General features: G+C 39.5%; 127 protein-coding genes and 1 riboswitch (1 of these 128 running past the window's edge). Of the genes, 110 read left to right on the forward strand and 17 right to left on the reverse strand.

Annotation, left to right across the window (positions count from 1 at the left end):
- The 20 genes from ACTNC0_RS01455 to ACTNC0_RS01550 form a co-directional block, all read left to right on the forward strand.
- A partial coding sequence (locus ACTNC0_RS01455; RefSeq protein ID WP_441086064.1) for a formate--tetrahydrofolate ligase occupies window positions 1-384 on the forward strand: 384 nt, incomplete at its 5' end.
- 127 nt (window positions 385-511) lie between these two features.
- A complete protein-coding gene (locus ACTNC0_RS01460) occupies window positions 512-1,141 on the forward strand; it encodes a cyclodeaminase/cyclohydrolase family protein (protein WP_441086065.1) in 630 nt (209 codons plus the stop codon).
- 83 nt (window positions 1,142-1,224) lie between these two features.
- Window positions 1,225-2,079, forward strand: a complete 855-nt coding sequence (locus ACTNC0_RS01465) for a bifunctional 5,10-methylenetetrahydrofolate dehydrogenase/5,10-methenyltetrahydrofolate cyclohydrolase (protein ID WP_441086066.1) — start codon at window positions 1,225-1,227, stop codon at window positions 2,077-2,079.
- Between the two features lie 332 nt (window positions 2,080-2,411).
- On the forward strand, window positions 2,412-2,594 hold the full coding sequence (locus ACTNC0_RS01470; protein WP_441086264.1) for a PD-(D/E)XK nuclease domain-containing protein: 183 nt from the start codon (window positions 2,412-2,414) through the stop codon (window positions 2,592-2,594).
- Window positions 2,595-2,698: 104 nt separating this feature from the next.
- Window positions 2,699-3,454, forward strand: coding sequence for a glucosaminidase domain-containing protein (locus ACTNC0_RS01475; protein WP_441086067.1), 756 nt, complete (start codon window positions 2,699-2,701; stop codon window positions 3,452-3,454).
- Between the two features lie 357 nt (window positions 3,455-3,811).
- Window positions 3,812-4,681: a leucine-rich repeat protein gene (locus ACTNC0_RS01480; protein WP_441086068.1), complete on the forward strand. Its 870-nt coding sequence runs from the start codon at window positions 3,812-3,814 to the stop codon at window positions 4,679-4,681.
- A gap of 313 nt (window positions 4,682-4,994) precedes the next feature.
- A complete protein-coding gene (locus ACTNC0_RS01485; RefSeq protein WP_441086069.1) occupies window positions 4,995-5,336 on the forward strand; it encodes a Crp/Fnr family transcriptional regulator in 342 nt (113 codons plus the stop codon).
- A gap of 245 nt (window positions 5,337-5,581) precedes the next feature.
- Window positions 5,582-6,532, forward strand: a complete 951-nt coding sequence (locus tag ACTNC0_RS01490) for an L-lactate dehydrogenase (protein WP_117674549.1) — start codon at window positions 5,582-5,584, stop codon at window positions 6,530-6,532.
- A 389-nt stretch (window positions 6,533-6,921) separates the two neighbouring features.
- Window positions 6,922-7,716, forward strand: coding sequence for a CoB--CoM heterodisulfide reductase iron-sulfur subunit B family protein (locus tag ACTNC0_RS01495; RefSeq protein WP_441086070.1), 795 nt, complete (start codon window positions 6,922-6,924; stop codon window positions 7,714-7,716).
- Complete coding sequence (locus ACTNC0_RS01500) at window positions 7,713-8,102, forward strand: 4Fe-4S dicluster domain-containing protein (RefSeq protein ID WP_117674547.1); 390 nt, start codon at window positions 7,713-7,715, stop codon at window positions 8,100-8,102. Before ACTNC0_RS01495 ends, ACTNC0_RS01500 begins: the two co-directional genes overlap by 4 nt.
- Window positions 8,103-8,108: 6 nt before the next feature.
- Window positions 8,109-10,097 carry a 4Fe-4S binding protein gene (locus ACTNC0_RS01505; protein ID WP_441086071.1) on the forward strand — a complete coding sequence of 663 codons (1,989 nt, stop codon included), beginning with the start codon at window positions 8,109-8,111 and terminating at the stop codon, window positions 10,095-10,097.
- Complete coding sequence (locus ACTNC0_RS01510) at window positions 10,088-10,531, forward strand: hydrogenase iron-sulfur subunit (protein WP_441086072.1); 444 nt, start codon at window positions 10,088-10,090, stop codon at window positions 10,529-10,531. Before ACTNC0_RS01505 ends, ACTNC0_RS01510 begins: the two co-directional genes overlap by 10 nt.
- Window positions 10,519-11,493 carry a 4Fe-4S dicluster domain-containing protein gene (locus tag ACTNC0_RS01515; RefSeq protein ID WP_022380682.1) on the forward strand — a complete coding sequence of 325 codons (975 nt, stop codon included), beginning with the start codon at window positions 10,519-10,521 and terminating at the stop codon, window positions 11,491-11,493. Before ACTNC0_RS01510 ends, ACTNC0_RS01515 begins: the two co-directional genes overlap by 13 nt.
- Window positions 11,494-11,496: 3 nt before the next feature.
- The gene (locus tag ACTNC0_RS01520; RefSeq protein WP_008703028.1) at window positions 11,497-12,528 is read left to right on the forward strand and encodes a 4Fe-4S dicluster domain-containing protein; all 1,032 of its coding nucleotides are present in this window, start codon (window positions 11,497-11,499) and stop codon (window positions 12,526-12,528) included.
- Window positions 12,528-13,382: an FAD/NAD(P)-binding protein gene (locus tag ACTNC0_RS01525; protein WP_022380684.1), complete on the forward strand. Its 855-nt coding sequence runs from the start codon at window positions 12,528-12,530 to the stop codon at window positions 13,380-13,382. The genes ACTNC0_RS01520 and ACTNC0_RS01525 overlap by 1 nt, the downstream gene beginning before the upstream one ends.
- Window positions 13,383-13,560: 178 nt before the next feature.
- The gene (locus ACTNC0_RS01530; protein WP_008703029.1) at window positions 13,561-14,238 is read left to right on the forward strand and encodes a 2Fe-2S iron-sulfur cluster-binding protein; all 678 of its coding nucleotides are present in this window, start codon (window positions 13,561-13,563) and stop codon (window positions 14,236-14,238) included.
- 14 nt (window positions 14,239-14,252) lie between these two features.
- On the forward strand, window positions 14,253-15,866 hold the full coding sequence (locus ACTNC0_RS01535; protein ID WP_441086073.1) for an FAD-dependent oxidoreductase: 1,614 nt from the start codon (window positions 14,253-14,255) through the stop codon (window positions 15,864-15,866).
- 136 nt (window positions 15,867-16,002) lie between these two features.
- Window positions 16,003-16,845 carry a fumarate hydratase gene (locus tag ACTNC0_RS01540; protein ID WP_441086074.1) on the forward strand — a complete coding sequence of 281 codons (843 nt, stop codon included), beginning with the start codon at window positions 16,003-16,005 and terminating at the stop codon, window positions 16,843-16,845.
- A 1-nt stretch (window position 16,846) separates the two neighbouring features.
- Window positions 16,847-17,413 (forward strand): Fe-S-containing hydro-lyase, encoded by a 567-nt coding sequence (locus tag ACTNC0_RS01545; RefSeq protein WP_441086075.1) that lies wholly within the window; start codon window positions 16,847-16,849, stop codon window positions 17,411-17,413.
- A gap of 439 nt (window positions 17,414-17,852) precedes the next feature.
- Entirely contained in the window at window positions 17,853-18,560 is a 708-nt protein-coding gene (locus ACTNC0_RS01550; RefSeq protein WP_441086076.1) for a YoaK family protein, read from the forward strand.
- 198 nt (window positions 18,561-18,758) lie between these two features.
- On the opposite strand, the gene ACTNC0_RS01555 is transcribed toward ACTNC0_RS01550, so the two are convergent.
- A complete protein-coding gene (locus ACTNC0_RS01555) occupies window positions 18,759-20,264 on the reverse strand; it encodes a 4Fe-4S dicluster domain-containing protein (protein WP_441086077.1) in 1,506 nt (501 codons plus the stop codon).
- A 298-nt stretch (window positions 20,265-20,562) separates the two neighbouring features.
- Between ACTNC0_RS01555 and ACTNC0_RS01560 the strand changes: the two genes are divergently transcribed.
- The 4 genes from ACTNC0_RS01560 to spoIVA all read left to right on the forward strand — a co-directional run bounded on the left by ACTNC0_RS01560 (window position 20,563) and on the right by spoIVA (window position 26,334).
- Window positions 20,563-21,042, forward strand: coding sequence for a complex I 24 kDa subunit family protein (locus ACTNC0_RS01560; RefSeq protein WP_117843774.1), 480 nt, complete (start codon window positions 20,563-20,565; stop codon window positions 21,040-21,042).
- Window positions 21,039-22,910 (forward strand): NADH-ubiquinone oxidoreductase-F iron-sulfur binding region domain-containing protein, encoded by a 1,872-nt coding sequence (locus tag ACTNC0_RS01565; protein WP_441086078.1) that lies wholly within the window; start codon window positions 21,039-21,041, stop codon window positions 22,908-22,910. The genes ACTNC0_RS01560 and ACTNC0_RS01565 overlap by 4 nt, the downstream gene beginning before the upstream one ends.
- Before the next feature lie 15 nt (window positions 22,911-22,925).
- Window positions 22,926-24,614 carry a [FeFe] hydrogenase, group A gene (locus ACTNC0_RS01570; protein WP_117674535.1) on the forward strand — a complete coding sequence of 563 codons (1,689 nt, stop codon included), beginning with the start codon at window positions 22,926-22,928 and terminating at the stop codon, window positions 24,612-24,614.
- Between the two features lie 250 nt (window positions 24,615-24,864).
- The gene (spoIVA, locus tag ACTNC0_RS01575) at window positions 24,865-26,334 is read left to right on the forward strand and encodes a stage IV sporulation protein A (protein ID WP_441086079.1); all 1,470 of its coding nucleotides are present in this window, start codon (window positions 24,865-24,867) and stop codon (window positions 26,332-26,334) included.
- 88 nt (window positions 26,335-26,422) lie between these two features.
- On the opposite strand, the gene ACTNC0_RS01580 is transcribed toward spoIVA, so the two are convergent.
- The gene (locus ACTNC0_RS01580; RefSeq protein ID WP_242986685.1) at window positions 26,423-26,794 is read right to left on the reverse strand and encodes a NusG domain II-containing protein; all 372 of its coding nucleotides are present in this window, start codon (window positions 26,792-26,794) and stop codon (window positions 26,423-26,425) included.
- A gap of 122 nt (window positions 26,795-26,916) precedes the next feature.
- On the opposite strand from ACTNC0_RS01580, the gene glpK reads away from it, so the two are divergent.
- From glpK to ACTNC0_RS01660, 16 genes are all read left to right on the forward strand, one after another.
- Complete coding sequence (gene glpK / locus ACTNC0_RS01585; protein ID WP_441086080.1) at window positions 26,917-28,413, forward strand: glycerol kinase GlpK; 1,497 nt, start codon at window positions 26,917-26,919, stop codon at window positions 28,411-28,413.
- Between the two features lie 191 nt (window positions 28,414-28,604).
- Entirely contained in the window at window positions 28,605-29,477 is an 873-nt protein-coding gene (locus ACTNC0_RS01590) for a phosphoribosylaminoimidazolesuccinocarboxamide synthase (protein ID WP_441086081.1), read from the forward strand.
- A 214-nt stretch (window positions 29,478-29,691) separates the two neighbouring features.
- Window positions 29,692-29,817 (forward strand): hypothetical protein, encoded by a 126-nt coding sequence (locus ACTNC0_RS01595; protein ID WP_441086082.1) that lies wholly within the window; start codon window positions 29,692-29,694, stop codon window positions 29,815-29,817.
- Window positions 29,818-29,831: 14 nt separating this feature from the next.
- Complete coding sequence (locus ACTNC0_RS01600) at window positions 29,832-30,026, forward strand: hypothetical protein (protein ID WP_441086083.1); 195 nt, start codon at window positions 29,832-29,834, stop codon at window positions 30,024-30,026.
- A gap of 43 nt (window positions 30,027-30,069) precedes the next feature.
- Entirely contained in the window at window positions 30,070-30,327 is a 258-nt protein-coding gene (locus ACTNC0_RS01605; protein ID WP_055058864.1) for a TM1266 family iron-only hydrogenase system putative regulator, read from the forward strand.
- Between the two features lie 36 nt (window positions 30,328-30,363).
- Window positions 30,364-31,392, forward strand: coding sequence for a [FeFe] hydrogenase H-cluster radical SAM maturase HydE (gene hydE, locus ACTNC0_RS01610; protein WP_441086084.1), 1,029 nt, complete (start codon window positions 30,364-30,366; stop codon window positions 31,390-31,392).
- A gap of 170 nt (window positions 31,393-31,562) precedes the next feature.
- A complete protein-coding gene (gene hydG, locus ACTNC0_RS01615; RefSeq protein WP_441086085.1) occupies window positions 31,563-32,984 on the forward strand; it encodes a [FeFe] hydrogenase H-cluster radical SAM maturase HydG in 1,422 nt (473 codons plus the stop codon).
- Window positions 32,985-33,082: 98 nt separating this feature from the next.
- A complete protein-coding gene (gene hydF / locus ACTNC0_RS01620) occupies window positions 33,083-34,288 on the forward strand; it encodes a [FeFe] hydrogenase H-cluster maturation GTPase HydF (RefSeq protein WP_441086087.1) in 1,206 nt (401 codons plus the stop codon).
- A 418-nt stretch (window positions 34,289-34,706) separates the two neighbouring features.
- The gene (locus ACTNC0_RS01625) at window positions 34,707-34,985 is read left to right on the forward strand and encodes a DUF2325 domain-containing protein (RefSeq protein ID WP_119243539.1); all 279 of its coding nucleotides are present in this window, start codon (window positions 34,707-34,709) and stop codon (window positions 34,983-34,985) included.
- A 274-nt stretch (window positions 34,986-35,259) separates the two neighbouring features.
- Complete coding sequence (locus tag ACTNC0_RS01630) at window positions 35,260-35,469, forward strand: FeoA family protein (protein WP_441086088.1); 210 nt, start codon at window positions 35,260-35,262, stop codon at window positions 35,467-35,469.
- Window positions 35,470-35,527: 58 nt separating this feature from the next.
- Window positions 35,528-35,749, forward strand: a complete 222-nt coding sequence (locus ACTNC0_RS01635) for a FeoA family protein (RefSeq protein WP_441086089.1) — start codon at window positions 35,528-35,530, stop codon at window positions 35,747-35,749.
- Window positions 35,750-35,947: 198 nt separating this feature from the next.
- Window positions 35,948-38,107 (forward strand): ferrous iron transport protein B, encoded by a 2,160-nt coding sequence (feoB, locus tag ACTNC0_RS01640; protein ID WP_441086090.1) that lies wholly within the window; start codon window positions 35,948-35,950, stop codon window positions 38,105-38,107.
- A gap of 165 nt (window positions 38,108-38,272) precedes the next feature.
- A complete protein-coding gene (locus ACTNC0_RS01645; protein ID WP_117674523.1) occupies window positions 38,273-38,404 on the forward strand; it encodes a FeoB-associated Cys-rich membrane protein in 132 nt (43 codons plus the stop codon).
- Window positions 38,405-38,639: 235 nt separating this feature from the next.
- Window positions 38,640-38,984 (forward strand): transcriptional repressor, encoded by a 345-nt coding sequence (locus ACTNC0_RS01650; RefSeq protein WP_441086091.1) that lies wholly within the window; start codon window positions 38,640-38,642, stop codon window positions 38,982-38,984.
- Window positions 38,985-39,278: 294 nt separating this feature from the next.
- Window positions 39,279-39,578 (forward strand): DUF6110 family protein, encoded by a 300-nt coding sequence (locus ACTNC0_RS01655; RefSeq protein ID WP_441086265.1) that lies wholly within the window; start codon window positions 39,279-39,281, stop codon window positions 39,576-39,578.
- The gene (locus tag ACTNC0_RS01660; protein WP_441086092.1) at window positions 39,578-41,674 is read left to right on the forward strand and encodes a heavy metal translocating P-type ATPase; all 2,097 of its coding nucleotides are present in this window, start codon (window positions 39,578-39,580) and stop codon (window positions 41,672-41,674) included. Before ACTNC0_RS01655 ends, ACTNC0_RS01660 begins: the two co-directional genes overlap by 1 nt.
- Window positions 41,675-41,860: 186 nt before the next feature.
- Here ACTNC0_RS01660 and ACTNC0_RS01665 read toward each other — a convergent pair whose 3' ends face one another.
- Window positions 41,861-42,229: a metal-dependent transcriptional regulator gene (locus tag ACTNC0_RS01665; RefSeq protein WP_441086093.1), complete on the reverse strand. Its 369-nt coding sequence runs from the start codon at window positions 42,227-42,229 to the stop codon at window positions 41,861-41,863.
- 175 nt (window positions 42,230-42,404) lie between these two features.
- Between ACTNC0_RS01665 and ACTNC0_RS01670 the strand changes: the two genes are divergently transcribed.
- The 5 genes from ACTNC0_RS01670 (at window position 42,405) to ACTNC0_RS01690 (ending at window position 47,182) form a co-directional block, all read left to right on the forward strand.
- Window positions 42,405-42,623, forward strand: coding sequence for a cation transporter (locus tag ACTNC0_RS01670; RefSeq protein WP_118574288.1), 219 nt, complete (start codon window positions 42,405-42,407; stop codon window positions 42,621-42,623).
- Window positions 42,624-42,839: 216 nt separating this feature from the next.
- Window positions 42,840-44,723: a heavy metal translocating P-type ATPase gene (locus ACTNC0_RS01675; protein WP_441086094.1), complete on the forward strand. Its 1,884-nt coding sequence runs from the start codon at window positions 42,840-42,842 to the stop codon at window positions 44,721-44,723.
- Between the two features lie 126 nt (window positions 44,724-44,849).
- Window positions 44,850-45,212, forward strand: coding sequence for an ArsR/SmtB family transcription factor (locus ACTNC0_RS01680; protein WP_441086095.1), 363 nt, complete (start codon window positions 44,850-44,852; stop codon window positions 45,210-45,212).
- 117 nt (window positions 45,213-45,329) lie between these two features.
- Window positions 45,330-46,853 carry a Y-family DNA polymerase gene (locus ACTNC0_RS01685; protein ID WP_441086096.1) on the forward strand — a complete coding sequence of 508 codons (1,524 nt, stop codon included), beginning with the start codon at window positions 45,330-45,332 and terminating at the stop codon, window positions 46,851-46,853.
- Entirely contained in the window at window positions 46,850-47,182 is a 333-nt protein-coding gene (locus ACTNC0_RS01690; protein ID WP_441086097.1) for a hypothetical protein, read from the forward strand. The genes ACTNC0_RS01685 and ACTNC0_RS01690 overlap by 4 nt, the downstream gene beginning before the upstream one ends.
- 8 nt (window positions 47,183-47,190) lie before the next feature.
- Here ACTNC0_RS01690 and ACTNC0_RS01695 read toward each other — a convergent pair whose 3' ends face one another.
- Window positions 47,191-47,673, reverse strand: a complete 483-nt coding sequence (locus ACTNC0_RS01695) for a Gx transporter family protein (protein WP_441086098.1) — start codon at window positions 47,671-47,673, stop codon at window positions 47,191-47,193.
- Window positions 47,674-48,128: 455 nt separating this feature from the next.
- Here ACTNC0_RS01695 and ACTNC0_RS01700 point away from each other — a divergent pair, with 455 nt between their 5' ends.
- The 26 genes from ACTNC0_RS01700 (at window position 48,129) to ACTNC0_RS01825 (ending at window position 69,126) form a co-directional block, all read left to right on the forward strand.
- The gene (locus tag ACTNC0_RS01700) at window positions 48,129-50,105 is read left to right on the forward strand and encodes an Ig-like domain-containing protein (RefSeq protein WP_441086099.1); all 1,977 of its coding nucleotides are present in this window, start codon (window positions 48,129-48,131) and stop codon (window positions 50,103-50,105) included.
- A gap of 393 nt (window positions 50,106-50,498) precedes the next feature.
- Complete coding sequence (locus tag ACTNC0_RS01705; RefSeq protein ID WP_441086100.1) at window positions 50,499-51,263, forward strand: FAD:protein FMN transferase; 765 nt, start codon at window positions 50,499-50,501, stop codon at window positions 51,261-51,263.
- Between the two features lie 42 nt (window positions 51,264-51,305).
- Window positions 51,306-53,198 carry a penicillin-binding Tp47 domain C-containing protein gene (locus tag ACTNC0_RS01710; protein ID WP_441086101.1) on the forward strand — a complete coding sequence of 631 codons (1,893 nt, stop codon included), beginning with the start codon at window positions 51,306-51,308 and terminating at the stop codon, window positions 53,196-53,198.
- A 279-nt stretch (window positions 53,199-53,477) separates the two neighbouring features.
- A complete protein-coding gene (locus ACTNC0_RS01715) occupies window positions 53,478-53,789 on the forward strand; it encodes a hypothetical protein (protein ID WP_441086102.1) in 312 nt (103 codons plus the stop codon).
- Window positions 53,790-53,956: 167 nt separating this feature from the next.
- A complete protein-coding gene (locus ACTNC0_RS01720; protein ID WP_441086103.1) occupies window positions 53,957-54,139 on the forward strand; it encodes a hypothetical protein in 183 nt (60 codons plus the stop codon).
- Window positions 54,140-54,200: 61 nt separating this feature from the next.
- The gene (locus ACTNC0_RS01725) at window positions 54,201-54,491 is read left to right on the forward strand and encodes an FMN-binding protein (RefSeq protein WP_441086266.1); all 291 of its coding nucleotides are present in this window, start codon (window positions 54,201-54,203) and stop codon (window positions 54,489-54,491) included.
- Between the two features lie 85 nt (window positions 54,492-54,576).
- Window positions 54,577-54,837 (forward strand): heavy-metal-associated domain-containing protein, encoded by a 261-nt coding sequence (locus ACTNC0_RS01730; protein WP_441086105.1) that lies wholly within the window; start codon window positions 54,577-54,579, stop codon window positions 54,835-54,837.
- Between the two features lie 240 nt (window positions 54,838-55,077).
- Window positions 55,078-55,467 (forward strand): hypothetical protein, encoded by a 390-nt coding sequence (locus tag ACTNC0_RS01735; RefSeq protein ID WP_441086106.1) that lies wholly within the window; start codon window positions 55,078-55,080, stop codon window positions 55,465-55,467.
- A gap of 284 nt (window positions 55,468-55,751) precedes the next feature.
- Window positions 55,752-56,777 carry a M56 family metallopeptidase gene (locus ACTNC0_RS01740; RefSeq protein WP_441086107.1) on the forward strand — a complete coding sequence of 342 codons (1,026 nt, stop codon included), beginning with the start codon at window positions 55,752-55,754 and terminating at the stop codon, window positions 56,775-56,777.
- Between the two features lie 441 nt (window positions 56,778-57,218).
- Window positions 57,219-57,353, forward strand: a complete 135-nt coding sequence (locus tag ACTNC0_RS01745) for a hypothetical protein (RefSeq protein ID WP_441086108.1) — start codon at window positions 57,219-57,221, stop codon at window positions 57,351-57,353.
- Between the two features lie 235 nt (window positions 57,354-57,588).
- A complete protein-coding gene (locus tag ACTNC0_RS01750; RefSeq protein WP_441086109.1) occupies window positions 57,589-58,374 on the forward strand; it encodes a ParA family protein in 786 nt (261 codons plus the stop codon).
- Window positions 58,364-58,513, forward strand: a complete 150-nt coding sequence (locus ACTNC0_RS01755) for a hypothetical protein (RefSeq protein ID WP_441086110.1) — start codon at window positions 58,364-58,366, stop codon at window positions 58,511-58,513. The genes ACTNC0_RS01750 and ACTNC0_RS01755 overlap by 11 nt, the downstream gene beginning before the upstream one ends.
- Before the next feature lie 6 nt (window positions 58,514-58,519).
- Window positions 58,520-58,858 (forward strand): hypothetical protein, encoded by a 339-nt coding sequence (locus tag ACTNC0_RS01760; protein WP_441086111.1) that lies wholly within the window; start codon window positions 58,520-58,522, stop codon window positions 58,856-58,858.
- Between the two features lie 286 nt (window positions 58,859-59,144).
- Window positions 59,145-59,462 carry a helix-turn-helix domain-containing protein gene (locus tag ACTNC0_RS01765; RefSeq protein WP_441086112.1) on the forward strand — a complete coding sequence of 106 codons (318 nt, stop codon included), beginning with the start codon at window positions 59,145-59,147 and terminating at the stop codon, window positions 59,460-59,462.
- Window positions 59,463-59,597: 135 nt separating this feature from the next.
- Window positions 59,598-59,688, forward strand: a riboswitch (cyclic di-GMP riboswitch).
- A gap of 223 nt (window positions 59,689-59,911) precedes the next feature.
- Window positions 59,912-61,063 (forward strand): PAS domain-containing protein, encoded by a 1,152-nt coding sequence (locus ACTNC0_RS01770; RefSeq protein WP_441086113.1) that lies wholly within the window; start codon window positions 59,912-59,914, stop codon window positions 61,061-61,063.
- Window positions 61,060-61,398, forward strand: coding sequence for a response regulator (locus ACTNC0_RS01775; RefSeq protein WP_441086114.1), 339 nt, complete (start codon window positions 61,060-61,062; stop codon window positions 61,396-61,398). The genes ACTNC0_RS01770 and ACTNC0_RS01775 overlap by 4 nt, the downstream gene beginning before the upstream one ends.
- A 535-nt stretch (window positions 61,399-61,933) precedes the next feature.
- Entirely contained in the window at window positions 61,934-62,365 is a 432-nt protein-coding gene (locus ACTNC0_RS01780; protein WP_441086115.1) for a hypothetical protein, read from the forward strand.
- The gene (locus ACTNC0_RS01785; protein WP_433844229.1) at window positions 62,365-63,819 is read left to right on the forward strand and encodes an Hsp70 family protein; all 1,455 of its coding nucleotides are present in this window, start codon (window positions 62,365-62,367) and stop codon (window positions 63,817-63,819) included. The genes ACTNC0_RS01780 and ACTNC0_RS01785 overlap by 1 nt, the downstream gene beginning before the upstream one ends.
- Before the next feature lie 17 nt (window positions 63,820-63,836).
- Window positions 63,837-65,321 carry a hypothetical protein gene (locus ACTNC0_RS01790; RefSeq protein ID WP_441086116.1) on the forward strand — a complete coding sequence of 495 codons (1,485 nt, stop codon included), beginning with the start codon at window positions 63,837-63,839 and terminating at the stop codon, window positions 65,319-65,321.
- Between the two features lie 631 nt (window positions 65,322-65,952).
- Window positions 65,953-66,204 (forward strand): hypothetical protein, encoded by a 252-nt coding sequence (locus ACTNC0_RS01795; RefSeq protein ID WP_441086117.1) that lies wholly within the window; start codon window positions 65,953-65,955, stop codon window positions 66,202-66,204.
- 18 nt (window positions 66,205-66,222) lie between these two features.
- Window positions 66,223-66,990 (forward strand): hypothetical protein, encoded by a 768-nt coding sequence (locus tag ACTNC0_RS01800; RefSeq protein ID WP_441086118.1) that lies wholly within the window; start codon window positions 66,223-66,225, stop codon window positions 66,988-66,990.
- Complete coding sequence (locus ACTNC0_RS01805) at window positions 66,981-67,418, forward strand: hypothetical protein (RefSeq protein WP_441086119.1); 438 nt, start codon at window positions 66,981-66,983, stop codon at window positions 67,416-67,418. Before ACTNC0_RS01800 ends, ACTNC0_RS01805 begins: the two co-directional genes overlap by 10 nt.
- A 212-nt stretch (window positions 67,419-67,630) precedes the next feature.
- Window positions 67,631-67,753, forward strand: coding sequence for a hypothetical protein (locus ACTNC0_RS01810; protein ID WP_256281107.1), 123 nt, complete (start codon window positions 67,631-67,633; stop codon window positions 67,751-67,753).
- Between the two features lie 561 nt (window positions 67,754-68,314).
- Entirely contained in the window at window positions 68,315-68,449 is a 135-nt protein-coding gene (locus tag ACTNC0_RS01815) for a hypothetical protein (RefSeq protein ID WP_441086120.1), read from the forward strand.
- 23 nt (window positions 68,450-68,472) lie between these two features.
- Complete coding sequence (locus ACTNC0_RS01820) at window positions 68,473-68,688, forward strand: hypothetical protein (protein ID WP_441086121.1); 216 nt, start codon at window positions 68,473-68,475, stop codon at window positions 68,686-68,688.
- Window positions 68,689-68,709: 21 nt separating this feature from the next.
- Window positions 68,710-69,126 (forward strand): hypothetical protein, encoded by a 417-nt coding sequence (locus tag ACTNC0_RS01825; RefSeq protein ID WP_441086122.1) that lies wholly within the window; start codon window positions 68,710-68,712, stop codon window positions 69,124-69,126.
- Window positions 69,127-69,176: 50 nt separating this feature from the next.
- Here ACTNC0_RS01825 and ACTNC0_RS01830 read toward each other — a convergent pair whose 3' ends face one another.
- Window positions 69,177-69,692, reverse strand: a complete 516-nt coding sequence (locus ACTNC0_RS01830) for a helix-turn-helix domain-containing protein (protein ID WP_441086123.1) — start codon at window positions 69,690-69,692, stop codon at window positions 69,177-69,179.
- A 233-nt stretch (window positions 69,693-69,925) separates the two neighbouring features.
- Between ACTNC0_RS01830 and ACTNC0_RS01835 the strand changes: the two genes are divergently transcribed.
- The 9 genes from ACTNC0_RS01835 (at window position 69,926) to ACTNC0_RS01875 (ending at window position 75,082) form a co-directional block, all read left to right on the forward strand.
- Window positions 69,926-70,240: a hypothetical protein gene (locus ACTNC0_RS01835; protein ID WP_441086124.1), complete on the forward strand. Its 315-nt coding sequence runs from the start codon at window positions 69,926-69,928 to the stop codon at window positions 70,238-70,240.
- 49 nt (window positions 70,241-70,289) lie between these two features.
- Window positions 70,290-70,508 (forward strand): aspartate dehydrogenase, encoded by a 219-nt coding sequence (locus ACTNC0_RS01840; protein ID WP_441086267.1) that lies wholly within the window; start codon window positions 70,290-70,292, stop codon window positions 70,506-70,508.
- Complete coding sequence (locus tag ACTNC0_RS01845) at window positions 70,509-71,039, forward strand: hypothetical protein (RefSeq protein WP_441086125.1); 531 nt, start codon at window positions 70,509-70,511, stop codon at window positions 71,037-71,039. It abuts the gene before it with no gap.
- Between the two features lie 135 nt (window positions 71,040-71,174).
- On the forward strand, window positions 71,175-71,822 hold the full coding sequence (locus ACTNC0_RS01850; protein ID WP_441086126.1) for a flavodoxin family protein: 648 nt from the start codon (window positions 71,175-71,177) through the stop codon (window positions 71,820-71,822).
- A gap of 226 nt (window positions 71,823-72,048) precedes the next feature.
- Entirely contained in the window at window positions 72,049-72,672 is a 624-nt protein-coding gene (locus ACTNC0_RS01855) for an esterase (RefSeq protein ID WP_441086127.1), read from the forward strand.
- A gap of 73 nt (window positions 72,673-72,745) precedes the next feature.
- Window positions 72,746-72,928: a DUF6440 family protein gene (locus tag ACTNC0_RS01860; RefSeq protein ID WP_441086128.1), complete on the forward strand. Its 183-nt coding sequence runs from the start codon at window positions 72,746-72,748 to the stop codon at window positions 72,926-72,928.
- A 202-nt stretch (window positions 72,929-73,130) separates the two neighbouring features.
- Window positions 73,131-73,415, forward strand: a complete 285-nt coding sequence (locus tag ACTNC0_RS01865; RefSeq protein ID WP_441086268.1) for a VOC family protein — start codon at window positions 73,131-73,133, stop codon at window positions 73,413-73,415.
- Window positions 73,416-73,527: 112 nt separating this feature from the next.
- A complete protein-coding gene (locus ACTNC0_RS01870; protein ID WP_441086129.1) occupies window positions 73,528-74,163 on the forward strand; it encodes a hypothetical protein in 636 nt (211 codons plus the stop codon).
- A 352-nt stretch (window positions 74,164-74,515) separates the two neighbouring features.
- Complete coding sequence (locus tag ACTNC0_RS01875) at window positions 74,516-75,082, forward strand: hypothetical protein (protein ID WP_441086130.1); 567 nt, start codon at window positions 74,516-74,518, stop codon at window positions 75,080-75,082.
- A gap of 236 nt (window positions 75,083-75,318) precedes the next feature.
- Here ACTNC0_RS01875 and ACTNC0_RS01880 read toward each other — a convergent pair whose 3' ends face one another.
- Window positions 75,319-76,698 carry a citrate/2-methylcitrate synthase gene (locus ACTNC0_RS01880; protein ID WP_441086131.1) on the reverse strand — a complete coding sequence of 460 codons (1,380 nt, stop codon included), beginning with the start codon at window positions 76,696-76,698 and terminating at the stop codon, window positions 75,319-75,321.
- A gap of 512 nt (window positions 76,699-77,210) precedes the next feature.
- Here ACTNC0_RS01880 and ACTNC0_RS01885 point away from each other — a divergent pair.
- Together ACTNC0_RS01885 and ACTNC0_RS01890 are read left to right on the forward strand one after the other, a co-directional pair.
- Window positions 77,211-77,690, forward strand: coding sequence for an acyl-CoA thioesterase (locus ACTNC0_RS01885; RefSeq protein ID WP_441086132.1), 480 nt, complete (start codon window positions 77,211-77,213; stop codon window positions 77,688-77,690).
- A 291-nt stretch (window positions 77,691-77,981) separates the two neighbouring features.
- Window positions 77,982-78,368 (forward strand): hypothetical protein, encoded by a 387-nt coding sequence (locus ACTNC0_RS01890; protein WP_441086133.1) that lies wholly within the window; start codon window positions 77,982-77,984, stop codon window positions 78,366-78,368.
- 82 nt (window positions 78,369-78,450) lie between these two features.
- Here ACTNC0_RS01890 and ACTNC0_RS01895 read toward each other — a convergent pair whose 3' ends face one another.
- Together ACTNC0_RS01895 and ACTNC0_RS01900 are read right to left on the reverse strand one after the other, a co-directional pair.
- A complete protein-coding gene (locus tag ACTNC0_RS01895) occupies window positions 78,451-79,578 on the reverse strand; it encodes a ComEC/Rec2 family competence protein (protein ID WP_441086134.1) in 1,128 nt (375 codons plus the stop codon).
- Window positions 79,579-80,042: 464 nt separating this feature from the next.
- Window positions 80,043-81,539 (reverse strand): helix-turn-helix domain-containing protein, encoded by a 1,497-nt coding sequence (locus ACTNC0_RS01900; RefSeq protein WP_441086135.1) that lies wholly within the window; start codon window positions 81,537-81,539, stop codon window positions 80,043-80,045.
- A gap of 445 nt (window positions 81,540-81,984) precedes the next feature.
- Here ACTNC0_RS01900 and ACTNC0_RS01905 point away from each other — a divergent pair, with 445 nt between their 5' ends.
- Window positions 81,985-82,443, forward strand: a complete 459-nt coding sequence (locus tag ACTNC0_RS01905) for an EAL domain-containing protein (protein WP_441086136.1) — start codon at window positions 81,985-81,987, stop codon at window positions 82,441-82,443.
- A 278-nt stretch (window positions 82,444-82,721) separates the two neighbouring features.
- Here the strand turns inward: ACTNC0_RS01905 and ACTNC0_RS01910 are convergent, their stop codons facing one another.
- The 3 genes from ACTNC0_RS01910 to ACTNC0_RS01920 all read right to left on the reverse strand — a co-directional run bounded on the left by ACTNC0_RS01910 (window position 82,722) and on the right by ACTNC0_RS01920 (window position 84,542).
- Window positions 82,722-83,237 (reverse strand): hypothetical protein, encoded by a 516-nt coding sequence (locus ACTNC0_RS01910; RefSeq protein WP_441086137.1) that lies wholly within the window; start codon window positions 83,235-83,237, stop codon window positions 82,722-82,724.
- A gap of 158 nt (window positions 83,238-83,395) precedes the next feature.
- Complete coding sequence (locus tag ACTNC0_RS01915; protein ID WP_441086138.1) at window positions 83,396-84,142, reverse strand: YjiH family protein; 747 nt, start codon at window positions 84,140-84,142, stop codon at window positions 83,396-83,398.
- A 109-nt stretch (window positions 84,143-84,251) separates the two neighbouring features.
- A complete protein-coding gene (locus tag ACTNC0_RS01920) occupies window positions 84,252-84,542 on the reverse strand; it encodes a hypothetical protein (protein WP_441086139.1) in 291 nt (96 codons plus the stop codon).
- A gap of 520 nt (window positions 84,543-85,062) precedes the next feature.
- On the opposite strand from ACTNC0_RS01920, the gene ACTNC0_RS01925 reads away from it, so the two are divergent.
- The 15 genes from ACTNC0_RS01925 (at window position 85,063) to rsfS (ending at window position 97,506) form a co-directional block, all read left to right on the forward strand.
- Window positions 85,063-86,874, forward strand: coding sequence for an alpha-amylase family glycosyl hydrolase (locus tag ACTNC0_RS01925; RefSeq protein ID WP_441086140.1), 1,812 nt, complete (start codon window positions 85,063-85,065; stop codon window positions 86,872-86,874).
- A gap of 469 nt (window positions 86,875-87,343) precedes the next feature.
- The gene (locus ACTNC0_RS01930; RefSeq protein ID WP_441086141.1) at window positions 87,344-87,718 is read left to right on the forward strand and encodes a RidA family protein; all 375 of its coding nucleotides are present in this window, start codon (window positions 87,344-87,346) and stop codon (window positions 87,716-87,718) included.
- Between the two features lie 603 nt (window positions 87,719-88,321).
- Complete coding sequence (locus ACTNC0_RS01935; protein ID WP_441086142.1) at window positions 88,322-88,456, forward strand: alkyl sulfatase dimerization domain-containing protein; 135 nt, start codon at window positions 88,322-88,324, stop codon at window positions 88,454-88,456.
- A 15-nt stretch (window positions 88,457-88,471) separates the two neighbouring features.
- The gene (locus ACTNC0_RS01940; protein ID WP_441086269.1) at window positions 88,472-88,609 is read left to right on the forward strand and encodes a GHKL domain-containing protein; all 138 of its coding nucleotides are present in this window, start codon (window positions 88,472-88,474) and stop codon (window positions 88,607-88,609) included.
- Between the two features lie 330 nt (window positions 88,610-88,939).
- On the forward strand, window positions 88,940-90,811 hold the full coding sequence (locus ACTNC0_RS01945; protein WP_441086143.1) for a TIGR03960 family B12-binding radical SAM protein: 1,872 nt from the start codon (window positions 88,940-88,942) through the stop codon (window positions 90,809-90,811).
- Complete coding sequence (locus ACTNC0_RS01950; RefSeq protein ID WP_441086144.1) at window positions 90,795-91,502, forward strand: TIGR03936 family radical SAM-associated protein; 708 nt, start codon at window positions 90,795-90,797, stop codon at window positions 91,500-91,502. The genes ACTNC0_RS01945 and ACTNC0_RS01950 overlap by 17 nt, the downstream gene beginning before the upstream one ends.
- Entirely contained in the window at window positions 91,486-92,700 is a 1,215-nt protein-coding gene (locus ACTNC0_RS01955; RefSeq protein ID WP_441086145.1) for a ribonuclease E/G, read from the forward strand. The genes ACTNC0_RS01950 and ACTNC0_RS01955 overlap by 17 nt, the downstream gene beginning before the upstream one ends.
- 296 nt (window positions 92,701-92,996) lie before the next feature.
- Window positions 92,997-93,302: a 50S ribosomal protein L21 gene (gene rplU / locus ACTNC0_RS01960; protein WP_441086146.1), complete on the forward strand. Its 306-nt coding sequence runs from the start codon at window positions 92,997-92,999 to the stop codon at window positions 93,300-93,302.
- A 12-nt stretch (window positions 93,303-93,314) separates the two neighbouring features.
- Entirely contained in the window at window positions 93,315-93,635 is a 321-nt protein-coding gene (locus ACTNC0_RS01965) for a ribosomal-processing cysteine protease Prp (protein WP_441086147.1), read from the forward strand.
- Between the two features lie 4 nt (window positions 93,636-93,639).
- The gene (gene rpmA, locus ACTNC0_RS01970) at window positions 93,640-93,927 is read left to right on the forward strand and encodes a 50S ribosomal protein L27 (protein WP_008703124.1); all 288 of its coding nucleotides are present in this window, start codon (window positions 93,640-93,642) and stop codon (window positions 93,925-93,927) included.
- Window positions 93,928-94,011: 84 nt separating this feature from the next.
- Complete coding sequence (gene obgE / locus ACTNC0_RS01975; protein WP_441086148.1) at window positions 94,012-95,307, forward strand: GTPase ObgE; 1,296 nt, start codon at window positions 94,012-94,014, stop codon at window positions 95,305-95,307.
- 124 nt (window positions 95,308-95,431) lie between these two features.
- Window positions 95,432-95,728 (forward strand): ribosome assembly RNA-binding protein YhbY, encoded by a 297-nt coding sequence (gene yhbY, locus ACTNC0_RS01980; protein ID WP_441086149.1) that lies wholly within the window; start codon window positions 95,432-95,434, stop codon window positions 95,726-95,728.
- A 13-nt stretch (window positions 95,729-95,741) separates the two neighbouring features.
- Complete coding sequence (gene nadD, locus ACTNC0_RS01985) at window positions 95,742-96,377, forward strand: nicotinate-nucleotide adenylyltransferase (protein WP_441086150.1); 636 nt, start codon at window positions 95,742-95,744, stop codon at window positions 96,375-96,377.
- A 7-nt stretch (window positions 96,378-96,384) separates the two neighbouring features.
- Window positions 96,385-96,975 carry a bis(5'-nucleosyl)-tetraphosphatase (symmetrical) YqeK gene (gene yqeK / locus ACTNC0_RS01990; protein WP_441086151.1) on the forward strand — a complete coding sequence of 197 codons (591 nt, stop codon included), beginning with the start codon at window positions 96,385-96,387 and terminating at the stop codon, window positions 96,973-96,975.
- Window positions 96,976-97,146: 171 nt separating this feature from the next.
- Window positions 97,147-97,506: a ribosome silencing factor gene (gene rsfS / locus ACTNC0_RS01995; protein WP_441086152.1), complete on the forward strand. Its 360-nt coding sequence runs from the start codon at window positions 97,147-97,149 to the stop codon at window positions 97,504-97,506.
- Between the two features lie 159 nt (window positions 97,507-97,665).
- Here the strand turns inward: rsfS and lexA are convergent, their stop codons facing one another.
- Window positions 97,666-98,286 carry a transcriptional repressor LexA gene (gene lexA, locus ACTNC0_RS02000; protein WP_117677180.1) on the reverse strand — a complete coding sequence of 207 codons (621 nt, stop codon included), beginning with the start codon at window positions 98,284-98,286 and terminating at the stop codon, window positions 97,666-97,668.
- Window positions 98,287-98,647: 361 nt separating this feature from the next.
- On the opposite strand from lexA, the gene ACTNC0_RS02005 reads away from it, so the two are divergent.
- The 12 genes from ACTNC0_RS02005 (at window position 98,648) to ACTNC0_RS02060 (ending at window position 111,128) form a co-directional block, all read left to right on the forward strand.
- Window positions 98,648-100,114, forward strand: a complete 1,467-nt coding sequence (locus ACTNC0_RS02005) for an HlyD family efflux transporter periplasmic adaptor subunit (protein ID WP_441086153.1) — start codon at window positions 98,648-98,650, stop codon at window positions 100,112-100,114.
- A gap of 19 nt (window positions 100,115-100,133) precedes the next feature.
- The gene (locus tag ACTNC0_RS02010; protein ID WP_441086154.1) at window positions 100,134-100,835 is read left to right on the forward strand and encodes a YggS family pyridoxal phosphate-dependent enzyme; all 702 of its coding nucleotides are present in this window, start codon (window positions 100,134-100,136) and stop codon (window positions 100,833-100,835) included.
- A 19-nt stretch (window positions 100,836-100,854) separates the two neighbouring features.
- A complete protein-coding gene (locus ACTNC0_RS02015) occupies window positions 100,855-101,514 on the forward strand; it encodes a cell division protein SepF (protein ID WP_441086155.1) in 660 nt (219 codons plus the stop codon).
- A gap of 7 nt (window positions 101,515-101,521) precedes the next feature.
- Window positions 101,522-102,274: an RNA-binding protein gene (locus ACTNC0_RS02020; protein ID WP_441086156.1), complete on the forward strand. Its 753-nt coding sequence runs from the start codon at window positions 101,522-101,524 to the stop codon at window positions 102,272-102,274.
- Between the two features lie 138 nt (window positions 102,275-102,412).
- Window positions 102,413-103,504 (forward strand): 3-dehydroquinate synthase, encoded by a 1,092-nt coding sequence (gene aroB / locus ACTNC0_RS02025; protein ID WP_441086157.1) that lies wholly within the window; start codon window positions 102,413-102,415, stop codon window positions 103,502-103,504.
- On the forward strand, window positions 103,501-104,025 hold the full coding sequence (lspA, locus tag ACTNC0_RS02030) for a signal peptidase II (RefSeq protein ID WP_441086158.1): 525 nt from the start codon (window positions 103,501-103,503) through the stop codon (window positions 104,023-104,025). Before aroB ends, lspA begins: the two co-directional genes overlap by 4 nt.
- A 4-nt stretch (window positions 104,026-104,029) precedes the next feature.
- A complete protein-coding gene (locus tag ACTNC0_RS02035) occupies window positions 104,030-104,944 on the forward strand; it encodes an RluA family pseudouridine synthase (RefSeq protein ID WP_441086159.1) in 915 nt (304 codons plus the stop codon).
- A 66-nt stretch (window positions 104,945-105,010) separates the two neighbouring features.
- On the forward strand, window positions 105,011-105,646 hold the full coding sequence (locus ACTNC0_RS02040; RefSeq protein WP_117677188.1) for an AAA family ATPase: 636 nt from the start codon (window positions 105,011-105,013) through the stop codon (window positions 105,644-105,646).
- A 337-nt stretch (window positions 105,647-105,983) separates the two neighbouring features.
- On the forward strand, window positions 105,984-107,429 hold the full coding sequence (locus tag ACTNC0_RS02045; RefSeq protein ID WP_441086160.1) for an AI-2E family transporter: 1,446 nt from the start codon (window positions 105,984-105,986) through the stop codon (window positions 107,427-107,429).
- A 137-nt stretch (window positions 107,430-107,566) separates the two neighbouring features.
- Window positions 107,567-109,120, forward strand: coding sequence for a peptidoglycan DD-metalloendopeptidase family protein (locus ACTNC0_RS02050; protein ID WP_441086161.1), 1,554 nt, complete (start codon window positions 107,567-107,569; stop codon window positions 109,118-109,120).
- Between the two features lie 52 nt (window positions 109,121-109,172).
- Window positions 109,173-109,592 (forward strand): acyl-CoA thioesterase, encoded by a 420-nt coding sequence (locus ACTNC0_RS02055; RefSeq protein WP_441086162.1) that lies wholly within the window; start codon window positions 109,173-109,175, stop codon window positions 109,590-109,592.
- Between the two features lie 456 nt (window positions 109,593-110,048).
- Entirely contained in the window at window positions 110,049-111,128 is a 1,080-nt protein-coding gene (locus tag ACTNC0_RS02060; RefSeq protein WP_117677203.1) for a tyrosine-type recombinase/integrase, read from the forward strand.
- A gap of 119 nt (window positions 111,129-111,247) precedes the next feature.
- On the opposite strand, the gene ACTNC0_RS02065 is transcribed toward ACTNC0_RS02060, so the two are convergent.
- The 5 genes from ACTNC0_RS02065 to ACTNC0_RS02085 form a co-directional block, all read right to left on the reverse strand.
- The gene (locus ACTNC0_RS02065; protein ID WP_441086163.1) at window positions 111,248-111,505 is read right to left on the reverse strand and encodes a hypothetical protein; all 258 of its coding nucleotides are present in this window, start codon (window positions 111,503-111,505) and stop codon (window positions 111,248-111,250) included.
- 213 nt (window positions 111,506-111,718) lie between these two features.
- Entirely contained in the window at window positions 111,719-112,138 is a 420-nt protein-coding gene (locus ACTNC0_RS02070) for a twitching motility protein PilT (RefSeq protein WP_441086164.1), read from the reverse strand.
- A 687-nt stretch (window positions 112,139-112,825) separates the two neighbouring features.
- Window positions 112,826-113,362: a hypothetical protein gene (locus ACTNC0_RS02075; RefSeq protein ID WP_441086165.1), complete on the reverse strand. Its 537-nt coding sequence runs from the start codon at window positions 113,360-113,362 to the stop codon at window positions 112,826-112,828.
- 2 nt (window positions 113,363-113,364) lie between these two features.
- Window positions 113,365-114,168: a GTP pyrophosphokinase gene (locus ACTNC0_RS02080; protein ID WP_441086166.1), complete on the reverse strand. Its 804-nt coding sequence runs from the start codon at window positions 114,166-114,168 to the stop codon at window positions 113,365-113,367.
- Between the two features lie 87 nt (window positions 114,169-114,255).
- Window positions 114,256-115,343: the 3' portion of a D-alanyl-D-alanine carboxypeptidase family protein gene (locus ACTNC0_RS02085; RefSeq protein ID WP_441086167.1), read on the reverse strand. It continues 139 nt past the right edge of the window; 1,088 of the gene's 1,227 nt are visible here — the last part of the coding sequence; the start codon falls outside the window, past its right edge; its stop codon occupies window positions 114,256-114,258.

The raw sequence follows: 115,343 nt of genomic DNA on the forward strand, positions 1-115,343 counted from the left end.
GAGCCAAACGACTTTACTTATGCATATGAACTGGAAGGTTCTATTGAAGACAAACTGAACCAGATCGTTCAGAAAGTTTACGGTGGTAAGAGAGTTGTCCTGACAGCAAACGCTCAGAAACAGGCAAAACAGTTAGAGGCTCTTGGCTTCGGCAACTGCCCGATCTGCGTAGCTAAGACTCAGTACAGCTTAACAGATGACCAGACAAAACTTGGTGCTCCGACAGATTTCGAAGTTACTGTACGTAACTTAAAAATCTCCGCCGGTGCAGGATTTATCGTAGCTCTTACAGGCGAGATCATGACAATGCCAGGTCTGCCGAAGGTTCCGGCTGCCGAGAGAATCGACGTAGACGAAACAGGTAAGATCACAGGTCTGTTCTAATTTACTGAATTTTATCAAATACAAAAGGAGAGTGTTCCTATATGTATAGATATACTTTGAGAGCACTCTCTGAAACAGGCAGATCTGATATCTGCTTAATAAATAAATGAAAGCAGGAGAGAAAAAGATGGGATTTTCAACAAGTACTTGTACAGAATTCGTTGAAGTTTTAGCTTCCAAAGCTCCGGTTCCAGGCGGCGGCGGTGCATCTGCATTAGTTGGTGCTGTAGGAACAGCTCTTGGAAACATGGTAGGAAGTCTTACAGTGGGCAAGAAGAAATATGCTGCTGTAGAAGATGAAATGTATGAATTAAAAGCAAAATGCGATCAGTTACAGAAAGACTTCCTTCGTCTGATCGAACGTGATGCAGAAGTATTCGAGCCATTATCCAAAGCATACGGAATGCCGAAAGAAACAGAAGAAGAAAAAGCTGAAAAAGCAAGAGTTATGGAAATCGTATTAAAAGATGCATGCTCCGTTCCTATGGAAATCATGGAGAAATGCTGTGAAGCAATCGAACTAATCGTAGAGTTCGGCGCAAAAGGATCCAAACTTGCAATCAGCGATGCCGGTGTCGGCGCAGCTTTCTGTAAAGCAGCATTACAGGGTGCAAGCCTGAACGTATACATCAATACAAAATCCATGGCTGACAGAGAATACGCAGAAGAATTAAACAAAAAAGCAGATGCGATGCTTGAGAAATATACAAAGATCGCAGATGATACATTCAACAGCGTACTTGGCAGATTGAAATAATATGATATCAGGGTCAAAAGATCTTTTGACCCTAGCATCATAATATAAAGACAATATGAGTGCAATTTGGGAGGAAACAATCAATGGCTAAGCAGTTATTAGGTAAAGAAGTAACAGCAGCATTAAATGAGAAAATCAAAGCTAACGTAGCAGAGCTTCAGGGAAAAGGAGTAAATCCTACTCTCTGTATCATCCGTGTAGGCGAGAACCCAAGCGATATCTCTTATGAAAGAGGCGCTACAAAACGCTGCGAAACTTTAGGCGTTGCATGTGAGAAGATCTTACTTCCGGAAGATGTTTCCCAGGAAGAACTTCTTGCAACAATCGATAAAGTAAACAAAGATGATAAGATTCACGGCGTATTATTATTCCGTCCACTTCCAAAACATCTGGATCAGGCAGTAATCGAGAACGCACTTGCTCCTGAAAAAGACGTTGACTGTATGACAGACCTTTCCATGTCAGGTGTATTCACCGGCAAACAGATCGGTTTCCCGCCATGTACACCACAGGCATGTATGGAAATCCTTGATCACTACGGAATCGACTGCACAGGCAAGAAAGCAGTAGTAATCGGAAGAAGCCTCGTTGTTGGTAAACCGGCAGCAATGATGCTTGTTAAGAAGAACGCAACTGTTACAATCTGCCACACAAGAACTGTAGATATGCCGTCTGTAGCACGTGAGGCAGATATCATCATCGTGGCCGCAGGCCGCGCCGGTGTTGTCGGAGCTGAGTATGTAAAAGAAGGACAGACAGTAATCGACGTAGGTATTAATGTAAACGCAGAAGGCAAACTTTGCGGAGACGTTGACTACGCTGCAGTAGAGCCGATCGTAGATGCTATTACACCTGTACCAGGCGGTGTTGGAAGCGTTACAACTTCCGTACTGGTTGGACATGTAGTAGAAGCTGCAATGCGTAAAGTTAATGGCTGATTCATGGTTTTGCAGATGATTAAAGCATAAAACATAGGATAAATAAGAACTCACTACAGGGATTTTGGGTATTCCATGTGGTGAGTTCTTTTTGACTTGTCAAGGAGAAGTTTTTGTGTGACATTGCCTTGTGGGAAAAGTAACCGTGTGTTATGATAATGGCAGATAACATTAAAGTTCTGAAACGAAAGGAAGTGATTCTAAAATGCTTAAACTGCCAGTGGGAATTGAAGATTTTGCGGAGATTCGTCAGTTGGTTTTTTTTATATTGATAAGACAAAGCTGATTGAGCAGTTACTTATATAGAACCAGAGAATCCAGATGCAGGGATTATTATCAAAGTGAAGTATTCCCCGACCTTTCAGGGACTGGAAAAAGCCTGCCAAAAAGCTATGAAGCAGATTAAAGATCGAAGCTATGAAGAATTTCTGCAAAATGATGGCAGAAATGAGATTCTGGCTTATGGCATTGCATTTTGCAGGAAACGCTGCAAGGTGATAATGGAAAAGATGTGAACAAAGATCTATTAATTGTAACTCAAAAAATCAAATCAGTTATCAACAGAACAATCAGGGCCCATGAGAGATGAGTTGTGATTATAAATATATAGAGGATGATTATGTTAAGAAAATTAGAAAAATGTTGCCTTGTAACAGGCGTGATGGGAATTCTTCTGATGGGGATGCCTTTGAATATATGTGCCAGTGAAGAAGCCGCTGTGCAGGAAAATAGTCTGGAATCTGGGAATGAAGTAGACCACTCCCAGGAAGGACAGCTTTCCAAGCCAAAGAGCCTGGAAGGCCTGGATGCAATTTCCGGTGAAGACCCGACGGATAATACTTACGGATATTATACAATCATGGGTGGTACAACTGTATCAGCCGATGAAATGTGTTCTTTATATAATAGTCAGGGCTGTACTTATCCGTCTGAAGAATTAAGTGAAGGCGGTGCACCTGACATTGAAACTTTTTGTGATATCATAATTGAAGAAGCGAATGCGGAAAACGTGCGCGGCGAGGTTGTCTTTGCACAGTCAATGCTTGAGACCGGATGGCTGACTTACGGCGGGGATGCCGAGATCACTCAGTTTAACTTTGCAGGTCTTGGAACGACCGGGAATGGCGTAAAAGGAATTGCTTTCCCTGATGTAAGAACCGGAATCCGCGCCCAGGTTCAGCACTTAAAAGCATACGCCTCTACAGATGACCTGAATCAGGAATGCGTAGATGAGCGCTTCGATTATGTGACAAGAGAGACTGCCCCCTATGTAGAATGGCTGGGAATTCAGGAGAATCCTTACGGTGGTGGCTGGGCAGCGGGGAAGGATTATGGAAGTAAATTACGGAAAATATTGGCAGACTTAAAGAATTAGAGGATCCAGATGAAAAAATATTATTGAGGTGAAGTATTCATCGACTTTTCAGAGGCTGGAAAGAGCCTGGAAAAACTAATGTAAGAACCAAAATCTGTGCTCTGGTTCATCATTTTAATTTATCATGAATTCAAAAGATTGGATGTTCAAAAAATTAAATTTCGGACATTCAATCTTTTATTTTGTAATTTTTATTAAATTTTCACTATAAAATCAAAAAGTTTGATATATATCAAGAACGTGAACAGATATTATTTCAGGAATATGGTAAAATTGAAAATATCATACATCATTAAAAACGAGTCGACGTATTGGAAAGAAAATACATTGATGAGAGAAAACAGGAGGATGAAATGTATGAAGAAGAAATTGATGGCACTGGTGTTGTCGGGCGTGTTGTTCTTACAATCGGCAGGAATAGCATACGGAGCAGATTTTTCGGATGGAGCCGGAGTTGAAATATGCAATGATTTTGAAAAGCAGAATGAAAAAGAAACTTCGGGAGAAAATACGCCGGAAGCGGATGATATTTCGGAGGGATTTTCCGACAATAATGAAATTACGGAAGAAGAGCAGTTCTCTGGCGGATTGGAAGAAGAACAGAATTCTCAGGAAAAAGAATTAGATGAAGAAAATAATGCAGTATCAGCCACAGCTTCGCAAATATCTGGAACATGTGGAGAAAATTTAAAGTGGGAATTTAAAGATGGGACATTGACAATTAGTGGAAATGGGAAGATGGATTCTTTTAATAGTAGTTATTCTACACCATGGCACTATTCTGCTAAAGATATAAAAAAGTTAATTATAAAACAAGGTGTAATAAGTATAGGGAACCATGCATTTTATGGATGTAGTGGATTAACAAATATAACAATCCCCAGTAGTGTGACGATGGTTGCTAATTATGACTCAAGTTTTCTTGATGAATTTATAGAAAATTCAAGTGATTTAATTTATGGAGGCTATGAAGGATGGAAAAATTATTGGAATAATACCACTAAAACAGAACAGGCGAGAGAAATCTTAGCAGGCTTACTTACTTCTTATCAAGGGAATGTAGAAGAAATTTCTATGAGTGAAACTGCAGATAAATTTGTTAATATATGCATCAGTACATTAAAAAATGGTAATTGGGCATATGCAACGGCATATGGTCTGAACAGCACCGAAATTAATAAATTGGCAAAACTATGTAATAATGAAAATTTATCCCAATTTTTTTGAATAAAAAGTATGATAATCTGGCTCATTACTTACAGAAAGTAGGAGGCTATTCGGAAGATTCAAAAATAATTCAATGTATAAAAAGCTTTACTGAATCTAGTGAATATGCAGGAATTCCAGAAAGTGGACATTAAAAGCCAGAGATATTCTGATCAGGGAGAATGATAAAGTTTCGGAAGTTTCTTTTCTATATCAGCATGGAGGAGTAGTAAAGGCTTATTATGCTCTGGAGCAGGAGGGAAAAACCAGAATCCACTGTTTTACACATCTTCCGGGAGAACCGGTTACGGGAATAGCGAATCTGGACAGAAATATGACTTCCCTGCTGACCGTAGAGGCAGTCAGAAATTGTGAACTGATCTCTACTTCGGTTGACTGCCTCAGGAATCTGGCACAAACCAGTCAGGAAATTGCACTTGCATGCAATCGGATGATAGGAATTACTGCAATCAAGAGTATGGAATATGAAAAAGTTCTCACTTCCAATAAAGTCGAGGACAGATATCGGTACTTTACAGAAATGTATCCGGATCTTATAGGAACAGTAAGCAAAAAAGATATCGCTTCTTATCTTAATATGACACCGGAAAGTCTGAGTCGTTTATTAAGAAATACAGAAAAAGAAGATTTAAAAATTAATTCATGTGACGTTTAAAAGTCAGGCGGGCAGTAAATGTCCGCCTCTTTTATTTATTGGATTTTTACCTGATTTGGTTAAATTCACGTTAAAAAAATATCAAATTTTCAGCACTGCTAAAATTTTTTGAGCACCACAAATCTTCTACCTCATAAAATTGTGCAGATTTTTATACAAAATATTCTAAAACCACTTGTTAAATAGTTGACAATATGTTATCATTTAGGAGTCAATTTTGTTAGGAGAAAAGGAGTATTAAGATTATGAGCAGTAAAATTACTATCATTGGAGCAGGCAGTGTCGGTTCTACTATCGCGTACACTTTATCAAGCCAGGATATCGCATCTGAGATCGTTCTGATCGATATCAACAAACAGAAAGCAGAAGGCGAAGTTCTCGATATCATTCAGGGAACCTGTTTCAGAGATCCTATTTCCATCATTGCCGGTGAATATGAAGATGCCAAAGACTCTGACATCGTTATCATCACTTCCGGTATTGCCCGTAAGCCAGGTCAGACAAGACTTGAACTTACACAGACAAATGTAAATATTCTCAAGTCTATTACACCGGAGATCGTAAAAGCAGCGCCAAACGCTCTTTATCTGATCGTAAGTAATCCGGTTGATATCATGACTTATGTATTTACCAAGATTTCCGGACTTCCGGAGAATCAGATCCTTGGTTCTGGTACAATTCTTGACTCGGCACGTCTGCGCTGCGGATTATCCGAGCATTTCCAGATTGCACAGAGCAACATTCATGCTTATGTATTTGGCGAGCATGGCGATACATCCTTTATTCCGTGGTCAGGAGCCTATATTTCCGGCGTAAGTGTAGATGAATACTATGATCTGGAGAAGAAACTCGGAAAAGATATCGAGCCGATCGACAAAGAAGCAATGCTTCAGTATGTACAGAAATCAGGCGGCGAGATCATCTCCAAGAAAGGTGCAACTTTCTATGCGGTATCTTCTTCTGTATGCAAACTTTGCAGCCTTCTGGTAGCTTCCTCAGAATCCATTTCCACAGTATCTACTATGATGCACGGAGAGTATGGCATCGAAGATGTATGTTTAAGTACCTTAACCTTAGTAGGACCAAACGGTGTACAGGGTAAAGTTCCAATGAGAATGACAAAAACTGAAATCGAACAGCTGAAAAAGAGTGCAGATGCACTGAAAGAAATTATTGCCCAGATTAATCTTGATTAACTATAAAACAAGATACCAGAGTCATGAGAACGTGATGCTTTTGACTCTGGTATCCGAAATAAAAAATCAGAGCAAAATTATTTTATTTAAAAAAATTATCAAAAACCACTTGTTAAAATGTTATCAATATGATATGATATATATCGGAAATCGAGCTGATACACTCCTTTAATGCGGAGGAAGGGTGTGCGAACTCTTTTATTTTTCTATGTCTCAAAAAAGATATAAAAAGTAATCGTATTAGTCTTGGTTTATATTTTTGTCTATTTATTGTTAAAAAAAAGACAAAGCTTATCTTGGTTTTTATATGAGTTATATAACTTAATCAGATAAGTGATAAGACAGTATTTACTATTTACCTGAACAACTAAGAAAGGATAATGTTAAGTATGAAGTACAGTTATTATCCGGGTTGTACCCTGAGAAACAAGGCGAAAGATCTGGACGAATATGCCAGAGCCAGCGCCAGAGCACTTGGGTTTGAACTGGAAGAGATTGAAGACTGGCAGTGTTGCGGAGGTGTATATCCACTGGGAACAGATGAAATTGCCACAAAACTTTCTTCCGTACGTGCTCTTAATCAGGCCAAAGAAAAAGGCCAGGATCTGGTGACAATCTGTTCTGCCTGTCATCACGTGATCAAACGTGTCAATGATGATATGAAAAATGTGGAAGATATCCGCACCAGAGCAAACAATTATATGCAGCTTGAAGAGCCTTACGAAGGGGAGACCATTGTACTCCATTATCTGGAAGTACTTCGCGATAAGGTTGGCTTTGACAAGCTGAAAGAGAAAGTGGTAAATCCGCTTACAGGAAAGAAAATCGGAGCTTATTACGGATGTCTCTTATTACGCCCGGGCAAGATCATGGCATTTGATGATCCTGAGAATCCGACGATCATGGAAGATTTCATCCGTGCACTTGGCGCAGAACCGGTCGTCTATCCATACAGAAACGAATGTTGCGGCGGTTACATTTCTCTTAAGGAAAAAGAAATGTCCCAGAACATGTGTCAGAAAATCGAAGACAGTGCGAAAGGCTTTGGAGCTGATATGCTGATCACAGCCTGTCCATTGTGTAAATATAATTTAAATAAAAATGCTTCCAGCGACCTGCCTGTATATTATTTCACAGAGCTGCTTGCAGAAGCCCTCGGAGTAAAAGAGGAGGTGGCGAAATGAGAGACAATCATTCAGCAGCAGAGAAGATTAAAGAAATCTCAGGAACCAATCCGCTGAAATGTATGAAATGTGGAAAATGTTCTGCTACCTGTCCTTCCTTCAATGAAATGGATATCAAGCCACATCAGTTTGTATCCTATGTTGTAAACGAAGATATCGAAGCACTTGCCAATTCAAAATCACTCTGGAAATGCCTTTCCTGCTTTGCCTGCGTAGAGCGTTGTCCAAGAGATGTAAAACCTGGAAAGATCATTGACGCTGCAAGACAGCTGGTTGTCCGCCAGAAAGGCGGAGATTACCTGACAGCAGATGAGATTCCACAGCTTCTTGATCCGGAAGTGCCACAGCAGCTTCTGGTAAGTGCATTCAGAAGATACAGGAGGTAAGCCAGCGTGCAGAGAATTGGTGTATTTGTCTGTCATTGCGGAAGTAATATTGCCGCTACGGTAGATGTAAAAAAAGTAGTTGAATTAGCTGCCAAAGAGCCGGGTGTCGTTCATGCGGAAGATTACCAGTATATGTGCTCAGAAGCAGGTCAGGCTAAGATTCAGGAAGCCATCAAAGAAAAGAACCTGACAGGTGTGGTTGTCTGTTCATGTTCTCCACGTATGCATGAAGCAACATTCAGAAAGGCAGCAGAGAGAGCTGGCCTGAATCCATACATGGTGGAGATTGCAAACATTCGTGAGCATTGTTCCTGGATTCATAAGGATATGGAAGAAGCGACAAAGAAAGCAGTGATCCTTGCCAGAGCAGCAATCGCAAAAGTTAACTTAAACACCCCTCTTCAGCCAGGAGAGAGCCGTGTTACAAAGAGAGCCCTGATCATCGGCGGCGGTATTGCCGGAATCCAGACAGCTCTGGATATCGCTGATGCAGGCTATGAAGTAGATATTGTAGAGAAGACTCCAAGTATCGGTGGAAGAATGTCACAGCTTGACAAAACATTCCCGACACTTGACTGTTCCGCATGTATCCTCACACCTAAGATGGTAGAGGCTGCTGCTCATGAGAAGATCAATATCTATACATATAGTGAAGTAGAACATGTCAGTGGATTCGTAGGTGATTTCACTGTTGATATCAGAAAGAAAGCAAGAAGTGTAAATATGGACAAATGTACAGGCTGTGGTGTCTGTCAGGAAAAATGTCCGTCTAAAAAGATTCCGAATGAATTTAACAGAGGATTAAATAACAGAACAGCTATCTACACTCCATTTGCACAGGCTATCCCAAATGTTCCGGTTATCGATCGTGAGAACTGTATCAAGTTTAAAACCGGAAAATGTGGTGTATGTTCCAAAGTATGTCAGGCAGGTGCCGTTGATTACGATCAGCAGGATGAGATCGTAACACAGAAATATGGTGCAATCGTAGTTGCCACCGGTTTCGATACGATCAAACTTGACAAATACGATGAATATGCATACAGCCAGAGCAAAGATGTCATTACATCTCTGGAACTGGAACGTATCATGAATGCAGCAGGTCCTACAAAGGGACATTTAGAGCGCCTTTCCGATGGAAAAGCTCCGAAGGAACTTGTATTTATCCAGTGTGTCGGAAGCCGTTGCTCTGATGACAGAGGAAAACCATACTGTTCCAAAATCTGCTGTATGTATACTGCAAAACATGCAATGTTAATTCGTGATAAATATCCTGATACAAATGTAACCGTATTCTATATTGATGTCCGTACACCAGGTAAGAACTTCGATGAGTTCTATAGAAGAGCAGTAGAGCAATACGGTGTAAATTACATCAAAGGTCAGGTAGGAAAAGTAATTCCTCAGCCAGATGGAAGTCTTCTTGTACAGGGATCTGACCTGATCGATAACAAGCAGATTCTTAAGAAAGCAGACATGGTTGTTCTTGCAACTGCCATTGAACCGAATCCGGATGTCCGTAAGATCGCTACCATGCTTACAGCAAGTATTGATACCAATAACTTCCTTACAGAAGCTCATGCAAAACTTCGTCCGGTAGAATCTCCGACAGCAGGTATCTTCCTTTCCGGTGTCTGCCAGGGACCAAAAGATATTCCGGAGACAGTAGCACAGGCTGGTGCAGCAGCAGTTAAGGCAATTGGTCTTCTTGCAAAAGATAAGCTGACAACCAACCCATGTACAGCTAAATCTGATGAGCTGTTATGTAATGGATGCTCTACATGTGCAAATGTCTGCCCGTATGGAGCAATTTCCTATGAAGATAAAGAAGTAAATGACCACGGTATCCGTGAAACAAGAAGAGTAGCCGTTGTAAACACAGCACTTTGCCAGGGATGTGGTGCATGTACAGTAGCCTGCCCGTCTGGTGCAATGGATCTGCAAGGCTTTTCCAACAGACAGATTATCGCGGAGGTAGATGCAATATGTCGATAGAAACAAACGAAAAATTCAGACCTAAGATTGTAGCATTCTGCTGTAACTGGTGCAGTTACGCAGGTGCAGACCTTGCAGGAAGTAGCCGTCTTTCTTATCCGGCTGATGTAAAGATCATCCGTGTTCCTTGCTCCTGCCGTGTCAATCCAATGTTCATCCTCCGTGCTTTTGAAAAAGGTGCTGACGGTGTGATCATGTGTGGATGTCACCCTGGAGACTGTCATTACAGCACAGGTAACTACTACGCAAGAAGACGTATGACGCTTCTTTTCTCCATGCTCGACTACATCGGTGTGGAAAACGGAAGAACACGAGTAGAATGGGTTTCCGCTGCTGAAGGTGTGAAATTCTCCCAGACTATGAATGAGTTTGTAGAGAAGATCCATTCACTCGGTAAGAACGTAAGATTGGAGGATTTAAGATGCAGGAGCTGATAAATCGTGCAAAAGAACTGCTTGCTGACGGTACAGTTGCAAGAGTTCTGGGATGGAAAGCCGGAGATCTGCCTTACAATCCGGAACCGGCTTACTTTGAAACAGAAGAATCTCTGAAAGATTTTGTATATAATGGATTCTGCGGTGCAAACTTAAGCAAATATATGATCGAAGCTTCCAAACTGGAAGGCAAGACACTGGTTTGTTTAAAACCATGTGATACATACAGCTTTAATCAGCTGATCAAAGAGCATCGTGTAGACCGTGAGAAAGCTTATATCATTGGTGTTGGATGTAAAGGAAAACTGGATATCGAGAGAATCCGCAAACAGGGAATCAAAGGTATCGAAAGCATTTCCGGTGCAGAGATCACAGATGAGGCAGAAACACTGACTATTCAGACAATCTATGGTGAAAAGACCTGTGCATACAAAGATGCAATGCTTGAAAGATGTCACGTATGTAAAGGAAAAGAACATAAGATTTATGATGAACTTATCGGTGAGTCCAAAGACACAAAAGATGCAGATCGTTTTGCAGAAGTAGAGAAGATCGAAGCAATGAGCCCGGAAGAAAAATTTGCATTCTTCCAGAGCCAGTTAAGCAAATGTATCCGCTGCAATGCCTGCCGTAATGTCTGTCCTGCATGCAGCTGCCGTAAATGTGTATTCGACAGCAATAAGTTTGACAGTGCGCAGAAAGCAAACGTGGACTCTTTCGAAGAGAAGATGTTCCATATCATCCGTGCATTCCATGTGGCAGGAAGATGTACAGACTGCGGCGAATGCAGCAGAGTATGTCCTCAGGGAATTCCGCTTCACCTGTTCAATCGTAAATTTATCAAAGATATTGATACATTCTATGGTGAATATCAGGCAGGAGAGGATTCAACATCCAAGGGACCTCTTACAAACTTTACATTTGAAGATGTTGAGCCGAGTATCGTGGCAGAAAGGGGATAATGTATGTATAAGATAGCAGCAGAGAATCTGCAGGCATTATTCCAGAAGATTGCCGCAGATCAGGATTTATATTTACCGGTTAAAGTCAGTGATCAGGTAAACTTCAAAGCATGGAGCGAAGATGCAGAAGTTTGTCTTGATACTTTAAAAACTGTAAAATCACCAAAAGATGCTTTTTTTCCACAGAGTGAAAACCTCTACACCTGTAAAAAAGAGGAGAAGAATATCTCCATTGAGCCACAGGCATTACAGGAAAAGAACTTTGTTGTGTTCGGAATGAAAGCCTGCGATATCCAGGGTGTAAAAGTACTGGATAACGTATTCTTAAGTGATCCGATCGATACTTTCTATGCAGCCAGAAGAGATCATGGTACGATTGTAGCACTTGCATGCCATGAGCCGGAAGAAAGCTGTTTCTGTAAAGTATTTGGTATTGACTGCGCAGACCCTGTTGCAGATGTTGCAACATGGATGATCGAGGGAGAGCTTTACTGGAAACCTCTTACAGAGAAAGGGGAAGCCCTTACAAAAGCAGTTGCAGAACTTCTCAACGATGCTGACGAAGCAAAAGTAGAAGAAGAGAAAGCTGCGATCCGCGCAATCGTAGAGAAGCTTCCGTACTCTAATCTTTCTCTGGAAGGATGGGGACAGGAAGATTACATGGATCGTTTTAATTCTCCTGTATGGGAAGAACTTTATAAACCATGTCTGGCATGTGGTACCTGTACATTTGTATGCCCTACCTGCCAGTGCTATGATATCAAAGATTATGACACAGGACACGGCGTACAGCGTTACCGCTGCTGGGATTCCTGTATGTACTCTGACTTTACAATGATGGCACACGGAAATAACCGTAATAGCCAGATGCAGCGTTTCCGTCAGAGATTCATGCATAAACTTGTTTACTATCCGGTAAACAACAATGGAATGTTCTCATGTGTAGGATGCGGCCGCTGCGTTGAGAAATGCCCATCATCCTTAAATATCGTAAAAGTCATCAAAGCTTTTGAAAATCAGGGAGGTGAAAAATAATGAGCGAATGTACCTGCCATAAAAACTACACATTAGACACACTGATCCCGAAGGTTGGTGTGATCACAGATATCCGTCAGGAGACACCGGATGTTAAAACATTCCGTGTAAACGCTCCTGAAGGAGGAAAACTTTTTGAACATATGCCTGGTCAGTGTGCAATGGTCTGCGCACCAGGTGTAAGTGAAGGTATGTTTTCCATTACTTCTTCACCTACAAATAAAGAATATCAGGAATTCAGTATCAAGAAGTGCGGTGCACTGACCGATTATCTCCACAGCCTTCAGGTTGGAGATGAGATCACAGTCCGTGGACCATACGGAAATCATTTCCCTGTAGAAGATAAATTAAAAGGTAAAAACCTTCTGTTTATCGCAGGTGGTATCGGACTTGCACCTCTTCGTTCTGTTATCAACTATGTACTGGATAACCGTGCAGATTACGGAACAGTAGATATCCTCTATGGTTCCCGTTCCGCAGATGACCTGGTACAGTTAAAAGAAATCCAGGAAGTCTGGATGAAAGCAGAGGGAGTTAATGTTTATCTGACAATCGACCGTGAACAGGAAGGCTGGGACGGACACGTTGGATTCGTTCCTTCTTATCTGAAAGAGATTGGATTCGATACAAACAAAACAGCACTTGTCTGCGGACCGCCGATCATGATCAAGTTCGTTCTTGCAGGACTGGAAGAACTGGGCTTCTCCAGAGAACAGGTTTACACAACTCTGGAGCTTCGTATGAAATGCGGTATCGGTAAATGCGGCCGTTGCAATATCGGTTCCAAATACGTCTGCAAAGACGGTCCGGTATTCAGATGCGACGAGATTGATGAATTACCTGCAGAATATTGATAAGCAATGAGCAGTGCAGAAAGTGATGTGAAGGAATGCGTCATGCTTGCATATAAGCATTCTTTCACAGAACATTCTGTAGGGCGAACGCCCTCAAGCGAGAAGTAGCGTAGCGGATTCGAGCTTGTATGTGCTGCTGACGACAGATGATATATATAGAAAGGACTGGTAATCTCAAATGGAAAAGAATATGGTAAACGTATATTTTTTCGGTAAGAAATACAGCGTACCTGCAGAACTTACAATTATGACTGCCATGGAATATGCCGGTTATACATTAAAGAGAGGATGCGGCTGCAGACACGGATTCTGCGGAGCCTGCGCAACAATCTACAGAATCAAAGGTGAAAACGAGCTGAAAACATGTCTTGCCTGTCAGACACAGGTACAGGAAGGAATGTATGTAGCAAGCATCCCGTTCTTCCCTACAGATAAGAGACTCTACAACATCGAAGACCTGAAACCGAATCAGCAGGTAATGATGGAACTCTATCCGGAAATCTACAGCTGTATCGGATGTAATGCCTGTACAAAAGCATGTACTCAGGACTTAAATGTAATGCAGTACATCGCATATGCACAGAGAGGCGAACTTGAAAAATGTGCAGAGGAATCCTTCGACTGTGTAAGCTGCGGATGCTGTTCTGTAAGATGTCCGGCCGGTATTTCCCATCCGATGGTAGGTCTTCTGGCAAGACGTCTCACAGGTAAATATATCGCGCCTAAGAGCGAACATCTGGAGAAACGTGTAGAAGAAATCCACGAAGGTAAATATGATGATCTGATCGAGCAGATCATGCAGAAACCAATCACAGACATGCAGGAACTTTACAACAACAGAGAAATTGAGAAATAGGGAGGGCGTAAAACATGTATGCACCATATCCAGAAAATATGATGGAATCCATCAAAAAGGTAGAGGCTACAAGAGCACAGCGTATGGCAACAGAGCCAAGACGTCTGACAGCTGAAGAGAAAGACGCTCTTCTTGAGAAATTCCATCCGGATTATAATCCAGACGCGTTTGTAGAAATTAAAGTAGGACCGAACAAAGGACAGAATGCTCCTCTGGAACTGGCAGAAATGCTTCATTCAACAAGCCGTCTGATCAACGAAAAAATTGACCTTACAAAAATTGATTATGATGTAGATGTACTTGTGATCGGCGGCGGCGGTGCAGGTTCTTCCTGTGCAATCGAAGCACATAATGCAGGTGCTGACGTTATGATCGTTACAAAGCTTCGTATCGGTGATGCCAATACAATGATGGCTGAAGGTGGTATCCAGGCAGCTGACAAAGAGAACGATTCTCCTGTACAGCATTATCTGGATTGCTTCGGCGGCGGACATTTTGCTGCAAAACCGGAACTGGTAAAAAGACTTGTAATGGAAGCTCCGGATGCGATCAAATGGTTGAACGACCTTGGCGTTGAGTTTGATAAGGCAGAAGACGGAACAATGATCACAACACACGGCGGTGGAACTTCCAGAAAGAGAATGCATGCTGCAAAGGATTATTCCGGATCAGAAATCATGCGTACCATCAGAGATGAAGTTCTGAATCTTAAGATTCCGGTAGTTGAATTTACTTCAGCTGTTGAACTTCTGAAAGATGAAAAAGGACAGGTTGCAGGTGCAGTTCTTCTTAACATGGAAACAGGAGATTATTCTGTTGCAAGAGCCAAAACTGTTGTAATCGCAACAGGTGGTGCAGGAAGAATGCATTATCAGGGATTCCCGACATCTAACCATTATGGCGCAACTGCAGACGGACTTGTACTTGGATACAGAGCAGGTGCTTCCCTTCTTTATCAGGATTCTATCCAGTACCATCCAACAGGAGCAATCTATCCATCACAGATCATGGGTGCTCTGGTAACTGAGAAAGTTCGTTCCGTTGGTGCACAGCTTGTAAATGCAAACGGAGAAGCTTATATTCATCCGCTTGAAACCCGTGACGTAAATGCTTCCGGTGTTATCCGTGAATGCGAAGAAGGCCGCGGCGTAGAAGTTCCAGGCGGACTGAAAGGTGTATGGCTTGACACTCCGATGATCGAGATCCTCGGTGGCGAAGGAACCATCGAAAAGAGAATCCCGGCTATGTTCCGTATGTACATGAACTACGGCATTGATATGAGAAAAGTTCCTATCGTTATTTATCCGACACTTCACTACCAGAACGGTGGTCTTGAGATTAACGGAGACGGATTCACAAAAGAAATTCCAAACCTGTTAGTTGCAGGAGAAGCCGCAGGTGGAATCCACGGAAGAAACAGACTGATGGGTAACTCTCTTCTGGATGTAATCGTATTTGGAAGAAATGCCGGTAAAAAAGCAGCTGCAAAATGCAAGAACGTAGAGCTTGGTGAAATGAACCTCGACCATATCTACAAATATGCAGAAGAACTGGATAAAGCAGGCGTACATACTGATAAGGTATCTCCATTACTGCTTCCAAAATACGCTCGTCACGAACAGCGCTAATAAGATACTCAGAATGTAAAAAAGAGCTCCCGGTATCGATAAGGGATTACCGGTACCGGGAGCCTTTGATATAATGCAAAAGGGATATGTCACCTCCCGGTGAATATCCCCAAATGAAAGAAGGGAGCTTACCAGAATGCGTGAAGTAGAAGTAAGCAGACTTACAGATGTCATCGAAAAACTCTGTATCGAAGCAAATGAACATCTTCCGGAAGACGTAAAATGTGCGATCAAAACATGCCGCGCATGCGAAGACGGAGAGATTGCCAAGGGTATCCTTGACAATATTATTGAGAATTTTGATATTGCAGATAACGAGAACGTGCCGATCTGCCAGGATACAGGAATGGCATGTGTATTCCTTGAAATAGGACAGGATGTACATTTTGTTGGCGGAGATCTCACCGATGCGATCAATGAAGGTGTACGCCGCGGATACGACAAAGGATATTTAAGAAAATCTGTAGTAAAAGACCCGGTACGCCGTGGAAACACAGGGGACAATACACCGGCTATGATTTACACAGAAATCGTTCCTGGCGATAAAGTTAAGATCACAGTAGGACCGAAAGGTTTCGGAAGTGAGAACATGAGTCAGATCCGTATGTTCAAACCATCCGCAGGATTGCAGGGAATCAAGGACTTTATCCTTGAAGTAGTAGAGACAGCAGGTCCTAACCCATGCCCTCCAATGGTAGTTGGTGTTGGTATCGGCGGTACATTTGATAAATGTGCGCTTCTTGCAAAGAAAGCTCTTATGAGACCATTAGATTCTCAGAACTCAGATCCATTCTATGCAGATCTTGAGAAAGAGATGCTTGAAAAAGTAAACAAACTCGGAATCGGACCTCAGGGATTTGGCGGAAAGACAACAGCCATCGGCCTGAATATCGAAACAATGCCGACTCATATTGCAGGTATGCCATGTGCAGTCAATATCAACTGTCATGTAACCCGTCATAAATCGGAGGTGATCTAAGATGGAAAGAAAGAAAATTACCCTTCCACTTACCAGAGAGCTGGCAAGAACTCTCCATGCAGGTGATCAGGTATTATTAACAGGTACTATTTATACATCACGTGATGCAGGACATAAGAGAATGTGTGAAGCTCTTGCCAAAGGCGAAAAAATCCCATTTGATCCTACAGATGCGACCATCTATTATGTAGGACCGACTCCTGCAAAACCAGGTGCAGTTATCGGTTCTGCAGGCCCTACAACCAGCGGACGTATGGATGCCTATGCACCGACAATGATGTCTGTCGGAGCAAGAGGAATGATCGGAAAAGGTGCCCGCCTTCCGGAAGTAGTAGATGCTATGAAGAAATATGATGGCGTATACTTCGGAGCTATCGGCGGCGCAGGTGCACTTCTTGCTAAATGTATCAAGAAAGCTGAGCTTATCGCATATGAAGATCTCGGCGCAGAAGCACTTCGTAAATTATATGTAGAGGATATGCCTCTTGTAGTTATCATTGACTCAGAAGGTAAAAACCTTTATGAAATGGGAAAAGCCGATTACCTCAAAGAGCATGGAGATAAATAATCGGACGGATACTATAATGAAACAAAAACGACTGTAAACATTCAATGATTTTACAGTTACAGATAACTTCCATATGCTGTAATATACAGTATATGGAAGTTGCTTTATACAATAAAAGATGTTAGGGACAAAAGGTCTTTTGCCCCTAACTTTATATCTACGAATTGCTCCGCTACAAAGCAGCTTCCGCAATTCTCATAAAATATGAATGTTTTATATTGGGTTTTTAAGTCAATGCTTATAGGACATGTTTTTTTAGTTACTGAATCGATACTGAATTTTCCGCAGAGTATAATAAAGCTTAATATATAATATTCATATATACGACAATACGAATTATATCTTTTACATTTAACCTACAAATGTATAACATAAATAAACGGTAAAAGAATAAAGGTCGCTGTGAAACAGTGGCAAATAAACTTGAACGGGGTAAATCATGAAAGATCATAATCATCACGACATACAGATGTCGGAGGCTTTTTTAAACAGTGCCTTTCTGTCTTTGTCAGGAGGATTTCAGGATGCTTATACCTATAATGCCAGAGATGAGGTATTCTGTAATGCCCAGACAGGAAACGTAGTACTTATGAGCCAGCATTTTATGGCAGGGCAGTGGATGGCAGGATTGAGTTATTTCTTTCCTATCATTTTCTTTGCTTTGGGTGTATGGGTTGCCGAGAAAATACAGGGAAAATTTAAATATGCCAGAAAACTTCACTGGAGACAGGGAATCCTTGCAGCAGAAATCCTGATTTTATTTATTGTTGGCTTTATACCTACAGAATATAATATGTTGGCAAACGCAATGGCATCTTTTGCCTGTGCGATGCAGGTACAGTCCTTCCGAAAAGTAAACGGATATTCATATGCAAGCACTATGTGCATTGGAAACCTTCGCAGTGGTACAGCGGCTTTATCCGGATACTTCCGTGAAAAGAAGCCGAAACAGATGGAGCAGGCGATGTATTATTTTGGAATCATCTTTATGTTTGCACTGGGAGCCGGTATCGGTGGAAATCTCTCTATCCATTTCGGAACAAGAATGATCTGGGTATCCTGTGTGTTCCTTACGATAAGTTTTCTCTTAATGTTCATTGAAAAATATAAACATTTTCACGAGGAACATGAACATAAGACTATTTAACCAAATCAGACCAAATAACAAAAGCGGATGATTTTATCTGCCTGACAATTCAAAAAATATACAAAAAGTATAAAAGCGAAAACGCTGTTCCATGGAAAGAACTTCCGAGACAACGTTTTCGCCTTTTTTCTAAAAGTTCAACCAAATCTGCGAAGTAGTTATTGATGCAGTTTAAATAGCAAAATAAGATTGAGAAATTTAGTTCAATTCAAGGTCTTCCAGTTCCTTTGCAGGAAGTTTCTCGGTGGAAGAAGCAAGATAGCTCTTTAATGCTTTGGAAGCTTTTGCAAACGGTGCATTTGTTCCGGCACCACCCATGCATCCTCCCGGACAGGCCATGCCTTCGATCATACATCCATTTAACTTGCCAACCTTTGCGAGTGTCAACATCTTTTTACATTCTGCAAGACTCTCTGCATGTTCAATATGAACCGGTACATCCGGATAGTATTCCTTGAGACATGCTTCGATCGCACCGGCAACACCTCCGGCAACTGCGTATCCACGTCCGGCTGCAGTAGCATTATGAAGACTTGCAGATGGCTCTATTTCAGCCGGATTAATTTCTTTTGCATCAAAAAGTCCCCACAATTCTTCAAACGTAATAACAAAATCAACATCACTTCGAACAGAAGTACGCATTGCTTCCAATTTTTTGGCTGCGCAAGGTCCGATGAATACGACTTTTGCATTCGGATGCTCTTTTTTGACACTTCTTGCAGTTGCAACCATCGGAGTCAGCTCTCTGGAAATATTGTCGATCATTGCAGGGAACTGCTTCTTGGCAAGCATAGACCAGGAAGGACAGCAGGAAGTAAGTAAAAATGGAAGATGTCCGGTAGCCACTTCATTTGCATAATGATGCGCCTCGCTGATTGCACCGATATCTGCACCAAGTGCAACTTCATATACATCGGTAAAACCAAGTGCCGCTAAAGCTGCATGGAACTTTCCAGGTGTCACGTCATCACCAAACTGACTGATATAAGCAGGTGCAACTTCAGCAATAATTTCATTTCCCTCACGAAGCGCATGCGCAAGCTGGAAAATCTGAGATTTATCAGAAATAGCTCCGAAAGGACAGCTTACCATACACATACCACAGGAAACACATTTGCTCTGGTTAATCTGTGCACGTCCCTGTTCATCGCTTTCAATGGCTTTTACACCACAGGCGCGTTCACATGGACGTTTTTTTTGGGCAATGGCATCATATGGACAGACAGACTTGCATTTTCCGCATTTAATGCACTTCGACTGATCGATATGTGACTTACCATTTACCATGGAAATCGCACCCTTAGGACAGACCTGCATACATGGATGAGCAACACATCCTCTGCACATATTGCTGACTTCGTACATATTAGAAGGACAGGCTGAGCATGCAGAAGGAATCACCTGCATAAGCGGCGGTTCATAATATTTCTCATCGATGTTAGAAGCCTCAACTCCGGCAGTCAGATGAACAGCTTTGTTTTCAGGACGTAAAGAAAGTCCCATTGCCAGTCGCACACGCTCGCTGGCTACGGCACGTTCACGGTAAATACTTTCACGATACTGTGCACGCTCTTGTACGATATTATAGGGAATTGCCTCAATATCGTGGATCAGAGATGCATCCGTAGACTGAAAGCCAAGCTTTGCAACTTCTGCAAAAATCTTACGCCGGATCTGTTTTACGGGTGTGTCAAGAGTTCTCATATTTTGTTAATCTCCTATTATATTTATTTCCGCGCTTTTTCTACACTAAAAATATATCAAATAATGGTAAAAATGTCATGTTTTTTATTTAACACACCCGTTAAAGAAATTGCTTTTTAATTCCAAACATTAACAAACAATATAAATCTATAGAAGATAATAATAAATAAATTTCAGAAAATTGCAAAAATGATATTGTATAAATTAACCATATATTGTATAATATCAGCAGCACATATGTTGAAAATAACTAAAGCTGCGTGGAAATCAAAAAACATATTTTTAAGGAGGGAACCGAATGTTAGACCAGTCTTATTACAGAAAAGCGGATGAGATTATCGAGCACTACGGACGTACAGCGGCATCGCTGATTCCGATCATGCAGGATATTCAGGCAGAATACCGTTACCTGCCGGGAGAACTGCTGACTTATGTAGCTGCCGAAATCGGAGTAAAAGAGGCTAAGGCCTACAGTGTCGCTACATTCTATGAGAACTTTTCCTTTGAGCCGAAAGGAAAATATATCATTAAAGTATGTGATGGTACAGCCTGCCATGTAAGAAAATCCATGCCTGTAAAAGAGGCGTTAATGAAAGAACTGGGATTAAGTCATAAGAAACATACCACAGATGATATGCTTTTTACAGTAGAGACCGTATCCTGTCTTGGTGCATGCGGACTTGCACCGACACTGACTGTAAATGATGAAGTACATCCTAAAATGACACCTGAGAAAGCAGTTGAACTTTTGAACGAATTGAGAGGTGAGTGCGTATGAGTATTAAGAGCAGGGACGACCTGTTAAACAAACAGGCAGAGGTAAATGAACAGATCAAATCCTACACCTGTCGCGTTCTTGTCTGTTCAGGGACAGGATGTATCGCATCCGGTGCCCAGAAGATTTATGATGAGATGGCAACACTCTGTGAGAGAATTGACGGTGTAACCGTTGAGATGCAGAAAGACGTGCCTCATGTAGGCGTAGTCAAAACAGGATGCCAGGGCTTATGCGAACTTGGACCTCTGATGAGAATCGAACCGTACGATTATCAGTATGTACATGTACAGCCGGAAGACTGTAAAGAAATTGTAGAGAAAACTATTCTGGAAGGAAAACCGGTAGAGAGACTGTTCTATAAGGATCATGACACTGTCTGTCCACATCCGGATGACATTCCGTTCCTGAATCAGCAGACACGTATCGTTCTGGAAAACTGTGGTAAGATCGATGCAGAATCCATTGATGAATATATCGCAGTGGGCGGCTATCAGGCCCTTGCAAAAGTACTGGGAGGAATGACTTCTCAGGAAGTCATTGACGAAGTGACGAAATCCGGTCTTCGTGGCCGTGGCGGTGCAGGCTTCCCAGCAGGTAAGAAATGGTCCCAGGTTGCCCGTCAGGCAGAAAAAACCCGTTATGTAGTATGTAACGGTGATGAAGGTGATCCTGGTGCATTTATGGATGGTTCCGTAATGGAAGGCGATCCATATAAGATGATTGAAGGTATGACCATCGCAGCTTACGCAGTAGGTGCAGAAGACGGTTATATTTATGTTCGTGCTGAATATCCTCTTTCTGTAAAGAGACTGAAAATGGCGATTGAACAGGCGGAAAAATACGGCCTGTTAGGTGATAATATTTTAAATTCCGGCGTAAACTTCCATTTACATATCAACAGAGGTGCCGGTGCTTTCGTATGTGGTGAAGGTTCTGCTCTTACCGCATCTATTGAAGGAAACAGAGGTATGCCTCGTGTAAAACCACCTCGTACTGTAGAGAAAGGTCTGTGGGGTAAACCTACAGTTCTTAATAACGTAGAAACTTATGCCAATGTACCGAAAATCATTCTTGAAGGAGCTGACTGGTTCCGTACCATCGGTACAGAGGGAAGCCCTGGAACAAAGACATTCTCACTGACTGGTTCTATCGAGAATACAGGTCTGATTGAAGTACCTATGGGAACCACGCTCCGTCACATTATCTATGATATCGGCGGCGGCTTAAAGAGTGGTGCTGCATTTAAGGGTGTTCAGATCGGTGGTCCGTCCGGCGGATGTCTGATCCTTGACCAGTTAGATGCACCTCTTGACTTTGATTCTGTTAAGAAATTAGACGCGATCATGGGATCCGGCGGTCTGGTAGTTATGGACGAGAATACCTGTATGGTAGAAGTTGCCAGATTCTTCATGAACTTTACTCAGCGTGAGAGCTGTGGTAAATGTGTTCCGTGTCGTGAAGGTACCAAGCGTATGCTTGAGATCCTGGAGAGAATTGTAGCAGGAAAGGGCGAGATGTCCGACCTGGATGAACTGGAAGAACTTGCAAATATGGTTCAGAACATGGCTCTGTGCGGACTTGGAAAGAGTGCACCTCTTCCTGTAATCAGTACTCTCAAACGCTTCCGTGATGAATATGAGGAACATATCCGCGACAAGAAATGCCGTGCAAAAGTATGTACAGCACTTCGTCAGTTCCACATTAACCCTGAATTCTGTATCGGCTGCGGCAAATGCGCGAAGAACTGTCCGGCAGGTGCAATCTCAGGTAAGATCAAACATCCACATCACATTAACAACGATATCTGTATCAAGTGCGGTGCCTGCAAAGATAACTGTAACTTTGATGCTGTATACGTGGAAGCATAGAAGGGAGGATACACTATGGGCCATATGATAATTGACGGTAGAAAGGTAGAATTTACCGATGAAAAAAATGTTCTGTCTGTCATCCGTAAGGCAGGGATCAATATTCCGACACTGTGCTACCACTCAGAGGTATCCACTTTTGGTGCCTGTCGTTTATGTACAGTAGAGGACGACAGAGGCAAGACGTTTGCTTCCTGTTCCGAAGAACCACGAGACGGAATGGTAATCTATACGAATTCCGGACGTATCAAAAAATACAGAAAACTGATTGTTGAACTGCTTCTGGCAGCCCATTGCCGCGACTGTACAACCTGTGTTAAGAGCGGTGAATGTATTTTACAGGAACTGGCACATCGTCTGGGTGTACAGAATATTCGTTTTGAGAATACCAGAGAACATCATGAACTGGATACAAGTTCTCCGTCTCTGGTACGTGATCCGAACAAATGTATTCTCTGTGGTGACTGTGTGCGTGCCTGCGAGGAGCTTCAGGGAATCGGTGCTTTAGGTTTCGCATTTCGTGGAACAGAAGCTATGGTAATGCCTGCATTTAATAAGAAAATTGCAGAAACAGAGTGTGTAAACTGTGGACAGTGTCGTGTATTCTGCCCGACCGGTGCAATTTCCATTAAAACGCATATGGATGAGGCCTGGGAAGCACTTGCTGATCCAAATATCCGTGTAGTTGCACAGGTTGCTCCGGCGGTACGTGTAGCGGTAGGCGACCACTATGGACTTACCAAAGGTAAGAGTGTAATGGGTAAGATTGTTAATGCGCTTCACAGAATGGGATTTGATGAAGTTTATGATACTTCTTTCAGTGCTGACCTTACTATCATGGAAGAAAGTGCCGAATTCCTCGACCGGATTAAGAAAGGCGAGAAACTTCCTCTTCTTACATCCTGCTGTCCTGCATGGGTAAAATTTATTACAGACCAGTACAAAGATTACATTCCAAATCTTTCTACATGCCGTTCACCACAGGGAATGCTTTCTGCAGTAATCAAAGAATATTTCCGTGAACCGGAACATGCAGCAGGCAAAAAAACCGTTATGATTTCTATTATGCCATGTACAGCAAAGAAAGCAGAAGCAATCCGTCCGAATAGCTTTACAGATGGCGAACAGGATACAGATATTGTTATCACAACTACAGAATTACTCCGTATGATCGATAACTTCGGTATTGATTTTGCAGCTCTCGATCCGGAAGCATGTGATATGCCATTCGGATTCGGATCCGGCGGTGGTGTTATCTTTGGCGTTACCGGTGGTGTTACAGAGGCAGTACTTCGTCGACTCACACCAGATCACAGCAAAGAATCCATGCATGAAATCGCAGAATGTGGCGTTCGTGGAGATGATGGCATCAAGGAATTTACAGTTCCATATGAGGGTATGAACCTCAATATCTGCGTTGCCAGCGGACTTGCAAATGCAAGAAAAGTTATGGATCAGGTTAAGAATGGAGAGAAAGAATATCATCTGATCGAAGTTATGGCATGTCGTCGTGGATGTATCATGGGTGGCGGACAGCCGACAAGAGCCGGTGACAGAACGAAGTTCTTAAGAGCTAAGGGGCTGTATAATGCAGATAATACTACTATTATCAAGAAATCCGATGAGAATCCGTTAGTTCTCGAACTCTACAACGGATTGCTTAAAGGTAAAGAACATCATCTGCTGCACAATGATTCTTATTGATAGAAGAAATTTTGACTTAATATCTAATGCTGTAGTGTGGTTATGCAAGTATATCAGGCTGTGTGTTTGAATATACTGAAGTTTTCGCTGTACTGGGCACAGAGTGATCAGTAACAATTTAAAAGAGCAGGTCCTGCATTGTTTTGTAGGCAATGCAAGGCCTGTTTTTATAGGAATAACAGGAAGTCCTTCTGCATATTTTATAGCAATACATGAACGTTATGTGTAAATATGCAAGGGGGCTATTTTTATGGAAAATTTTCAGGTGTACCGTGATATTCAGGCCCGCACCGGGGGCGATATATACATAGGGGTCGTAGGACCTGTCCGTACAGGAAAATCTACTTTTATACGCAGATTTATGGAAGTCGTGGCATTACCGCAGATGTCAGAGAGTCGTCAGGCAGAAATCAGGGATCAGCTTCCATTGAGCGGATCAGGAAAGATCATTACTACCGTAGAAACAAAATTTATTCCCAAAGAAGCAATTCCCATCACTCTTGGAGAAGACCAGAAAGTAAAGATACGCCTGATCGACAGTGTGGGATTTCTGGTAAAAGACGCCTCCGGACATACTGAAGAGGGCAAAGAGCGAATGATAAAAACTCCCTGGTTTGAACAGGCAATTCCATTTCGGGAAGCAGCCCGTATCGGAACTCAGAAAGTAATTGAAGAACATTCCACAATAGGAATCGTAATTACATCCGATGGAAGTTTCGGTGAACTGCCAAGAGAAAATTTTGTGGAAGCAGAAGAGAAGACGATACAAGAACTAAAAAAACAGCAGAAACCATTTATTGTCCTGGTCAATTCGCAGATGCCGTATAAAGATGAGGCTTTAAAGACAGCAAAAGAAATTCAGCAAAAACATCAGGTCACCGCTTTAACAGTAAACTGCGATCAGTTAAGAAAAGAGGATATCACCCGTATTTTGGAAAAAGTTTTATATGAATTTCCAGTTAGCCAGATTCAGTTTTTCATCCCGCGATGGGTAGAAATGCTCCCGATGGATCACGAGTTAAAGCAACAGCTTCTTACCCAGATCAGGGAGAAAATGAAGCAAATGCAGCATATTCGTGATATCACAAAGGAATTTATACAATTATCAGGACCATATGTGCAGGATTCACTTCTGGAAGATGTGGGCTTATCTGATGGAACAGTAAAAGTCAGAATACGAATCAAGGATGAATATTATTACCAGATGCTCAGTCAGATGAGTGGAATTAAAATGGAAAGCGAGTATGAATTAATCCATACTATGCGGGAACTGGTACATATGAAAGAAGAATATGTGAAAGTACAGGCAGCACTGGAATCCGTACGGGGAACCGGGTACGGAGTAGTTGTTCCAAATCTGGATGAAATTGAAATCGCGCAGCCGGAAGTGATCAGACAGGGAAATAAATATGGAGTGAAAATAAAATCCAAGAGCCCGTCCATTCATATGATCAGGGCAAATATAGAAACAGAAATTGCTCCGATCGTAGGAACAGAGCAACAGGCAAAAGATCTGATAAAATATATTGATGAGGGAAGCCAGAGAGGAGAGAGTATCTGGGAAACAAATATTTTCGGTAAATCCATTGAACAACTGGTGCAGGATGGTATCCGAAGCAAAATAACAGCAATCAGTGAAGAAAGTCAGGTAAAACTTCAGGATACCATGCAGAAAATTGTCAATGACAGTAAGGGCGGACTTGTTTGTATTATTATATAAATATAGCACGTTAAAAAGCTTATATAAAAGCAATAGACCTATAACTTGTCAAAAGATATGAATTATGACAACCTGAAGGAAAAGCAGATTAGGTTACTGCATCAATAGATAGTTGATTCGTATCTCCTGAATCCGAGCTTTTATTACCTTCAATAACAACCTTATTAGGGAGGCATACGATAGTGCCTCCTTTTTCATCGATTGATTTCTGCTTCATACATAAATGATCCGGACAGTCAGCCGAGAGCATGTATGCCTTTCCATCTTTAATTTCGCATACGTTAGTATCATTGATTTTAATAATCTGATCTTTTGACAAAGAATAAGTACCGTATTCCTGCCCATCTACTGTGATTTTAATAGATCCATGCCTGCCTTTATTTACAAAAGACATACCACCCCACAACGCAAGTGCCAGAATAAGAATAGCACTTATAAAAATGATTTCTTTTTTCTTCAAGAGTTTTACCATCTTTCTCAATTTTTTATGACTGCATCATAACATGAACAAAAAATAATAGCAACTGACTTCTGTTTGTGGTATGGTTATTTATAGACTGATAAGAAAAAAGAGAGGGTTTTATGGGAAAGTATATTATGGCGCTGGATGCCGGAACAACCAGCAACCGCTGCATTTTATTCAATGAAAAAGGAGAACGCTGCAGTGTAGCCCAGAGAGAATTCACACAGTATTTTCCAAAACCAGGCTGGGTGGAACATGACGCAGATGAAATATGGGCCAGTATGCTTGGTGTTGCTGTAGAGGCAATGACTAAGATCGGAGCAGATGCCTCACAGATTGCAGCCATCGGAATTACTAATCAACGTGAGACGGCAATCGTATGGGACAAGAATACCGGAGTACCTGTCTATCATGCTATTGTATGGCAGTGCCGCAGAACGTCAGAATACTGTGACTCACTGAAAGCTAAAGGATTAACTGAGAAATTCCGTAAAAAAACCGGGCTGGTAATAGATGCTTATTTCTCAGCAACCAAAATAAAATGGATTCTTGACTATGTGGATGGAGCCAGGGAGAAGGCAGAGAAGGGAGAGCTTTTATTCGGCACAGTAGAAACCTGGCTGATCTGGAAACTGACAAAGGGAAAAGTACATGTTACCGATTATTCCAATGCCTCAAGAACGATGCTGTTTAACATTAATACTTTGCAATGGGATCAGGAGATCCTTGATGAACTTGGTATTCCTAAATCCATGCTTCCGAAACCAATGCCGTCCAGCTGCATTTATGGAAAATCAGATCCGTCAGTTTTTGGAGGGGCAATCCCAATCGCAGGGGCAGCAGGTGACCAGCAGGCAGCTTTATTTGGACAGACATGCTTTAGCGCGGGTGAGGCAAAAAATACTTATGGCACCGGTTGTTTTCTTTTGATGAATACAGGAGACAAACCAGTATTTTCAGAAAATGGCCTTGTAACTACAATTGCCTGGGGACTGAATGGAAAAGTCACTTATGCCCTGGAAGGTTCTATTTTTGTTGCAGGTGCTGCAATTCAATGGCTGCGTGACGAATTAAAAGTAATCGATTCTTCCGAAGATTCAGAATATATGGCAAATAAAGTATCAGATACGCATGGCTGTTATGTAGTACCGGCATTTACCGGACTGGGAGCACCTCACTGGGATCAGTATGCAAGGGGAACTATCGTAGGAATTACCCGCGGTGTAAATAAATATCACGTCATTCGTGCAACTCTGGAATCTATTGCCTACCAGGTAAATGATGTATTAAATGCCATGAAAGCAGATTCAGGTATCAATCTGGCTTCTTTGAAAGTAGATGGCGGAGCCAGTGCCAACAATTTCCTGATGCAGACACAGGCCGATATTATCAATGCACCAGTCAACCGCCCATGCTGTGTGGAAACAACTGCAATGGGGGCCGCTTATCTGGCCGGACTGGCAGTAGGTTATTGGAGCAGTAAGGAAGAAGTGCGTAAAAACTGGTCCATTGATCAGAAATTTTATCCATCTATCACAGATGAAACCAGACAGCAGAAGATAAAAGGATGGAATAAGGCGGTAAAATATTCTTATGGATGGGCTCGTGATGAATAATTAAGTCAATCGGATATTCGCAATTGAAGCAGGGGACTTACTTGATTCAGTTAAATCAAGTCCCAACATTTTATCAGTGTACCTAAATAAAATTCAGCGTATTGACAACCTTACAGAGATGGTGGTACGGTAATACAGTAATTTCGGTGCGAACCGAACAAAAGTACATAAGAATATTGAGGTGCGAAAAAATGCAGGAAATGAAACCAATCAAAGAAGGTAAAGTACGTGAGATTTATGACAACGGTGACAGCCTGATCATGGTTGCAACAGACCGCATCAGCTGCTTTGATGTTATCCTGAATAATCAGGTAACAAAGAAAGGAACTGTACTGACTCAGATGTCCAAATTCTGGTTTGACATGACAGAAGATATTCTGCCGAACCATATGATTTCTGTAAATGTAAAAGATATGCCTGAATTCTTCCAGCAGGAGAAATTTGATGGAAACAGTATGATGTGCCGTAAGCTTGAGATGCTGCCAATCGAGTGTATCGTACGTGGTTACATTACCGGAAGCGGCTGGGAAAGCTACAAGAAAACCGGTAAAGTCTGTGGTATTGAGTTACCGGAAGGCCTGAAAGAATCAGACAAACTTCCTGAGCCTATCTATACTCCGTCTACAAAGGCAGAGATTGGTGATCATGATGAAAACATTTCCTATGAGCAGAGTATTGCTCACCTTGAGAAATATTTCCCGGGAAGAGGAGAAGAATTAGCAGCAAAACTTCGTGATAATACCATTGCACTTTACAAGAAATGTGCAGAATATGCATTAAGCAAAGGAATTATCATCGCAGATACCAAATTTGAGTTTGGACTGGATGAAGAGGGAAATATGGTAATCGGTGATGAGATGCTTACACCTGACAGCTCTCGTTTCTGGCCGGCAGAAGGCTATGAACCAGGACATGGACAGCCGTCCTTTGACAAACAGTTTGCCCGTGACTGGCTGAAAGCGAATCCGGACAATAACTGGACTCTTCCACAGAATATCGTAGACAAGACGATTGAAAAATATCTTCAGAGTTATGAAATGCTCACCGGCAAGAAATTAGGCTGATTATCCATCGGCGTATTCTGACAGGAAAAATATATGATGTTGTGAATACTGTTATCTGAATGTAAAAGCTTCAGATGACAGTATTTTTTTTGTAAAAAAGCAATAAAAATATGGAAATCAGATGATATTTTTGGTACAATTCTTTTATAAACACATAAAAGAAACAGCTTTTGCTGCTTATGCTACAAACTTATAGATGAGGGAGAGAAAGCTTATGAAGCCACTGAAAAAAATCTTTTTTGTTTTATTAATGGCAGGTATTTTGACTGTGCCAGTACTTCAGGTGCAAGCGACAGATAATGATATTCCTGTATTTTTGCAGCTCTTGCACGTGAGGTAGGATATACTCCATATATGGTTTGCGGCAGAGTACCCGGAAGCAGAGATGGAGCGGCAGATGGGTTTACACGCCATTGCTGGGTAGAAATAAATGGCCTTTACTATGATCCGGAGGCTCAGTATGCAGGATGGATGACTGGAGTTTATGGATACGACTATTATTCGATCAGTCATCAGATTCAGAGAGTTGTAAATTTCTGTACATATTAATTTTGAAAATTATCTGAGAAAATTTCTGAAATGAGGTGTTTCTATGGCGAGCAGAATTGCGGTGATTGGAATTATAGTTGAAGAGCCTGATTCTGTGAAAGAGCTGAATCAGATTCTTCACGAATATGGTGAATATATCATAGGAAGAATGGGAATCCCATACAGACAGCGTGGTGTTAATATTATCAGCGTGGCGATGGATGCACCCCAGGATATGATTAATGCAATGACAGGAAAAATCGGGCGGCTTGCAGGGATTTCTGCAAAAACAGTTTGCTCAAAAAAGGCAGAAAACATATAACCAGAGGGGGATTACATAGTGTCAGCAGATTTAAAAATGTTAGAGAGTATCCAAAATACGCAAAGTATTTCAAGGGAAGAATTGGGTGCGATTTTACAGACACAAGATTCCTTTCTGATACAGGAACTTCATAAAAAGGCACAGCAGACAGCGACACAGATCTATGGAAATAAAATATACATTCGCGGTCTGATCGAATTTACTAATTATTGTAAAAATAACTGTTATTATTGTGGCATCCGCTGTGCGAATGCAAAAGCCGACAGATATCGCCTTACAACAGAACAGATCCTATCCTGCTGTGAAACCGGATGGAATCTGGGTTTTCGTACATTTGTATTGCAGGGAGGAGAGGATTGTTATTATACAGATGAGAAGATCTGCCACATCGTTCAGGAAATTAAATCAGCATATCCGGACTGTGCAGTAACTTTATCCATTGGTGAGAAGAGTGATAAAAGTTATCAGGCATATTTTAATGCCGGAGCCGACAGATATCTGTTAAGACACGAAACTGCAGATGAAGAACATTACAGAAAACTCCATCCACAACAGATGTCTTTAAACAACAGAAAAAGTTGCCTGAAAATTCTGAAAAAGATCGGCTATCAGACCGGTTGTGGATTTATGGTAGGATCACCGGGACAAACGGTAGACACCCTTTATCAGGATCTTCTGTTTATTAAAGAATTGAAACCTGAAATGGTTGGCATCGGACCTTTTATTCCCCATAAAGATACTCCGTTTGCAGATCAGCCTGCTGGGACACTGAATCTGACATTGAGATTATTATCAATCATCAGACTGATTCATCCACATGTTCTTCTGCCAGCAACAACTGCACTTGGAACAATTGATCCTAAAGGAAGAGAGAAGGGAATTCTGGCTGGCGGAAACGTCGTAATGCCTAACCTTTCTCCGGTTAATGTCAGAGATAAATACAAACTTTATGATAACAAAATCTGCACCGGTGACGAAGCAGCAGAATGTAAGGCCTGTATGGCAGCAAGAATGAAGAGCATTGGTTATGAAGTAGTGACGGACAGAGGCGATTATAAAATCTGAATGTAAAACTGATTTTTCTGAAGATCCAGAATGTTTTACAAAAAGAGTCACTTCTGAATAACTTAAGCATCCGCAGTATGCGGAATATAAAACTGAATATAGAAAAATAAAAACTAATCGGAAAGCAGTTGATAAAAAAGCTCCTGACCGAAAAGAAAGGAAAAAAAACTATGTATAATCCAAAATCATTAAAAGCAGAAGAATTCATTTCCGACGAGGAAATCCGGGAAACCCTTGCCTATGCAGACGCAAACAAGGAGAATGTGGAACTGATTGATCAGATTCTTGCGAAAGCAAAAGAATGTAAAGGTCTTACGCACAGAGAAGCGTCTGTTCTTCTTGCCTGTCCAATTCCTGAGAAAATTCAGGAGATGTATGATCTGGCAGCGGAAATCAAGAAAGAATTCTACGGAAACAGAATTGTTTTGTTTGCGCCTCTGTATCTGTCTAACTATTGTGTAAATGGCTGTGTGTACTGCCCGTATCATAAGAAAAACCAGCACATCGCCCGTAAGAAATTAACACAGGAAGAAATTGTAAAAGAAGTTACCGCATTGCAGGATATGGGACATAAGCGACTCGCTATTGAGGCGGGTGAAGATCCGCTCAATAACCCGATTGAATATATTCTGGAATGTATCAAAACGATCTATAGTATCAAACATAAAAATGGTGCAATCCGTCGTGTAAATGTAAATATTGCAGCTACAACAGTAGAAAATTACCGTAAATTAAAAGAAGCCGGAATCGGTACTTATATTCTTTTCCAGGAAACATATCATAAAGAAAGCTACGAAAAGCTTCATCCAACAGGACCGAAACATAACTATGCATATCACACAGAGGCAATGGACCGCGCGATGGAAGGCGGTATTGATGATGTCGGTTTAGGTGTATTGTTCGGACTGGAACTTTACAGATATGAATTTGCAGGACTTCTGATGCATGCGGAACATCTGGAAGCAGTTCATGGTGTAGGACCGCATACGATTAGTGTGCCACGTATCAAACATGCGGATGACATTGATCCGTCTACATTTGACAACAGTATCAGCGACGAGATTTTTGCAAAAATCTGTGCACTGATCCGAATCTCTGTTCCATATACAGGTATGATTATTTCAACAAGAGAGAGTCAGGCTGTTCGTGAGAAAGTTCTTCCTTTGGGTGTTTCTCAGATTAGTGGAGCTTCAAGAACCAGTGTCGGTGGATATGATAAGCCTGAAACGGAAGATGAGGTTACATCTGCTCAGTTTGATGTCAGCGATCAGCGCACGCTTGATGAGATCGTAAACTGGCTGATGAATATGGGAGACATCCCAAGCTTTTGTACCGCCTGTTACAGAGCCGGAAGAACCGGTGACCGTTTTATGTCATTGTGCAAAAGTAAACAGATTTCAAACTGCTGTCATCCAAATGCCTTAATGACTTTAATGGAATATTTACAGGATTATGCAAGTCCTGAAACTAAGAAAGTCGGTCTGGAACTGATTCAGAATGAACTCGAAAATATTCCAAGTGAAAAAGTAAAGAGGCTTACAGAAGAACATCTGGCAGACATCGTAAATGGGCAGCGTGATTTCAGATTCTGACAGAAATCAGCTGCGAAACAGTTATCCAGTGTAGAGCCACGTCGCAAACGCGAATGATTTTATTCGTTTGACTTATTATATTGTGAAAGGAAAAAAATATGGCTGTTACATTAAATGAAACACCTTCTGCAAATCGTCTGCATATTGGAATCTTTGGAAAAACGAACAGCGGAAAATCTTCATTTATCAATGCGTTTTCCGGACAGAAAGTATCTATTGTAGCAGATGTTGCGGGAACTACTACGGATCCTGTATACAAGGCTATGGAAATTTACCCTCTCGGTCCCTGCGTCCTGATCGACACGGCGGGATTTGATGATAAAGGTGAGCTTGGAGCTTTACGTATCGAAAAAACAGAACTTGCAGCGCAGAAGACGGACCTGGCAATTATTCTCTTCTGTGAGGAAGAAATGTCGCAGGAATTAAAATGGTATCGTTACTTTAAAGAGAAAAATACGCCTGTGATTCCCGTTCTCAATAAAATAGATCTGTACACGCAGGAACAAAAAGAAAAACTTGCTCACCTGATTCAAAAGAACACAAAGGAAAAAGTCTGTCTGATCAGTGCTAAAACAGGAGAGGGAATCCGTAATTTGAAGGAACTGCTTGCCCGAAGTATTCCGGAAGGATATGGAAACAGGATGATTACCGGTGATCTGGTTGATACCGGTGATCTGGTTCTGCTTGTGATGCCACAGGACATTCAGGCACCAAAGGGGAGACTGATATTACCGCAGGTGCAAACCTTAAGAGAACTATTGGATAAAAAATGCCTGGTAATGAGTGTGACAACAGATCAGTATCTGTCAGCCTTGGAGAATCTCGCAGTACCTCCGAAATTAATCATTACAGACTCGCAGGTATTTTCCTATGTATATGAAAATAAACCAAAGGAGAGTATGCTGACTTCTTTTTCAGTTCTTTTTGCGGCATACAAGGGAGATTTACCATATTATATAGAAGGCGCAAAGGCAATTGATACTCTTAATGAAAATTCACATGTTCTCATTGCAGAATGCTGTACCCATGCACCTCTGAAGGAAGATATCGGAAGAGTCAAGATTCCGCGAATGCTCAAAAAACGTTTTGGAGAGAAACTGGATGTAAGTCTGGTAAGCGGAACAGATTTTCCTGATGACCTTACTAAATATGATCTGATCATCCAATGCGGTGCCTGTATGTTTAATCGCAAATATGTAATGTACCGTATTGATAAAGCCAGAAATCAATATGTACCAATGACGAATTATGGAATAACGATTGCTCATCTTACAGGAATTTTAGAGCATGTTGCACTTCCATAATTTGCAAAATATTTTGCAGAAAACCTTTTTCAAACACGCTCTAAGATGATCACCTAAAGAGACCATTATACAAGAAAGTATGGTGGTCTTTTTGTTTATTTTATCGATCAGATAAACACGAATAATTAATTTAATAGAAGCCAGGCAAGTCCCTTGCTTCTATTATAAAGAGCAATTAGTTAGTTATTTGTTGTAGAGACATATAGCAAAACGGATGGTTTTATCTTCTTAACTGCATATTTCATAGTATTTCAATATACTTTATTTTAAATGCATATATTTTATTGCAATGTATTGACAAAAACGATATGTTAGTTTATACTAACTTACAGTTAGAGGTAAATAACTACTAACACTATAAGAACGCATAACTATAATATAACACTCATAAAATATACTAAAACCAGGAGGACAATATATGAGTATCGTAATCGTAGGTGGACATGACCGTATGGTGGCACAGTATAAGAAAATATGTAAATCTTATAAATGCAAATGTAAAGTATTCACACAGATGGAGGCAGACTTTAGTAAAAAAATAGGATGTCCGGATCTGCTCGTACTTTTTACAAATACTGTATCTCATAAAATGGTAAAGTGCGCTTTGGATGAAGTTGGTTCTTCTACAGATATCGTTCGCTGCCATACCAGCAGCGGAAATGCACTGAATGGTATTCTTGAAACACGTTGCTGCTAAGCGACGAATTGTAAAATTAATTAAGAAACCTGAAACATTGACTGCTTTGCGATATCAGCACTACATATCGAATACATAATGAAGTTTAATTATTATGCAGATTGCAGTAATATAGCAACGAATAAATGATAAAATTTATTAATGTTTGCAGATGAAAAACTTTTTCAATAAAAATATCATTAAAGTTATTGACATCTAACAAAAATTAGAATACACTAACCACATGGTAAAGAAAATGTTTATCATTTATTAAATGCAAAGAAGGGATGAAGAAATGCCGTTATCAATGGTAAGTGCCGGTGAACCTTTTACAATCAAAAGGATCGGTGGCAAAGAAGAAGTTAAGAGACATCTTGAAGAGCTCGGATTTGTAGTAGGAGTAGTTGTCACAGTTGTTTCTGAGATTAACGGAAGCCTGATCGTCAATGTTAAAGAATCCAGGGTTGCCATTGGAAAAGATATGGCAAATAAAATTATGGTTTAATCCATAATTTCTTCCTGAAAAAAAGAAATAAAACTCTAGGGAAAGAAGGGAAAGAAACTTGAAGACATTAAAGGAAGTCCGTGTTGGAGAGACAATTAAAGTCCAGAAGCTCACCGGAGAAGGTCCGGTAAAGCGCAGAATCATGGATATGGGAATTACCAAAGGCGTGGAGATTTATGTAAGAAAAGTTGCACCTCTGGGAGATCCTGTAGAAGTAACTGTAAGAGGATATGAATTATCCTTACGTAAAGCAGATGCCGAAATGATTATTGTAGAATAATTTTTTTTGACATTATGTTAGGTCTTTCTAACAATTAGTTCTATCTAATAGTTAACCAAAACTAAGAATTAGAATTAACTAATAGTTGGTATGAGCTAATAATTACCGATAGAATAAAAACATATGAAAAACTCTAAGAGAAATCGGTAACTGAAAGATCTGATAAAAAAGATATCAAAAAAATAGAGGAGAGAGATTATGTCAGTAAAAATTGCACTCGCAGGTAATCCGAACTGCGGTAAAACGACATTGTTCAATGCACTGACCGGCTCAAATCAGTTTGTAGGTAACTGGCCAGGTGTAACTGTCGAGAAGAAAGAGGGTAAGTTAAAAGGACATAAAGATGTCATTATCACTGACTTACCAGGTATCTATTCTTTATCACCATACACACTTGAGGAAGTAGTTGCAAGAAATTACATCCTTCAGGAGAAACCAGATGCGATTATCAACATCGTTGATGGTACCAACATCGAGCGTAACCTGTATCTGACAACACAGATTCTGGAGCTTGGTATTCCAGTCATCATGGCTGTCAACATGATGGATATCGTTGAGAAAAACGGCGATAAGATACATGTCGACAAACTGAAAAAGAAACTTGGCTGTGAAGTAGTTACCATTTCCGCTCTGAAAGGAACAGGAATCACAGAGGCAGCAAATAAAGCAGTTTCTATCGCTCAGAGCCACAAGAAAGTTACTCCTGTTCATGAATTTTGCGATAAGGCAGAAGAGATTATCGGTGCAGTTGAAGATAAACTAACTGGTGTGGTTACAGAAGAACAAAAGAGATTCTTTGCAATTAAACTTCTTGAAAGAGATGATAAGATCAAAGAGCAGATGAAGACTTCTGTAGATGTGTCTGCCGAGATTAAAGAAATGGAAGATGAGTTTGATGATGATACAGAAAGTATTATCACAAACGAAAGATATGTTTATATTTCTTCTATCATTGGTCAGTGTCTGACTAAAGCAAGAAAAGATAAACTTTCTACATCTGATAAAATTGACCGTATCGTCACAAACAGATGGCTTGCGCTTCCGATTTTTGCAGTGATCATGTTTATTGTATATTATGTATCTGTAACTACAGTAGGTACATATCTCACAGACTGGACAAATGATGTTCTGTTTGGAGATATTATCCCGCCGGCAATTGAATCTGTTCTTGAATCTGTTAACTGTGCAGCATGGTTACAGGGACTGATTCTTGATGGTATCGTAGCTGGTGTCGGAGCTGTTCTTGGTTTCGTGCCGCAGATGCTTGTACTGTTTGCATTCCTTGCATTTCTTGAGTCTTGTGGATACATGGCTCGTGTTGCATTCATCATGGACAGAATTTTCCGTAAATTCGGTCTTTCAGGTAAATCTTTCATCCCAATGCTGATTGGTAGTGGATGTGGTGTTCCTGGTGTTATGGCTTCCCGTACAATTGAGAATGACCGTGACAGAAAGATGACAATCATGACAACTACATTCGTTCCTTGCGGAGCAAAACTTCCGATCATTGCTATGATCGCAGGTGCTTTCTTCGGAAACAGCGGATGGGTTGCAACAAGTGCTTATTTCGTAGGTATTGCAGCAATTATCTGCTCCGGTATCATCTTAAAGAAAACCAAAATGTTTGCTGGTGATCCGGCTCCGTTCGTTATGGAGCTTCCTGCATACCATTGGCCAACAGTAAGCAATATCTTAAGAAGTATGTGGGAAAGAGGCTGGTCCTTTATCAAGAAAGCCGGAACAATCATCCTTCTTTCAACAATCATTCTGTGGTTCTTAATGAGCTTCGGATGGGAAGGCGGAAGCTTCGGCATGGTTGAGGAACTGAATTCAAGTATTCTTGCTAAAATTGGTAGTGCAATCGCATGGATTTTTGCACCACTTGGCTGGACAAAAGCCGGTGAAGGCTGGAAGATGGCTGTTGCAGCCGTTACAGGTCTGATCGCAAAAGAGAATGTCGTAGCAACATTTGGTATGCTTTATGGATTTGCAGAAGTTGCAGAAGATGGCGCTGAAATCTGGGGTAACCTGACAGCAGCTATGGCACCAATCGCAGCTTATGGATTTCTAGTATTTAACCTTCTGTGTGCTCCTTGCTTTGCAGCTATGGGCGCAATTAAGAGAGAGATGAACAATACAAAATGGTTCTTCTTTGCAATTGGATATCAATGCGGACTTGCATATCTTGTTTCTCTTTGCATCTATCAGATTGGTACTCTGCTTACAGGTGGTGGATTTGGCATCTGGACAGTTGTTGCATTCGCAATCATTGTAGCTTTCTTATATCTGTTATTCAGACCATATAAAGAGAGTGAAAGCCTTAACGTTAATGTAAAAGGTATGGCAAAGGCCAGATAAATAGTAAGCAAACCAGAGCCTGCGTCCTTCAGTGATGTGGGATCTGATAAAATAATCAGTTGCAATAGTATACCTATCTATGTATCATGTGAAGTAGATATTGTACTGAGTAGAATAGATTATACTATATGGAGTAACAAAAAAAGTCGGCAGGAGGTGTCGGTTATGGGAACTTTTGTTGTAGGAGCAATTTTAGTTTTGATCGTCGGACTCATTGTAAGAGGAATCGTAAAGGATAAAAAAAGCGGTAAATCATCATGTGGTGGTGACTGCAGTCATTGCAGGGGATGCCATTGATCAAAGAGCAGCCGTAATTATTTAGAAGTCTACTATCTCACAAGGATACTAAACAGTTACAAACAGACGATTAACAGGAATAAATTAAGCGGAAGGATGATGTGATTTTGGGAGCAGCAGCATTACAAAGGCAAAGAAATTGTGAAGAACCCAATTACCAGAGAACCCAGATGCAGAAAGATGTTGTAATCCAGAAGTTAAAAAGCGAGGATGCAGGATTACCAAACAAAGAAGAATGTTGTTGGAAGTCATTCTTGAGAATGAGTATTCCTGCTGCAAAGAAATTTATTACAATGCATCCCGCCTGGATCCGGGCATTGGATCAGCTACGGTATACCGCATGGTAAATCTTTTAGAAGAAATCGGTGCGATCAGCAGAAGAAATATGTATAAGATCGTAAGAAATCCGGATTGTAAAGACGAGAGTGTCTGCACGATCGAACTGGATGATAATACAGTCCAGAAATTATCAAGAGACAATTTTAATAATGTAGTTCTGGCAGGGCTCAAAGCCTGCGGATACATTGATAACCAGGAAATTGAAAGAATGTTTGTAAATTCCTGTGACTTTAAACAGTGAAAATAAGTAATATTAAGATAGAGAAGAAAAGGTCGCTGGAAGATATATCATATAGATTTTTCAGTGGCTTTTTTACATCAGTTTTTAACCGAATCAAATAAGTTACCTGCTTCAATTGCAAATATCCGATTGACTTGAGCAGTCTCGTTTCAAACATTGAGATGATAATGTTTCTCAACAAGGAAAAAACAGTAGAAATCAGAAAATTTTGGTTGTATAATACATGAAATAAAAATAACCTGATGTCGAAAAGGAGGACAAAATAATGATTAAATTTGACGCAAAAAAACAGGAATCTTCGCAGCAGGAGTAGCTTTTGGAACAGCAAGTATTAAAGTTCTTACAAGTAAAGATGCCAAGAAATTATATACAAACTGCACAGCAGCCGTTTTACGTGCGAAATCCTGCATTATCAAAACAGCTTCCACAATTCAGGAAAATGCTGAAGACATTTACGCTGAAGCACAGCAGATCAACGAAGAAAGAGAAGCAGCTGAGGAAGTTGTAGAAGATGCAGCTGAAGAAACAATAGAAGATACAGCAGATTTTAAAGAAGAGACAGAAGAAACAAACGAAGAAGGCAGCGAAGAATAATGAAATTTGCTATTAAGCATGAAATCAAAGGGAGAATCCGTATTCATCTTGCTCAGAAGCACATGACTTACAGACAGGCAGATATCCTGCAGTACTATCTGGAGGAACAGAAAAATATCAGCAAAGCTTCCGTTTATGTAAGAACACAGGATGTGACTGTTTATTACTCTGGAAGCAGAGAAGAGCTGATCCATCTGTTGAGCAGATTTTCTTATGAGACAGCCCGGGTGTCAGATTCTGTTCTGGAGAATTCCGGACGTGAATTAAATGAGACATACAAAGAAAAACTAATCAATTCTGTAGTATTACATGCATTAAATAAAATGTTTCTGCCATACCCGGTACGTATGGTGATCACTACAGCTAAATCCTGTAAATATATTTACCATGGAGTACGCACTCTGATGAAAGGCAAACTGGAAGTTCCTGTTCTGGATGCGACTGCAATCGGTGTGTCTATGCTTCGTAGTGATATCAATACCGCAAGTTCTACGATGTTCCTGCTTGGAATTGGTGAGATTCTCGAAGAGTGGACACATAAGAAATCTGTAAACGATCTTGCGAGAAGTATGTCTATTCATGCAGAAAAGGTATGGCTTGTAAATCCAGAAGGTCAGGAAGTTCTTGTACCTGTTTCCGGCATTAAAGCGGGGGATCATGTTCGTGTACATATGGGAAATGTGATTCCATTTGACGGAAATGTTGTTGCCGGAGAGGCAATGGTCAACCAGACTTCTCTTACCGGTGAATCACAGCCAGTCCGTAAAGCAGAGGGAAGCTTTGCTTATGCCGGAACTGTTCTCGAAGAGGGTGAGATTACTGTCCAGGTAAAGGAAGCCGCAGGATCCAGCCGTTATGAAAAAATCGTCGGTATGATCGAGGATTCTGAGAAACTGAAATCCTCTGTAGAGAGTAATGCCGAACATCTGGCAGACAGACTTGTTCCATACACTCTCGCAGGCACAGCTGCAACTTATCTGATTACCAGAAATATGACCAAAACTCTGGCAGTGCTCATGGTAGATTTCTCCTGTGCACTGAAACTTGCCATGCCTATTTCAGTATTGTCAGCAATCAGAGAAGCAAGTACTCACAGTATCACTGTAAAAGGTGGAAAATACATGGAAGCAATGGCAGATGCCACAACAATCGTATTTGACAAGACAGGTACGCTTACCAAGGAAAAACCGATAGTTTCTGATGTTGTATCTTTCAATGATGAACTGAGTGCAGATGAACTTCTGCGTATTGCAGCATGTATGGAAGAACATTTCCCTCACTCTATGGCAAGGGCCGTAGTAAATGCCGCAAAAGAAAGAAATCTTGTCCATGAGGAAATGCACTCCAAAGTAGAATATATTGTAGCTCATGGTATTTCTACTACTATTGAAGGCAAGAAAGCCGTAATCGGAAGCTGGCATTTTGTAATGGAAGATGAGAAGTGTGTGATTCCGGAAGGAATGAAGAATAGATTTGAACATCTTCCGTTAGAATGTTCTCATTTATACCTTGCAATCGAAAGCAGGCTTGCGGCAGTTATCTGTGTGGAAGATTCTCTTCGTGAGGAGGCAGCAGATGCAGTACGTGAGTTAAAGGAAGCCGGAATCACAAAAGTTGTTATGATGACCGGTGACAGTGAACGTACAGCGGCAGCTATTGCAAAACGTGTCGGAGTAGACGAATATTATTCTGAAGTTCTCCCTGAAGATAAGGCTTCCTTCGTAGAAAAGGAGAAGAAACTTGGTCATAAAGTTATTATGATTGGTGATGGAATTAATGATTCCCTGGCATTATCTTCTGCAAGCATAGGCATTGCTATCAGTGATGGTGCAGCTATCGCGCGTGAGATTGCTGATGTAACAATTTCAGCGGATAATCTTCATGAGATTGTTACATTAAAAAAACTGAGCACCGCTTTGATGAAACGTATCCATAATAATTACAGAACGATCATTGGTGTCAATGGTGGTCTGATCGCACTTGGAGTGACCGGTGTAATTATGCCGACTACCTCAGCGTTGCTTCATAACCTTTCAACACTGACAATCAGTTTAAGAAGTATGAGAAATCTTCTTCCGAAAGAAGAGGAAATTTAAATAAAGAGAACCATATTTGACCGGCATCATCGTGAGGTTGAAACTATCTATACGATAGACCGGGAATATGGTTCTTTTTCATTTTAATTCTGTGAGTAAAGTAAAACAATGTTTTATCATTCGTAGTGCGCTTGCTTACAGCTAAATAATTATAGCCCCCTACAGTTACTCATATAAATTCATTGATTACTGTACGTCTGCAATAAATTTCTTAATAGCTGTAAAACTCTCTGAGCTGATTGCATGTTCCATCTTACATGCGTCCTCAGCAGCAACTTCCGGATCAACTCCGATTGAAGTGAGCCAGTTAGTCAGAAATTTGTGTCTTTCATAAATCTTGTCTGCAATTTCCTGTCCGGTTTCAGTGAGATTGATATATCCATTCTCATCAACCGTGATATAATTATTTACTTTTAAATTCTTCATCGCAACACTGACACTTGGTTTGGAAAAAGAAAGTTCATGTGCCACATCAATAGAACGGACGTTTCCGTTTCTCTCCTTTATCATAAGGATCGCTTCAAGATAGTCTTCTCCAGATTCATGTATCGCCATACCAGGATCCTCCTTTTGCTTTATTGTGATGAATTATAACATAAATTTGTATTTCCGTAAAGAAATCTGTGAAAAACTATTGACAGAACAGGAAAGCATGCTATAATAAAATCAAACAAATGAACAAGTGCTCATATATTAATATAAAAATATGAGTCAGAAAGGAAAATATATTATGAAGAAGACTTATAAGATTGATGTAGACTGTGCAAACTGCGCAAACAAAATGGAGGAAGCTGCTAAGAATACAACAGGTGTTAAGGATGCAACTGTTAACTTCATGATGCTGAAGATGATCGTTGAATTCGAAGACGGACAGGATCCGAAAGCAGTTATGAAGGACGTATTAAAGAACTGTAAGAAAGTAGAAGACGACTGCGAGATTTTCCTTTAATTTCAAATGATTCCAGGGACTGTTGCATAAAGAATCACTTTTACGGCATATGGCTTGCCGGAAATATTTAATGCAACAGTCCTGCTTTTATCATATATCCGGGAATTTATACCATAATTTTTAAGACGGCTTCGCGGGATTAAATATAGTAACTTTTACAGAACTGCTATAGATACAAATAATGGATACAACATAAAAACGGGGAGGACATAGAATATGAACAAGAAGCAAAAGAAAATGCTTGTCAGAATCATCATATCACTGATTCTGGTGGTCGTTTTTTCAGGACTTCCGATAGATGAACATCAGAAATTTGGAACTTACCTGAGATTTGGGCTTTTCATGATTCCATATCTGATTATTGGTCATGATATTCTGAAGAAAGCATTAAAAGGTATCAGAAATAAACAGGTATTTGATGAGAACTTTCTGATGGCTGTGGCTACCATAGGCGCTATTCTTCTGGGTGACTATACAGAGGGTACCACGGTTATGCTTTTCTATCAGATTGGAGAGCTTTTCCAGAGCTATGCGGTAGGAAAGAGCCGCAGAAATATCAGTGAACTGATGGATATCCGCCCTGATTATGCGAACGTAGAACAGGATGGTAAGTTAGAACAGGTTGATCCGGATGAGGTTGAGATTGGAACGATCATCGTTGTACAGCCAGGTGAGAAAGTACCGATTGATGGTGTGATCACAGAAGGCACTTCTACATTAAATACCAGCGCACTGACAGGCGAGAGCCTCCCGCGCAACGCAAAAGTGGGAGATGAAGTAATCAGTGGATGTATCAATATGACTGGTCTTTTAAAAATCCGCACAACAAAGGAATTTGGTGAATCTACTGTATCCAAGATTCTGGAACTCGTAGAGAATTCAAGCTCCAGAAAATCAAAATCCGAGAATTTTATTTCTAAATTTGCCAAGTACTATACACCGGCTGTATGTTACGGAGCACTTGCACTTGCGATTATTCCTCCAATCGTATTGCTGATTATGGGAAAACCTGCAATGTGGGGGGACTGGATCTACAGAGCACTTACTTTCCTTGTAATCAGTTGTCCATGTGCACTTGTTATCAGTATCCCGTTAAGCTTCTTCGCAGGAATCGGCGGTGCCAGCAATCAGGGTGTTCTGGTTAAAGGTTCCAATTATTTAGAGACACTGGCTCAGACAAAATATGTTGTATTTGATAAAACAGGAACCATGACACAGGGTGTGTTTGAAGTAAGCGGCATCCATCATAATGAGATGGCAGATGAAAAACTGATAGAATATGCAGCACTTGCAGAATGCTCTTCTTCCCATCCGATCAGTAAGAGTCTTCAGAAAGCTTATGGAAAACCAATTGATAGAAATCGTGTTACAGATATTGAAGAAATCAGTGGTAACGGTGTGATTGCAAAGGTTGACGGTGTTTCCATTGCTGCCGGAAATGCAAAATTAATGAAGAGACTTGGTATTTCCTATCAGGAATGCCACCATATGGGAACGGTTGTACACATGGCTGTTGATGGAAAATATGCAGGACATATCCTGATTTCCGATATCGTAAAACCTCATGCAAAAGAAGCTATCGCAGAACTTAAGAAATCCGGTATTACAAAAACAGTTATGCTTACAGGTGACTCCAAACGTGTTGCAGATCAGGTTGCCGCTGATCTTGGAATACAGGAAGTATACAGCGAACTTCTTCCGGCAGACAAGGTATCTAAAGTAGAAGAACTTCTCTCAAAGAAAACAGAGAAAGAGAAACTCGCATTTGTAGGTGACGGTATCAATGATGCTCCTGTATTATCCAGAGCGGATATCGGTATTGCCATGGGGGCGCTTGGATCTGATGCAGCAATTGAAGCTGCCGACATCGTTCTGATGGATGACGATCCGCTTAAGATTTCAAAGGCTATCAAAATTGCAAGAAAATGTATCCGTATCGTATACGAGAATATCTATTTTGCCATCGGAATCAAGGTTCTCTGCCTGATTCTTGGCGCATTAGGTATCGCAAATATGTGGGTGGCGATCTTTGCAGATGTAGGTGTTATGATCATTGCTGTATTAAATGCAATCCGAGCATTGTTTGTGAAAAAATTATAACTATTCAGCTGGCTAACTATAAAGATACTGAACAGTTACAAAAATTTATAAGCAACTATATGGTTAGTGTCTGAAATGTGGGCGGTAACCATTTGTAATAATATAAAGAAAGGAACAGGTGAAAGAATGGAAGAACGTAAAGATGAAATTTGCGAAGGATGTGAGGTTCATGAAGACCTGTTAAAAATTGTAAACGAAACATTACCGGAAGAAACCGAACTTTACGATCTGGCTGAATTATTCAAAGTTTTTGGAGATTCCACCAGAATCCGTATTCTGTTTGTATTATTTGAAGCTGAAGTATGTGTATGCGATCTTGCTAAAGTACTGAATATGACTCAGTCCGCAATTTCTCATCAGCTTCGTATTCTGAAACAGAACAAACTGGTAAAAAGCCGCAGAGAAGGCAAATCTATTTTTTATTCCCTGGCAGATGACCACGTACGAACGATTATTAATCAGGGACGTGATCATATAGAAGAAGATTAAAACAGATATTGGATATTTTTTAGGTATATAAATATTTTTATACTTGTGATAATATAGTTGTTAAAGAATAAGCAGATATTTTCAGAATATGTTTTAATCTATAATGAGGATAAATAAATGGAATCTCATATTTATGTCGCGATAGATCTGAAATCCTTTTATGCGTCAGTAGAATGCAAAGATATGGGGCTGGATCCTATGACCACGAATCTGGTCGTTGCAGATGCCAGCCGTACAGAAAAAACTATATGCCTTGCAGTTTCCCCGTCCCTGAAAGCTTATGGGATTCCGGGAAGAGCAAGGCTTTTTGAAGTTATACAGAAAGTCCGAAAAGTAAATCAGGAACGTCTGAGATCAGCACCCGGGCACAGATTTACAGATGAATCATGCGACGACACTGAGTTAAAAAGTAATCCATCTCTGAAAGCAGCATATCATATAGCGCCGCCAAGAATGGCCAGATATATCGAAATCAGTACAAAAATATATCAGACATATCTGAAATATTTTGCACCGGAAGATATGCACGTATATTCTATTGATGAGATTTTTATAGACATCACACATTATATGAAAATATATCAGATGTCTGCACGCCAGCTTACCCAGAAGATCATTCAGGATATCCAGAATACTCATGGACTTACTGCTGCCGCGGGAATCGGTACGAATTTATATCTCTGTAAAATAGCCATGGATATTGTGGCAAAACACGTAGAACCCGATGAGAACGGAGTCCGTATTGCGCAGCTAGATGAAATGGAGTATCGCCAATTATTGTGGGATCACGAGCCTATTACTGATTTCTGGAGAGTTGGACGTGGATACGCCAGAAAACTCGCAGAAAACGGAATGAAGACAATGGGTGATGTGGCCAGATGTTCCATTGGGCAGCCAAATGATTATCATAATGAAGAATTACTCTATAAGCTTTTTGGCATTAATGCAGAATTATTAATTGACCATGCCTGGGGCTGGGAACCCTGCACTATTGCAGAAATCAAATCCTATAAGCCGGAAAACAACAGTATCTGTTCCGGGCAGGTACTTCAATATCCTTATAAATTCGAGAAAGCAAGAATTGTCATCCGGGAAATGGCTGAGATGATGGCACTTGATCTGGTAGATAAAGGACTGGTGACAGATCAGTTAGTTCTGACCGTAGGATATGATATAGAAAATCTTTCCAACCCGGCAATCAGCAGGAACTACAAAGGTGAGATTACGATTGACCGCTACGGAAGAAGTATTCCAAAACATGCTCACGGAACTCAGAATCTATCTGGTTTTACCGCCTCAACTTACGAAATCATTGACAGTACATTGAATCTTTATGACTGCATTATGAATCCGGAGTTGTTGATCCGCCGTATCACACTGACTGCCAATCATGTAAAAAAAGAGCAGGATGTTGTTCCTAAAGAAACATACGAGCAGCTAAATTTGTTTACTGATTATGCAGCCATTGAAAAAGAAAAGCAGGAAAAAGAAGCAAAGCTTCAGAAAGAAAAGAAACTTCAGCATGCAATGCTGGAAATTAAGAAAAAGTATGGAAAAAATGCCATATTAAAGGGTACAAATTTTGAAGAGGGTGCAACATCTGTCGACAGAAATCAAAGGATCGGAGGTCACAAAGCTTGAGTAAACCAATAAATGATTCCCAGAAGCAATACAATGATTTTAAAAATAAATATGTCCCTGACAGCCATATGACAAATCATTCCTCTCGTAAATATGATGACATTATCAATCTTCCTCATCCTGAATCATCCTCTCATGTGAGAATGCCCCTGCATGACCGGGCAGCCCAGTTTGCACCCTTTGCAGCACTCACCGGGCATGGCAAAGCGATTCAGAATACGGCAGAAGCAATGGAAGATGAGATGAAGCTTGGCAAGGATGTAACTCTTCTCGAAGACCCCGCTGATCCTGCTTTATGGGCCTGTTCAAACTCTAAGAAGAATAGGTAACAAAACGACTATATATGAATTCTCTTCACGATTTCATTTGTAAGCCCGCCAATCACAACACCGGCAGCCACACCTGCCACTAACAATGCCGGTGCATATACAAGTACACTTGCATTATTTACGATCAGCATGGCAATAATCAGCTGGCCGATATTATGAGAGACACCTCCTGCAACGCTGACTCCGATCAGACTGAAGGAGGTCTTTTTTAACATAAGTGTCATAACAGTCATACTAAGTGCTGCACCTGCCAGGCTGTAAAAGATACTAAACAGGTTTCCAAACATGAATCCAATCACAAGAATGCGGACAACTGAAACCAGTGCAGCCTCTTTAAATGAATATTTTTTCAGGATAAAAAGCACTCCCAGATTAGCAAGCCCAAGCTTGATTCCGGGAATTCCTGCAAATACCGGAGTCAGTGATTCTACATATCCCAGAATAATCGCTACCGCGGAAAAAAGCCCTAAATAGGCTGTTTTTTGCTTCATAATATAATTCCTCCAAGATTCTGGCCATTTGATTCAAACAAAAACTACAGTCATAAGTAATTATCACTATTTTACAATTTACAGATAGACGAATCACATAGACAGAATACTTCCTTAAGTAATCTTATTGCATAATTTCGTTACTGTTCACTCCACCCAGCAACATAATTTCTTCAGTATTTTAACATAGAACAAAATCGTCTTCAACTTAAAACAGCTTTATTATTGAAAAAGTTTGTCCAATAAAACTGCCAAAAAATGATAGATTTTTTTCTATTTATGCTATTCTTATCGAGGTTAGTATAAACTAACAAATACTCACTAGACAAATACCGAATATCTTTGGCAGAAGTCACTCCCTTTTGGTAAAAAGTAAAATTAACCCTCTGGTAAGAGTTATTCCCTTTGGTAAAAGTGATTCCACAAATATAAAATGTTTAGAAGAGGAGAAAGCCATGACAAACAAAAACCTTATTAAAAAGATAGCTCCTGTTGTAATGAGTGCAACAGTAGCAATGACCAGTATGCCATACACAGCTTTAGCAGCTGATTTTACAGATAATGAGGCAGTTGCAGACAATACAGAGATTTCCATCTCTGAAGAATTTGCCACAGAGGATGCGCAGGAAGAATTTACAGCAGACACTGAAGAAAATGCTTTCGCAGCAGAGGCACAGCAGGGAGAAGCTTATGTACTTATGAATATTCCATATGATGATTTCTATAAGGCAGAACTGAAAAATAATGATGTCAAGGTTGACGCATTTACCTCTGCAACCCTCAACAAATCAAGAACTTTCGGTATGATGAATGGAAATTCCGCTTACCATGTGGACCCGAACGGTACTGATGTCACCGGCGTTACTTTTCCCGTGAAAGTCAGTGATATTTCTGTTCTGAAAGATCAAAAACAGATAACAGATTCCGATTCCGTAACGATTACTGTGACAAACAGAGGACAGACAAGCAGCAACACTTATACCGGAAAAGATTCTCTGATTGAAAATGCTTCTTATTCCTATTATGTTTTAAATGAAACTCCATCTTATTACAAAGAACTCACCGTTAATGCAGATGGCAGTTATTCTTTCTCCGCAATGAAAGGCGCAGAGACAAAAACAGTTGAGATCAAAGCGGATTTTAAGACAGAGACAACCTACGGTGATTATGAACTGGATCTTGACAACGAGACTTTCTCAGGAATAATCGATACAAATACAGATAAAATTTACGGCGTAACTGTAAACACTACCGACGGAACCAATTATGGTCTTCGCCATCTGGAGAATATCTGGCGTGGAAGCATGCTTGCCTGGGGAACAGGATACACAACAGAAGTTCACGAAGGTCCGATTTCCTCTGCGCATTACAAATCAATCATGGGCAAAACGATTGACAGTGTAACTTACTATACTGATAAAGGACTGATTACATTTGATGTCCCGGATGTAAAAGTGCAGACAACTACCGGTATCAAAGCAACCATCGCAGATATCATGAATACAGAAGTTTCCGCAACAGTTACCTTTGACCAGAAACTTCCGGCTGATTTTAAAGCAAAATATACAGTAGATGGCAAAGAAGTTTCTTGCACTAACGGCAAACTTGCAGTTGGAACACAGGCTCTTGGCATACATAAAGTTGTGATCACAGATGAGAGCGGAGCTTATGCGGCTATCGTAGCAGAATTTACTGTAGTAACAGACAAAACGCCGGCAGCTTATGATGTCAAAGAAAGAAAATTGACCGTAGCAGAAGGCTCATCTGCTGAAGATTTTTCCGCATATCTCAAGAGTATCAGCAAAGTGAAAGTTGGCGATACAGAATATGCCGCATCCGGAAGAGGCGCAAAGGTTATCGTAAAAGAAGATGGAACTTTAGACCTCACAGATCTTCAGGTAACAGATGCAACAGTATTTGAAATAACTGCTGTCGGATATAAGAACAATCTTACTTTCACTTATGGTGAGACAAAAGCTGAGTTTAAACTGAATTCCACAGCAAAAACTATTTATACAAAAGGACAGACAACAGCTTCTCTGAAGCTTACAACAACCCTTACGGATAAAGTCACATGGATATCCAGCAATAAAAAAGTAGCAACTGTAAACAGCAAAGGCGTTATAACAGCAAAAGCAAAAGGAACAGCTGTGATCACCGCAACATGCGGAGAATATAAGGCAACATGCAAAGTAACAGTTAAGAATCCATCCCTCAAACTTACTAAAACCTCTGCAGATGTGAAAGTTGGAAAAACAACTAAAATCACCGCAAAAGTAACTCCATCAGGAAAGATTACCTACAAATCCAGCAACAGCAAAATTGCAACTGTAAGTTCCAAAGGTGTTGTCAAAGGAAAGAAAAAAGGTATAGCCAAAATTACAGTAACCTGCAATGGTGTTAAGAAGGTATTTACGGTAACAGTAAAATAAGTTGTGCTTTCAATTTAATTTTTTGTAACTGTAAAAATATAAAATAATAGGTAACTGCCTGATGCCATCACAGTTACACAGAACTCTGAATTATTATAATCTTTCAGAAATTATTTTGCATAAAACAATGTACTATTACAGCAGCAGAATCAGCCCTGGGAATTTACTCCCGGGGCTATCTTAATGAGAAAAAAACAACATTAACAGGTAGCTTTAATTGTAGATTTCTGTCAGAGAAAATGCTACACTTCTAAAAGTTAGTCAAAGTTAATAAATGAAAGCGAGAAAACAGCATGAAGAATCAAAATTTCTATCTGCGTCTGATTGCTCTTTTGCTGATCATCATGGCGGTATTTTTCTACAATAGTACAGCATCGGAATGCCGGCAGTACTGTGACGGTATCTGACGAAACAGCAGGATATTTAAAACAGGTACTGGATCTGTCAAAAGTCTCTGATGGCGCCATGGATCCTACCATGGGAAAAGTGATCCGCCTGTGGGATATCGATGGTGAAAATCCTCATATTCCTAATGAGGATGAACTGAATTCCCTGCTTGAAAATGTAGGCTATGAGAAAGTTACTCTGGATGGAAATGAAGTTACCATGCCAGAGGGCGTTACTTTAGATCTTGGCGCAGCCGGTAAAGGAATTGGCTGTGATGCGGCAAAACAGATTCTGGAGAATCACGAAGAAGTTCCGGGTATGATCCTGAATCTTGGTGGCAGCAGTGTGATGAGCTATGGTTCAAAGCCTGACGGTTCTTCCTGGCAGGTTGCTGTTACAGATCCGCGTGATACAGAAGGTGATTACCTTGGCGTAGTTGCCTTAAATGGAACAGAATTTCTGTCCACTTCCGGAGATTATGAGAAATATTTTATAGAAGATGGCGTTCGGTATCATCATATACTTGATCCTTCCATAGGATATCCTGCCAGAAGTGGCCTTACATCTGTAACAGTTGTGTGTGATGACGGTCTGAATGCCGATGGACTTTCCACGGCATGCTTTGTACTTGGAAAAGATAAGGCAGAGAAACTGCTGGAAAAGTACAATGCCGATGGGCTTTTTGTAGATGATTCCGGTCATGTCTGGCTTACGGATGGCATGAAGAAACGATTTCAATTACTGAAAGATACTTATTCTGTCAGTGAATAAGATCATCTTATAAAACATTCATATTCAGGAGGATTTATAGGTATGCGCAAAGGAAATTTAATTAAAATGGCTGCACCTGCAATCTTAAGCGCAGCAATGATGGTTTCCGGATTACCGGTTGGAGCTATGGCTGCAGATTTTACCGAGGAGACAGCTGTTGAAACATCTGTAGATGAATTCGACGCAGCAGAAGAAGCAACAGACGCTTTCGCAAGTGATGAGGAAACACCATTTGTTGACGATCAGCAGGCTGCAGAAGATGAGTTTGCTGCAACAGCAGAAGATGGATACAAATATGTTTACGCCGGTCTTACCTGGGAGCAGTATTGGGCATCCGAAAGCGTTTACAATGCCACAAACACTCAGTCAAACAGCACAAAAGATACTCATGACGAATTTGATAAAGGTGGATTTGATACAGTTACAAGAGCAACTGTAAATCACGGACTTCACAGGGGAAGCTACCAGTGCGAAGCTATCATGTATGATAAAAACGGTGTTTCCTATGAAATTTCCTACTGGACATCTGCAACTGACGCAGTTCTTACCGACGGAAGTACTGTAAAACTTAATCAGCCGGAAAGAGGACAGATCACAAAAGCTGACGGAAGCGTAGTTGATTTTGAAAGTTATAAAGTAGTAGGTCTTAAATATGTTCCTGTCGCTGTTAAAGCAGAAGATTATGACGCATTTAAAGCACAGTATAAAGTTGTAGAAGATGGAAGTGCTATAGCTGGTGGTTACGGTGAAGGAAATCTGCAGTCTTATAATGGAGTTGCAGATGTCACAGTTGAAACAAACGGTTTAAAAGAAGCTGTAAAAGGTACTGACGGAAGCTTTACTTTCAAAGCAAGAACAACCGGTACAGGATCCGGACTTAAAGATGAATTGCTTAAGACAGCAACTGATGTGACAACAACTGTAAAAGAAGCAAGTGGAAGCTATGGAGAGTTCTTAAGAGTGGACATCACAGGTGACGGATATGGCGCTCTTGGTTCAAAAATGTATGCTGTGAGATGGGATTATTATGGAAACGAAGATACCGTTCTTGCATCTTATGGAACAAAATTTGCAGCAGATAACTGGATGCATAAAGCTATGGGAATCCAGCTTGGACTGACAGATTCCTATCGTTGCCAGCTTCCGGCAGGAACAGACGGAACAGGTAAATGGAAAATCACGATATATGCTATGGGATATGCAGACACTGTATTTGACATCACAGCAACAGATGCCAACACTGTAAAACCAGACGCCGGAGAAGCTGATACAACGGCATTAAAAGCAGCTGTTGAAAAAGCAGATGCATTAAAAGAAGCAGACTATACAGCAGATTCCTGGAAATCCATGCAGGTAGAGCTTGCAGAAGCAAAAGAGCTGTTAGCAAAAGAAAAACCAACCCAGGCAGAAGTTGATGAAGCTACTACTCATTTGAATACAGCAGTAGAAGCTCTTGTAAAAGCAGATACTTCTAAAGTAACAGTAACTCTTAATAAGAAAACAGCTACTGTTTACAAAGGAAAAACTACTGCTCTGAAAGCAACTGTAACTGGTGCCGCAGCTGGAAAAGTAACATTTACTTCCAGCAACACAAAAGTTGCAACAGTAAACAAAACAACCGGTAAAGTTACAGCAAAAGCAGCCAGAAAAGCAGTGATCACAGCTAAATGCGGAAACGTAAAAGCAACCTGCACAGTAACAGTTAAAAATCCAACTCTAAAACTTGCAAAAACATCAGCATCTGTAAAAGTTGGAAAGACAACTAAGATTGCGGCAAAAGCAACTCCATCCGGAAAAATCACATACAAATCCAGCAATAAGAAAATTGCTACCGTATCTTCCAATGGTACAGTAAAAGGTATCAAGAAAGGTTTAGCTAAGATTACAGTAACATGCAATGGTGTATCCAAGACATTTAAAGTAACTGTAAAATAATCGGATTAATTCAGTGTGAAAATTAACTGATTCACAGACATAGAAAAGAAATCCTGTATTCCGGTCAAAAGGGCAGGGTTTCTTTTCCTTGTAAAACATAAAATGATAGATATTCAGTGTGAAGTCACGTAGTGAAAGCGGATAGTTTTGTCTGTTTAATTATATAACGTTTCTGGAAAATACAGAAAGGATAAGTCTTGAAATTTAACATAATGCTGTTAGTAGGAAATTTTCTATCTGTATTTTCCAGAAATGTTATAAAAGAAGAGGAGAGGATTTATGGACAAGAATAATGAGCAGAAAAAAAATACGAATCCTGAAACAAATCAGAAACAGGATAATTTAAAGCCCTGGTTAAAGCTTTTTCCAGCGGCTGCAGTTTTTGCAGCAGTCTGTGTAACCTGTTATCAGACTGAAAAAAGCCCCGTAGAAACCACTGTAGTTTCTGATAATAATATTATGTCTACTGATGATATCAAAGAACTGATTGCAACAGGAAATACCCGCGACGAAACTTTACAGGAATCTTCTGCAAAAAGCAGCAAAGCATCAGCAAAAACATCAAAGAAAGCCAAAAAGCCAGTAAAATAAAAACCGGCACAAAGAAAAATGCTTCTACCGGAGCCGCTGCAAATGGTAGCGCTGCCGGCGGAGGTGGTGCAGGAAGTACTGTCACACCAACTACACAAGTTCCGGCTGACGGATATGCGGATGGAACTTATACAGGCTCCGGAACCGGATTCGGTGGAACGATCACTGTGCAGGTAACTGTCAGCAATCATAAAATTGCATCAATCAATATTTTGGATGCCCCCAACGAAACAGCTTCCTACTGCCAAAACGAACGCAAAAGTAACTCCGACACCAGTTCCAACGGAAACTCCGAACGTTACTCCGACACCGGAAGCAACACCGACGCCAGAGGTAACACCAACTCCTGAAAGCACACCCGCTCCGACAGAAACGCCTGCACCGATACCAACCCCAGACGAAACACCGGAGCTGACTCCTGAACCACAAGGACCGTATAAAGACGGAACATACTCCGCTTCAAGTTATGGCTATAGTGGAAGAGTAGAAGTAACGGTAACTATCCAGAACGGTCAGATTTCTTCTATTGAACAGAGCAACAGTGATTCTCCGGAATATTTCGACTATGCATGGGGAACACTCTATCCTCAGATCATGGGAAATCAGTCCGCTGATGGAATTGATACAGCAAGTGGTGCAACATTCTCATCTGAAGGAATCCTTGGAGCTGTTCAAAAAGCTCTTGCGCAGGCTCTTGCATAGAGATTGTAAAAATGGAATTTATGTGATATAATCTCACGTTAGTGAATACTAACTTTGTCAAATCATTAAAATGGAGGATGCTATTATGATTAAAACAACTGTAAAAGTAGACGGAATGATGTGCGGAATGTGCGAATCTCATGTCAATGACGCAGTAAGAAAAGCTTTCCAGGTAGATAAAGTTTCATCTTCCCACAGCATAGGCGAAACCACTCTTATCACCGATGCACCTGTAGATGAAGCCAGATTAAAAGCGGCGATTAATGCCACAGGATATGAAGTAAAGGGAATTACCTCAGAGCCTTACGAAAAGAAGAAAGGACTGTTTTCATTCCTTCATAAATAAATCGGTAATTGCCAGGTTCATCAGACAGTAACTCCTATACAAAACCGGACATGAATTTTGATAACTTCAAGATTCTTTATCCGGTTTTTTGCATCTATTCTACAAAATCTCGATAAATCTCGAAAAATGGCGACAAAAAGTCTGATAATTTCATAAAAATCAGTTGTGACTTTTGTGCAGTTATGATACACTAAATGCAGTTAAGAAATTGATAGAAGATTACAATCTGGAGACGAAGTAATGAAAAGAAAAATAGAAATTGTCTGCTGGATTTTATTTACCATATGTTCTGGTATTTGCTTTTATGTCAACTTCATGAGCAAACCTCCTGTGGACGATACCCATGCTTTTACTTTATATATGATCGGTGCTACAGTAGTATCTATACTGTATCCGGTGTCCATGTTCATCCTTGGACTAAGAAATCGATATTTATATGATAAATTAAATGAAATCGCTGAAGAAAAAGATAAAAACTTAAAGGCAAGGACATCCAGATCATCTGTTTCCACACCTGTATCCGGATACCCGATACCTGACATAAATATCCTTGTCAGCGCTCTCTCTTCTGAGCAGGAACTTACAGAAGAAGAGAAAAATTACTTGCTTGAATACATTAAGAAGAAATGACGTGATATCTAATGAAACTACTAACCTGTATGTCCATCGCAGGATCAATCCCCGTTGTGATCTGTTTACTTATGTATCTGATTCAACATGCTGATTACAATTACACTTTAGGCAGAAGATTACTGATAACAGGTATTTTCTTTTATCTGATTCCTGTACAATTAATAAAATATCTGATTCCAAAAGATGTATTTCCAACATTTATGTTGATTACAGATGAATCTCAACTATATTTATCAGGTTCTTTGTCCTTCACTCCAGAAAGACAAGGTGAGTATATATGGATGCCACAATGGTTTGATGTTATATCTAAGATATGGCTGGCAGCGATTATTATTTTTGCCATTTATCAAATCATCAGCTTCTGGAGAGGAGCTCATTCCATTCAGAATTATATATTTGATAAAGTGGAAGATTCAGACAATAACCAAGTATATTATCTGATTCCTGATGGAATCTGCGGACCATGTACAATCGGATTTTTCCGTCAGAAAATTGTGTTTCCAGAGAGTTTCCCTATGTTACATTCAGAATATGACATGGTATATAAGCATGAACATTCTCATCTGAAAAATCACGACAATCTGGTAAAAGTATTATGCCTTCTGGTTTTGTGCCTGCACTGGATGAATCCGGTGGCATACCTTTTACTTTTCCTTTACATAGATACAGCAGAAATAGTCAGTGACAGCGCCGCCGTAGAGGGCTGCTTAAAAGAACGCCGCAAAGACTATGCCACACTGTTGGTAAACGAAGCCTCAACTCCGGACAAAAATCCGGTTATGTGGAAAAATAATCTTTTCAGCAATAAAAAGAAAAGCGGAAAGAACATGAAAATCTTAAAAAGGAGGATCAACTACATGATGAAGGAAAAGAAAAAAGGATTGTTACAGAGAGGAATTATGGTAGCAGTGTCTGCACTGACAATTGTCGCAGGAGCTGGAACGGTGTTGGCGTATGAGCCGATGCCATCGTCTGATGAAAGCTTTAGTGAGATTATTTTTAATGACGAACCTGACTACTCCACAAGTTCCATTAGCGAAATATATGATGTAGATTTTTCTCAAGGAGATGAAGCCTTTATTTTTCCTGATGGTAATTATATTATTATTCAGGATAATAATGACAGTAATGCACGCGCACTTTGCACACATAGCATGGTAAATGGGTATTTTTCCAATCACATAAGTAATAGTTCAGGAGGTTGTACTGTAAAAGAATATAAATGTAAACGTTGTGAAAAGTGTGGATATTTGTCTAATGCAGTTTTATATGCAACACATACATATCCTAAATGTCCTCATAAGTAAAAAGCATAAAATATTGCTCTGCTTATTATAAATAGGCAGAGCTTATTTATTTCCAGAATTAATACAAAACCCCTTTTTGAAATACTTTCTCAATATTCTTTTAATTTCTTTATTGTTTTTTCATACATGTTAGTATATACTAACTTATAGAGTTAGTTAAAATAAACTCTCGTGTGAATCAATCATTTAAACTCCATTCGAAGCTTAGCTGAAATCTTCGAAGTATTGAACCATACCTGTAATTTTATTAAAACCACGGTCATGCTGAAGCCGTATACCAGATATGATTCATATGCATACGGCCCATATAGCCAATGGTCTGTTACACTTTGGTACATCCTTTTTAACAGCAATATTCTTGTATCTCGCGCATTACATGAACACAGCTTTTTAGAAGTGATGTACCAGGAGTTTAATGTAATATCAGAAAGGGGATTTATCATGTACTTAGAAATTGAGAAAGTAGTAGGAAGAGATCTTCCGGTTCCGATGATGAACATTGTAAACGGTGGTGCTTGTGTTATTATAATGACACAAGGCAGAACCCCTTATAATACAAGGGCTCTAGCGATTTAGTCCTAAATAAATTTCGTAACCAATCAACGAATTTATGAAGGAAAAGCCTCTCTTTTATAAATAACACAGTACAGAAGTAATAGAATTTCAGAACTCTGCTGAGATGTATTTACTATACCACGAAAGCGGTGATAATTGAATAAAAATATGTTTTGGACTGAATTAGCTCGCATGAGATTTATATCTCAGCTGTCTGATTCAGTCTTTTTATTTGACAAGAAAGAAGGGAAAGATTATGGCAAAAGTAATTTCTATTGTAAACCAAAAAGGGGGAACGGGAAAATCAGTATGTACAGCTAATTTAGCAGTAGGATTAGCACAAAAGAATATGAAAGTGTTAATCGTTGATGCCGATCCACAGTCTGATGTATCCGCAGGATTTGGATATCGTGATTGTGATGAAAGTAATGAAACACTTACAGCTCTTATGGATGCAGTAATGAAAGAAGAATATATTCCTTCAGACTGTTATATCAGGCATCAGGCAGAAGGAATAGACATTATCTGTTCTAACATTGGATTGGCAGGTACAGAAGTACAGTTGGTAAATGCAATGAGCAGGGAATATGTATTGAAACAGATTTTATATGGTATCAAGGATCAATATGATGCAGTCATCATTGATTGTATGCCATCATTGGGAATGATTACGATCAATGCACTGGCTACATCAGATGAAGTCCTCATTCCGGTTGAAGCATCCTACCTGCCAATCAAAGGATTGCAGCAGTTGTTAAAAACGATCGGTAAGGTCCGTAAGCAGATTAATCCGAAGCTGCAAGTGGGAAGTATTTTGTTTACGATGGTCGATGCTCATACGAATGATGCCAGAAATAATATGGAGCTTCTCAGAAATGCATATGGAAGTCAAATCCATATCTTTGATAATTATATTCCATTTTCCGTAAGAATGAAGGAAGCAGTCAGAGAAGGACAGAGTATTTTCTCTTATGATCCGAAAGGCAAAGCTACAGAGGCTTATCGGAGAGTGACGGAGGAGGTGCTAGAAGATGCCATCTAAAAAAAGAGCAACTCCCGTTTCCTTACAGCCGCTTGATGCATTGTTTGGAACAAACGAAGAGTCAATCAATGGAATTAGTGAGATAGAAATTGGAAGTCTTCATCCATTTCCGAATCATCCGTTTCAAGTAAGAGATTAGAAGTATATGGAAGATCTGACAGATATGCAGAACCATGTACTGCCGTATCTGCAGAGCTTTTGCAGTCTGGAAGAGAAAGGCGTGAAGGAGAGACGAGAACAGCAGGTGGCAGAGAAAAATGAGAGCAGAGAAGCTGTGCCAAGAGCTGCTCTTGAAGCAAATATAGCAGTTAAGGATGCGGGGAAAGCTGAAAGAAAGGCAATAACAGAGAAAAAGACAATAACAGGAAAAGAGAAGAAACCGTCAATTCATGAACGATTGGAAATCAATAAGAGAATCATCCAGGAAAAACAGGGAAAAGATAAGCCAGAGAGAGGAGCTGATTTGAGTGTAAGGACGGTGTAGTATGAGATAGAATGGAGTCGGAGGTCACGGATAACAATGTGACTTTCGGCTTTTTTATTTTGAATGATATGTGCTTCAAAGTTTTATGTGACAAATGAAACAACCTATGATATTATAAAAACGATATAAGTGAAAATGACTTTTGCGGAAACGAAAGTATCTTTATATTTTTTTGTCCGTATACTTCCTATAATAGGAATGAATACTTGCAAAGGTGATTACTAATAATTTTTCATTATTACAGGTACAATAAGAACATGTAATAGTGGAAATGAGGGATAGTTACTTGCAGATAGAGAAGTATATTGCGGATAAAATAACCTCTTTATGTGAAAAGCGTGACATCAGTAAATACAGATTATCGCAGCTGTCAGGAATTTCCCAGTCGTCACTGGGGAGAATCATGGCGCAGGAAAACCTGCCGTCGCTGATTACACTTGAAAAAATATGTACAGCATTAGGCGTGACATTATCACAGTTTTTTCAAGAAGATAATTCAGAGAATCTGACAGAAAAACAGAAAGAAGTTCTAGGGATATGGAACAATCTGAGTACAAATGAGCAGGAAACAGTGATGTCAATGCTACGTGGACTTCGGAAGTAGGAAAACAGTTCGAGTATATGTATCGGCTGTTCTTTTTTTGTTTTTGAACGTAAAAACGGTAGTGTTTTTCTTGTGTACAGCAGAGCACTATAGTATAATAAATCCAGTTTTATTGCATAAGTTTAAAGGCTATAATAAGGAAAACGGCAAACCAGATGAAAGTCTGGGACGCAAAGCCAGAAGAGGCTAAAGTCAGAAAGTTTGACCAGGTCAGCCGGTTGCAACTGTTTCCATATCATCATAATATATGGAAAAGATGTTTGAACAGAAGAGATTCCGATACCTTTTATACTATATAGATGTATGATTTTAAAGAAATATAGTAGGGACACTGGCAGATTTTGGCAGGTGTCCTTTTTGTATGCAAAAATGGGTAACAAAACTAGCAGGGACAAGTTTTCTGTATACAGATAAAAGAAGGCATAAGACGGAGAGAGGATTTTTATAAAATGAAAAATTATGAAGACAAAATATATTCTTTAGGTGAGACCGTAACGGGGCAGACACAGGCCATGTCACAGGCCGTACAGAAAACACTGGAAAATAATGGCGGGGTAGGTATAATGACAGGATCTTATGACCAAAACCTGTCTATTTTGTCTGTGAATAATCTGCTGTTGCATAGTACGGGACATACATTCGATACTTTCATGGAACAGACAAAAGGCTCATTGAAAAACTTCTTTTATAACGAGGAAGATATACTGGATCGAGACCGTTTTTTGCAGCTTCACGGAGCAGGGGAAGCACAGATCCTTACAGCAGACGGTATAGTGAATAATGTACGGATTTATAAAGAGGATGCGACAGATGAGGCGGGCAGACAGATATGGGTTATGTCCGTACAGGTCAACTGGGATCATGTAAATCTGGCACTGCTCAATGAGGCTATCTATTCCGGCTTCTGGTATTTTGACTGTGACAAAAACAGTGAGATTGTGAATGCAAACTGGAGTCATGAATTCCGAAAAATGCTTGGCTATCATGACACTCTGGACTTTCCGAATAAACTGGAATCCTGGTCAGATCTTCTGCATCCACAGGATAAAGAAAGAGTAATGGTGCAGCTTCAGGCGGCAATTAAGGATAAGACGAACCAGATAAAATACCAGGTAGAGTATCGTATGAGAATGAAGGATAATCAATACCAGTGGTTTCGGGCATCGGCAGAAGTAATACGCCGTCTGGATGGTTCTGCCAGCAGGATTGCCGGGATTTTTATTAACATTGATGCGGAGAAAAAAGAAATCATGCAGGCACAAAAATCCGCTGCTTTCCACCGGGCTTTTACGAAAGCTTTAGACTGGAAGATGCCGGATATGGATGGCATAGAAACAGCCAGACAGATCCGGAAGCGGATAGGTAAAGAAATCACCATCATTGTACTGACATCTTATGAATTCAGCGAGATTGAAGAAGAAGCAAAGGCGGCGGGCATAGATGCTTTTATTGCAAAACCGCTGTTCCGTTCCCGGCTGACGGCTACACTGCGGCAGTTTACTTCAGGAAGAAAAGAAAAACAGCAAGAAATTATCTGGAGGAGCTGTCAGAATCAGACTACACGGGAAAAAGGATTCTGCTGGTTGAGGATAATGAGTTGAACAGAGAAATTGCTGGTGAAATTTTGCAAATGACAGGCGCAAAAGTGGAAATGGCAGAAAATGGGAAAATTGCAGTTGAGAAAGTGGAAGCTTCTCCGAAAGGTTCGTATGATCTTGTTTTTATGGATATCCAAATGCCTGTCATGAATGGTTATGAGGCAACTGCAGCAATCAGGATCCTTCCGGGTGAAAAGGGAAAACTGCCTATTGTTGCCATGACTGCCAATGCTTTTGCAGAAGATGTACAGCTGGCAAAAAATACAGGCATGAATGGACATATCGCGAAACCGCTGGATATGAATAAGCTGAATGATGTTCTGGAAAGCTGGCTGTAACTGATTTTTATGTGATTACAAAGTGTATTGCTATGAACAGTAACTTATCTTATAAAGTTGCACATTAAGATGGGATGAAAAGCTTGAAGTACAACGTCAGAGATTGTATAATGGAATGAACTACTACGGCTATTGAATAGCCGAGTATCTTACTGGGCCCCGATCAAATCGGGGCTTTTCTTATGTTCCGGTTATTTGGTACCATCGCCTTCCGAGGAATGCCTCCTCTGCCAGTTGCGTAGGTTGACAATGGTACACACTCTTCAGACCGGTTTACCCTGCGGCTTTTGTTAAACTCTTTGATATCAGGCAGTTCCATTGCTGTGAGTACCGTTTTATCCCCATGGAGGCTTTCTATGTAAGTATCTACAGCATTGTGGATAGGATGGGGGAATAATCCATGTCAGGAAGCAGGGACTGATATCCCGGCAGCTTTTAATATGAAGATGTGGATCGCTAAAGGCAGGCAGTATGTAGAAGAAACCAGGATATTAAAAGAAAAGAAAAAAAACAAGCCTCCTAAAAGAAGTTTGAATTGCGGAAACTGGCAGAGCATTTTGAAAAAGTTGAAGAGGAATTGGATAAAGCAATCTGTGAAACGGCCAGGCTGACATCGCAGATTGATTTTTTGCAGGAGAGGTTAAATGAATCAGAAAGAACTGTCATCGAAAAAGATAAAGAGATAAAAGTACAGCAGGCAGAGATTGAAGAATTAAAGACAAGGGTCAGCCAGGCAAACCAGGAAGTTGATGAGAGAAAGAAGCTTAACGATGCACAGGTACAGTATCGGGAAGATACGCAGGCTGCTTTATTACAGGATATTGCCAGAGCTCTCAAGCCGGAATATGGAGATTATGCGGAAACAATAAACGTACCTATGAATGAAATGCTTGGGGAAATATATCGTGAAAAGTTAAAACAGATTTTTAAGATACTTGAGCAGAAAGGTATTAAGGTAGGGAACTAATGGCAACTTATTTTGGGATAGACTTTGGAACAACCAATTGTGCTGTACACGCGATAACGGCCATTGGGGATGGTATTGATGACGAGTTTGATATAGGAGAAACTGACAGGAGGCCGTTGCCTTCTTTCGTTGCAATTCACAGAGAAACAGGGGAAGTGGTTACTGGGCTTGATGCCAAAGGCAGCATTGCAGAAGAGGATGAGTATGAAGTTTTTTCTTCCATAAAAACGGTTATTGGTGAAGAGAGGGAATGGATCATAGCTGGCAAGTCCTGGACACCGGTGGATATTGCGGCAGAACTGTTTAAGGCACTGAAGAGAAAAGCTGAAAACAGTACCCATGATATCATGGATGAGGCGGTTGTTGCGGTTCCGGTTGGTTTCTCTTCCAGGAAAAAGAACAATATCCGAAAAGCAGCACTAAAGGCAGGTATTAAGGTAATAATGTTTGTAAGCGAGCCGACGTCGGCTTACTGCAGTCGTGCTTCGGAGATGAGAAAGTATCATAATGTGGCGGTGTTTGACTGGGGAGGAGGAACGCTTGATGTTGTTGTACTGAGGATCACGGATAATATAGTCCATGAACTATCATCTGTGGGAATTACCATGGCCGGAAATGATATTGACCGACACTTGGCAGAAAGAATCTGTATGAATGTATCCACAAGATCAGGAGAGGACTTTGCCTTAGAAGACTTATCGCCAAGAGTTCAGCTCAGATTATTACAAAAATGTGAGCAGGCAAAGTGCGATCTGGCAGATGAAGATATTGTTACCATAATGGATGCAAATCTCGATGGGCATGGAATGATGATGGAGAAAATTGATTATCCATATTTCTCACTGCTTATTGAGAATGAAGTTGACCAGGCTGTTGACTGTCTTATGAGGGCTCTGTCAGATGCCGGAATGAACAGGGAATCAATAGATTGTATTCTATGTGAAGGCGGGTCCAGCAGACTGCGTCCTCTTCAGGAAAAGCTGTTGAAACTATTTGACCGGAAGAAACTGATCTTTCCCAGAAAGGCTATGTGGGATATAGCTACGGGTGTTGCGCAGATCTGTTATAAACCAGGCTGCTATACCTTAAATAAACCGATTGGGCTGACACTTTCAAACAACAAATTCTATCCGCTTTTCAAGATTGGACAAAGGGTCCCAACGGAAGAGAAAACAGTTACGTTTGGTGTGATAGATGGCAGTGATGATGCAAGATTTATTATCACTGACGGGGATGAAAATAGCCAGACCTTTTCTGAGATATTCCCGGTAAAAGTCAGAAAGTTCAGTGATGAAGCACTGAAGGTATCGTGTTATATTGATGCTGATATGGTCTTTAGGATGAAGATTGAATCTAACAGAGCGCCGGATGATTTTTTCAGAGTATGGACTTATTCGAATCTGAAAGTTTCCTATGAAATAGATGCGCCTGCTCCGGAACAAAATGAAAGATAGGCTTGGGGTGAATAGAAATGGAAAGTAATATCATTGGTGGAAGTAATGTTTATCCTTGCAAGGGAAAACCAGTCTGTGATCAGGAATTTGTGGATCAGGTAGAGGATTATGAATACATTAAAATAATCCGCAAAAAGCAGGAGATCAGGCAGACTTCCGTTCGTTTGACGGAGAAACAGTCCCGTATCATGGAAACGGAAATGAGATGCTATTATGCAGAAAAGGATCCCTGCTGGGGATATGTCAACGGACAGGGAATCCAGTGCAAGTGTATAGAAGGCAGATGCCCGCAGATTAAGAAATGCAATCCAGGATATACTCCAGAGCAAAAAAAATATTGGAAAATGACGGAAGAGACAAAAGCCTTGTACGGGCATCCTGAAAGGCAGAAGAAGTATTATCGTGTTGACCTGGTTTCCGATAAAGAGATGTCTCTTTATTATTCTGATCCCAAAGGGGCCGGAACAGAATTTCCTCCGATACCGGATCCCGAGAAATCGGATCAGACAAATGGAAGAAGATTAACTATTATCGGATACGATAGTACTTATTTTGGAGATGCTGACGATCAGTGGTCGCCGATCTGGGGATATGTTGATGAACTGGAGGATGGAGGCCTGATCACCTCTCAATATGGCAGACGCAAGGAGACAGTTTTTGTAAATTCGCATAAAGCTGAAGAAAAGTCTAAGAAGAAAACTGTAGATAAAGAAGAGCTGGTTGATAAGAAACCTGTGGATAAACCCAGGAAATCATCTGCTGCCGGGTTGGATGAGAATAAGAAATTCCAATATGAGAAAATGGTCAGGGATAAGACAGGTACTTCCTATCAGCTCACAGAGATGACAGAGGAGCTGATCGAAGAGTTGTCCTATGGAAAGAAATTACACATCATTCTTTCAAATGAGGCAGAGATGGCATATGTATCAGGGATGCTTTTGAGGGCTCAGGTTGCCCATGACATGGAACTTTGTGACGGAAGAGAACGGGTATGTCTGTGGAAGGCACAATCTAAAAAGATTAAGTTTTCTTCCGGAGTTTTCTTAATATCGAGTGCTTTTATCAAACAGGGCTGTAGTCTGGAAACCGAAACGGTATGGTCGGGGCTGGAATCCGCGGATAAAGTAAATGAGCTAATAGTGAGTGGAAGGGAGTTCTTTAGTTTTGCAGGCAAAGATGGAGAACGGCGTTGGGGATGTAGGAACTTATATAATACAACGCATATAGCAATCAGGAATGAAGATTTGGAATTATCTCTGCCTGTTGAGGAGGAACTGCCGATATCGTTGATAATAGGCGATAAGAACTATAGCATTCTGACAACGAAAAACGAGGAGCAGTTGGGATTTACAACAGAGAATCTTTGGAATGCTCTTGATAATTTGAAAAAAACAGGAGAGATATCAGACTTTCCTAAATTAATCTCCGGGCCTGTTCTTGCAAAGACTGCTATGGGTTTTGCAATAAAGGGAATCGGACATATGAAATTTGATGAGTATTAAAAATAGGATTTTGGATCCCCGGAAATCAATGATGAGTCCTGTTTTGATTATTGGCTGCTTCGAGCTTTCTGCTTCTTTTGAGAATGTTATAAATATACACCGAGTGTTGTGCATTATGTTTGCATGAGGTCAAATCAAGAATCCTGTTTCTGCGGAGGGCATCAGCAATATTGAAAATTTTCGTTGAGCTGGTATGCAATGGTTTAAGTTTCTCACAAATAGTGTCAGGTTAAGATGCAGGGTGTAATGAGTGATCCTCTCCGCGGATAGGGTGTGCAAGGTCTCATATTAACTTGTCATCGCGTTCTTGTAAAAGTGCATGGCCTGGAGTTTGGAATAGATGAAGAGTAGCTTTCGATGTTGTGAGCAATACCTGGTGGTGTCAAGTATAAGAAACTCCAGGGTTTCTTTCCACGGATAAAGCTGTGGAGATAAGTGTCAGCTTAATTGCAGCAAACGATACAGGTTTGGTAATAGCGATATAGGTTAATGAGATATTGAAAGCATAAGGGTCGCAGAGGTCGCCCATAATTCCCATCAGATATTAGAAGATTTAGATGCAGAATTTGAGTCACAGACAGGCTTAAAGGGGAATGATGTAAAGTTTCTGTTTGCGGCTGTGGGATTACAGATGGCAAGGATTGTCATCCTAAATGAGCTGACGAAGCCAGAAGCAGCCGGACCACAAAACCGGAATGAGACAAAGCTGCACGAATTCCAGGAAAAACTGTTGAAGAGATTTAATACAGGCGGTCCTGTACATGAAAGGCCGTACTATGCTTCTATGGAGCATATTATCACGAGAGCCGGAGTTCCTTATGATACTACATCCGGACTTACGGATGGAGCACTGGCAGGATTATTGAAAAAATGCAGGATCTAGGATTTTGACATATCAGATATGATCCCTGATGAAAAGCTTTCCCTATTTAAGGGAGCGAATCACAGATTTGCAACCTTGGGACATGATCCGATCCTGGGGTTGATCTTTGGCACAGGGAATATTATGACAAATACGATCACCTGTGTTAAAACGCCTGCATTTCTCTCCGGTATTTCTGTGCTGACAACCAATCATGTAGTGTATACTTCCGACTTTAAGGATCCAAGGATCGCTACGTATGGATCAACGTCAGTAATGCTGCAGCAGGCTGCTGAAAGGACAAAAGATCAGCCGGGTGCATTTGTTGCATCGCTCATCAAGCAGCTTATACATATTGGAACGGATCTCTACACCCCATGCGGGATACAAATCCCGGGTGCTAATCTTATCCTCTCCAATACACAGGTAGAGAAATTGACAGGCTATATCAGTGCAGGGGATATATTTAAGGTAGGAACGTCCGCAAAACTGGCCGATTTGATAAACCTTCTGATCAGTACTCTGCATATGCTGATGTATGGCAATCTGTATAGCGCCAGGACAAGGAAAATCGTCCTGTATTCTAATATGATCGCAACCGGGAGCAATGTCATATGGGTTGGCAGCAATATGTACGCAGGGAATGAAGATGCCATCAAGCAGCTTGATATCGGAGGTTTGATCGTGACAGTACAAAGGCTGATATACGATACGGAATATATCCGCCGGATAAAGGAAGAATTTGTTTTTGGCGGATTTAACAAAAAGATCCAGGGAGATGGATTGGAGGATATATCATGGGACTAAAGCGTGGATTATGGAGAAGTACCGGTATAGGAAGGACAATCGATACAGTAAAAAACATAGTAGATGAAGGCAGTATTTCCGGTGGCGTAAAAAGGATGATAAAAGAGGACTGGACGGAAGACAATCCGCTCGGAAAGATGATCTATGACAGTGGCAGGTATGACGGAAAGAAAGAAGGATATGAAGAAGCTTCTGCTGAATATGAGCATAAGCTGATAGAACAGGCCGACCGGTTCCTGACACAGACAAGAGTTTTTGAAGAGGAAAGAGATGAATATGAAAAGCTGCTGGATGAATACGATCAGGAAATAAAGTTGCTGAAAAACAAGGCTGGTAAAACAGATGGGGAGAATAAATACCTGCAGGAATTGTTATTGAAGGAAAGAAAATTGATACAGTTAATTCCAGAGGATGAAGATGAAACGTGAATTACGGCTCTGCCGGCAAACTGTGAGGCACTGCGACATGTCTGACATTAAAAAACGGATATTGTGTTACTGCTCAAAGGTTAGCTGGACTTAGAAGAACCGATGGTGAATACTGATAACAGTGATATTGTCTTTTGGAAGAGATATTTCTCCCAGAGGGAATTAGCTTTCTCCCAAAATCACCATATAATTGGGAGAAAGAAGGAAAGCCTATGAGAGACTTTAACTACCACAAACTGGCAGAGAGAACGTGGGATAATGAAATCCTCTCTTATCTTGCTCAGATACATGAGCATAAATCAAATAACTGGATGATGCACTTGCAAGGTATTTGAGACAAATGCCAAATGAGGATCCGGGATTAACTATTTTATATTATAATATGACCAGAAATGTTCTTTTCGCTTTTAATTGCAAATGGACTGATGGGCAATGAATAATTCGAAAAGGAATCTGAAGAAAAAAGATTAAATAATAAGATAAAAAGTTGAGAGTCTGCTGGTATTATGCTGGCAGGCTTTCTTTGATTCTGAAAACAGGAAATCGGATTCTCTCCGCGGAAGCCCCATATCTGATAATTTGGCATTATGGGAAGAGGAGATTTTTCCGCGGAGACAGATATTATAGTTTTTTACAGACAAGCATATTAATAATATGAGCTTCATCACCGAATGGTTTGTCAGTTTTTTGAATGATGTGGTCAACATGGTAAATTGGAAGTCCATATCTTAATATATCCTTTTCAGTAAGAAAATGGTAGAGAATTATAAAAAGAGAATTCTTGAAATTCGAGAAATATAAAGGTTCAATTCTTCATGATGGAGGTGTATTGTGAAAAAATATTTTGTTATACTGACAATATCAACAGGAAAGCAGAAAATAAATGAGGTGATCAGATGGAAGCAGCACAGAGAATTCGATTGATCCTAATAATAGAAAAAATGGAGAAAAATCCGGAATTCAGCAGTAAAATTGGAATAAAGAATACATCTGAATATTTAGCAGAAAAAGAACGGAAAAAAGACATATAAATGAATTTCAGGAGGAGTAAAAAATGTTAGCATTATTATTTACAATTTGTATGATCTGGTTTGTAGGAAAATTTGTTGTTTTTGGATTAAAAGCATCTTGGGGAATTATGAAATTGCTTTGCACAGTTATTTTCTTCCCGGTGATATTGATTGGTATGGTTTTGGGTGGACTGATGTACATTGCTTTTCCGTTGTTGATTGTCGGTGGCATTATAGCATTGGCAGCATCACATTCATAGTGGATCGGGAGGCAAAAACGAATGGGGTATGATATTGAGAAAGAAAAGAGAGAAGCTATTGAAGCTGGCCGAAGAGCATTGAATAGTCTTCGTACAGCAAAAGAAAATTTGGACAGTGCAAAGAACTGGGGCTTAGTAGATATGTTTGGCGGTGGCTTTTTCACTACGATGTTAAAACACTCTAAAATGGACCAGGCGAAACGGAATATGGAACAGGCAAAGTATGATCTACGTAATTTCAGCAGAGAATTAAATGATGTAAATATGGTATGTAACTTAAATATCAATACTGGAGATTTTCTTTCTTTTGCGGATTATTTTTTTGATGGATTTGTTGTGGACTGGGTGGTCCAGGACCGAATCAATAATGCCAAAAGACAGGTAGAAGAAGCAATTCGAAGGACCGAAAGTATAGTCAGTCAATTGCAGCGTATGTAAGGTAAAGGCAATGAATCCAAAATAGTTCATTGCCTTTCGTGCAGTGTGGATTATTTTAATTTTGCTTTTTCGGCATTTAAAAGTTCAAGATTGAGCCCCTGCTCCCCGGCTGTCTTATCTACCCAAAGATTCAAAGAGTCTATGGCTAAAGAAATCTCATCAAGTTTTTTACTGATATAAGCAAAATCCTTCATTTCATCATCGCTGATTTTACCGTCACGTGCAATTTGGATCAGGCGGCCGGTAAGAGGATTGATTTCATTTAAGCTGGCAATTGTCTCCAAAATGATATTTGACAAATTAGTCACTTCTACTTCTGGAACATAACGCTGGCCTATTTCGCATTTGTGAGAGCAGTAATAATTGCAAAGATCTGGTCTTTTATAGGCATCTGCCATCTGGAGGATATCATAAGGCGTTGGTTCTTGTGTTTCATATTCGAATTTTTCAATTTTTGAATCAGAGACAGCAGTCATTTTTTCACTGGCCTCTGCTCTTGTAAGTCCTGCTGTTTCTCGGCAAAGCTGGTAAATAGTTTTGTTTTCCCTGGTGGATTGTTTACCCATGAGAATTCCTCCCTCGTATATCGCTAGGCATGAGGATTACCTGTCTTCCAGGCCACATGCTGCGCGGTTATTTCATAATATATTTTATTATACTTGATTTGTAAGCTAACAACAAGTAATTGATGGTATAATGTCCATAGGCAAATGAGTGAATGTCGCCTGTTATGCGATTTCAAAAAGAGAAAAGAGTGTTATTCTGAGATATAAGAATAAAGAATCATAAGGAGAATGATATGAGTAAAAAAGGATATAGCAAACCAGGATTATTTGGCTGCATCAACTATTATGATGCAAATGGAAAAAAGGTAGGTGAGAGTCGACCGGGATTTTTTGGCAGTATGAATGATTATGATGCTAATGGTAATAAAATCGGACATAGTTCTCCGTCTTTTTTGGGAGGTATGAATCACTACGATAATAATGGTCACAAAGTAGGCGAGAGCCGTCCTGGATTCTTTGGCAGCATGAAGCATTATGATAATAAGGGGAATAAGCAGGGACATAGTGAGCCGGGATTGTTTGGTGGATATAATCATTACGATGAATAAGAACTGTAAAGGCGGTACAGATATGGCACAGCAGAAAGAAGGCGATAGTATGGGATTGTTCAAAAAGAAAAACGTTAAAAAATCTTATGATAGAGAATGTATGAAACCAGTAATTCGTGCAAGTATTTGCACAGGTGAGCAGGTGGCAGGATTCAAAGATATGCAGACTGGAAAACTGGAAGAAATCATGCTGATCAAGTCTCCCAAGGATTTAGATGATTTTAAAAATGTGTACGGGATAACAGAAGAAATCGAGAAAGAATACTGAATGAGGATAAATATGCATAGGGCGGATAAAAACTATAAGGATTTAAAACAAAAACAAAAAAGTGTAATAGCCGATAAAACATACAGTATGTATTTGACATTCTATCTTGAAAATCAGCGAATGCCGGATGTTTCTGAAATGAATGATATCTGCAAAAGACTGTTTGCAACAGTTCAAGTCCTTGCTCCTAAAACAGGATATGAAGATATTTATAAAATTGTTGAGAAACGTGCATTAGGATATGAATCTCGTATATTGAAAGATATTCAGGATGGGATTACAATAGAAACATTAAATACCCAAAAACAAAGGAAAGCTCCTGAAGAAAAAGTAGCTATTGTGAAACAAAAAGGGCAGCAGAAGCGAGCAAAACGGAAAAAAAAAGTAAGAGATAATCTGAACAAAGAAGAAATCTTGCAGGATGACCGATTTTTCTTTATTGCTGGTTATACCTCCGGCGGTGCACCGTATGGTGTCACCTGGGAAGAAATGGGGCTGAAACCATGGGAAGATTTGGAGGAAAATGAGTAAAAAGATAAGCGTAAAAAATCTGGAACTGTATCAAAAAACCAGCAAGACGTACTCTTATGTCCATGCGGTAGATTATATCCTATGGACGTGGTGCTTTGCCAAAACTGATAGAAAAATCAACGGAGGTTAAATTAAATGAAAGTAATGCTTGTTAACGGAAGCAGTCATCTGCATGGAACAACAATGACAGCTTTGGAAGAGATGATAAAGGTATTTCATTCAGAAGAAGTAGAAACAGAGGTTGTTCAGCTTGGAGGAAAGCCAATAGCAGATTGTCTTCAATGTAATGTCTGTCAAAAAACAGGAAAGTGTGTGATTAAAGATGATGGCGTGAATGAATTTGTTGAAAAGGCTAAAACAGCAGATGGCTTTGTATTTGCAACACCAGTATATTTTGCACATCCAAGTGGACGTATTTATGATTTTTTGGACAGGGTTTTTTACAGTGCTAGAGGTTATGACGCCTTTAAATTTAAACCGGGTGCTGCTGTTGCAGTAGCAAGAAGAGGAGGAACCACGGCAGCTCTTGATGGGATCAATAAATATTTTGGGATTGCGCAGATGCCAGTCGCCGGTTCTACCTATTGGAACATGGTGCATGGACTTTATGGAGAGGAAGCGTCTCAGGATGAAGAAGGTATGCAGACTATGCGGAATCTTGCACGAAACATGATTTGGATGATGCGTTGTTTTAAACTTGGAAGAGAGAGTGGTATTCTGTATCCGGAAACAGAAACTGATGCTTGTACCAATTTCATCAAACGAAGTGATACGTTACGTTAAGCTGATGGCTTTAATTGAAAGTTTTAGAGTTTATTCTTTTATCAGGGAATGGGAAGGCTGAAAAAGTGAATTCGAATTCACTTTTTGAGGAACAAGATGTACTGTAAGATTATGCTGTAGGTATTTATGGATAAAAGAATTGAAAAATCATGAGGTTTCATACATTGATTATAGTATTACAAAATGCTATACTACAGATATCAACTAAAGTATGATGGAGGCACGGATGAAAGCGTATGAATTTGGAAAATCGGATACTGTTCTGATCCAGCCTGTCGGGAAGCACGAACTTTCATGGATAGAGAACGAGGTAAGGGAAATACATAGGTTAACTTCCGCGGATTTCAGGTATATTGCGGTGGAGATTGATAATTGGAACGATGAGCTTTCGCCGTGGAAGGCACCGGCTGTATTTAAGGATGGCTGTTTTGGCGGAGGAGCAGCTAAAACACTGGAGAAAATACTGACGCTTTGTTCAGATAAGAAGAAATACTATATTGGTGGTTATTCTTTGGCAGGACTGTTTTCTTTATGGACAGCATACCAAACAGATGTGTTTACAGGAATCGCTGCGGTATCTCCGTCCGTCTGGTTTCCTGGATTTATTGATTATATGAGGGAACATGAGATTAAAAGCAAAACTGTTTATCTGAGCCTTGGTGACAAAGAGGAAAAGACGAGAAATCCGGTTATGGCACAGGTCGGAAACTGCATCCGGAGCGGGTATGGTTGGCTTAAGGAATGCGGCATAGATTGTACATTGGAATGGAATTCGGGTAATCATTTCCGGGATCCGGATATGAGAACAGCAAAAGCATTTGCCTGTGTATTGAATCAGGCGAATAACTAAATCATATGTGATGCTTGATACGATGCCGGGAGAACAGAATACACAATATCTAAGAAAACTGGAGGATGTTTAAATGGGAAAAAATGATAGGTTCGAAAAGCTCTATTCACAGGGAACCATGAACGTAATGGAAATCTGGGTGGACAGGGAAACGGGTGTAAACTATGTATTTCATGCATCAGGATATGCAGGCGGAATGACTCCGTTGCTGGACAGGGATGGAAGACCGGTAGTTTCTCCAGTACTGAATAAATAAAACGCCTTGTGGATTCATAGGTGGAATGGGGTTGTCCGCGGACAGGCTGCGAACATCATTTTCTCAAATTCTGAACATAGCCTGGGGAATGATAGTATTTCTTAGTTGTAATCAGGGACTTAACACAATCTCTTTCCGGTAAAGAATTTACCTTTGATAAAAGTTGCTTACGGAGGAAGACACGGACAGAAAAAAACTTGACCTGAAAGATTTTACATTGGTAGAACTGGTGGTTGTGATTGCGGTTCTTGCCCTTCAGGACAGAAAGATCTGGGAAAGTTTTCTGGAAAAAGAAGTGATTTTGCGGAGTAATTCTACAGAGCTTTATTTTGAGGAATACGACCTGGATGCGTTCGTGGAAAAACTGGAACGGCTGTATCCGCGGATCCAATATGTAAACAAGCTGATGACACTCAGCTGGGGGCAGAAGGTTGTCCGGTTCTATGATCCGGATGGAAATCTGATCGAGGTAAGGACACCTGCTTAAGTGTTGATCATATACAAAAATATAAAGGCATCAGTCGATAAGGTGGCTGATGCCTTTGGTAACAATACTGTGAGATTTTTTTCGGGACGGATGAGGAAAAAGTTTAGAAAGGATGAGATCATTGGACTGGAGACAGGATAAGGATTACCTTGATTATATCGACAGCGGGGAATCCGCGGCAGTATATATAGTCAAAAATATCGTAAAGTCATTGGATACAAAAAACATGTGGGTGGATGTCGTATCGCTGAGTACTTATTGTAAAAGAGGCTCTGGAAATATTGCGTTTAACTGGATCATTGTGGAGTTGTTTCCGCGGAAAATAAAACCAAAGTATGACACTGATCCGGATTACAACAGATACCTGACCTGGCTGACTGCACATGAGGATATTGAGAAACAGCGGGATTCCGGTTTCCATGGAGAAAAGTTTCTTGTACTGTGTGACCTGTATGACAAAAATAAGAATAAATTTACTACCCATACAGTGATCGCTAAGAAGTATTGGGAACCGATGGAAGCCTACCGTCCCATGGAGATCAAAAATCCTGTTGATCCTGAATGGGAGTATCGGATCCGGGCGGTTAAGAAAGTCAATGCAAAACAGATAAGGTATATCGTGGGCCATGAGTATGATCTGGAAGAAAAGATCAGGAAAAATGGGCGGCCGACTCTGCGGATACTGGGAATAGAGGATGGGGCTCCGCGGAGAAATCCGCGGTGTTTTTTTCTGACATTTTGTGACTGAAATAAGTTTGACTGATGACAAGTAAGATCAGTTTTGTTATAATTTCAATATATATGAAAAGTTAGCAAGGAGATATGAACGTATGTTTAAAGAAATGGAAGATATTAAAGTTGGTATGACAAGAAACTCAGATGAAGATAATTCATCTGGGTTTTTTATATTTTTCGTGCTAAAGTCACTTTGCATTTTTTAACTGTATAATAATTTCATCCAAACATGAGACAGGTTCGGAAAATTATGATAAAATTTTAAGGAACAACTTGCCGAAAAATATCTCCATGAAGTATATCCGGATTACACCGGAGAAGAGGAGGATGAATACGAGAAAGAAGAGTTTCCGATCCCGGAAAATATGAAACAGGATTTTTTCGAATCCTCGGAATATGAATACTATGTAGAAACTGCAAAGGCATTGATCAAGCGTATTCAGAAATATCTGAATAAACCCGAGGATGAGAAGATCTACGTGATCAATAAACAGAATCATCTGCTCATTTCGTATGACGACAAAACAGAATCTGCTGATGACTCCGAATGGGGGAAGGAATATGCTCGTACCCTCCAGCACTTCGAAATCCTTAAGGCAAAATTAAATGTATCCAGAGAGCATGCTATCGATACCTTTGATCGGCTGACAGAAAGCGACACGAGGATTCTGGGTGAAATGTACCATCTACATGAGCTCAACCGAATCGTATGTCTGGGAATGTATTATGTTCTTATTGAGGATCGTTTCGATTACTTTGTAAATCCGGATGGCACATTAAAAGAAAATGTGGTATTTGAGAAATACGGGACAGAGGATCATCTAATGGTCAGACGTAAAGAGGACGGAGTTATCTATGATCACGCGATTGCATGGGATGACAAACACGCCTACAAGATCCTCGAATATGAAGAAAAAAGAGTAATCTGCTAAGAAAACATTTTGAGTGGTAACAAATGACCATGTGTAAGAATTAAGGGAACAGATTCTGGACAGAGTGGCCGAACTAAAAAATTAATAGACAAAAATACATTTCTGAGAGAATTACTTCCCCGGAAATGCGTTTTGTTCATTTTTCTCTAAGAATACTTATTCTTTAACAAAACCCCACAAGCGATAAAAAACAGGCTGCAGATTCAACCGCAGCCTGTAACATTTCTTATATAAAATTATCTCTCATCAAAAGCAACAAAATCTGTATGATGTCCCACATACTTATAAGCTGGACGAATGATCTTATTTGCATTAATCAGCTCTTCCAGACGATGAGCACTCCAGCCAGGCATACGTGCGATGGCGAAAATCGGAGTAAACAACTCTTCCGGAATGCCAAGCATGCTATATACAAATCCACTGTAGAAGTCTACGTTAGCGCAAACATTCTTGAACAGTTTTCTATGCTCCATAATCAGTTTTCCGGCAATTCCTTCAACTCTGTCGTAGAGCTCAAATTCCTCCGTCATTCCTTTCTCCTCAGCCAGTGCCTGAGCAAAACGTTTCAGGATTACTTCACGAGGATCAGAGAGAGTATAAACTGCATGCCCCATACCATAAATCAGTCCTGCATGGTCGAATGCTTCTTTATTCAGAACTTTCTGCAGATAATCAACGATCTCATCCTCATTATCCCAATGTTCTACATGAGCTTTCAAATCAGAAAACATATTCTGTACTTTCAGGTTTGCACCACCGTGACGAGGACCTTTCAGCGATCCGATTGATGCAGCAGTGGAAGAGTAAGTATCTGTACCTGAAGAAGTTACTACATGAGTTGTAAAAGTAGAGTTATTACCACCGCCATGCTCAGCATGAAGAATCAGCGCAATATCCAGAACTTTTGCCTCCAGTTCTGTATATTTCCCATCCGGACGGAGCATAAGAAGAATATTCTCGGCAAGAGAGAGTCCTCTCTGCGGATTGCGGATAAATAAGGTATCGTCTTTACGGAAATGGCGATATGCATGATAAGAATATACTGCAATCTCAGGAAGCTTCGCAATCAATTCAAGAGACTGACGAAGTACATTCTCCGGAGAAATATCTTCCGGATTATCATCATATGTATAGAGTGCAAGAACACAGCGCTGCATGGCATTCATGATATTTGCGTTGGTTCCTTTCATAACTACATCACGGACAAAACGACCGCCCAGATCTTCCATGTCAAACATCATATCCAGAAATCTTGCAAGTTCCTCTTTATCAGGAAGCTTGCCAAAGATCAGAAGATAAATGGTTTCTTCGAAACCAAAATGTCTGCCCTTCAGACCACTGATAATATCCTGCACATTGATTCCCTGATAATATAAACGACCATCAGCCGGAATCTGTCTCCCGTTGATCAGGTTGTAGCCGTTGACATCAGAAATTTCTGTAAGACCTGTAAGGACACCCTTACCTGCGGAGTCACGCAGACCTCTTTTTACATCATATTCTACATACAGATTGGGATCAATATGATGATTCTTGAGCAGTTCCTGTTCAAAGAATCTCATTCTTTCACGAAGCTGTTTGGAGTCCTCCAGACTCATCATTTCATGTTTTTCCATAATATCTTTCCTCATTTCCCCAGTTATTATGCAGGTATTTCTGCTAAAAAACACTGATACAGTGAAGAGTGGATGCATCCTTGCGATCAGTGTTTTAGTATGACGAACATTTGTATTTATACCTATTTAATGATTGTACAGGAAAGTAGTGGGAAAGGCAAGCTAAAGATTGTATTTTTTTATATACAATTGTATTAAAGTGCTAACACTTTAAAATTCTACAGAGCTAACAAATATTTTCAGAAAAGAAATGTGTATTACATAAATAAAATAGAATGGTAACATAAATAAGCCAAATGTGCTATAATAACCATGTTTATAACCCGTATTTGTATATTTATGTTTCCGTTAAGTGGGAAATTTACCCTATATGCACATAACATATAATATTTCCAGTCCGAAAACAGATACATATATAGATATAGATTAGCAGAATTTACAGACAAGAAGTAAATGAAGAAGTAACTGAAGAAGCAAATAAAGAAATACATATAAAAAGGAGTATATAAGAAATGTCAGAAAGAAAAATGAAACGAGTAAAAGACTCACTAACAGAACAATCTCACTTATTAATGCCTAAATGTCTTAACGCAGCCGGATATTTATTCGGTGGTCAGCTGCTTGCATGGATTGATGAAACTGCAGGAATTGTTGCCAAGCGCCATGCAGAGATGAACGTTGTAACTGTAGCAGTAGATAATATGTATTTCAAAGCCGGAGCAAAAGTAAATGATACCATTGTACTGATCGGACGGCTTACTCATGTCGGACGATCTTCTATGGAGGTACGTATCGATACCTACTGTGAAGCTCTTGACGGAACAAGAACCATGATTAACCGCGCTTATTTCACAATGGTCGGAACAGATGAACAGCAGCATCCGGTAGAAGTTCCGGGACTTATCATTGAAGGAGTTACTCAGCAGATTGAGAATGAAGCAGCACAGAAACGTGCCAAACTCTGGAAAGTCCGCAGACATGAGGGATTTTAACCGAATCAGCCAAACTGTAAAAACGGATTATAAATCTTTGTTTTGATCTAAATCAACTTAACTGATCGTATATATGATATGCGATTTTCTGATTCGTATCAGTCAGATATCACACATCATATATGCGATTTTTTTATTTCTTTATTCTCATAATGAATTATATAATTTGTCTTTTCACCTGTATGATAATTCTATCAGAAGCTATCAGATATCATGTAACCTCATTATACATGATCCTCATAAAAATCCCCACGATCAGCTTACATCTATCATTTCAGGGAGGAGCAGATTATGACTGAAACACTTAAAGAAATCATTTCACGTCTTCGCAATTACACAACTTCAGAGCTTTGTGACGGAGCAGTGGACTATCACACAATGGATTACCATATCCGCAGACAGGTTTCTGACAAAAATATCGTCGGACCGGTATTTACTATTAATCCGCCAAAAGGAATCAGTGGTATCATTCCGGATGCAATCTTACAGGCAGAAGAAGGTGATGTTCTGGTGGTAGCCGAACAAGGCTTTGGTGCCGGATCTTACTGGGGAGATCACAGAAGTATCTGTGTCAATATGAAAGGACTGGAAGGAATCGTCATAGACGGTGCTTTTCGCGACCTGGAAGATTTTATCACCTATATAGAACGGGACGCAAAGGAAGTTGAAGGGCATTAATCAACGCTTCAATAAAAAAAAGAGAACCTTACACGATCAAAAGATTGTGACAGGTTCTCTTTTATTTATAAATTAAAGTTTTTTAGTAGCATTTGCTACATGGACCATAACCCATGGCTTCTGCCTCTGACTGTGTAACCTGTCTGGCTGTATCAGGATTCATTCTTCCACAATTCGGGATACTATGATATTTTTCTCCGGTTGCAGGTATCCATACCATTGCGCCTGTTGCCGCAGAAGAATCTTCCTGCACAGAATTCTGCTCAGAAACTGTTGTTTCTTCATGGTATGATATTCCGTCGGATGATGAGTCACCAGATGAATTTGCGGATGAATCTCCGGAAGAATAATCATTACAAGGATTCTGAGACCAGTTGATCGTTGTTCCGTCAGATACCGCGATAATAGTTCCCTGTTTATCTGTACGAAATACAGGAATTTCCATATCCGATAATCGTCCCATTGTCTCTGCTGATGGATGATTATACTGGTTATTCACACCGCAGCTTATCACCGCATAAGACGGAGAGGTTGCCTCGAGGAAATCCCATGTGGTTGAACTTGCAGAACCATGATGTCCAATAGAGAGTACATCACAGTCAAGGTTCATTCCTGTACTGATCATATCCTGCTCACTGGTTTCTTCCGCATCACCGGTAAAAATAAAACTGTTTGAACCATTTTCCAGTTTGATTACAAGAGAGTTATCATTACTATTCTGGCTGATACCACTTGGAGCCAGGACAGTAAAACTTCCGGTACCAAAATCAAATGTATCACCGACAGATGGATACTGTACAATAATCGCATTTGCAGTAGCTGTATTCATAAAGGTGTTAAATAAATTAGAAGTATGTACGTAATCCGGTCCTAAGACGTTACTTACTTCGAAAGTATTTAAACATGGAATAAGACCTCCGAGATGATCCTCATCATAATGAGAAGAGATCATATAATCAATCGTCTGTACATTTTGCTGTTGTAAGTATGATACAACTTCATCGGTGTGGTTCTGATCACCACCGTCATATAACAGGTTTTGTCCTCCGGACTGCACCAGAATAGCATTTCCCTGTCCGACATCCAGAAAATGAACTGCCATTTCTCCGTTTGTTTCCGCATTTACTGTCAGCGCTGCCTGAGGTGCTAAAGTAAACAGCAAAAGAAACAGCGACAAAAACAATGATATCAATTTGTTTTTTCTCTTCATAAGAAAGTCCTCCTAAGTATTTATAGCAATATGATTATACCACTTATTTTATGCAAATCATATTCCACAGATAAAAAAGGTTATAACGACATCCTTTTATGTTACTGTTCACTGCGTTCTCAGTAACACGCTTCGCGATGCACAGAATTTATGCTATTCGCTACAATAAAACCAGAAAGTATAACAGTTCAGCAGCTTATCTCACAGAAATTACAGTCTGTACATTACTTACAGAATAACATTTACTGAACAGTTATTTATAAAGTCACTCATTCAAAAAGACTAACAGAAAAATGTACGGAAAAACTCAGGAAAGCACACAGATTTTCCTGCTGAATTACATCGAAACCAGCATCCTTGTATCAGGAGGGGTACAAGCCCCTCCTGATAAACTGCGAAGCAGTTATTCAGTTATGAGCAAATAGCGGAAGCAGATTGCTTGATTCGGTTAAATTTTTCCGTTCCTATCGTTCTTTCTTCTGGTTCTTCAATTCATCAATCAGTGTTTGTACAAATTCCGCTGTCTCTTTCCCACTGTAGAGCCCACTGTCATCCAGGCTGGAGAGATAATCCATAAAAGTAGTCAGAATACTGGACTCATTGATGATCAGACAGGTCGTCCGGTTATGAATATTGTTAAATAACATATATCCAAAGGTACTGTTTACGCACAAATGCAGATTATCAGAAAGCTGATTCAACGGCTTCTTAAGCAGACGGTAATTGCCATTTTTGCAGCATGGAAGAATACGGCATAATAAGCGGATTCTTTCCGATACAGTAAGCGGCCTGTAAAAATTATCCGGTATTTCTTTTATCCGGCCTTTTTCAGCAAAGTCAGCAAGACCTCTTTTCGTAAAATAGACATTTGCCAGACCATTTTCCATTTTTGACTGATTCACCTGGAGTAGGGCCGTCATCTTTTTAATAGCATTATCCCTGTCAGGAAATTCCGGTATGATTGCCTGGCTGAGAAGCTGCCTGTCAATAAATGGAACCATACAGGCCTCCGGCTGCAATACATAGCTTGGCGTTTCTGTATACACAGGACTTTCAAAATCATTTCCATCCATTGACAGATATTCCGTGGTCAGAAATAGCGGCTGACATTTATCCTGATAAGAATCATACAGACTCCAGAGCATGGAAACCACCGCAGAATCCCTGTAAAAAATCCCTCTTGTATAATCAGAATTACAGGTAATTACATATTCTGATGACAAAATCATACAGGAGAGACCATTCATGCTGTAATAATGTGCAAAAATATCCTCATAGAAATAATACGGATGATAGTCCATACTTGAAAAATATAACGGAAGTATTTTATTTAAATACATCAGATTATAAATCTCATGATTCTCTGTCATCTGGTTTGTTTTACTCATACAAAATGTATGTTCAATTTTCAGATGTCCGGCAGGTTTCAAACTGGAAAGCATATTTAACAGAAAACCATAATCCGGCTGCAATAAAAGCGCAATTTTGCCGGAAGGCTTCTGTGTTTCCGAAGAAATCATATAGTGCAGCAGATGGTTTAACTCCAGATGAGTAGAGACTACTGTGCAATCAGACGTATTTACCGGAGTCTGAATATCTGTATCTGTTTTATAATCATTCTCATCCTTTATCTTCTTCAGATCGTCCAGAAACAGAACCGGTTCTCCGGAGAAATTTCTGGGGAAGTTCATGAGATATTTTTCTGTGTATTTTCGCTTATAATAAAGATCTTTTCCCAGTTTGGAGATCAGATAAGCCTCCTTAAATTTACGATATTCTACGGGAGTAAGATGAAGAAATTCTGCAATTCTCTGGAATACTTCCATGGAAGTCGGATTTCGTTTTCCGTTTATAATCTTATACATGGTAGAACGGTCAAGGTTACAATATTCCAGAAGAGAGTAAACTTTGATTTCCTTTTCATCAATATAGGAACTAAGTAAATCGGAAAATTCAGACATAAATTAAACACACCTCAATATATTTCATTTCAGGTGACAGCTCAGTATTATATGCGAAAACAAGTTTCTACCCACTGCTTATTGCTCATCGCAATTAAAGTAGGAGGCTTACTTGTTTCGATTAAGTATTCACTGTCACCAGTGTATTAACTATACCATTTTTAGACGAAATATAAAAGACAAAATGCATTACATTTTTATAAAAATCAAGTATAAAAAATACTGTTCGCACCATTATTTCGCAAGAGGTTTTTGCATATATGCACTAAACTCCTGTAAATACAAGCCAAAATTCTATTACGATAGGTAATCTGAAATAAAGCTTAATTATACAAGATAAAATTTCTCAATAATCAAAAAAAGACTTCTTTTCGTTATAAATCATGGTATACTTTGTTAGTCAAATCTAACAGTAGCATATAGATAAGAAATGGAAGGAACAATTATGCCATTAAACTTAGCAGATTTTAATAAGAAATACCGGATAAGCAAAGTCTGCGGGCAGGAAAAGCAGCGCCATTATCTGGAATCTACTTTTATTCATAACATTGAATCCGTAAATGCCATGATCCGTTTCTTTCACGACAAAAATATACGGATATCCATGGATGATTTCGGTTCAGGCTATTCCTCACTGAATACTTTAAAAGATATCCTGTTTGACGAAGTTAAAATAGACAAGCGTTTTCTTTCAGATGATCTGTCCGAAAATGGAAAGATCGTCCTTCAGGAAATTTTTCATCTGTTAAAACGGACCAAGAAATTTATTGTTTGTGAAGGTGTGGAAACAAAAGAAATGGTAGATTTCCTTGTAGGAGAGGGATGTGATGAGCTTCAGGGGTATTACTACTATAAGCCTATGAATCAGGAATCATTTGAACAATTGTTGCAGAAAACATTCTGATCAAACCTGCCTGAAGAGTTTTTATATTCTAAAATATTACGGAGTAGTACAGCGAAAATTAAGTAACTGCTATATTGACGCAGATGAAAAATCAGACAAGTCAATATAGCAGTTACTTAACATTCGCTGTAGTAGTCCCTTAAACAAATAAAGACTTCAGTTACTAACTTATAAATGTCAGTAATGAAGTCTTTATTATATATCATAGAAATTATCTTTATACGATCAGCAAATCTCTTTATATAGAATCTGGTCTTATGTTCCTGTATCAGATTAATTTAATAAGTTATCTGCTCAGCATTGTCATAATTATCTTCCTCTGTATCATCCAGACTGCCGTCAATATTATCACCCGTTGTATCATCGATTGGATAATCAATCTGGTCTGAAGAGTCATCCCCTGATTCATCACCAGATGTCTGATCATCATTCCCAGTATCAGAAGATCCATCCTCATTATCAGTATTATCATATTCCTGATCAGAATTATCCTGTTGATCATCATAAGTATTATCATTATAGGAAGAATCATTATAATAAGAATCGTCATAGCTGCTGCCATCATCTGAATTATCATCATAATTGCTTTCCTGCGTATAAATGGGAAATCCATTCTCCTCAGCCTGTTCTTCTGCCTGCGCCTGAGCCTCTGCTGCTGTTTCCGGTGCTTCTATAAAGTTTGTAACCGCTTTTGATACGGTATTTCCGGTAGGAGCGACAACAGAAATTGCAAACATCGCACCACAAAGCAGAACAGCAGTTCCGGCAATCTGAATTTCATCTATATGTCTCATAAAAATATATCTCCTTGTAAAAAACTTAATACCATAACATGATTCCTGATCTGATTATATACCTTAAATATGTTTTTTTGTAGAGTAAATTTTAACCATGTGCACAGTAACGTAGCCAAAACACCTCGCGGGATAGTGGTGTGTGAACAGTAACTTGTTTACATCACAATATTTGCAAATAACACGATCAGCGGAATCGCTATCAAAGTTCGCTCAAGGAAGAGGATAAGCAGCTTCCAGAAGTTAAGTGGAATTTCACTTTTAATAATAATAGTTCCAACTTCTGTCAGGTAAATAATCTGTACCAGTGAAAGGACACCGATCACAAATTTAGTTTTCACAGACTGTACACCTGTAATCAGAAGTGCAGGAATGAACATATCTGTAAATCCTACCAGCGTAGCCGGTGCAACTGCAAAAGCTTCTTTTACGTCAAACAGCTTCAGATATAATCCCATCGGATAGAAAATCCACTGGAATACAGGTGTATAAACCGCAATTACAAGCGCAATCGTACCCCACGCAACAACGATCGGAATCAGATCAAAAAACATACCCATAACAACTTCCAATCCGCTGGCAAGTACATTTTTAAGGTGGAAATTTTCTGCACGTTTACAGCTTAATTCCAAAGCATAATTCAGAGTTCCTTTTTCCTGTGGAGTATCTTCATTAATCTGTTTTCCGATATTTTCGCGATAGGTATTCGGTACTGTGCGGATCGGAGGGATTCTCGCAATGATCACTGCAAGAATAATACCAACTACGCAGATGCACAGATAAAATGCCAGGAACAGATTGGAAATTCCAATCGTATCTGCAACCATCAGACAGAATGGAATGGATATGAGAGAGAAGTTAGTCATAATATATCCGGCTTCCCTTTTTGTATAGAATCCTTTCATTACTGCTCACGAGTAAGGATAACAGCAGCATTGGAAGCACCAAACCATGATGCAATCAGGTCGATAGAAGTCCTTCCCGGTACGTGGAATAACGGACGTACGATCGGTTTTAACAAAACACCCATAAACTCCATGATTCCACAGTCTGTATTCTTACGAATCCAGTCTGGTTTACAGAAATAATCATATCTTCCGTAACTTCCATTTCCCGTAAAGTTGTCGGAATATCCAGTGTCTGCAGAAACGCCTTTAACTTCAAAGCCTCTTCTCTGTTATGATCCACAAGAAGCTGAACCAGAACCCCATAGGCAACAACGTTTCCATGAAGATAATGCTCTTCAAATCCCGGAAGAAGTACCAGTGCATAGTAAACAGAGTGAGCGATCGCACAGTTGTTCAAGAAATTCCTGAATGTCGATCAATACAAAATAAGTTCCCTGTGGTACATTATGTTTTAAGTCGATACGGTCAAGTCCTTCCAGAAAATATGCACTTTTGCTACAAAGAAGCAGTATGGGATGAATTAACAGTAGAAGAGAGAGATTATATCACAAGAATTTCCATTCCGGTATTGACTTAAAGTCCACTTTCAGTTGTATGATTTTTTCCAGAAAAAGTGACAATTCCGTAATTTATACAATCGCATCTTGCGAAATCGTCACCGAAAAAGTAATTTCACCGGCAGAAGCACTAGAAAGGGCTGCTCCTTTTCAGGGATAATACATAACATTGCTCAAAAAACGACTGCTGTATTATATCAATTCCGGTATAATACAGCAGTTATTTTCACATCAATACATTGACGCGGTGATTTCAAAAACAAAAATATTGAAAAAAACTGGATTCTATCCTCGAAATCTGCTATTATATAAAAGATATGTATATATTTTCAAACTATAACTAAAACAGAGGTGGCATTTATGAGCTGGTATAACGAGGCAATATTCTATCACATTTATCCACTGGGCTTAACCGGAGCACCAAAAACTAATGATTACAGTGCGCCAGTCTCCCGTCTGAACACATTACTCCCATGGATCGATCATATCAAAGAAATCGGATGTACTGCATTATACATCGGACCTTTATTTGAAAGTGTCGGTCATGGATATGAAACCACCGATTATAAGAAGCTTGATTCCCGTCTGGGTACTAACGAAGATCTCAAAAATTTCGTAGCAGTCTGTCACGAAAAAGGAATTAAGGTTATCTTTGACGGTGTATTTAATCATACAGGTCGTGACTTCTTTGCATTCAAAGACATTCAGCAGAATCGTGAACATTCCAGATACCTTAACTGGTACTGCAATATAAACTTCGGTGGAAATAATGAATATAATGACGGATTTTCATATGAAAACTGGGGCGGATACAACCTCCTGGTAAAATTAAACCAGAGAAATCCGGAAGTCCAGAATTATATCTGTGACGTAATTCGTTTCTGGGTATCCGAATTTGATGTAGACGGAATCCGTCTGGATGCAGCAGATGTCCTTGATTTTGATTTCATGCGTGCCCTTCGCCGTACAGCAGCAGAAGTAAAAGAAGACTTCTGGCTTATGGGTGAGGTTATCCATGGTGATTACAGCCGCTGGGTAAACGGAGAAACCCTTCATAGCGTAACCAACTATGCACTTCACAAGGCACTCTACAGTGGTCACAATGACCATAACTATTTCGAAATCGCCCACACGGTAAAATATCTCCTGAACATGGGGAATCTGGATCTCTACAACTTTGTGGACAACCATGATGTAGAACGTATCTATACCAAACTGTCAAATAAAGCGCACTTTGCTCCGGTTCATGTATTACTTTATACACTTCCGGGAATCCCAAGTATTTATTATGGTTCTGAATTTGGTATTGAAGGAAAGAAAGAGAAATTCTCCGATGACAGCCTCAGACCTGCATTAAATCTGAAAGACTATGCAGATGCCACAACAACAAATCCAAATACAGCCTTGATTGCAGCACTTGGAAAGGTAAGACAGCATACCCCTGCATTAAGCTATGGAAGCTATGCCGAACTCCAGCTTACTAACCGCCAGTTTGCATTTGCCCGTGATCTTGACGGAGTCCGCGTGATCGTTACCGTAAACAACGATGACAATGCAGCAGGAATGAACCTTCCGGCTGGAAATTGCGCTGAATATGTCGGAGCCCTTACCGGACAGAAAGTATCTGTTGAAGGTGGACGAATCAATGTGACAGTAGCTGCAAACAGCGGTGAAATCTGGGTTCCGGCAGGCATGATGTCAGAAGATACGCAGATAAAAATCGAAAACGTGACAGCTACTAAAGAAGAAACCGCCGAAAATATGGCAGCTCACACAACAGATGCTCAGGCAACATCTGATGCTGAAAATTCTGCGTCTATTGAGACAGCCGAAACTGAAGATGCAGCAATTAAAGAAGCAGCAACTAAGGAAAATACGTCAGATCTTGCCACACAGGAAACTGTTGCCGCGAGTGAGGCATCTGTAGGTGTAAATGCAAACAAAACACCATCAGAAGAAACTGATAAAACAGACGAAACTCCGGATACAGCATCCAAAACAATAACTGTAGATTCAAACAAAACCCCGGAAGACATGACAGTAGAAGAATTACAGCTTTCCATCCTCGCCAAAATGGCAAAGAACGGTCCTGTTACCGATCAGATGAAGAAAACGGTATATGACAATATCTGGCATGATTCCCTGGTAAACTGGATGAAGAGTTTTCATTAAGATTTAACCAGTCAACTTGTTAAACAAGGGAATTCCGCGTACTGCGCGCAACCACTGAATTGTCTGCGATAATAAATATCAGGACGCAAGAACAGAAATCACTTCCGATGTATCAGATTCTGAAAAAAATTGCCGGACACGATCTTCAAAGATGCAGATAAGGCTCTTTATGAAGTAAAAGAACATGGGAAACATGGCTGCGGATTTTATGATGGGACGCAAAAATAGATCACTATTTACAGCAAAGTCATTGTTTATCATAAAATGATGAAACAATGGCTTTGCTTGTTATATCATAAAAAATCACTCCGTAATGTTCCTATAGTGCGCTAAGAGAGCCCCAAATTTTATCAGGTAATTATTATAGCGATTATTTTTTTTGCCATTGACTAAATATTTTTTTGATGCTAATATAGGGCTATAATTATTGATAAATCAATAACACAAAATCGTACGGGAGGAATCACTCATGAAAACACTTGAAACTAAAAATGCACCAGCAGCAATCGGACCATATTCTCAGGCAAAAATGACAGGAAACTTTGTATTTGCTTCCGGCCAGATTCCGGTAGACCCAGCAACAGGTGAAGTTGCAGGAGATACAATTGAAACTCAGGCAGAGCAGTCCTGCAGAAATGTAGGTGCAATCCTTGAAGCAGCCGGACTTGGCTTTGACAATGTCGTTAAAACAACCTGCTTCCTTGCTGAAATGGCAGATTTTGCTGCATTTAACGCAGTCTATGAGAAATACTTCACAAGCAAACCAGCGCGTTCCTGCGTTGCTGTTAAACAGCTTCCAAAGAATGTTCTGTGCGAAGTAGAAGCTATTGCAGTTGTTGAATAATCTGAACAGATAAATAATGTTTTTATCAAATACAGGGAGAATCGTTTCGTACAATTCTCCCTGTGGTAAGCCTGGATAAAGGAGAACCTTATGCCGTTTATGATGAGCATGGTTTGACGCAAACATTATTTCCAGCTATTTTGATGGCAAATATCCATGGACACGACTGGGATATACATATGACTGGGCTATTAATGGACAAGAATATGGTTTATCTGAATTTATCATCAAAAAAGATAGTGATGTAACAGTGGCATATACCGTTAATCTTGAAGAAATGATTAAAAAACTGGATGAAAATTCCTGGAACCCAGAAAGTGAAGTCCAGAAATAACAAACAGAAATCTACTACAAATCCTGGTATCCATTTTACCTTGTATTCTTAAGGATTTTAGCATATTCATGCCAAAACACCTTGTGAGATAGCAAACTGCTGAATAGTTACGAATTATCAGTTAATACATTTCATTCCAGATACTTGCAGTTCATTCCCTGCATTATAATATTGGGCATTCTTATGATAGGCTGAAAACAGTTAAATTATTATAGAACGCATAATTAACAGTAATATCAAATCAAAAGATAATACTAAGGAGGTCCAATATGAAGAAGAGAATTGCGCATGCACTAGAACAGCTTGGCTATCAGGCAGAATCCGGTGCATGGAGAAATGCATATCTGGTAGCAGCATCTGAACTTAGAAACGGTACAGATATGTATCCGCCAAAGCCAATTTAATCAAATCAAGTAAAAATCCTTTCCCGTAAGCGAAAAGATGAGACAGGAATCGGTATCCGCTCTATGCAGCAGATCTGCGAAAAATATAATGGGACCAGTCGATTTGAAGCAGCAGGAAACCAGTTTGAAGCAAGTTTTATGATACATATATAAAAAAGATACCGGATTGTAATGATATATTCCGCTGGATTATCAGCAAAACCTCATTTGCAAAACCGGTATCTTTCTTTATTTTTTAATGTTTATTTTTCACTTTCGGAAAAAGCATACAATTTCTCTTGAATTTCCCAAATAACCTGTATTATAATAGATTGATTAACGGCATAGACCATAATTGGAACGCAAATGCCCCAATATCGTTTTTGCCTTAAAAACGGTTTGAAAATATGTATTATTTTCCCGTTTATTTAGAAAAAATGCTGTCCAATATCATCTGGAAAAGTTTTCCCATGCTGGACAGTAACAAATCATGAAAGGAAAACAATGAGAAAACTAGCATTAAATGATGAAATTTTAATGAAAGTTGATAAAGCAGCCCGCTATATCGGCGGCGAGGTCAACTCTGTAATGAAAGATAAAAATAAAGTAGACATTCGTTTTGCAATGTGCTTCCCTGATGTCTATGAGATTGGCATGTCCAATCTTGGCATGATGATTCTCTATAATATGTTTAACGAACGTGAGGATGTCTGGGCGGAGCGTGTATTTTCTCCGTGGCTGGATCTGGATAAGATCATGCGTGAGAAAGAGGTTCCGCTTTTTGCACTGGAATCTCAGGAACCGGTAAAGAATTTTGACTTCCTTGGAATCACTCTTGGATATGAAATGTGCTATACCAACGTCCTTCAGGTATTAGACCTGAGTCATGTTTCACTCCTTGCAAAAGGCCGTGAGGAAGATGATCCTATTGTAATCGGCGGCGGTGCATGCGCATATAACCCTGAACCGATTGCCGAATTTTTTGATATGTTCTATATCGGCGAAGGCGAAACTGTCTATGATGCTTTGTTTGACGCTTATAAGGCAAATAAGGCAGCAGGCGGCTCCAGAAAAGATTTTCTTTTCGCAGCTTCTCAGATTCCGGGAATCTATGTTCCATCTTTATATAATGTAACTTACAAGGAAGACGGAACCATTGCTTCCTTTACTCCTGCCAGAGAGGGTGTACCGGAAAAAGTCTGTAAACAGCTGATTACAGACATTACTAAAGAATATCGTGAAATCAAAGCGCCTGTTGTTCCTTTTATCAAAGCAACCCAGGATCGTGTTACCCTGGAGATTCAGCGTGGATGTATCCGCGGATGCCGCTTCTGTCAGGCAGGTATGATTTATCGTCCTACCAGAGAGCGTGATGTGGAGACCCTGAAGGCAAGTGCAAGAGAAATGCTTCAGAATACCGGACATGAAGAAATTTCTTTAAGCTCTTTAAGTTCCAGTGACTATTCTGAACTGAAAGAACTGGTAAATTTTTTAATCGAAGAGTTCCATGGAAATGCCGTAAACATTTCCCTTCCATCCTTGCGTATTGATGCGTTTGCCCTGGATGTTATGAGTAAAGTACAGGATGTAAAGAAAAGCAGCCTTACCTTTGCTCCGGAAGCCGGTTCCCAACGTCTGCGTAATGTTATAAACAAAGGCCTTACTGAAGAGGATATCCTTCATGGTGCAGGAGAGGCTTTCAAGGGCGGATGGAATCAGGTAAAACTTTACTTTATGCTTGGTCTTCCGACAGAGACGGAAGATGATATGAAAGGTATCGCCCATCTTGCCCAGAAAATCGCAGAAACTTATTATGAAGAAGTTCCGAAAGAAAAACGTAACGGTAAAGTTCAGATTAACGTAAGTACCTCTTTCTTTGTTCCGAAACCATTTACTCCATTCCAGTGGGCCGGTATGTATAGAGAAGAAGATTTTGTAGAAAAGGCGAAAGTAGTTAAGAGTGAGATCCGCGCACAGGTAAATCAGAAAAGTATCCGATACAACTGGCATGAACCGGATGTGACAATCCTGGAGGGATTCCTTGCCAGAGGTGACCGCCGTTGCGCACAGGTTATCCTGAAAGCATATGAAAAAGGTGCAATCTATGATGCTTGGTCAGAGAGTTTTGACTATAATATCTGGAAAGAATCTTTTGCGGAAACTGATACAGATATTGATTTCTACACACTCCGTGAACGTTCTACAGGCGAAATCCTGCCATGGGATTTTATTGATGCAGGTGTGACTAAGAAGTTCCTGATCCACGAATGGGAGCAGGCAAAGAATGAAACCGTAACACCAAACTGCCGACAGAAATGTTCCGGCTGCGGTGCTATGCGTTATGGCGGAGGTGTATGTTATGAAGGTAAGAATTAAATTCAGCAAAGAGGGTCCGGTTAAATTTATTGGACATCTGGATACGATGCGTTATTTCCAGAAAGCAATCCGCAGGGCAAATCTTCCGGTAGCTTTTTCCGGCGGATACAGCCCGCATATGATTATGTCTTTTGCAGCACCACTTGGTGTCGGCACTGAGAGTCTGGGAGAATATTTTGACCTGGAACTTGTAGAAACAATTCCTACCTCAGAGATTACCAGACGTCTGGATGAAGTAATGGTTGAGGGTGTTCGTGTGATCAGTACTCGTCAGGTAGAAGACGGAAAGGCAGGTAAGGCAATGTCTCTGGTGGCAGCAGCCGATTATTACGTAGAATTCCGTCCTGGAAAAGAACCGGAAATCTCCTGGAGAGATAAAATCAATGATTTCCTTGCACAGCCGGAGATTAAAGTAATGAAAAAGACGAAGCGAAGCGAAAAAGAAATCGATATCCGCCCTTTTATCTATAAAATGGAACTTCAGGGCGATAAGATTTTCATGATGCTTGCTTCCGCAAGTGCCAATTATACAAAACCAGAGCTTGTAACAGATACTTTCTTTTCCTGGCTTGGTGTTGAACTTCCGGAATTTGCTTATACGATCAAACGTCTGGAAGTATACGCAGACAAAGGCAATGAAGAAGAACATAAATTTGTAACTCTGGAAGCATTAGGTGAAGAAGTTGAGTAAACTGATCATTACACAAATGGAAATCCGACAGGTTTCCTGTTATGTATGTGCATACGAAAAAGACGGAAGAATCATGGAACTGCGTTTCGAACCGGTTGACAGGAAATCTTCTCTCGGCAATATTTATGTCGGACAGATTGAGAATGTCGCTGCCAATATCGGGGCCGCTTTTGTACAGATCTCAGCCAATGAGAAATGTTATCTTCAGCTTTCTGATGCGCAAAATGCGATCTACACTTCTGTAAGAAAGGGAAATCGCCCGTTAAAATCCGGAGACGAAATTCTGGTACAGATCAATCGCGATGCAATGAAAGGCAAGCTTCCAGCAGTAACCACCAATCTGAATTTTACCGGAAAATATCTTGTTCTTACAACAGGAGATAAGAAGTTCGGATTATCTTCCAAACTTTCTAACGAAGACAGAAGTCGTCTTAGTAAATGGATGGAAGAAGAAATCAACCGCCCGGATAAAGCGTTTGGAATCATTGTCCGCACAAATGCCGCAGATGCCTCAAAAGAGGAAATTCAAAAAGAACTGGAGTATCTGAAAGGTCTGTACCAGAAAGCTGCTGTAGATGGCAGATCACGTAGCTGCTTCAGCTGTGTATATCGGACTACGCCTTTTTATATCTCTGCAGTCCGGGATGCCAACAGCCGAAATCTTGAAGAAATCGTAACGGATATTCCGGAAATCTCTCAGCAGATTTCTGATTATCTTGAAAACAACAGCCCGGAAGAAAAAGATAAACTGCGCTTTTATGAAGATAAACTTCTGCCGCTTTATAAACTTCACCGTCTGGAAACTGTGCTGGAAGAAATTCAGCACGAAAAAGTCTGGCTGAACAGTGGCGGTTTTCTGGTAATCCAACAGACAGAAGCATTTGTATCTATTGATGTAAACAGCGGCAAATTTACCGGCAAAAAGAAAATGCAGGAAACCTATCGTAAGATTAATCTGGAAGCTGCAAAAGAGATTGCCCGACAGCTGCGCCTTAGAAATTTGTCGGGGATTATCCTGATTGACTTTATTAATATGGAGAATCCTGACCATCAGGATGAACTTTTCCATGTATTGCAGAAATATCTTCGCAAGGACCCGGTAAAGTCAAAAGCAGTAGATATCACTCCACTGCATATTCTGGAACTCACCAGAAAGAAAGTTCGCAAGCCTGTAATTGAAGATATCAGGGAATTATAGATTACTGTTCACTCCGTGCCCAGTAACACGCTTCGCGATGCACAGAATTTATGCTATTCGCATAAATTCGCGCGGTATGTCTCGGGATTTTGGCATTCTCATGCCAAAACACTTCGCGGAATAGCGGCGTGTGAACAGTAACAATTATAGCTGCTAAAAAATATTTAAAAATTTCAAGAAAAACTTATTGACAAATCGAATTTTGTCCGCTATTATAAATGAGATGCCGCACAGAGAGGTACAAGCGCCGAAAGGTCACCATATCTGGCGAGTAAAGATTATAGGAGGTGCCACAGATGTACGCAATTATTGCAACAGGTGGTAAACAGTACAAAGTTGCTGAAGGCGACGTAATCAGAGTTGAGAAACTCGGTGTTGAAGCTGGTGAAACTGTTACTTTTGACAATGTTATTGCAGTAAGCAATGACGGTTTAAAAGCTGGTGAAGATGTAAAAGATGCCAATGTTACCGCTACTGTAGTTGAGAACGGTAAAGCAAAGAAAGTTATCGTTTACAAATACAAGAGAAAAACTGGATATCACAAGAAAAACGGTCACAGACAGCAGTACACTAAAGTAAAAATCGAAAAGATTAACGGTTAATCTGGTGTCATTATGATTACAATTACAGTTAAGAAGAGAAATGGAAATTATCTGGAATTTGTTTCAAAAGGTCATGCCGGATATGCAGAAGAAGGACAAGATATTGTTTGTGCTGCTGTTTCCGTACTGGTGATCAATACTGTGAATTCTCTTGAGGCGTTTACAGACGATCAGTTTGAGGTACGGGAAGATGATGGTTATGTATCTTTTCATTTCACGACTCCGGTTTCTGAGAAGGGAAAACTTCTCATGGATTCGCTGATTCTCGGATTAACAGAAATTGAACATAGTTATAACAATCGATATTTGACAGTAAAAGTCAAGGAGGTGTAACAACATGATGAAAATGAACCTTCAGTTATTCGCACATAAAAAAGGAGTTGGTTCTACAAAGAACGGTCGTGATTCCGAATCCAAGAGATTAGGTGCGAAGAGAGCAGACGGACAGTTTGTTAAAGCTGGAAATATTCTTTACAGACAGCGCGGAACTAAGATCCATGCTGGTGAAAACGTAGGTTGCGGTAAAGATTATACTTTATTTGCACTGAAAGATGGTGTAGTAAGATTTACCAGAAAAGGACGCGATAAGAAACAGGTTTCTATCGTTCCAGTAGAAGCAGAATAATCTGGTTAAGCGGAAGGCTTCAAATCTGACAGGGTTTGGAGCCTTTCTTTTAAATTAAATATAAAAAGGACAGAGGTGTGTCATATGTTTGCAGACAGAGCGAAAATTTTTATCCGCTCCGGTAAAGGCGGCGACGGCCATGTAAGTTTCCGAAGGGAATTATATGTTCCGAATGGTGGACCTGACGGTGGCGATGGCGGCCGTGGAGGAGACGTGATATTTGAGGTAGATGAAGGCCAGAACACCCTTGGCGACTACCGACACAGAAGAAAATATAAAGCAGAAGATGGACAGGAAGGCGGCAAAAAACGCTGTCATGGTGCCGATGGAAAAGATGTCATCTTAAAAGTTCCGGAAGGAACAGTAATCATGGATGCTGCATCCGGCAAGGTAATTGCAGATATGTCCGGCGAAAACAAACGCCAGATCGTATTAAAAGGCGGAAGAGGCGGCAAAGGAAATCAGCATTATGCAACTGCAACCATGCAGGTTCCGAAATATGCACAGCCAGGACAGCCTGCGCAGGAACTGGAAGTTCTCCTGGAGCTGAAAGTAATCGCAGATGTAGGTCTGGTTGGATTCCCGAATGTCGGAAAGTCCACATTCCTTTCCCGTGTCACCAATGCTCAGCCAAAGATTGCCAACTACCATTTTACAACCCTGAGCCCAAATCTTGGTGTTGTCGATACTGAAAATGGTGGTTTTGTAATTGCTGATATTCCTGGACTGATCGAGGGTGCTTCTGAAGGCGTAGGACTTGGACACGAGTTCCTTCGTCATATCGAACGTACCAGAGTCATTATCCATATCGTAGATGCCGCATCTACAGAAGGACGCGACCCGATTGATGATATTTATAAGATTAATAAAGAACTGGAAGCCTATAATCCGGAATTTGCTGCAAGACCACAGGTAATCGCAGCAAATAAAATCGACTGTATCTATACAGAAGACGACGAAGAGAGCCCGATTGATAAACTAAAAGATGAATTTGAGCCGAAAGGTATTCAGGTTTATCCAATCTCCGCAGTCAGTGGACAGGGTGTCAGAGAACTCTTATTCCATGTAAAAGAGCTTCTCGACAACTGTAAACAAGAACCGATTGTATTTGAGCAGGAGTTCTTCCCGGAAGATATGCTTATGGGTGAAAATCTTCCATATACCGTGGAACAGAGTCCTGAAGATCCGACCATCTTCGTAGTCGAAGGTCCGAAGATTGAGAAAATGCTCGGATATACAAACCTTGACTCTGAGAAAGGTTTTGCATTTTTCCAGAAATTTCTTAAAGAGGGTGGTATCCTGGAAGAGCTTGAAAAAGCAGGTATCCAGGAGGGTGATACTGTACGTATGTATGGTTTCGATTTCGACTATTATAAATAAGATGCAATTGTAACTATCTATAGGTAAGGTTCTGTTTCACGATGGATTTTGAACCAGAACTTTACTGAAAGAAAATTACGTTTAAATAATTGTTAACAGATAGAAGACAAAGAGGAAGATAAATATGACAAGTAAACAGAGAGCTTATTTAAAAGGTCTTGCAATGACCATGGATCCGATTCTCCAGCTTGGCAAAGGTGGACTTACACCTGAAAATACTGCCGCTGTAGAAGAAGCACTTGCAGCCAGAGAATTAATTAAGATCAGTGTTCTCCAGAACTGTCTGGAAGATCCGCGCCAGATGGCTGAGGTTCTGGCAGAACGTACACGTTCCCAGATTGTACAGGTTATCGGCAAGAAAATTATTTTATACCGCGAAGGCAAAAACGAAAAGAAAAAAATCGAATTACCCAGAAAATAATACGGAGTTTTTTATGGCTGACATCAAACACAGAATTGGTATTATGGGCGGTACATTTGATCCCATCCACATGGGGCATCTGATTCTGGGAGAGAAAGCATACGAACAGTTTCAACTGGAAAAGGTACTGTTCATGCCTTCCGGAAATCCGCCTCACAAGAGGAACCGTCAGGGACGTGCCACAGATGAAGAAAGAGTTGAAATGGTCTGCAGAGCGATTGCCGGAAATCCTCATTTTGAACTGTCGCTGACTGAAATGCATGAAAATGGTTATACTTACACTTATCATACACTGGAAATGCTAAAAGAGAAGAATCCGGATACTGATTATTATTTTATAATCGGCGCAGACTCCCTATATGACTTTGATACATGGCGTGAACCGGAAAGGATCTGCAGAAACTGTATTCTGGTAACTGCTGTAAGAAATCATTCCACAATCGCAGAGCTCGAAGCAGAAATGAGCCGTCTTTCGCTTAAATATAATGGCACATTTCTGACACTGAATACCACAAACCTTGATGTATCCAGCGAAATGCTCAGAAACTGGATCAGCGAAGATAAAAGTGTGCGTTACTATATTCCTGATCCGGTGATTGAATATATCAGAGAAAACCAGATTTACAGTCTGGCCGAAAAGAAAGGATGATCTTCCAATGGCAGAGTATGATTTTATAAAAATGCAGAAAAAATTAGCGAAATATCTGGATGAGGATCGTTATGAACATACGCTGGGAGTTATGTTTACATGTGCAGCACTTGCCATGGTTCATGACTGTGATCTGATCACAGCCCAGACTGCCGGACTGCTCCATGACTGTGCAAAATGTATTCCGAACAAAAAGAAGCTGAAAATGTGCAGCCAGCATCACATTTCGGTATCTGAATTCGAACAGGAACATCCTTTTTTACTTCATGCCAAGCTTGGAGCTTACGTAGCTAAGGCTAAATATGATGTTACAGATGAAAATATTCTTTCTGCCATCACCTGGCATACTACCGGAAAGCCAGATATGACACTGTTGGAAAAAATCGTCTATATTGCTGATTATATTGAACCAAAACGTGATAAAGCTCCTAATCTTGCAATTGTACGTAAACTGGCTTTTCAGGATCTTGACGAATGTATGTATAAGATTTTGGCTGATACATTGGCTTATCTGGAGGAAAATCCGAAAGATATTGATAATGCTACGAAAGATGCCTTCTTGTATTACAGGGATCTACATATGAAAAGACAGTCCTGAGTATAAATTGTCTCGAATAGCAGAGTTTTACATATAGGGGACAGCACAACAGGGAGAACAGATTACTGATATAAATATTTATTAGAGAAGATATATGCAGCTATTCAATAGTCTGTTGATCATGAAGATATTGAACAGTTATAAAAGCAGATAGAAAGAGAGGATGTTTCCATGAATAGAGAACTTGAAATGGCAAAACTTGCCTGCCACGCACTTGATGAGAAAAAAGGAAAAGATATTAAGGTAATAGATATCCATGAAGTATCTGTAATTGCCGATTATTTTGTAATTGCAAGTGCTTCCAACCAGAATCAGGTTCAGGCTATGGTTGACAATGTAGATGAAACACTTGGCAAAGCCGGATTTGAAGCAAAACAGATTGAGGGAACCAGAAACTCCAGCTGGGTTCTTATGGATTACGGCGATATGATCGTCCACGTATTTGACGAAGAGAACCGTCTTTTCTATGACCTCGAAAGAATCTGGAGAGATGGCAAAATCCTGGACATTAACGAATTTCTTGAAAAATAAATAAAAACGGTGTTAGGAATTTATATAATTTCTCAATTGCAAAAAAGCATGAGACAGATGTATTTTTATACTATATCTGTCTCATGCTTTTATAAATGATAAATATATGTATTTTTATACCACATCTCAAACTAAAACTCAGACAATTTCCTAACACAATTACTGATATAAACGGAATACGCCAAATACCTTGCCGAGAATCTGTAATTCCCCTTGCACGATAATAGGATCCATTGCATCATTTTCCGGCTGAAGACGATAGTAACCTTTTTCTTTATGAAAAGTCTTAACAGTAGCTCCATCTTCGATCAGAGCAACTACAATATCTCCATCTTCAGCAGTAGACTGTTTTCTTACAAGTACCTGATCTCCGTCAAAGATTCCGGCATTTACCATACTTTCGCCCTTTACTTTAAGCATAAAGCTCTGTTCATTCGGCATAAATTCCGCCGGAATTGGGAAATACCCTTCGATATTCTCAACTGCCAGAAGCGGCTGACCTGCTGCAACAGTACCAACGATTGGCACATTTACAACCTCTCTGCGTACCAGATTAAAGTTATCATCAATAATTTCAATTGCGCGCGGCTTCGTTGCATCTCTGCGAATATATCCATTTTTTTCAAGTGCCTCCAGATGTGAATGCACAGAAGAAGTTGATTTCAGATTTACAGCCTCACAAATTTCACGCACTGCAGGAGGAAAACCTCTGTTAAGAATCTCATTCTTAATATAGTCAAGGATTTCCTGCTGCTTTTCTGTTATTCTTCCATATGCCATAATTTATACCTCCCTGCCGGTTTAATAAATTTCTTATCTATTCTCAGCCTTACCATTTTCCGGTAAGTTCTATATAATTGATGTGAAAAGAGTTACATTTATAATATCATATTCCATTACGAAAAGCAAACTTATATTCTGAAAATACGTTCTTATTTTAAAGTTATTACCGCACGCCCAGTTCCTGGTGGTTTCTGGTAACAGCTATGGCAAGCACTTTCCTGTGAATTCTTTATGAATAAACTTGTTTTTAACTTAACAAAGTGTTACAATATTTTGGAAATTATGGAAAGGCGACTGCTTTCCGTAACAGAAATAATTTACATTCTATATAGATTCCATGATCAAAGGAGACATTTCATTGTCTGATAAATATAAAAAGCAGGAAAAAACGCCTGGAATTCTCGCCAGGTTACGTAAGGTTGCAGGTCTGAATATTGGTACTATTATGTTCGGTATCTTATTTATTTATATGTCATTCAGCGCTATCTTGTACTTTACAACTACCCACATTGAATCTTATCAGGTAACATCAGGACCGCTGTCCCGCAATGAAACGTATACAGGACTTGCTATTCGTGAGGAAACGGTATGTACAGCACCTTCTTCCGGATATATTACCTATTACGCGAGAGAGGGCAGTAAAATCAATGCTTCCGGAGCTGTTTATGGTTTAAGCAGTATAAAAAAATCCACAGCCACAGCTTCTCTTACTACAGAAGAACTATTAAAGATCAGAAGTGATATGATGAGTTTTTCCAAGGGATTCAATTCCAGCAAATTTAACAATACTTACAGTTTCAAATACGAACTGAAGGGAAACATTCTTCAATATGCTGAGTCTGAAAACAGTTCTTCAGCTCCGCTTACATCTGATGAATATGACGGAAGTGATGACAGCAGTGAAGACAACATCACGAATAGCAATGTATATGCCGGAAATGAGTCGATATGTCAGTCACAGTCAGATGGAATTATTTTATATTCTACAGATAATTACGAAGGAAAAACAATAGATACTGTGACTGCTGAGGATTTCGATCAGAATTCTTATCATGAAACAGATTTAAAGACATCTGATTCTGTTCAGTCAGGAGACGATGTCTACACAATTATTACAGATGAACGCTGGAGCCTCTTGATTCCACTAAGTGATAAACAGGCAGAGAAACTGAAAGACCGCTCAACTATACGTGTCAAATTCTTGAAAGATGACATGACACAGAACGGAGATTTTTCCATTATCACGATAGACGGTGGGAAATATGGACAGATTGATTTTAATAAGGGACTTATCCGTTATGCTTCTGACCGCTTTCTTGATATTGAACTTGTAACGAATACAGTAGTTGGATTAAAGATACCATTATCTTCTATTGTGACCAAAGATTTTTATGTTGTCCCATCCAGAATGGCAACAACCCAGAATAATGAAACAGGATTTATGCTTGCATCTGGAAACAAAGATTCCGGAACATTTAAAAGTGTAAGTATATATGCAAGTGTAGAAGATACATCGGTTTCCAAACTGGCAACCGACGGATCAGAAGATCAGCCAATGATCTATTATATTGACAAGAGTTCATTTAAAGAAGGAGATGCGCTTATTGATCCGGATACCGGAGAGAAATATATCATCGGTGAAACAGACACCTTAGAGGGTGTTTACTGTATCAATAAAGGATATGCTGTTTTCCGCCGTATTGAAATACTTGACCAAAACGAAGAATATGCTATTGTCTCAAAAAACACTTCCTATGGTCTTGCAAGATATGACCATGTTGTAAGAAATGCAGATAAAGTAAAAGAAGAAGACATTTTATACTAATTAATTAAGGAGGCTTAACATGTTAGCTGATAAATTAAATCTTGTAAAGAAAAATATCGAAAATGCCTGTGAGACTGCCGGGCGTTCTCCTCAGGAGATAACTCTTATTGCAGTCAGCAAAACAAAACCTGTAGAAATGCTCAAAGAAGCATATGATGCGGGTGCCCGCGTATTTGGAGAAAATAAAGTTCAGGAAATTATGGATAAATATGATCAGATGCCTTCTGATGTACAGTGGCACATGATCGGACACTTACAGAGAAATAAAGTGAAATATATCATTGATAAGGTATCCATGATTCATTCTGTAGATTCTGTCCGTCTGGCAGAAACCATTGAAAAAGAAGCTGCAAAAAAAGAAATCTGTATGCCTGTTTTAATCGAGGTAAATGTAGCGGAAGAGGAAAGCAAGTTTGGCCTCACTGTCGAAGAGGTATTACCATTTCTGGAGGAAATTTCTTCTTATCAGCATATCAAAGTGATGGGACTCATGACAATTGCTCCATTTGTAGCAAATCCTGAAGAAAATAGAGAAGTTTTTCAGAAATTAAAGAAATTAAGTGTTGACATTGCGGCCAAAAACATTAATAATGTTAATATGAGCGTCCTGAGTATGGGAATGACAAATGATTATCAGGTCGCAGTTGAGGAAGGTGCCACTATGGTACGCGTGGGAACGGGTATTTTTGGCGAGAGAGATTACTCAATAAAAGAAGACTAAAAAAAGATTGGAGAATAAAATGGGCGTTTTAGATAAATTTTTAGATGCCATCAAATTAAATGATGATTACGATGATGATGGATTCTTAGATGATGATCTGTTAGATGAAGAGAATGATGAAGATTTTCTTGATGAGGATTTTGATGAAAAACCTAAGAAGAAATTCTTTGATAAGTTCTCTAAGAAGAAAGAAGCCGATGAGGATGACACTTTTGATGAAATAGAGGAAAAATCAGTAAAAGCAGCTCCAAAACAGGCATCCGCTCCGAAACAGACAGCTCCGGCTCCGTCAAAAGTTACGGTTAAGCAGGAACGCGCCGAACGCCAGACACGTCCTGCTGCATCTTCTAAGATTACTCCAATGAGAAGCAGCCGTAAATCAAACCAGGGTCCAAATATGGAAGTCTGTGTTATTAAACCTTCTTCTATGGAAGATACACGTGAGATTGCAGACACATTAGTAGATAATTCTACAGTAATTTTAAATCTGGAGGGAATTGATGTTGAACTGGCACAGAGAATCATCGATTTCACATCTGGTGCATGTTATTCTTTAGGCGGAAGCCTTCAGAAAGTATCAAGCTATATCTTTGTACTTGGACCGTACAATGTAGATATCACCGGTGATCTTCAGAATATTCTGGGAGGATCTGCTCCGTCAGTAAGAGCAGGCTACTAATCCCCGAATGGAAAAAGACGATTTTTTTCTTAAGAGAATCCGGGAATTAGCTAATCTTTCCTATCAGAGAGATATCGTTACATTTTCGGATTTTCTTAATTTAAATGAGCAGAATATGGTCAGTAGCCTGAAACGTCAGTTTCCCCAGATTGTTATGGAAATTTTCGGAGGCTATGAAAATGCAGAGCGTCAGATGGTGGCATTTCATCCTGATGCTCTTGCTTTTACATGGGAATATCCGATTGACTGCCTTAAAATAGAGCCAAAAGCAATCAAATTTTCCGAGTCTCTCACACATCGTGACTATCTCGGAGCACTTCTTAATCTTGGAATAGAGCGAAGTGTGATTGGTGATATTGTTGTTCAGGAAAAGGCTGCCTGGTTTTTCTGCCAGAATAAAATGACGGACTTCTTTCTTGATAATCTGTGCCGTGTCCGCCATACAAATATTTTAATTACAAAAGTAGACGACCCTGATAAACTTCCCTGCCCAAAATTGGAATCTATTAATGGTACCTGTGCTTCTGTACGTTTAGATTCATTGATTTCACTTGCATTTAAAGCTTCCAGAAGCAGTATGGTATCTTATATCGAAGGAGGACAGGTTTTTGTCAATGGAAAACTGATTACTTCCAATGGATATGAACCCAAAGAGGGTGATATCATCTCTGTACGAGGAAAGGGACGTTTTATTTTTGATGGTATGTCCCACCAGACCAAAAAGGGAAGATGCGGTGTCCGCATTTTACGTTATATATAATTACTCATTAGTTATTTATAACACTTAACAATGCCGTAGTGTACTTAACAAGTCATTTTTAGATTAGTGTCGGTACATTGGCAGATGATGTTATTCTTTATATTTATACAATTTAAGTTATCAAAGGAGAGTGAGAAAATGGCAGTACAGAAACTACTTGTGAAGCGAGAAGGAGATTTTCATTATCCTATTTATTTCGAAAATGACTTTAAAAATCTTGCCCGTGCACTTAAAGAAGAAGGACTGGATGGACGAAAAATCTGTATCGTAACAGACAGTCATGTAGCACCACTTTATCTTGATTCCGTCAAAACAATTTTTCAAGAAATCTCTTCAAGTGTATTTTCTTTTGAATTTGAAGCCGGTGAAAAGAATAAAAACCTATCTACTGTACAGGAATTATATAAAACTCTGATTGAAAACGAAATGGATCGTAAAGGTCTTCTGGTTGCATTAGGTGGTGGAGTTGTAGGTGATCTGACTGGCTTTGGTGCAGCAACTTATTTAAGAGGAATTGACTTTATTCAGGTTCCTACCACCCTTCTTGCCCAGGTCGATAGTAGTGTAGGCGGTAAAACCGGAGTCGACTTTCTTCAGTATAAAAATATGGTAGGAGCGTTCCATCAGCCACGTCTTGTATATATGAATATGAGTACTTTACAGTCTCTTCCAGAACGTGAATTTACCTGTGGTATGGGCGAGATTCTTAAGACAGGTCTGATTTGCGATGGCGATTTCTTCCGCTTTGTATGCCAGAATCAAAAGACAATCAGCGAACTGGATTTAGGTATGCTCTCTAAAATGATTCGCAGATGTTGTGAAATTAAGGCCGGTGTAGTAGAACGAGATCCCAAAGAGCAGGGCGAACGTGCTCTTCTAAATCTTGGTCATACAGTTGGTCATGCCGTAGAGAAACTCAAAGATTTTCAGTTGCTTCATGGACAGTGTGTCGGTATCGGTCTGATTGCGGCCGCCTGTCTTTCCATGAATAGAGGATTGCTGACTGAACACGAATATGAAGAGATTCGAAATGGATGTTCTTCTTATAAGTTGCCTCTTTCCGTCGATTTACTGAAAGCCGAAGATATTCTCGCAGCAACTAAGAAAGATAAGAAGATGGAAGCCGGACATATCAAATTTATTCTTATGGACGGAATTGGTAAAAGTTTTATTGACAAAACAGTTACAGACGACGAATTACTTCAGGCAATCGGGGAGATTCTCGTATGAGCATAAATTCAACAAAACCAGCCTGGAAGCATTGGCTTCTAGGCTGTATTGCCATCTTTGTGCTGACAATTCTGGATCAGGGGAGTAAGTATCTGGTTCTCACTTATCTGAAAGGTAGACCTGATATAAATCTTATTCCCGGAATTCTTCAGCTACATTATCTTGAAAATCGTGGAATGGCATTTGGTCTGTTTGAAGGTAAAATCCCAGTATTTGTGATTTTGTGTCTTTTATTTTTTGGTGTATTTTCCTATGTATATGCTCGGATTCCACGAAATACCTATTATCTGCCTCTTACTATAACTTCTCTTATAATGGTTTCTGGGGCTTTGGGAAATTTTATTGACAGAGTATTCAGAGACTATGTGGTAGATTTTATTTATTTTTCACTTATTGATTTTCCTGTATTTAACGTGGCCGATATCTACGTTGTATGCAGCGGTGTATTGCTTATCATATTGGTATGTTTTAAATACAAAAACAATGAAGATTATGATTTTTTACGAATAAAAAAGGAATAATACTATGGAAATTCTTAATTATCACGTTTCTGACGGTCAGTCCGGTATTCGGATTGACCGCTATCTTTCTGAAAAAAATGAAAAATTATCACGATCTTATATTCAGAAACTGCTTAAAGAGCAGAAAATAATGGTGAATGGTTCTCCTGTAAAGGCTAACTATAAAGTTCAGGATCAGGACGATATTTCCCTGGAAGTTCCGGATATGGAAGAACCGGATATTCTTCCCGAAGATATTCCCCTGGATATTCTTTATGAAGATGAGGATGTGCTTATTGTAAATAAACCAAAGGGAATGGTCGTTCATCCAAGTGCCGGACATACTTCTGGTACACTGGTAAATGCAATTATGTTTCATTGCAAAGATAATCTGTCCGGCATTAACGGTGTTCTGCGTCCCGGAATTGTCCACAGAATCGATAAAGATACCACTGGTGCACTTCTTGTATGTAAAAATGATAATGCTCACCGCGACCTGGCAGGGCAACTAAAAGAGCACTCTATTAAGCGTAGATATCGTGCAATCGTGGCAGGTGTTTTAAAAGAAGATGAAGGAACTATTGAAGGTCCGATCGGACGTCATCCGGTTGACCGAAAGAAAATGTCTATTAACTATAAGAACGGAAAAGATGCTGTTACACATTATAAAGTGTTAGAACGTTTTAAAAATGCCACCTATGTGGAATGCCGCCTGGAAACAGGAAGAACACACCAGATTCGAGTACACATGACAAGTATCGGGCATCCCCTGCTTGGCGACGAAGTATACGGTTCAGGGAAAAATCCTTATCATTTACAAGGACAGACACTTCATGCAATGATTCTCGGCTTTGTTCATCCATCCACTGGTAAATATATGGAATTTACAGCTCCTTTACCTGAATACTTTCTTAAATTATTAGAAAAATTGCGAAAATAGTTTGCATTTCTGCAAAAATATTGTATAATATTTCTATTGAATCCATAACAGAAGGGAGTGTAGATTATGAACAGTACAAGTTCAATTATTACAATAGGTCGTGAATATGGCAGTGGCGGAAGACAGATAGGACAGGAAGTTGCCAAATATTTCGGTATTAAATGCTATGATAAAGAGCTTCTTGAACATGCTGCAAATGAAAGTGGTATCTGCAAGGAACTTTTTGAGAATCATGACGAGAAACCTACCAACAGCTTTTTATATTCATTGGTAATGGATACATATTCCTTTGGATATTCCTCTTCAGGATTTACTGATATGCCGATGAATCATAAAGTATTTCTTGCACAGTTTGACGCAATTAAGAAACTGGCTTCAGAAGGTCCTTGCGTTATGGTTGGAAGATGTGCAGACTATGCATTGGCAGAATACAAAGACTGCTTCAGTGTTTTTGTACACGCAGATACAGACTGGCGAATCAGCCGTCTTTCTCAGAAACACAACAAAACGGCAAAAGAAGCAAAAGATATGATCAACAAGACCGATAAGAGCCGTTCCAGTTATTATAACTACTACACAAACAAAAAGTGGGGCGCTGCTGCAAGCTATAATCTCTGTGTGGACAGTAGTAAACTTGGCATTGACGGTGCGGCTAAGGCAATCATTCAGGCAATTGAGATTTTTGATTCTATGAAAAAATAATAAAACTCTTATATAATAAAAAGGACAGTAGCTCATCTAAAGATTTTTGATTGAAGATTTTTAAATGAATCTCTTTAAATGAGCAAGCTGTTCTTTTTTTAATATCACATTTACCATAATCACATTATGTATACTTATTCCAGGAGCTATATTAGCATTTATGTGTAGTTTAAAATATTTGAGTTATTGTTTATTTTGTGATACTGCGAACGGAGTGAACAGTAACTATTTCGTCCTCAGTATCACAAATATTTTTTATATATTAATTTTTCATAAAATCAAGAGACATTCCTTAAAAAAAATGTTATAATCGTACCATGTTAAAAAGGAGGACGTTATGAAGTTTCGTTGGGATAACCGCTATTTACACTGGGGTGTGACGGCTTTTCTGGTAATTGCCGCCAGTATGCTGTTTTATTATGGCATCTTTCATATGAAGACCCTTATTGTGGGCATTAAAACATTTTTGGGAATCATGGCACCTATTATCTATGGTGTGATATTAGCCTATATTCTCAGTCCACTGATCAATCTTTTTGAACAGAAATTGATCTATCCACAGCTTAAAAAACACAATATCCAGTTACAGAAGAAGGGAAGACGAGCCATTCGATGGGCATGTGTCCTTTTTTCTATGTTTTTATTCTGGGTCATTATTTATGCATTAATTATGATGGTACTTCCACAGTTGATCCGAAGTATCATGAGCATTATTTACAGCTTTCCATATTATGTGAAAGTTATTGAAAAATGGCTTAATTCCTTTGTGGAGCATGGATGGAATATGAATTCTGACATGATTGACATGATCAATCAGTATTCCACAAAATTACAGGATTATCTTACCACCAACATTCTACCACAAATGCAGGATATGCTAAAAAATGTTTCTGCAGGTATTTTTGATATCCTAATTTTCATGAAGAACTTTTTGATCGGTGCAATCGTTGCGTTATACGTATTAGCAGATAAGGAAAAATTTGTTGCCAAAAGTAAAATGCTTGTATATGCCGTACTGCCGCACAAATGGGCAAATACACTTATTCATTCTATGCGTTTCACTCATAAAACTTTTGGCGGTTTCATATACGGCAAGCTTCTGGATTCTGCCATCATTGGCGTTTTGTGTTATATCGGAATGTTACTTTTGCATATGCCATTTCCAATTCTGGTCAGTGTTATTATCGGTGCGACAAATGTTATTCCGTTTTTTGGACCTTATATCGGAGCTATCCCTTGTATTTTCCTGATTTTGGTAGTAGATCCTATCAAAGGTTTATATTTTGCTATTTTCATTCTGCTTCTTCAACAGTTTGATGGAAATATTCTCGGTCCAAAGATTCTCGGGGAATCCACGGGACTTTCCAGTTTCATGGTTATTGTTGCCATCTTAATTGGCGGCGGACTCTTTGGCATTCCTGGTATGATCGCAGGAGTTCCTGTTTTTGCTGTACTTTACGCTATGATATGGAGGCTGATTGACCACTCATTAGTTGACAGGAAAATGCCAGTAGAAGAAGAAACCTACGTAAACATAGATTGTCTGGATACAGAAACAGGTGAGGCGATTCCACTTCGCAAAGAAGAGCCTCACAGATTATCCTCTGAACAGCTTGAGGAAAAACGGAATAATTTCTTTATGAAGATATGGAATCCATTTTCCAGGTTTGTTATGCTTATATGGAAATATATCTTACAGATTTTGCAGGTTATATGGAAATATATAAAAAGAGGGTGGCATTTTTTGAAAAATAAATATCTTGAATTTAAAAATACACAGTAGAAAAATAAATGAAATTATTGATTCAACGTGTAAATCACGCAGATCTTGAGAATGACGGTCCTTTTACCATCATTCTCGATGAATCTATTTTATGATTTTGAGATTATGCTTCAGATTATATATGACAGGAGAGTAATATGAAGAAAAAAAAGTTTATTTTACCGGTTTTCCTGTTTATTCTGTCACTTATTTTTTGTGGAGGAATTACACAATATTCTACGGTATCAGTTAAAGCAGCAACAACCACCAAGAAACAAACGGGTTTTGTAATGAAAAATGGTAGCTGGTATTATTATGACAAAAACGGTAAAAAAGCTACCGGATGGTATCAGAGTGTTGCCGGAAATAAATATTATTTTGGAAAAACAGGGGCAGCAACGGCCGGAATTCTTACAATCAGTGGAAAAAAATACTGTTTTAACTCCAAAGGAAAAATGCTTACCGGGTGGCAGACAGTCAATAGAAAGACCTATTTCTTTGATGTGAAAAAAGGATATATGTACACTGGCTGGATTACCACAGCAGCTGGAAATAAATACTATTTCTGGAATGATGGAGCAGTAAGAGCTGGTTTCCATAAAGTCAATAATGTTTATTATTGTTTCAGTGAAAAAGGAAAAATGTATAAGAACTGTTTTCGTAAAAATGGAAACTCTACTTATTACCTTCAGGCAAATGGAACGATGGCCAAAGGCCGCCTGAAAGTTAAAGGATCTTGGTATTCTTTTAACCGAAACACAGGTCAGCTTGTCACAAGTGGGTGGTATAAAGAAACGGATGGTTCTTATTATTATGCCGGTTCAAATGGTAAGTTAGTCAACGGTTTTTATAAACCAGATTCCTATTACCGTTATTTTCGTGAATCAGACTGTAAATTACTTACAGGATGGCAAACGATCAATGGTCATAAATATTACTTCAAAAAAACAAATGGCATTCGTTACGACGATATTATTCTGAAAGCTTCTTCAGGAAAAAGATATTATTTTGAATCCAACGGAAAACTTTCCTGTAGTAAATGGTTTACTAAAAATGGTTCCTATTACTATTCTGAGTCAAATGGAGTACTTGCTTCAGGCTGGCTGACCGTAAGTGGTAAAAAATATTATATGAATCCGTCGACGTGTGAACGAGAAACCGGATGGATTTCGGTAGACGGAGAGAAGTATTATCTCAATTCTTCTACGGGTGTTCTGGCTACAAGTCAGTGGATTGATGACGATAATTATGTCGGAGAAAATGGAGCTCTTATCCCTGGATATCAGAATGGTGTTTCTTTTAGATGGCCATTAAGCTCCGGTTATTCTTATATCAGCAGCTATTTCGGATATCGTCAGTCACCAGGCGGAATTGGTTCCACTAACCATAAAGGAATTGATATTCCTGCTCCAACGGGTACACCTATTTACGCTGCGGCCTCAGGAACGATTGTTGCTATGTTATCGCCTTCTGCTTCAGGCGGTGCAGGATATTATACTAAGATAAATCATAATGATAAGGGACTTATTACAGAATATATGCACCAGTCCAAATTTAATCCAAAGCTGAGTGTCGGGGATAAAGTATCAAAAGGTGATATTATTGGATATGTGGGAAGTACGGGAAACAGCACAGGTCCGCATCTTCATTTTGGAGTGATGGTAAATGGCGTAAATCAGGATCCTCTGAACTATGTAAAAAAGCCTTCATAATCAATCATTAATGAATCCGGTTTTAAACCTAATAATGGAAAAGGGGAAACATATGGAATCACTAAAAACATATACTTATTGCAGAAAAGCACAATATCATGAGACTGATCAGATGGGAATCATTCATCATTCCAATTATGTAAAGTGGATGGAAGAAGCCCGAATCGGCTATATGAGTCAGATGGGATTCAGCTATAAAAAAGTGGAAGAACTGGGAGTTATTTCTCCAGTGGTAGAAATTTCTGTCGCATACAAAAAGCAGGTTTTTTTTGACGATGAAATACAGGTTCGTGTCAGTATTAAAAAATATAATGGAATTTCCCTTGAATTTAATTATGAATTCTTTAATACAACCAGAAATGAAATTTGTACAACCGCTTATTCCAGACATTGTTTCCTTAAAAATGAAAAATTAATATCTGTCAAAAAAGAAATTCCTGAATTGGATTGCATAATAGCAAATTGTATATAAGTTGTTATTATAAAACAGTAATTCTAAAATTAAATGAGCTAATATAAAGCAAAAAAGCCTGCGCAAAAAATGCGCAGGCTTTTTTGCTTTATTACCGTATGAATATTAAAAAATAGTAGTGTTTTATGTCGTTTACATCTATACGACAAACGCGAGTTTTTCATATAGATATTGCTAAAAATCCACTTTCATGGTATAATTCATTTATCAACTGGCTTATTTCCTATAGTTTATAATTTTTTAGCATATTTTATACGTTTTGTATTTACATAATGCTATTACTGTTAACTAATTTGTATTTTTAATTTTATATATGATCTATATTCTTTTATTATTTTTCGCTCAAATAATAAAGACGTGTTTTCCAATACCCAGGGATGTATAACACTATACAATTTATAATAAGCCACAGCTGAAATACTTAATTTAATTATTAAAGATTAAAGGAGTTTTCTAATGGATAATTACACAGATTATAATGATAACAAAAAAGTTACCTACCATGAACAAACTGATATCTCAAATATTCTGAAGCTTCGTGCTGTTTTAAAAACCCTTCCAGATTTCTGTAAAGATTATTTTCGTGCTATGGACCCGCTTACTACCACCAAAACGCGAATTTCCTATGCATATGATATCCGTATTTTTTTTCAGTTTTTACTGGATGAAAATCCTGCTTTTAAAGACTGTTCTATGAAAGATTTCACCGTAGACGTTCTGGATCAGCTTAAGGCTGTTGATATAGAGGAATATCAGGAATATCTAAAGGTTTACAAAAATGGGGATAAAACAGAGACAAACGGTGAACGTGGGCTCAAAAGAAAAATATCTGCTTTGAGAAGTTTTTATGCATATTACTACAAACATGAATTCATCCAAACCAATCCAACCGTTCTTGTGGATGTTCCGAAAACCCACGAAAAAAGTATTATACGTCTTGATGCCGATGAAGTTGCTATGTTGCTTGATTACATTGAACATTGTGGTGATGAACTTACCGGTCAGAAACGTGTTTATTACGAAAAGACGAAAGAACGTGATTTGGCAATCGTTACTCTCCTGCTTGGTACAGGAATTCGTGTGTCTGAATGTGTAGGACTTGATGTAGAAGATGTAGATTTTAAAAATAATGGAATCAAAGTCACCCGAAAAGGTGGAAATGAAATGGTTGTATATTTTGGTCATGAAGTAGAAAAAGCTTTAAAAAAATACCTTGAAGTTCGTGAAAATATCATTCCTATATCCGGACACGAACACGCTCTCTTCTATTCTACTCAAAGAAAAAGAATCGGTATTCAGGCTGTTGAAAACCTTGTCAAAAAATATGCAAAAGCTATTACAACTACAAAAAAAATTACGCCTCATAAACTCCGAAGCACCTATGGTACCACCTTATACCAGGAAACGGGTGACATTTATCTTGTGGCTGACGTATTGGGGCATAGAGACGTAAATACAACCAAAAAGCATTATGCTGCGATGGACGACGCCAGACGTCGTAAAGCGGCTACTGCAGTACATTTACGTGAAGATTAAGTGCTATCATTTTACAGAACTTCTTGTCCTCCAAAAAACAAACAATAAAACAGGCGGAATTTTTCCGCCTGTAACTACGAAAATGCATTTAAAAATTTACATTTTCATATCTATTTCTATTATTTATCAAAATCTGTTTCAAATACACCTTCCGGAGTACGCATTGTCAACACTCCAAGATTAAATTCGTCATCCATAATGGTAATGTGATATTCAAAGATAACATCATCTTCAAATTTAGAAAGCAAAACATATGATCCATTTTCTTTTCCTTCAATCTGATCACAGATATCTCCATAAACCGCTTCACCAGAAATCACTCTTGGATAGCCGGAAGCTTTAATTTTTTCTTCTATTAATTTGTATAATTCTTCCATTTTTCTCTCCTTTTTCTCGATATTTATGAAATATACTTACTGTATGCCAGAGACACGTTGCCGGTCTTTTCATCATAACAGACGTCACCAGAAAATGCAACTAAAAAGGATATCTGCTAATTCCAAAATATACTGGCAGATATCCTTTTATTTTCGTGCTATGTAGTTTTTAATATCAATTATAATAAAAAATATTTTCCTGTTTATCTGTTATTATAAAGCAACAATAACTTTATCATGGAATGCTTCAGGAACTTCTTCTTTGTCTAAAGATACGCTAATCACAAAAGTAACGTTAAACTGTTTACCAATTTCATCTAACTGTTCCAGAGTACCTGTAATATCTTTTTCCTCCAATTTAGATACTTTAAGGAAACTGTCAAGATAAATCTGCTCAAGATCGTGATCCTGAGAAAGAATACCACAGATAAATCCAACAAATTCATCTGCATTTTTAATAGGAAATCCTGATACATCAATCAGACGTACCTTATTATTAAGCTCATACATATGTTTTGTGCTCTTGTCTAAGTAGACAATACTTCCATTTGCCTCTTTTACTGCACTATTTACCTTATCTAACAGTACTTTTGTTTTGCCTTTGCCTTTCTTTCCTACAATCAGTTCAACCATGCTGTTTTCCTCCTTAGACACATATAATATTAATTTTGACTAAAAATTTCAATTAATATGTTATATATTATAGTGCATATTATTCAAAAATACAAGGGGTATTTGCTCTTTTTTGTGAATTTTTATTGAATTTTTGAAATTCACTTGATTTTACTGACCTTCTCGGCATCATACGTATCTTATGACATTTCACTTATGTATTTATATATTCATGTATCTTCTTATATCTTCGTATATTTGGGTGTACGATTGGTGTAAAATTGGTGTAGTAAAGATATTTTTGACCGTTTCAGAATCAAATTGGTGTAAGCTTATTGTTACAAAACTGTTAATTTTGGTGTTAGCTAGATATTTTTTATCTAAAAATGGTGTAAACTTATTACATCACAAAATATGCCTATTATTTAGCTTCTGAATTTCGTTTGTCAAGCGTTCATCTGTAACATGATTATACAATTCCATCGTCATTTTTATAGAAGCATGACCCATGATATCCTGCAATGTTCTTGGAGCTATACCGGCTTCTCCTCCATGATATCTTTCAAATAAGAGATATAAGAGCCAATAAGTTGAGTGCCTTTCTTTGGTGTTTCTACTTTTACCCACTGCTTATTGCTCTTCGCAATGGAAGCAGGGGACTTACTTAATTCGGTTAAAAACAATATCACTATGACAATTTCATTGTAATTATCTCATAAAGTAATGAAATAATTCCAGATATTCGTTCTCTATTTCTTCAAATGTCCTGACTTTATAGTCTATCGTAATATGTACCTCTGGCTGCTGTTTGGTTTGCTTTTCATTCAGAAGATAAGTCAGGTCGAACCAGAGCATATCGTCATCAATTTCTATTAACTTTTTTTCTTCCTCAGACGTTAATAGATTTCCAAGATATTTCTGATAAATCAGGTTCAATAGATTCTCTTCCTGTTCTTTGTAGCCTGTAAGAGTCTTTTTAAATGGTCTTGGTACGTCAGATAAATAGCATTCACTGGCGTCATGGAGAAGACAGGCAAATGCTATGCGGCTGGAATATCCTCTTGCCAAAGCTTCTCTGGCACAGTTAATACAATGTTGTCCTACGGAAAAAAATGTTTTTACCTGTCCATTTCCGCGACAAATCAAAGATAACGCATGTGCAATATCCTCTATGCAGATCAAATCTGAAATTGGATGCACCGGATCAATATGTTTTCCTGTATAAGTTGTGATATAATCGCTCATGTTTATTTTCTCCTGTTCTCTCGGCTAACCGGCAGTCCCAATGGCAAAAAAATTCCCTCTTCACAGTCCTTTTCCGGAGAATTCTGAATTATCACGTTACGAATATTCTGCATTCGTTCATCCAGAGCCGCACTCTGTCTTGCACAGTCAGAAAGCTCCTCCTGAAGAAACTTCACCTGGTCAGTAGATATATTTTTCTTATATCTCATTTTATGCTCAAGGCTTGCCCAGAAATCCATTGCAATTGTACGAAGCTGCACTTCAACTGTCACAAGCTTCTTTGTATTTTGCAAGAAAATAGGAACTTGTACAATCAGATGAAGACTCCTGTATCCACTTGATTTTGGATTTTTAATATAATCTTTTTTCTCAACCAGTGTGATGTCATCCTGATTCAGGAAACTCTCTGCAATCTCATAAATATCATCAGGAAAAGAACAAATCACGCGAACTCCCGCAATATCAGTGATATTTTTCTCTATAGAATCCAGTGTCAGTGGAATATTCTTGTTTCGTATTTTTCGTAACAGACTGTCATAAGATTTTACCCTTGTCTTAATACTTTCGATAGGGTTCTTATCATATTGAAGAGAATATTCCTGATTTAATACTTTAAATTTTGTCTCAATTTCCATGATTGCACATTTATAATAAGACATTAATAAATCCATTGGTTTTTTATTTTTCTCAAGCATTTCAAGAAATTCATCGGAAAGCAGGCTGTTTCGTACAAATTCATCCCTTTTCCGCTCTATAAGGTTTCGTCTCTGCTCTTTAAAATCCTTCAATTCTTCTCTGGTTATCATATTCGTATCATCCTCATTATAATATAAAAAACTGTAGCAACCAGATCATAGCTGCTACAGTCATTTTACCATAAATTTCTTTATTATTTAACTATTAATATTCTGAAGTAAAGAGTTCATTTCCTGGTATAGAAGTTCCTTCGTGGAAGCGCCCATAACAATTGATACAAATGGCTTGCCATAAGCATTCTGTGTAAGAATCGCCAGACAGTTACCGGCAGTACCTGTTGTACCTGTTTTTCCGCCCAGAATGGTAACATCTTTTGGCGCAGTTGCCTCTCCTGTAAGATAATGATCAGTTGCCGTAAGGGTTGTGCTTAGCTGGCTTCCATCTACTCCGGTATAAGTTACTGTGTAAGATGGTAATTCTGTAATCTCTGTAAATTCAGGATATGTAAATGCCTCATTCAACATCAGATAAATATCATACGGAGTTGTATAATGATTTTCATCCTGCAATCCATGCGGATTCGTAAAATGTGTTCCTGTGCATCCAAGTCTGGCAGCATAATCATTCATCATCTGCACAAAATTCTCTGTAGTGCCACCGACATATTCAGCTATAGCAGAAGCTGCATCATTTCCTGAATATACTAATAAACAGTGAAGGAGCTGATCCAGAGTAACCTGGTCGCCTGCCACAAATCCGCATACCTGAGATCCTTCTTCCAGGGTAACATTCTCCTGAGTAATGGTTACCATATCATCCAGCTTTCCACTCTGTAATGCAAGCATTGCGGTCATAATTTTTGTAATACTCGCAGGATATACTTTATCATAAATTCCATTTGCATATAAAACCTTGTGATTACTCAGGCTGAATAATAATCCCTTTTGCCCGTCTTCCAAAGTTGCATTTTTTATACGGTCAACATCTCCCTTTGCGGAAACACACAATTTCTGTGCAAAAGACTGTGTCCTCATATTTTCTTTAGATGCAAGTGCATTTGTAAAGACTTCTGAGGAATCAAAAGCCCTTTCTGGTGTTCCGAAGTAATTTCCACTTAATATATTCCATCCATAAAATGCACCACCAATAACTACAAGAATTGCAAACAGCCCTACCAAAGTTCCACAGATGTTCTTTAATATCCGCCTTTTTTTCTGATATTTTGCACGCTGTAACGCCTTATGTTCCTCCGTCTGCCTGGACGGCATCTGGGATTTTGGGAGTT

Origin of the sequence: Blautia sp. HCP3S3_B11 (genome assembly GCF_052064435.1) — a bacterium.
In the GTDB taxonomy this organism is placed as follows: domain Bacteria; phylum Bacillota; class Clostridia; order Lachnospirales; family Lachnospiraceae; genus Blautia_A.

Coding starts and splice junctions, on each gene's coding strand:
- ACTNC0_RS01675 (WP_441086094.1), top strand. CDS start 42,840: ATGAACAAGAAGCAAAAGAAAATGCTTGTCAGAATCATCATATCACTG.
- ACTNC0_RS01510 (WP_441086072.1), top strand. CDS start 10,088: ATGTCGATAGAAACAAACGAAAAATTCAGACCTAAGATTGTAGCATTC.
- ACTNC0_RS02070 (WP_441086164.1), bottom strand. CDS start 112,138: ATGGTTGAACTGATTGTAGGAAAGAAAGGCAAAGGCAAAACAAAAGTA.
- ACTNC0_RS01855 (WP_441086127.1), top strand. CDS start 72,049: ATGAAAGCGTATGAATTTGGAAAATCGGATACTGTTCTGATCCAGCCT.
- ACTNC0_RS02035 (WP_441086159.1), top strand. CDS start 104,030: ATGGAAATTCTTAATTATCACGTTTCTGACGGTCAGTCCGGTATTCGG.
- ACTNC0_RS01945 (WP_441086143.1), top strand. CDS start 88,940: ATGAGAAAACTAGCATTAAATGATGAAATTTTAATGAAAGTTGATAAA.
- ACTNC0_RS01485 (WP_441086069.1), top strand. CDS start 4,995: ATGACTTCCCTGCTGACCGTAGAGGCAGTCAGAAATTGTGAACTGATC.
- ACTNC0_RS01820 (WP_441086121.1), top strand. CDS start 68,473: ATGTTAGCATTATTATTTACAATTTGTATGATCTGGTTTGTAGGAAAA.
- ACTNC0_RS01795 (WP_441086117.1), top strand. CDS start 65,953: ATGGCAAGGATTGTCATCCTAAATGAGCTGACGAAGCCAGAAGCAGCC.
- ACTNC0_RS01560 (WP_117843774.1), top strand. CDS start 20,563: ATGTTAGACCAGTCTTATTACAGAAAAGCGGATGAGATTATCGAGCAC.
- ACTNC0_RS01935 (WP_441086142.1), top strand. CDS start 88,322: ATGAAGAAGAGAATTGCGCATGCACTAGAACAGCTTGGCTATCAGGCA.
- ACTNC0_RS01950 (WP_441086144.1), top strand. CDS start 90,795: ATGAAGGTAAGAATTAAATTCAGCAAAGAGGGTCCGGTTAAATTTATT.
- ACTNC0_RS01650 (WP_441086091.1), top strand. CDS start 38,640: ATGTTGTTGGAAGTCATTCTTGAGAATGAGTATTCCTGCTGCAAAGAA.
- ACTNC0_RS01790 (WP_441086116.1), top strand. CDS start 63,837: ATGGAAAGTAATATCATTGGTGGAAGTAATGTTTATCCTTGCAAGGGA.
- ACTNC0_RS01840 (WP_441086267.1), top strand. CDS start 70,290: ATGGGATTGTTCAAAAAGAAAAACGTTAAAAAATCTTATGATAGAGAA.
- hydF (WP_441086087.1), top strand. CDS start 33,083: ATGGCTGTTACATTAAATGAAACACCTTCTGCAAATCGTCTGCATATT.
- aroB (WP_441086157.1), top strand. CDS start 102,413: ATGGCAGTACAGAAACTACTTGTGAAGCGAGAAGGAGATTTTCATTAT.
- ACTNC0_RS01515 (WP_022380682.1), top strand. CDS start 10,519: ATGCAGGAGCTGATAAATCGTGCAAAAGAACTGCTTGCTGACGGTACA.
- ACTNC0_RS01830 (WP_441086123.1), bottom strand. CDS start 69,692: ATGGGTAAACAATCCACCAGGGAAAACAAAACTATTTACCAGCTTTGC.
- ACTNC0_RS01965 (WP_441086147.1), top strand. CDS start 93,315: ATGATTACAATTACAGTTAAGAAGAGAAATGGAAATTATCTGGAATTT.
- obgE (WP_441086148.1), top strand. CDS start 94,012: ATGTTTGCAGACAGAGCGAAAATTTTTATCCGCTCCGGTAAAGGCGGC.
- ACTNC0_RS01590 (WP_441086081.1), top strand. CDS start 28,605: ATGCAGGAAATGAAACCAATCAAAGAAGGTAAAGTACGTGAGATTTAT.
- ACTNC0_RS01700 (WP_441086099.1), top strand. CDS start 48,129: ATGACAAACAAAAACCTTATTAAAAAGATAGCTCCTGTTGTAATGAGT.
- ACTNC0_RS01735 (WP_441086106.1), top strand. CDS start 55,078: ATGAAAAGAAAAATAGAAATTGTCTGCTGGATTTTATTTACCATATGT.
- lspA (WP_441086158.1), top strand. CDS start 103,501: ATGAGCATAAATTCAACAAAACCAGCCTGGAAGCATTGGCTTCTAGGC.
- ACTNC0_RS02040 (WP_117677188.1), top strand. CDS start 105,011: ATGAACAGTACAAGTTCAATTATTACAATAGGTCGTGAATATGGCAGT.
- nadD (WP_441086150.1), top strand. CDS start 95,742: ATGGCTGACATCAAACACAGAATTGGTATTATGGGCGGTACATTTGAT.
- ACTNC0_RS01755 (WP_441086110.1), top strand. CDS start 58,364: ATGCCATCTAAAAAAAGAGCAACTCCCGTTTCCTTACAGCCGCTTGAT.
- rplU (WP_441086146.1), top strand. CDS start 92,997: ATGTACGCAATTATTGCAACAGGTGGTAAACAGTACAAAGTTGCTGAA.
- ACTNC0_RS01530 (WP_008703029.1), top strand. CDS start 13,561: ATGGAAAAGAATATGGTAAACGTATATTTTTTCGGTAAGAAATACAGC.
- hydE (WP_441086084.1), top strand. CDS start 30,364: ATGTTAGAGAGTATCCAAAATACGCAAAGTATTTCAAGGGAAGAATTG.
- ACTNC0_RS02065 (WP_441086163.1), bottom strand. CDS start 111,505: ATGGAAGAATTATACAAATTAATAGAAGAAAAAATTAAAGCTTCCGGC.
- ACTNC0_RS01875 (WP_441086130.1), top strand. CDS start 74,516: ATGAAACAGGATTTTTTCGAATCCTCGGAATATGAATACTATGTAGAA.
- ACTNC0_RS01925 (WP_441086140.1), top strand. CDS start 85,063: ATGAGCTGGTATAACGAGGCAATATTCTATCACATTTATCCACTGGGC.
- yhbY (WP_441086149.1), top strand. CDS start 95,432: ATGACAAGTAAACAGAGAGCTTATTTAAAAGGTCTTGCAATGACCATG.
- ACTNC0_RS01880 (WP_441086131.1), bottom strand. CDS start 76,698: ATGGAAAAACATGAAATGATGAGTCTGGAGGACTCCAAACAGCTTCGT.
- ACTNC0_RS01760 (WP_441086111.1), top strand. CDS start 58,520: ATGGAAGATCTGACAGATATGCAGAACCATGTACTGCCGTATCTGCAG.
- spoIVA (WP_441086079.1), top strand. CDS start 24,865: ATGGAAAATTTTCAGGTGTACCGTGATATTCAGGCCCGCACCGGGGGC.
- ACTNC0_RS02080 (WP_441086166.1), bottom strand. CDS start 114,168: ATGATAACCAGAGAAGAATTGAAGGATTTTAAAGAGCAGAGACGAAAC.
- ACTNC0_RS01905 (WP_441086136.1), top strand. CDS start 81,985: ATGCCATTAAACTTAGCAGATTTTAATAAGAAATACCGGATAAGCAAA.
- ACTNC0_RS01555 (WP_441086077.1), bottom strand. CDS start 20,264: ATGAGAACTCTTGACACACCCGTAAAACAGATCCGGCGTAAGATTTTT.
- ACTNC0_RS01915 (WP_441086138.1), bottom strand. CDS start 84,142: ATGAAAGGATTCTATACAAAAAGGGAAGCCGGATATATTATGACTAAC.
- hydG (WP_441086085.1), top strand. CDS start 31,563: ATGTATAATCCAAAATCATTAAAAGCAGAAGAATTCATTTCCGACGAG.
- ACTNC0_RS01715 (WP_441086102.1), top strand. CDS start 53,478: ATGGACAAGAATAATGAGCAGAAAAAAAATACGAATCCTGAAACAAAT.
- ACTNC0_RS01475 (WP_441086067.1), top strand. CDS start 2,699: ATGTTAAGAAAATTAGAAAAATGTTGCCTTGTAACAGGCGTGATGGGA.
- ACTNC0_RS01465 (WP_441086066.1), top strand. CDS start 1,225: ATGGCTAAGCAGTTATTAGGTAAAGAAGTAACAGCAGCATTAAATGAG.
- ACTNC0_RS01930 (WP_441086141.1), top strand. CDS start 87,344: ATGAAAACACTTGAAACTAAAAATGCACCAGCAGCAATCGGACCATAT.
- ACTNC0_RS01500 (WP_117674547.1), top strand. CDS start 7,713: ATGAGAGACAATCATTCAGCAGCAGAGAAGATTAAAGAAATCTCAGGA.
- lexA (WP_117677180.1), bottom strand. CDS start 98,286: ATGGCATATGGAAGAATAACAGAAAAGCAGCAGGAAATCCTTGACTAT.
- ACTNC0_RS01890 (WP_441086133.1), top strand. CDS start 77,982: ATGACTGAAACACTTAAAGAAATCATTTCACGTCTTCGCAATTACACA.
- ACTNC0_RS01740 (WP_441086107.1), top strand. CDS start 55,752: ATGCCACAATGGTTTGATGTTATATCTAAGATATGGCTGGCAGCGATT.
- ACTNC0_RS01885 (WP_441086132.1), top strand. CDS start 77,211: ATGTCAGAAAGAAAAATGAAACGAGTAAAAGACTCACTAACAGAACAA.
- ACTNC0_RS01745 (WP_441086108.1), top strand. CDS start 57,219: ATGTACTTAGAAATTGAGAAAGTAGTAGGAAGAGATCTTCCGGTTCCG.
- ACTNC0_RS02075 (WP_441086165.1), bottom strand. CDS start 113,362: ATGAGCGATTATATCACAACTTATACAGGAAAACATATTGATCCGGTG.
- ACTNC0_RS01695 (WP_441086098.1), bottom strand. CDS start 47,673: ATGAAGCAAAAAACAGCCTATTTAGGGCTTTTTTCCGCGGTAGCGATT.
- ACTNC0_RS01845 (WP_441086125.1), top strand. CDS start 70,509: ATGAGGATAAATATGCATAGGGCGGATAAAAACTATAAGGATTTAAAA.
- ACTNC0_RS01630 (WP_441086088.1), top strand. CDS start 35,260: ATGCCGTTATCAATGGTAAGTGCCGGTGAACCTTTTACAATCAAAAGG.
- ACTNC0_RS01860 (WP_441086128.1), top strand. CDS start 72,746: ATGGGAAAAAATGATAGGTTCGAAAAGCTCTATTCACAGGGAACCATG.
- ACTNC0_RS01665 (WP_441086093.1), bottom strand. CDS start 42,229: ATGGCGATACATGAATCTGGAGAAGACTATCTTGAAGCGATCCTTATG.
- ACTNC0_RS01625 (WP_119243539.1), top strand. CDS start 34,707: ATGAGTATCGTAATCGTAGGTGGACATGACCGTATGGTGGCACAGTAT.
- ACTNC0_RS01545 (WP_441086075.1), top strand. CDS start 16,847: ATGGAAAGAAAGAAAATTACCCTTCCACTTACCAGAGAGCTGGCAAGA.
- ACTNC0_RS02010 (WP_441086154.1), top strand. CDS start 100,134: ATGTTAGCTGATAAATTAAATCTTGTAAAGAAAAATATCGAAAATGCC.
- ACTNC0_RS01900 (WP_441086135.1), bottom strand. CDS start 81,539: ATGTCTGAATTTTCCGATTTACTTAGTTCCTATATTGATGAAAAGGAA.
- ACTNC0_RS01785 (WP_433844229.1), top strand. CDS start 62,365: ATGGCAACTTATTTTGGGATAGACTTTGGAACAACCAATTGTGCTGTA.
- ACTNC0_RS01825 (WP_441086122.1), top strand. CDS start 68,710: ATGGGGTATGATATTGAGAAAGAAAAGAGAGAAGCTATTGAAGCTGGC.
- yqeK (WP_441086151.1), top strand. CDS start 96,385: ATGGCAGAGTATGATTTTATAAAAATGCAGAAAAAATTAGCGAAATAT.
- ACTNC0_RS01670 (WP_118574288.1), top strand. CDS start 42,405: ATGAAGAAGACTTATAAGATTGATGTAGACTGTGCAAACTGCGCAAAC.
- ACTNC0_RS01770 (WP_441086113.1), top strand. CDS start 59,912: ATGAAAAATTATGAAGACAAAATATATTCTTTAGGTGAGACCGTAACG.
- ACTNC0_RS01550 (WP_441086076.1), top strand. CDS start 17,853: ATGAAAGATCATAATCATCACGACATACAGATGTCGGAGGCTTTTTTA.
- ACTNC0_RS01895 (WP_441086134.1), bottom strand. CDS start 79,578: ATGAAGAGAAAAAACAAATTGATATCATTGTTTTTGTCGCTGTTTCTT.
- ACTNC0_RS02060 (WP_117677203.1), top strand. CDS start 110,049: ATGGATAATTACACAGATTATAATGATAACAAAAAAGTTACCTACCAT.
- ACTNC0_RS01595 (WP_441086082.1), top strand. CDS start 29,692: ATGAAGCCACTGAAAAAAATCTTTTTTGTTTTATTAATGGCAGGTATT.
- ACTNC0_RS01850 (WP_441086126.1), top strand. CDS start 71,175: ATGAAAGTAATGCTTGTTAACGGAAGCAGTCATCTGCATGGAACAACA.
- ACTNC0_RS01460 (WP_441086065.1), top strand. CDS start 512: ATGGGATTTTCAACAAGTACTTGTACAGAATTCGTTGAAGTTTTAGCT.
- ACTNC0_RS01520 (WP_008703028.1), top strand. CDS start 11,497: ATGTATAAGATAGCAGCAGAGAATCTGCAGGCATTATTCCAGAAGATT.
- ACTNC0_RS01490 (WP_117674549.1), top strand. CDS start 5,582: ATGAGCAGTAAAATTACTATCATTGGAGCAGGCAGTGTCGGTTCTACT.
- ACTNC0_RS01535 (WP_441086073.1), top strand. CDS start 14,253: ATGTATGCACCATATCCAGAAAATATGATGGAATCCATCAAAAAGGTA.
- ACTNC0_RS02045 (WP_441086160.1), top strand. CDS start 105,984: ATGAAGTTTCGTTGGGATAACCGCTATTTACACTGGGGTGTGACGGCT.
- ACTNC0_RS01685 (WP_441086096.1), top strand. CDS start 45,330: ATGGAATCTCATATTTATGTCGCGATAGATCTGAAATCCTTTTATGCG.
- ACTNC0_RS01600 (WP_441086083.1), top strand. CDS start 29,832: ATGGTTTGCGGCAGAGTACCCGGAAGCAGAGATGGAGCGGCAGATGGG.
- ACTNC0_RS01870 (WP_441086129.1), top strand. CDS start 73,528: ATGAGATCATTGGACTGGAGACAGGATAAGGATTACCTTGATTATATC.
- ACTNC0_RS01710 (WP_441086101.1), top strand. CDS start 51,306: ATGCGCAAAGGAAATTTAATTAAAATGGCTGCACCTGCAATCTTAAGC.
- rpmA (WP_008703124.1), top strand. CDS start 93,640: ATGATGAAAATGAACCTTCAGTTATTCGCACATAAAAAAGGAGTTGGT.
- ACTNC0_RS01605 (WP_055058864.1), top strand. CDS start 30,070: ATGGCGAGCAGAATTGCGGTGATTGGAATTATAGTTGAAGAGCCTGAT.
- ACTNC0_RS01815 (WP_441086120.1), top strand. CDS start 68,315: ATGGAAGCAGCACAGAGAATTCGATTGATCCTAATAATAGAAAAAATG.
- glpK (WP_441086080.1), top strand. CDS start 26,917: ATGGGAAAGTATATTATGGCGCTGGATGCCGGAACAACCAGCAACCGC.
- ACTNC0_RS01540 (WP_441086074.1), top strand. CDS start 16,003: ATGCGTGAAGTAGAAGTAAGCAGACTTACAGATGTCATCGAAAAACTC.
- ACTNC0_RS01750 (WP_441086109.1), top strand. CDS start 57,589: ATGGCAAAAGTAATTTCTATTGTAAACCAAAAAGGGGGAACGGGAAAA.
- ACTNC0_RS01495 (WP_441086070.1), top strand. CDS start 6,922: ATGAAGTACAGTTATTATCCGGGTTGTACCCTGAGAAACAAGGCGAAA.
- ACTNC0_RS01810 (WP_256281107.1), top strand. CDS start 67,631: ATGAGAGACTTTAACTACCACAAACTGGCAGAGAGAACGTGGGATAAT.
- ACTNC0_RS01910 (WP_441086137.1), bottom strand. CDS start 83,237: ATGAGACATATAGATGAAATTCAGATTGCCGGAACTGCTGTTCTGCTT.
- rsfS (WP_441086152.1), top strand. CDS start 97,147: ATGAATAGAGAACTTGAAATGGCAAAACTTGCCTGCCACGCACTTGAT.
- ACTNC0_RS02020 (WP_441086156.1), top strand. CDS start 101,522: ATGGAAAAAGACGATTTTTTTCTTAAGAGAATCCGGGAATTAGCTAAT.
- ACTNC0_RS01835 (WP_441086124.1), top strand. CDS start 69,926: ATGAGTAAAAAAGGATATAGCAAACCAGGATTATTTGGCTGCATCAAC.
- ACTNC0_RS01570 (WP_117674535.1), top strand. CDS start 22,926: ATGGGCCATATGATAATTGACGGTAGAAAGGTAGAATTTACCGATGAA.
- ACTNC0_RS01525 (WP_022380684.1), top strand. CDS start 12,528: ATGAGCGAATGTACCTGCCATAAAAACTACACATTAGACACACTGATC.
- ACTNC0_RS01660 (WP_441086092.1), top strand. CDS start 39,578: ATGAAATTTGCTATTAAGCATGAAATCAAAGGGAGAATCCGTATTCAT.
- ACTNC0_RS01680 (WP_441086095.1), top strand. CDS start 44,850: ATGGAAGAACGTAAAGATGAAATTTGCGAAGGATGTGAGGTTCATGAA.
- ACTNC0_RS01480 (WP_441086068.1), top strand. CDS start 3,812: ATGAAGAAGAAATTGATGGCACTGGTGTTGTCGGGCGTGTTGTTCTTA.
- ACTNC0_RS01645 (WP_117674523.1), top strand. CDS start 38,273: ATGGGAACTTTTGTTGTAGGAGCAATTTTAGTTTTGATCGTCGGACTC.
- ACTNC0_RS02055 (WP_441086162.1), top strand. CDS start 109,173: ATGGAATCACTAAAAACATATACTTATTGCAGAAAAGCACAATATCAT.
- ACTNC0_RS01730 (WP_441086105.1), top strand. CDS start 54,577: ATGATTAAAACAACTGTAAAAGTAGACGGAATGATGTGCGGAATGTGC.
- ACTNC0_RS01565 (WP_441086078.1), top strand. CDS start 21,039: ATGAGTATTAAGAGCAGGGACGACCTGTTAAACAAACAGGCAGAGGTA.
- ACTNC0_RS02050 (WP_441086161.1), top strand. CDS start 107,567: ATGAAGAAAAAAAAGTTTATTTTACCGGTTTTCCTGTTTATTCTGTCA.
- feoB (WP_441086090.1), top strand. CDS start 35,948: ATGTCAGTAAAAATTGCACTCGCAGGTAATCCGAACTGCGGTAAAACG.
- ACTNC0_RS02015 (WP_441086155.1), top strand. CDS start 100,855: ATGGGCGTTTTAGATAAATTTTTAGATGCCATCAAATTAAATGATGAT.
- ACTNC0_RS01805 (WP_441086119.1), top strand. CDS start 66,981: ATGGGACTAAAGCGTGGATTATGGAGAAGTACCGGTATAGGAAGGACA.
- ACTNC0_RS01800 (WP_441086118.1), top strand. CDS start 66,223: ATGATCCCTGATGAAAAGCTTTCCCTATTTAAGGGAGCGAATCACAGA.